Genomic DNA, 115,343 nt, shown 5'->3' with positions numbered 1-115,343 from the left:
CATTGATTGATCGGGTAAAGGACCAAACTCAGAGCGTAAGGCCGCCACCATCCAACCAGAAAGGTAAAGGTAACGGCGATCCGTCTTGCCACCAAAGTGCTTCTTAATAGAAATCATTTTTTGTTGGCCAATAAAACCGTGCCAGCAACCTAATGATTGTGTGTATAGCGTGTTGTCTGCATCGAAGGCCGCCATGTCTGCATTCATAATATCAGCGGTATATTGCGCGATATCAAGGCCCGTTTTAAATTTGTTCTGTGCACGCATACGTGCAACAGATTCTGGGTTAATGGCAGCCCAAGAATCTCCCTTAGCTTGGACTAACTCTGAAACAGCATTTATATCATTTGTATAAGATGACATTTAGATCTCCTTTCAATTAATGACGTAAAAAGTAAACATGTATAGCGTTAAAATATATGGACATTGTATTGCCCAACCTAACGTGACTGATTCCTAGCAACTACAAATACTCGTAAGCTGGTACCGTTAAGAAATCCACTAGTTTTTCAGATGTGGTAAAGCGGTCCATTATTTTTGCCGCCTCGCTGAAACGGCCCTCTTTAAAGCGCTTTTCACCAATCTCACTCTTAATAGTTTCCATTTCTTCAAGCATTAATTCGCGGAACAATTCAACGGTTACTTTTTTGCCGTTGCTTAAGTTTTTGCCGTGATGTATCCATTGCCAGATTGATGAGCGTGAAATCTCAGCAGTTGCCGCATCTTCCATCAAACCATAGATCGGCACACAACCATTACCTTGGATCCATGCTTCAATATATTGAACAGCTATTCGCAAATTAGCCCGCATCCCCTCTTCTGTTCGATCGCCTTCACAAGGCTCTAATAAATCCTCTGCTGTCACGTCGGCATCTTCAGTACGCAATACGTCCATTTGGTTTGCTTTGCCTTCACCAATATATTCATTAAAGACCGCCATTGCTGTATCTGCCAGACCTGGGTGCGCGACCCATGTTCCATCATGGCCATTTTTTGCTTCTAGCGTTTTATCGCCAACGACTTTTTTTAAGACAGCGGCATTAGCCTCGGCATCTTTTGCGGGTATAAACGCTGCCATTCCGCCCATTGCTAAAGCACCGCGTTTATGACAAGTTTTAATTAATAGCCTCGAATATGCACTCAAAAAGGGTTTATCCATGGTCACAACTTGGCGGTCTGGAAGCACACGATCTGGGTAATTTTTAAGCGTTTTGATGTAGCTAAATATATAATCCCAACGACCACAGTTAAGTGCCACAATATGATCACGAAATTCGTAGAGAATCTCATCCATTTCGAAGACAGCTGGTAGTGTTTCAATCAAAACAGTTGCTTTGATAGTACCCCGCTCTAACCCTACCAAATCTTCAGCTTTATCCATTAAGTCAGCCCACCAGCGAGCTTCTTTATGCGATTGCAATTTAGGAATATAAAAGTATGGCCCTGAACCTTTTGCTAATAAGGTTTTATAGTTATGGAAAAAATAGTATGCAAAATCAATTAAACCACCAGGAATTTCCTGTCCGTTTAAATGAACGTGCTTTTCAGGAAGATGCAAACCTCGTGCGCGGCAAACAAGTACCGCAGGGTCATCATTTAGTTCATAGTGTTTGCCTGATTTAGGGTCATCTAATGAGATAGTCCCATTAACTGCATCACGCATATTAACTTGGCCCTGAGCGACTTTATCCCACGTCGGCGACAATGAATCCTCAAAATCGGCCATAAACACTTTTACATTGGCGTTTAAAGCATTAATGATCATTTTACGATCAACAGGACCGGTAATCTCTACTCGTCTGTCTTGTAGGTCATCTGGAATACCTAAGATACGCCAATCACCCTCACGTATATGTTTTGTTTCCGCTAAAAAGTCAGGCAATTGACCCGCATCAATTTCGGCCTGCCTTACTTTACGTGCCTCGAGTAACGCTGCAACACGAGGGGAAAACTCTTCCGCTAATGTTGACACAAAAGCATTTGCTTCATCGTTATAAATACTGGCATAACTTGGTAACAGTTCACCTTTAAACGTTAATGCATTCATTTAAACCTCCTAAGTCGGTTATAAAATAATGTTTGTGCAGTGCATTATATTAACTTTATACCACCGTACAATCCCAATAAAGCTATTTCTATCATTAATTAAATTAATGATAGAATGCAATCCTATGGAAGAACATACGATAAAGTCTAACCGTCATAAGCAATTAAGGTCATTTTGTATGGCCGCCAAAGTTGGTGGCTTTTCAAAGGCCGCTGATTTATTACAATTAAGTCAACCGTCCGTATCACTGCAAATTCAAAGCTTAGAAAAAGAATTAAACGCTAAGTTATTTACTCGAAATGGTCCGAAAATAACCTTAACGGATGCGGGGAAAAAATTACTGGAACTGGCAAAACCACTTGTTGAGCAAATGGATACTCTGCCAACACGGTTCACTGCCGCCAACAACCCAGAAGAAACAACTGAAATTAACATCGCTGCCGGTGAGGCGAGTATCCTTTATTTATTACCGAATATCGTAGAACGCTTTAAACAACGATACCCTCATGTACATATTAAGTTGCATCAGGTATCAGGAAACACCAGCATAGACGCCATTAGAAATGATGAAGTAGACTTTGCTGTTGGCCCGATGTTAGAAGTCCCCGCCGATATTCTATACAAGCAAGTTTATCGCTTTGTCCCTGTGCTGATTATGCCATTTGGTCATCCGCTAGCCTCGGTCGATGAGGTTAGCCTGCATGAGATTGTTCAATATGACCTTATTTTGCCACCTAAACACTTAAATACATGGCGTATTGTTGATGACGTATTACAAAAACACAAATTACGCTATCGGGTTTCATTAGAAGCTTGGAGTTGGGAAATCATCAAAAAATACGTCGAATTAGGTTTAGGCTTATCAATCGTTACCAGCGTGTCATTAACGGGCAACGAACAGCTCATCGCAAAACCATTGTCAAAATACTTTCCTGATTATTACTACGGTGTCACCATGAAAAGACAAGGGTCATTATCATTACCGGCCAAAAACTTTCTTGAGTTAATAGACCCCAGCTTTTTTCAAGGTTGATAAATACAGCATAGCTTTATTCAACAATAAATATTTTTAAATTCAAAACATTAGCACTGTTAAATCCATAAGTTTAATTCAATTGAAGCACTCTTCAATTAATTCAATTAAAATACGTACTCTAAATAATTTTTACTACACCCGATGATCTGGAAACCAAACGTCACCGTCGCATCTATTGTTGAACTTGACGGAAAATTTTTGATGGTTGAGGAAGAGTCCCCAGTCGGCCCTGTCCTTAACCAGCCTGCTGGACATTTAGACCCAAACGAAAGTATGGAAAACGCTGTCATTAGGGAAACTTTAGAAGAAACGGGTTACCGTTTTACACCGGAAGTAATTATCGGCTCGTATTTATGGCATAACACTGATAATGAAACCACCTATTATCGAAGTACTTATGCTGGCAGCGTGTGTCATAAAGAAGTCTCAACAGAACTTGATGAAGGCATTATTCGTGCGCTATGGATGAGTCTCGATGAAATCAAAGCAAATACCGATCGCTTACGTAGCCCTATTATTTTAGAAAGCCTTAATGACTACCTGTCAGGGGTTAGTTACCCGCTTTCAATCATTAAATCTTACATTAAATAAAACCTATAACCTACTGTTTTAAATGGACAATAAAAAAATAATGATCGGCATGTCAGGTGGGGTAGACTCTTCTGTAGCCGCATTGCGCTTGCTTGAACAAGGTCACGAGGTAACCGGTTTATTTATGAAAAACTGGGATGAGGATGATGGCAGCGAATATTGTACAGCGAAGGAAGATTTGGCCGATGCCCAACAGGTCAGTGATAAATTGGGTATTGAACTTAAAACCGTCAATTTTGCAGCTGAGTACTGGGATAACGTTTTTGAAGACTTTTTAAGCGAATATGCCGCTGGTAGAACACCCAACCCCGATATTTTATGTAACCGTGAAATTAAGTTTAAAGCCTTTTTAGATTATGCCACTGAACTCGGAGCTGATTACATAGCAACCGGACATTACACACAAATTGCTCAACAACACAATCAATTCCAACTCCTGCGTGGTTTGGATAACAATAAAGACCAAAGCTACTTCCTTTATACATTGGGGCAAACGCAATTAAGTCGCTCACTCTTTCCTATTGGGAATATGGAAAAGCCGGCTGTTAGAGAACTTGCACAAAAAGCGGGGTTTATTAATAGTCGGAAAAAAGATAGCACCGGTATTTGTTTTATTGGTGAACGCAAATTTAAAGATTTCTTACAACGCTACCTGCCCGCTCAACCGGGCCTTATGAACACACCAGAAGGTGAAACCATTGGCGAACACCAAGGTTTAATGTATTACACCTTGGGCCAGCGTCAAGGGCTCGGTATTGGCGGCATTAAATCCGCTGCCGAAGAACCTTGGTATGTGGTTGAAAAAGACCTAAAAAATAATATTTTAGTAGTCGCTCAAGGGCATGACCATACCTTAATGCAAAGCAATACACTCAACGCATCGCAGCTCAGCTGGGTTAGCGGTCAAGCTGTATCAAACAGCTTTCGCTGCACCGCTAAAACACGCTACCGTCAAAAAGACCAAGCATGTCAAGTCACCCTGATTGGTGATGATCATTGCCTAGTACAATTTGACGACCCTCAACGTGCCGTGACCCCGGGTCAATCTGTTGTTTTTTATAACAATGAGGTTTGCCTTGGTGGCGGTATAATAGACGCCACTTCCACTATAAACTCATAATTCACTATAATTTCATGACATTAAATAAACTAAATGCCCTTTCGCCAGTTGATGGCCGTTATGCCAGCAAAGTTGATGAACTACGCCCTATTTTCTCAGAATTTGGCTTAATTAAAGCACGTGTGACCGTTGAAGTCCGCTGGCTACAAGCCTTATCAGAACACGATGAAATTTCTGAAGTTAATCGCTTTTCGGACACTGCTCATGCCTTACTTGATAGTATCGTCGAGCAGTTTTCAGTGGACGATGCTCAACGTGTAAAAGACATTGAAAGTACAACAAACCACGATGTAAAAGCAGTTGAGTACTTTCTTAAAGAAAAAATCGCTGACAATGCCGAATTACTGACCATTAGCGAGTTCATTCACTTTGCATGCACTTCTGAAGACATTAACAACTTATCTTACGCCTTAATGCTTAAAGAAGGTCGCGACGAAGTAATAGGCACTGCGATCGCAAATGTTATTGATGACATTAAAGAGAAAGCGCTTGACTATGCGGCAGCGCCATTGCTCTCAAGAACACATGGGCAGACTGCCTCGCCAAGCACAATGGGGAAGGAGTTTGCTAACGTTGTTGCCCGCTTAGAGCGCCAATTATTGCAACTGGAAGATGTAGATATCATGGGTAAAATAAACGGTGCCGTGGGTAACTACAACGCACATTACTCAGCCTATCCAGCCGTTGATTGGCCAGCGTTTGCAGAAGCATTTGTTGAATCATTGGGTTTAACCTTTAACCCATACACTATCCAAATCGAGCCTCATGACTATATTGCTGAATACTTTCATGTCCTAGCAAGAATCAATACTATCCTGATTGATTTCTCACGAGATGTCTGGGGTTATATCTCAGTCGGTTATTTCAAACAAAAAACCATTGCTGGAGAAGTTGGCTCATCAACTATGCCACATAAAGTTAACCCCATTGACTTCGAAAACGCAGAAGGTAATTTTGGTATTGCTAATGCCTTAATGAACCACTTTTCTGAGAAATTACCTATTTCAAGATGGCAACGTGATTTAACTGATTCTACTGTGCTTAGAAACCTAGGCACTTGTTTAGCACACAGCTTAATTGGCTTTAAATCATTACAAAAAGGCATTTCAAAACTAGAAATCAATGAAGCAAAACTATTAGCTGACTTAGATGCCAACTGGGAAGTTCTTGCTGAACCTATCCAGACGGTGATGCGTCGCTATGGTATTGAAAAACCCTATGAAAAATTAAAAGAACTCACTCGGGGGCAAGGCATAGATCAAAACTCCATGAAAGCCTTTATCGAAACTTTGGAGATTCCTAACGATGCCAAACAATTACTGCTTGAAATGACACCTGCTAGCTACACCGGCTGTGCAGAAACACTAGCAAATAATATTAGTAAACTCTCATAAATGTGACATAACTCATACTCAAATTATTTTAAATAATTATAATGAATCACCTGCAAGACGATACCTAAAGTCTATTTTTTCCCCATTTATAGGCTTTAAGTCTTGTACGTTAACCGAATCAATTGATTCGGTTTTTTTTGCTTTATTTGCTATTCCATACCGGCACTGGTTAACTATTAGTAATATTCATTTTACTTGGAGTTTTCAATGTCAATTTATGAGCTTGAACACGCCGTCTTTAGAGAAACAAAAAAAACATTTAACCTAAACTCTTTTGAAGAAAACAAACTAGCCCTAGTTTGTTTGATTAATCAGGCCCACACTGACATTAATATCTACAGTCACACGCTAAACCCTTTGGTTTTTGATACCGAAGCAGTTATTTTTGCTTGTGAACAGTTTTGTTTAAAAAATCATCGCACTCATATCAATATATTAGTGAATGAGACACGTCCAATCACCCGAATCTCTCATCGCTTACTAGGTTTATCACATCGATTTTCTAGCAGCATTTCGTTTAAGAAAGTGGCCGCTGCTAGCCCTCCTCGTGAGGATGATTTTGTTTGTTTCGACAAAAGCGCCTACCTTCAAATACCTAACTATCAACATTATGTTGGCCTCTGTAATTTTTCAGACGCAGACCGTACTGCACAGTTCTTATCCTATTTTAAAAGTGCTTGGGAAATCAGTTCGCCAGACATCGAACTTCGGTCACTGCCATTATGATTAATAAGTTTACTGCTGCTTTTCTTTTGTTACTGTTTACCACACCTGTTCTTGCTGAACTTATTTTTCACCCTTTAAAGCACAAACAACCTGTCGATGTTATCAGTAGCATCAAACCTTTTTTACAACCTCATGAGACAGTGGGAGCCGGTTATAACGAATTAATTCTGCGTGTTGACCCTCAAAACCTATCCGATATTAAAAGACTCATTGAGCGATTAGACCAACCTGCTCACCGCTTAGTTATTCATGTAAATCGCGATGGTCAGTTTAATCAGCAAACAAAGGGTTATAACGTCAACAGTCATATCAATATTGATACCCGTCATAATGCAAAAAGTGCCATCGATGGCGAACTAAAAATATATAGTACAAAAGACCAATCAAATGAAAAGAACAATCAGAGCATACAAGTTTTAGAAGGACATATCGCTTATATATCAGATGGTGTCAGTGAACCTGTTAATAGTGTCCATATCCAACAATATAACAACCATCATCATATCTCAGCCTCTACAGACTATCGTGAAGCCTCAAACGGGTTTTACGTTACGCCTCGGTTATCGAATGATTCCGTTATTCTAGACATTGCTCCTTGGTATGAAGAAGCCTTGTCTGAAAATAGAACCTCGGCGCACTTTACCCGCGCCTCAAGTGTTATTCGCGGGCGGCTAAACACCTGGATTAAATTAACAGGCATTGATGAAATCACTCAGCAAACCAACTCTAAAATTCTTGGCAGTCAGTCTAAAACATCTATAAAAAATAATACTATTTGGGTAAAAATTGTCGACCTAGATGCACAATCAACTCAATAAATGTCAGTTTTTAGGAAACACTATTGTCCATTTTTGCCCGCCTAACCGACTTTGGCCCGATGTTAACGTTCCTTTATACAGTGATACCAATTCATTCACGACCGCTAAGCCAATGCCATGACCATGAACAGACTCATCAGCCCTAATCCCCCTTTTTAAAACATTTTCAATTTCATCATCACAAATCCCAACCCCATCATCCTCAATGGTAATTTCAATACTTGAAGATGAATCATTCGTTACCTTTTTAACACTAACTTCTACAACCGTATTCGCCCATTTAAAAGCATTATCTAATAAATTACCAAACAGCTCAAAAACATCCCCTTTTTCTGCATTAAACAAAAGATTCGGCTCAATATCTTTTATCACCTTCAATGATTTATCAGCATAGACTTTGTTTAATGAATCGATAATTTGCGACACTATTAACTCTACATCTAACGGTTTTGCTAACGTCTGGTGTCCTTTAGCTGCAGCTTTTTGCAACTGATAATCAACCATTTGCCTCATTAGCAAGGTTTGATTCTCAATAACTTTTTTATCGTCTTGCGATAAATTTTCTTTTTCATAAATCCCCGTTAAAACGGATAAAGGGGTTTTTAAACTATGTGCCAAATCAGCCAAGGTATTTCGGTAGCGTTTTAAATGTGTTCTCTCGTTATCAATAAGCTTATTGAGTGTATTAGCAACCTCTTTTAATTCATGACTATAATCGTTATCTAAATACTTTGCATCGCCGGTTTGAATGCTTTCTAGGTCATCAACTATATGCCTTAACGGCCTTAAGCTAACCCTTATAATCCAAAACTGTAAAATAATTAATATCAGCCCGATGCCACCTAACCATTGCCATAAAACAGATCGGAATCCAGCTATCTGATAATCCACACTTGAGGTAGACTCAATAACAACAAATTCAAAAGTCTTCTGCTGAGAGTGTTCGTTTTCCAGCGTTGCTTTATAGTGTAAAGCAACACTTTCTTGACGGCCCGGATGGTTTTTTATATAGGCTTTTTGACCTAGCTTTAAACGCTTAATGGGCTCTATTAATTTACCTATCGATGAGGTACTTCGCCAAACCATTTCACCGTTAAGGTCAAAAATATAGGCATATAAGCCTGAACTAAGCTGTGAGAACCTCGGTTCTGATAAGTTAGTCGGCATCACTAGTTTATTGGTACGGCTGATTTCGGCTTTTCCAAGAATAGAGTACAGGTGAATTTGAAGTCGGTCGTTTAAAGCATTTTGTGCGCCTTTTTGATAGGCCGCATCTAAAACTACGCCTGCTAAGCCTAAAAAACAAAATAACACCACACTGGCAGAAAAAATTAACCGAGACTGTATGCTGTTATTCATCTACAGCTTTAAACTAACTAGTGATTAAGCGGAATGGAAAAGCGATAGCCTCTTCCTCTTAGCGTTTCTATCGGCTTGTGTTGATCATTGGGGTCTAATTTTTTGCGCAATCGGCCTACAAACACTTCAATTACATTACTATCACGGTCAAAATCTTGATCATATATATGCTCCGTAATTTCAGTTTTTGAAATAACCTTACCAGAATGCATCATCATATATTCCAGCATTTTATATTCATAAGCGGTTAATACAACAGGCTTTTCATCCACCAAAACCTGCTGTGCACTGCTATCCAATGATATTGGGCCACACACAAGCATTGGAGATGCAACACCGGCAGAACGACGAATCAACGCATTCATCCGCGCTAATAGCTCTTCGGTATGAAATGGCTTAACTAAATAGTCATCTGCGCCTGCCTCTAAACCCTCAACCTTTTCTTCCCAACGTGCACGAGCTGTCAATATAAGTATTGGGAAATTGATATCTTTAGCACGAAGCTGCTTTATAACTTCCATCCCTGGGATATCTGGCAAGCCAAGGTCTACAATCGCAATATCAATGGGGTACTCTGTACCAAAATAAAGAGCATCAGTACCATTATCTGTCGCATCGACAGCAAACCCCCTCTTCGTTAAATTCTCAACCAGTTGCTCCTGCAAGGATTGATCATCTTCAACTACAAGAACTCGCATAAAAAACCTTTCCGTTATTTTCGTGTACCTTGAACACGAATTTTTTTAACATGCCCTTTATCAGTCAACACCTTGATTACGTGAACTGGTTGCCCATTCATTTGCTTTGTTTGAGCGTCGAGAACCTTCCCTTTACTATTCTTTTTAACTGCCTTGATTGCCTCATCCAAACTGATAATATCTGCAACAGCTAACACAATCATCTCATCACACGCTAAAACATGACTTGAAATAGCCATATTGCAAAAAATAGTGAACAAAATTACTTTTAAAGTACGCATATCATTATAAAAAGCTCATTGAGTGGTAAACAGTTTATTCATTTCGCATGAATTTTAGCTGAATATTTTATCTTCTATACGCCTCTAAAACAAAAAGACTTTATTCAGTGTTGTAAAGTTAGCCATGAACGATGCCGTAGCAGCGCCCATACTTTTTGCCAATTTCTCAAGAAAGGGTTGCTGGGCTGTAAAATCAACAATTTTCTCTTCGCCAATTTCATTCTTCGCAACAGATCGAACATCACCAATAGCATCAGTCAAACCTAATTCAATACTCTCAGAGCCAGCCCACACTAGACCACTAAATAAATCTGGGTTTTCTGCTAAACGCTCTCCTCTGCCACTTTTTACAGACTCGATAAATTCTGTATGAATATCGTTCAACATCCCTTGAACGTGTGCTTTTTCAGCAGGTTTTACGTTGGAAAATGGGTCTAAAAATCCTTTATGCTCTCCGGCAGTATATAAACGACGCTCTACACCCAATGATTTCATCGTGTCCGTAAAGCCAAAGCCATTCATCACCACGCCAATTGAGCCGACAATGCTAGATTGGTTGACAAATATTTTATCCGCCGCTGACGCGATAAAATAACAGCCAGAGGCACATAAATCCTCAACCACCGCATAGATTGGTAGTGTTGGGTGAGTATTTTTGAGCTCTCGAATAGCCTCATAAACATAACTCGATTGTACGGGACTTCCACCAGGAGAATTCACCCGTAAAACAATTCCTTTAGTGTTGGGGTCCTTAACTGCATTTTTTAGACTTTTAATAATACTCTCAGCATCTGCCTCGCCACCCGAAACAATGATTCCTTTAACATCAACCATCGCGGTATGTGGACCTTTTGATAATGTGCTTACATCAGACATCGGTGACATAGCCAAGCTACTGATAAAAATGATGTAGGTTAACAATAAAAGCTTGAAAAAAATATTCCATCGTCGTGTCCGTCGTTGTTCTATGACAGAAGCCAGAGCGACCTTCTCTAATACAGATCTCTCCCATTGTTGATCATTCGGTATTGATTTATCTTTGTTAAAAAACGCCATTCTTACCCCTCAAATATTTCCATTAAATTATTAATACACGCTACCGGCATCTGTTTTGATAATATTTCATGTGAGTGGGCACCCGTGGTGACGCCTATGCTGGATACACCTGCATTATTCGCCATCTTTAAATCTAATGTTGAGTCACCAATCATTATCGCCTTGTCTGGCTGGATACCACTTTCGTCAAGAATATCAAATAACATATGTGGGCTAGGTTTCGATTGCATTTTTTCAGCACACCGAAGGTGGTCGAAATAAGGGCGAAGCCCCGTTCCATCAAGGCTTCTATCCAAACCTGATTGCCCTTTACCCGTCGCTACTGCTAACGTTTTACCCATTTGTTTTAACTTTTCCAAGGTCGGTAATGTATCAACAAACAAGTCTTTTGTTGAAATCTTTTTAGCTAAATAAACCTCACGATAGGCAGCAACCATGGCTATTTTTTCATCATCAGACAGCTCTGGAAATAAGGTTACCATTGCCTCTGACAGGCTCAGGCCAATAATATCTTTACAGGCTTGTTGGCTAGGTTGATCTATGCCTTGGTGCTTAGCTATTGTCTGAATGCACTCAACAATCCAATCGATAGAGTCTACTAGGGTGCCATCCCAATCAAAAATTATTAAATCGTACTGAGTAATCATAGTGTTTTTAAAAACATTTCAAGTTCGTTATCTAGAGGCGCTTCAAACATGACCTTTTTTTCACTTAAGGGGTGTATAAACTCAAGCTTGCTTGCATGTAAAAAAAGCCTCATTAAGCCTTTCTCGCGGTAAGATTTATACTGTGCCGGTGTTGAATAGCGCTCATCTCCGGCAATAGGGTGACCAAAATGCTTAGCATGCACCCTTATTTGGTGTGTTCGACCCGTTTTAGGCGACGCTGATACTAAGGTTGCCCCTTTATATTGCGCCAATTTCTCAAACAAGGTTTCCGACTTTTTACCCTCAGGGTGAACACGCACCCTGTGTTCCCCACTTTCTAATGTCCGCTTTTCCAACGGTGCATTCACGTTAACGGACTGTTTATGGATAACACCACAGAGTAATGCTGTGTATGTTTTGCTTATTGTTCTATTGCGTAATAATGATTGCAGCCCATTTAACATTTTTCTATTTTTTGCGATCAATAAACAGCCAGAGGTCGCCTTATCTAAACGATGAACTAATTCCAAATAACGCTCCTCTGGGCGTAAAAACCGTAATGTTTCAATTACCCCGTGACTGTTTGCCGTTCCGCCATGAACAGCCATACCAGAAGGCTTATTAAGCACCAATAAGTGTTCGTCTTCATATATCACCCTTTCCTCAAGGCTCGACAACATCCACTTTGCTGGTGATGACGTGCTTTTTTCTTCCATTTTTACTGGTGGCACCCTCACCAGGTCATTGACCTTTAAACGATAGATGATTTTTGCTCGCCCTTTATTAATCCTGACTTCCCCACGGCGAATAATCTTGTATATATGGCTTTTAGGAACGCCTTTTAACTGCGTCATTAAAAAATTATCCAAGCGTTGACCTACTGAATTTTCGTCGACCTCAATAAACCGAACTTTGTCATACGCCTCTGTTTTCATATAGTTTTAACTTTAGTGTATATCTGATTGATGTTATTAGCTTAATTTGCTATAGTCCGAAAAGTTTAATAGGTATTAGATAAGAATTATTAAACTCAGTGAACATGATAACGATTGTCTGTTAGCAAAGCTAATCTGTCGTTTTATAACTCGCCCTTTGGGGTGGTTACATTGAAGTAGGTCAGCTACTTTATTCAGCTTTACAACAGGATCTGAATGCATCAGTTACACAACTGGCATTCAAACGGGTTTTATTTGCTCGACCCATGATGAGCGATTTTTAATTGCCCATAAATACAGAAATTTAATACGGACATTTCAATAAAGCCAATTAATAAAATAAGTTTAAGCTTTTATGTCTGAACCAAGTGAGAAACAAACTATTTTTAAACCACTAAAATTTAAAGATAACAATTAGTATATGAAACTACTCCACCTTTCTCGCCACCCAATAATTTCTGTGCACTATGCGGCATCAGGAAAAGAAACAAATGAAAAGAATGTTAATCAATGCCACTCACACAGAAGAGTTACGAGTGGCCCTTGTCGACGGACAAAAACTATATGACCTTGATATAGAGGTACCTGCAAGAGAACAGAAAAAATCAAATATATATAAAGGACTTATTACCCGCGTAGAACGTAGCTTAGAAGCCGTTTTTGTTGACTATGGTGCTAACCGCCATGGTTTCCTTCCATTTAAAGAAATTACCGGTCAAGCGATTGGCTTAGACACCCAAGATATAAAAGACAAAAACCAAATTAAAGAAGGTTTGGAAATAGTCGTACAAGTTGAAAAAGAAGAGCGTGGCAATAAAGGCGCAGCGCTGACAACACAAATTAGCTTAGCAGGTAGCTATTTAGTATTAATGCCAAACAACCCGGGTTCGGGCGGTATTTCACGCCGTATTGACGGTGATAATAGAACAGCTTTACGCGAAGTACTTGATCAACTTGAAATTCCAGAAAATATTGGCCTCATCGTTCGTACTGCCGGTGTTGGTAAGTCAGTCGAAGAGCTCCAATGGGACTTAAACTATCTTACACATTTGTGGGATGCCATTAGTCTCGCTTCAAAAGACCGTAAAGCGCCCTATTTGATCTTCCAAGAAAGCAACTTTGTTATCCGTTCTATTCGTGATTACTTACGTGCTGATATTGATGAAGTTCTGATTGATAGTGAAGCATCATTTAATTTAGCACATGATTTTATGCAGCAAATTATGCCGCAATATTTATCGCGCGTTAAACTTTACGAAGACTCCGTTCCTTTGTTCACGCGTTACCAAATCGAAAGCCAAATTGAAACCGCTTACGGACGTGAAGTCCCTCTTCCATCTGGTGGGTCCATTGTTATAGACCCAACTGAAGCGCTCACCTCCATCGACATCAACTCAGCTCGTGCTACAAAAGGTGCTGACTTTGAAACGACCGCACTCAATATCAACCTTGAAGCTGCTGATGAGATTGCAAGACAACTTCGTATTCGTGATATGGGCGGCCTATTCGTCATCGATTTCATTGATATGGGGCCTACTAAAAATCAACGGATGGTAGAAAATCGCATTAAAGAAGCGATGAAGCATGACAGAGCACGTATTCAATTCAGCAGAATTTCACGCTTTGGTTTATTGGAAATGTCTCGTCAACGAATCCATTCATCGTTAACAGAGTCTAGCTTGCCTGTTTGCCCACGCTGTCATGGTCAGGGTACTATTCGAAGTGTTGAGTCGCTCTCTTTATCCATTATTCGCATTCTGGAAGAAGAAGCGATGAAAGAGCATACAGCGCGGGTAGTTGTTCATGTCCCCATTGATTGCGCGACTTTTGTTCTTAACGAAAAACGTTCTGAAGTTGAGCAAATTGAAGAGACTCATAAAGTATCGTTGATTATCGTTCCTGATAAACATCTTGAAACACCTCATTACGAAATAGAACGAATTCGTACAAAAGAAGCAAAACAAGATACGGCTGCCAGTCATGAGCGCCTACAAAATAGTAAGACTCGAGACGCTAAACCATATCAACGTGAAGCCGTCAGCCAAGAAACGGCCGCCGTTAAGAATGTTATGCCTGCTACACAACGCCCAACAGCACCATCAAACGTAGCCAACGATGGTTTCTTTAAGCGTTTGTTAAGCAAAATAGTGCCGTCATCAGAAAAACAACCTGTTAAAAAAGAGCCGGCTAAAGCAAATAAAACGAGCAATAACCAGCAAGGCAACCAACAACGCAACGCTAACCCAAACGAAAATAAAAATAGAAACCGTAATAAAAACAGAAATAAAAATAGAAATAACAAAGATCAGAGTAAGCAGAACCCAAATACATCACAGGCTGCTAATGTTGATGGTTCAAACGAAAAAACAAACCCAAAACCAGCTCAAACCAAACAAAACGATGCTGAGCAACCATCACGACCTAGAAGACGACGTAGATCCAATAAACGTTCACCTAACAGCGATGCACCTAAGTCACAAAACACTAATATTGCCGAATCTAAGCCTCTAGAGTCTAAGCCTCTAGAGTCTAAGCCTGTAGAGTCTAAGCCTGTAGAGTCTAAGCCTGTAGAGTCTAAACCTGTAGAGTCTAAACCTGTAGAAGCTAAGCCCACTGAAACTGGTAACACAGGGGTTAAAAACGGTACTCGCCACCCTCGCAGAAGAAGGCGTACAACAAGCAACAAACCTAAGCCTCTCGACACGGCAAATGGCTCACCAGAAACCAATCAAGGTGCAGCCACTTCAAAGCCAGTAGATGTAGAGTCTAAGCCTGTAGAGTCTAAGCCTGTAGAGTCTAAGCCTGTAGAGTCTAAGCCTGTAGAGTCTAAGCCTGTAGAGTCTAAGCCTGTAGAGTCTAAGCCTGTAGAAGCTAAGCCTGTAGAAGCTAAGCCTGTAGAGTCTAAGCCTGTAGAGTCTAAGCCTGTAGAAGCTAAGCCTGTAGAAGCTAAGCCTGTAGAAGCTAAGCCTGTAGAAGCTAAGCCTGTAGAAGCTAAGCCTGTAGAAGCTAAGCCTGTAGAAGCTAAGCCTGTGGAGCCTAAACCTGTTGAGTCATTAACCAAAGATCAACAGTAATCACACACTGTCAAAAAAAGTAGTTAAAACGTTATAAACCAATAAAGGCCTCAGCAAAAACTGGGGCCTTTATTGGTCTTCTAATCTTATAAACCGAACAAACTAAGAGTCACTGTGCTGCTTTAAGTTGAATCGCTACTACATCGCCTCTGACACAGGTTATGCCATCACTTTGTAACTCTGTTTTAATAAAATATTTTCTACCCTCAACCTTTTCCACTGTGGCACGTAATTCAACTTCCCTCATCGGAACTGGTTTTATATAGCGAAGGTTCATTGAGCCGGTCACCATCTGAATGCTTCGGTCGTATTTATCATCATTTCCGACTTTTTTATGAGCATACGACAAGGCTGTATTGACTGAGTGACAATCAATTAAACTGGCAGAAATTCCGCCATACAAATAATTTGGCGGCCCAATCATGTATTCCTTAGGCGTCCATTGGCAAACTACTTCGTCACCTTCCCAATGACTTTCAATTTGCAAACCATAAGGGTTATCTTGCCCACAACCAAAACATCCATTGGGTCTCATTTTTTCTTGTATTGATATTTTTTTCATAACATCCTTGATATAAGCGCTTCAATTAATAACTAACGAGTTGTTGTTTTTCTAGATACCGCGAATCATAAGAATAACAAAGTCTATTATTTTTCTTAGACTAATTTAAAGCCCAAGCTTTTGTCGCCATAATTTCAACGAGGTTCATGAACAAGCAATAGGAGCCCGAATATAAGCCCTGTATAAAAAACCCCAAGCATAACGACTGACATCCGTTTTTTTCTCTTGCCAAGTCACCTAACGATTTTTATTGTCAGCATCCCTAGGTACTTTTTTATTCGTTGCATAAAGAGTTTTTATCAATTCTTTATTGTCTGCGTGGTTATTAAGAAAAGCTTTAACTCGTCCTGTTAATATTCACTGGTAACCACTCAAGCTATCATTATTCTCGCGTCCATTTGTATTAATTCACTGGATAAACAACATAACAATTGTTAGAATTTCACGTTTATAAAAAGACTATTTAGCCTCAACAAAACCTGTACAGGAGTTAATATAAATGAGCACCAAAAATGAGCGATTTAGCGGCCCAGGCCCTGATCAAATCTACGATGATTTTTTAAAAAAAGGTGTTTTTTCTTTACCTAAATGTCAAGACTGCCAAGAATTTCATTTCTTCCCTCGAGTCGTTTGTCCTCATTGCGGTAGTTTTAACCTTGAATGGACAGCGGTCAGCGGAAAAGGTGAAGTTTATTCAACAACAACCGTTCGACGTAAGCCCGAACGCGGCGGTAATTACAATGTATGTCACGTCACATTAGAAGAAGGCCCTCGCCTGATGAGCCGCGTTGAAGGTGTTGACCCATTAGATGTAAAAATTGGTGATCAAGTCAGCGCCGTTATCAAAAATGATGAAGACAGTTCTTTTATTGTCTTCGTACCAGCACAGGGAGTTTAAAAGATGTCACATGAATTAAGAGGTTCATCTGCGGTTGTTGGCGTTGGTTTGGCCGGTTGCGGCGAAGCTCATGGGAGAATGCCATTAGATATCCTAGCCGAGGCTACGCATAACGCGTTAGATGACGCTGGCTTAAAACTATCCGATGTAGACGGTATTTTCACCGGTTCGTCTTATCACTTTATGCCGGCATTGAGTACAGCTGAGTACCTAGGCATTAAACCGCGTTTTTCTGACAGCAGTATGGTCGGTGGTTCATCATTTGTAGCGCATACACTAAATGCTGCTATGGCCATTAAAACAGGCCAATGCGATGTTGCTTTAATTTGTTATGGCAGTAATCAACGCACAGCCGGTGGCAAATTGGCCACCATGTCTGAACAACAAATTTATGAAGCACCTTATAAACCCCGTTATCCAATAAGCTCCTACGCACTCGCTGCGGCTCGTCATATGCATCAATATGGTACAACACGTGAACAAATGGCTGATGTAGCTGTTGCGGCTCGTCAATGGGCACAGTTGAACCCAGCCGCTTTTGCACGCGATGATCTCACTCGTCAAGATGTGCTTAATTCGCGCATGATTAGCGACCCTCTTTCTTTAATGGATTGCTGCTTGGTGACCGACGGTGGCGGTGCTGTTATTATGGTATCGAGTGAACGGGCAAAAGATTTTCCGAATAAACCCGTTTATGTATTAGGCACTGGTACCGCTCACTGGCATCGTCAAATCACTCAAATGCCGGACTTAACAACCACCGCTGCCGTAGACGCTGGAAAGCGTGCGTTTGCAATGGCCGGTTTAACAAAAGACGATGTTGATGTAGTTGAGCTTTATGATGCGTTCACCATTAACACTATCCTTTTCCTTGAAGACTTAGGTTTCTGCGCTAAAGGTGAAGGTGGTGCTTTTGTCGAAAATGGTAATATTGCACCCGGCGGTAGCCTACCAGTTAACACCAATGGTGGCGGTCTATCATGTGTCCACCCAGGTATGTACGGCATCTTCATTCTTATTGAAGCCATTCAACAATTACGTGGCGGGTGTGGCGCACGACAAGTTGATAACCCAGAAGTTGCTCTGGTTAACGGCAATGGTGGAGTCCTATCCAGTCAAGTAACAACAATTCTAGGAACAGAGGCAGTTTTATAGTATGAGTAACCCTTCTTTAAACGGCATAAAAGTCGTTGATTTATCACGCGTTTTAGGTGGCCCCTTATGTACTCAAATTTTAGGCGACCATGGCGCAGAAATTCTAAAAGTTGAACCTCCCGCAGGTGATGAAACACGCGGCTGGGGCCCTCCTTATCATGAACGTGGAAGTGCCTATTACGATGGGGTTAATCGTAATAAAAAAGGCATTGCCTTAGATATGCGTCAGCCTGAAGCACACCAAATTCTATTCCGCTTACTTGAAACAGCAGATGTTCTTGTTGAAAATTTTAAGGTTGGCACACTCGAAAAATGGGGTATAGGCTTTACTGATGTATTACAAAAGAAATTTCCTCGCTTAATTCATTGCCGTGTAACTGGTTTTGGCAGTAATGGTCCCTACGCTGGTTTCCCTGGTTACGACGCCGTTGCTCAAGCCACGTCCGGCTTAATGAGTATTAACGGTGACGCTGATCGCCCACCTGTTCGAATTGGTGTGCCTATCGTTGACTTGACCACCGGCATGAATGCAGTTATTGCGATATTATTAGCCTTATATGAGCGAGAAACTTCTGGGCTAGGCCAATCAATAGAAGTCAGTTTATATGATACGGCGGTGAGCTTAATTCACCCGCATGCCGCCAACTGGTTTTTAGATGGTAAACCACAAAAACGCCTCGGTAGCGCGCATCCAAACATCACACCTTATGACCTCTTCCCTACCGCTAATGGGATGTTGTTTCTAGGGATTGGTAATGATCGTCAGTTTGCTGGTTTATGTAAAGAATTAGGTCACCCTGAAATAGCACAAGATCCACGGTTTACGATTAATGCTAACCGCGCCAAAAATAAAGCTGAGTTGCGCGTTATTCTTGAAGATTTACTGGCTGACCGCGATGGCAAAGCGATGACCGCAGAATTAATGAGCAAAGGTATTCCTGCTGGCGCAGTACAAACGGTTGAAGATGCTTTGCAGCACCCGCAAACTAAAGCAAGAGAAATGGTCATAGAGTCGGGCGAGTACAGAGGCACAGGCATTCCTATAAAACTGTCGCGAACACCGGGGAAATTTAAATGCCGCCCTCCCCAATATGGTGAAAACAATACCGAAATATTAACGGATGCCGGCTACAGCCCAGAAGAAATAGAGCGCTTTAAAGAAATGCAAATAACATTAGAAAAACCACGTAAATAACTGATAAATAATTGTTTTTTATATAAAATGAAACGCTTAGCTATTATTGCTCATGCACCCTCGCCGAATATAAAACGGATGATAAATGCCGTCTTAAAGGGTGCAAATAGTAATGAGGTAAACGGCGTCGAAGCTATTTTTATACCCGCGCTAGAAGCAAAGGCAGAAGATGTACTCAATGCAGATGCATTAATTTTAGCTACGCCAGAAAACTTAGGTTATATGAGTGGTGGCTTAAAGGATTTTTTTGATCGTAACTATTATCCGTGCATGGATAAAACAGAAGCCATGCCCTGTGCAGTCCTTATTCGTGCAGGCAATGATGGCACTGGCACAAAACGAGCGATTGAATCTATTTTAACCGGCCTACGATGGAAAATTGTTCAACAACCGCTTATTTGTCATGGTGATTTTAAAGAAGAATTTATAGGCCAAGCCGAAGAGCTCGGACTTTTTATGGCGGCTAGTTTAGATGCTGGGATTATCTAAGTTAGGTAACTCATCAACGACAAAATAGACGGTTAAACAATGAATTTTTCCTATACTGAAGAACAGCAAGCCATTCGGGACTCTATTCAAAAGTTTTGTAAACCTTTTGATGATGACTATTGGTTAAAGCGCGATCAGCAAGGTGGTTTTCCACATGACTTTTACCAAGCAATGGCAGACGGTGGCTGGATGGGAATTTGTATTCCTGAAGCTTATGGTGGTTCAGGTTTAGGTATTACCGAAGCTGCCATTATGGCAAGTACCATTGCTGAATCAGGAGCGGGTATGTCTGGCGCATCAGCCGTTCACATTAATATTTTTGGCTTAAACCCCGTTGTCGTGTTTGGTACCGAGGAGCAAAAAAATCGCATGCTACGACCGATGGCTGAAGGTCGCGAAAAGGCCTGTTTTGCTGTTACTGAACCGAACACCGGCTTGAATACGACACAGCTTAAAACCTTGGCTATCCGTAAAGACGACCGTTATATTGTTAATGGGCAAAAAGTATGGATCTCCACTGCCCAAGTGGCTGATAAAATCTTATTATTAGCACGAACCACCCCATTAGAAGACGTTAAAAAACCTACACAGGGCTTAAGCCTTTTTTATACCGACTTCGACCGTAATAAAATCAGCGTTCATGAAATTGAAAAAATGGGTCGTAAAGCGGTTGATTCAAATGAATTATTTATTGATGGCCTAGAAATACCGATAGAAGACCGTATTGGCGAAGAAGGAAAAGGCTTTGAATACATTCTTCATGGGATGAACCCCGAGCGTATTTTAATTGCAGGAGAAGCTGTTGGGCTTGGCAGAATTGCGTTAAAAAAAGCAACTGATTACGCTAAAGAACGCATTGTTTTTAATCGTCCAATTGGCCAAAACCAAGGCATACAACACCCATTAGCTGTGTGTTGGTCTGAGTTAGAAGCTGCTTGGCTGATGGCCATGTCGGCTGCTTGGCAATATGATAATAATCAACCCTGTGGTGCAGCGGCTAATGCAGCTAAATATTTGGCTGGAGAGGCGGGTTTTCATGCTTGTGAAACAGCCGTTATGACTCACGGTGGTTTTGGCTACGCAAAAGAATATCACGTTGAACGCTATCTTCGTGAATCAATGATACCAAGAATTGCCCCTGTCAGTCCTCAGCTTGCCTTATGTTATATTGCAGAACGCGTATTAGGCTTAGCTAAATCGTATTAACCATTATTAGGTAATCAACCTAGTCATCTAATGTACGTTTGCCGGTATACGGCACTGTATCTTCAATGTGCGAGTAAATAAATGGTGCAATGGGGTGTTCCCTTTCTTCACTTATATGGCCTAGCAGACCAGCACTGCGAGTCACTACTGCTATACCACGCATCACATCCCATGGCACACCAATTTCTGATAACACGACCGCTATCGCACCGGTTGCATTAATGGTTAAGTGCTTGCCGTATACCTGATCAACCGTTTTAGATAGTGTGGTAACAATATCTATATAACGCCCCTCTACACCTGCTTGACGAGCTATTTCAAAGAGTCGCGGTGTTCGCGGGTCATCTGGTTTGTGAAAGGGGTGACCAAATCCGGGGATTGCTTGGCGTGTTGCTTTAAAGCCGTTCACAATGCGTAAACAACTGGCCTCTACCCCTTCTTCTGCGGTGATAATATCTTGTAAATTCTTAGCCATGCCTTCCATTGTGCCCACTAAGCCACTACCAATTCCCTGTAAACCTGCCGAAATAGCCCCTTGAACCGATTCTGGGGCTGCCATTATTGTCAATCGAGTGGCTATCGCGCTGGGCGTTAAGCCGTGTTCCATTAAGGTAACCAAAACAGCATCGAAAATAGCTATTTCTCCCTTGCTAGGCATGCGTTGCATCAAATGTAAAAAGAACATTTCGGTAAAACTAACATGCCCCATCAACTCATTAACCAGATCTTTGTTTCGAACCAGAATTTTTTGCTCATTTGTGGTCGATATTTTCGTTTCAGGTGTTAAGTGCTTTGCCATACATACCCCCCCTTTTTACCGCTAAATAGTTAACCGATTGCCTGTGTCCTTATTTTGATATTTTGCTAATGACAAAGCCTTTTAAAACGGTTCTTTCACCACAGAAACATACCAGTTGGCATCGAGCATACACGCCATCTTTTCTTTTCTCTATCTGTTCAATATCACCTGATACGCGCACAGTATCACCGGGGTAAACGGGGCCTAAAAATGACACATTCAATTCACCACCATAAGCCCATCCTTGCCAGTTCCAAGCTGATAAAACTCGAGAAACAAATGCAAGTGTCAATAAACCATGAGCAATCGTCCGACCAAAAAAAGTGGTTTTCGCAAACTCAGGGTCAATATGTAAAGGATTGATATCGCCTGACGCGTCAGCATAAGCATCAATCATGCTTTGATCGACAGCTTGAGTCAATTCACCTATTGAAGCACCGACACAATACCCTTCATAAGATTTTAGTTCGCTCATGCCTCTTTCCCCCAGATCCGTGTAATCATCCCGCTGGTCACTAATTCTCCTTCTTGGTTGTGCGTTTGCGTTGTCATTTCAACGTAGTTACGCCCTTTCCTTTCATACAACTTAAGTACCTTTGCCGAGGTATAGAGCGTTTCACCAATATAGGCAGGCCGATGAAATTTAAATTGTTGTTTTGCATGAATTCCGCCCGGTGGGCCTACGCGTGTTCGTAGTGCTTCAATCACATATACCGCCGCCAACATGGGTGGTGCAATACGGCGCCCTTGTTGATCCTCTTCTCTTAGCTGAGGTGTTTCATCCTGTGTCGATTCAATGTATTTATCCACACGCTCCGCTGTCACCTCAAAAGATGGTACTGGGTCGAGAAAATCATCACCTTCAGACATACTGCTATACTTCACATAAGTGCTCATCATCAATTCTCTGTTTAATTTGTTTTGTATTGATAAACCAGGTCGCCACTACGTGTCACCTCACCTGTTCCAATTAAATAATTTAAATGCGCCATCGCTTCACCCGTTGCCAACGATAAATTGAATAGACTTAATCGTTTGCCATAGAGCATATGCAATACCTCCAACCCTGACCGAGCTTGTTGGCAAAATGCTAAAATTTGATCTAATGATTTACGATGCCCTTCTTTAAGCATTGTTGCACGTTCCTTAATGCCCTTAAAAATTCGACCGTGTGATGGCAATACCACCGTATCGGCACCTAAGGTTGCCAAGGTGTCTAAACTGGATAAATAATCGGCCAGTGGATCTGCATCACTTTCATAGAAATTAACACTGACATTCGGCGAAATATTAGGCAATATTTGATCTCCGGAGACAAGAAGGTCTCGTTGCTTATTATGCAGACAAATATGCCCGGGGCTGTGGCCATTAAATTGTAATAAATGCCATTGCTCGCCATTAATCAACAGTGACTGCCCATCAACCAAACGCTGATATGAGGTAGGTGCCTCCGGAACACCGGTAACATAACCGCCGACTTTATCTTGTAGCTGTTGAATGTCTTCTTGAGCTAAACCAAAACGCTCAAAATATTCCCTACGTCTAGCTTTTTGCTGCTTAGAATACTCTTGACATGCCATCTGGGTAGTCAAAAATTCAATTTGACTCATATGCACGGGCGCATTTGTTTTATGCGCTAACCATTGAGCCATGCCTACATGATCAGGGTGAAAATGAGTAATGATTATTTTCTGAATCGGTTCATTATGACAAAAATCTACCAATACCTTATTCCATAGTAAGGTTGCCTCTTCACTATAAAACCCAGAATCAATAATCGTCCAGCCTTCCCCATCCCTCAACAACCAAAGGTTGATATGATCTAACGCATAGGGAATAGGCATTTTCAGTAAGAAAATGCCTTCTTCTACCTTCATTGGAAGACCAAACTCCGGTTTGCTGGCTATCGGAAAGGTCAACATCCCCATATATTAATACGTCCTTTAAGCCTGACTAAAACGCTGTAGATGATAATCACGGTCTCCAAACACAGCATTCATCATGGTTAAACGTTTTACATAATGTGCAACATCTAATTCATCGGTTACGCCGATACCACCGTGTAATTGAGCGGCTTGCTCACCAACAATTGATCGTGCGTCTCCCAAATAAACTTTAGCCGCAGAGACACTTTTTACACGTTCAGTCGTATCATCTTCTGACACCTTGATAGCGGCCAGATAGGACAACGAACGCAGTTGTTCTTCGGTCATAAACATATCAACACAGCGGTGCTGAAGTACTTGAAAATTACCAATGGGCTGATCAAATTGTTTACGTGTTTTAAGGTATTCTACAGTTTTATCACGCAACTCAGTCACCACACCAACCCCTTCGGCACAAACTGCAGCTGTTGCAGCATCAATCACATATTCAATGTCGGAAAATGCACCATCTAAGTCACCAACAAGGGCGCTTTCATCTACCATGACATTATCAAATGTTAATTCAGAAGCACGTAGGCCATCGACTGTTTCATAATCACGCGAGGTTAAGCCCTCTATATCTTTATCAACAATGAATAAAGAAATCCCTTCTGGCGTAAAATTATCACCACTGGTTCTAGCTGAAACGATTATTTTATCCGCCGTTTCTGCATTAAATACCACCGATTTTGCACCAGACAAACAGTATTGAGCTGCTTTTTTCTGTGCGCTAAATTCAACGTCAGTTAAGTTATAGCGTGATTGACGCTCAGCATAGGCAAATGCTAGTTTCATTTCCCCTGCAATAAGAGCAGGTAAAATGGCTTCTTTTTGTTCAGTATTTGCAGCTCGTTGAATCAATAAACCACCCAATACAATAGAGGCTAAATACGGTTCAACAACAAGACCTTTACCAATCGCCTCCATTATTACAATCAAACCTGTTTGGCCAAAACCAAAACCGCCAAACTCTTCATCAAATGGCACGCCCAATAAACCCATATCAGCAAAATTTTGCCAATTTTCTTCGCTGTAACCAATGCCTTTACGACTAAGTGATTGGCGAGTCTCAAAGTCATATTCATTCTGCAAGAACTTATGTATCCCATCTTGCAACATGATCATTTCTTCAGTAAATTCTAAATTCATTTAACTACTCCTACTGCTTAAAGGCCCAACACGGCCTTCGCCATGATGTTCTTTTGAATTTCATTTGATCCACCATAAATGGATGATTTACGCCAATCTAAATAGTGAGGCGTCAGTACTGATGCTTCTTCCGGCCCAATAGGTTCTTCTTGCCAACCTTCGGTCATAGACTCTTTTACGTAAGGCAAGGCAAAATAACCAACTGCTTCCATTAATAAAGCAGTGATTGCTTGTTGAACCTCTGTCCCTTTAACTTTTAAAAGCGAGGACTCAGCACCCGGCGCATCGCCCAATGCAAGTTTGGACAACACGCGCATATTAGTCATTTCTAAGGCCATTAATTCAATTTCAACTGCTGATATTTTCGCTTTAAACATCGCATCTTCAATCAATGGCTTACCATTATATTTTTCTTTTGAAGCGAGCTCTTTAAGACGTTTAATTTGTCTTTTTGAACGAGGTACTTGCGCAATATATGTTCGCTCATGCATCAATAATGATTTAGCAATTGTCCAGCCTTCACCTTCTTCGCCCACTAGGTTCTCTACCGGCACTTTCACGTTTTCTAGAAATACTTGGTTAACCACATGCATGCCATCAACCGTAATAATCGGCGAGGTTGAAACACCTGGCGATTTCATATCAATTAATAAAAAGCTAATGCCTTTTTGTTTTCGATCTTCTTGGCTGGTCCTTACCAGTGTAAACATCATGTCGGCGTAATGGCCGTGTGTTGTCCATGTTTTTGAGCCATTGACAATGTAATGGTCGCCCTGTCTTTCAGCTTTTGTTTGTAATGAAGCTAAATCTGAACCTGCATTAGGTTCCGAATAACCTTGGCACCACCACACATTACTATGAAGAATATCATTTAGATATTTATCGCGTTGTTCAGGCGTACCATATTTCATCAACACCGGTGCTAACATCACTAAACCAAAAGCTACTGTCCTAAGGCAATTAGCTGCACCGCACTCTTCCTCGAAGATATATTTTTGCACCGGCGTCCAACCTGGGCCACCATATTCAGCAGGCCAACCTGGAGCAACCCAACCATCTTTAGCCGCCAGAATTTTTTGCCAGCGTACGTAGTCTTCTTTTTTAAGGGCGATACCTTTAGCTACTTTTTCTTGTATATCTTTAGGGTAATTTTCCTTAATAAATTCACGCACTTCCTGCTGGAAGGCTTTTTCTTCGGGGGTATAATTTAAATCCACGTATAACTCCTTTATTGCCTTAGTTTATTAAATTTATCTTTTAAATAAGTTTTATTGATTGGTTCTCTACACCCTAAACGGTATGGGTTGATAGTTTTATTGTTGATCTATAGCCGCTTAACTCTCGTTTTATAGTCTTCAACTAATTCGTGAAGCCATTATAGACACCCGGGCGGTTAATAGTGCGTCTGCCTAACTCTTGTTAGTGTCTTAGTATTACCTACTGTTAGTTATCATCTTGCTTTGGATCACTAGAAACAGGCACACCTCTTCATTTACGCCCTCACGTTTCTAGCCTTCAATTGTTTTACTTTGCCTAAATTACTAAGCTTTCATAGGCAGTGGCTACCAATTCAAAAATTCGGCATCAATAAACAAAATGCCTTCAAGGCAATTTGCTCCTCACCCTTAGGGCATAAAGCACAACCATATAAAATACTAACAATCGTTAGATTTTGCAAGTAATTTAAGCTTTTTTATGTTATTTTTCACAATAAAATAACATTTACTCACATTGGATAACGCTAAATGAATAAACAAGCTTCTCAAACCATCTCAACTAAACTGTCTCAATTTGTTCATGGTTTCAATCTCAATAACGTCCCCCTTGATGTTCAGCAATATGCCTTACAACTAATTCTAGATGGAACAGGTATCGCCTATGCTTCAACTCAATATGATTTCAGCAAAAAAGGGCTCGAAGCACTACGTCTCTTTAAGGAGCCCGGTGAGCATATTGTACTCGGAACAGGTGAAAAAATGCCCTACCGAGATGCTGCGCTGGCCAATGGCTTACTCATACATGGACTAGATTTTGATGATACTCATGTCGCAGGTGTAGTGCATATGACCTCTGCAGTTTGGCCCTGTGTTTTAGCAGTTGCTGAAAAATGTAATTCAACCGGTGAAGAGATGTTAGCCGCCTATATAGCAGGCATGGAAGTCGGGGCTCGACTTGGAATGGTTGCAAAAGGAGCCTTTCACCAAGTCGGTCATCACCCCACCGGAATCGCAGGAGCATTTGCCTGTTCCCTTGTCGCTGCCATGTTAATGAAGCTGCCCGTAGAACAGAAGACGATGGCGCAAGGTATTGCCTTAAGTATGGCTTCAGGTAATTTTGAATTTTTGGAAGATGGCGCATGGACCAAGCGTTATCACCCAGGCTGGGCTGCCGTATCTGGCATTATGGCAGCGACCTTTGCTAAGGCCGGATATATTGGCCCGAGTTTGCCTTATGAAGGGCGTTTTGGTTTATACAACAGTCACTTGATTGGGCTGGAACCGGGTTGTGATTATGATTTAGCAACCGCCGGCTTAAATTCTGTTTGGGAGGTTATGAATGTAGGCGTTAAGCCTTACCCTTCTTGCCATTTCACCCATGCTTGCATTGATGCTACTTTACACTTAACGAAAGAGCATCAATTAACGGTCGATCAAATTGAGAGCATTACAGCACTAGTTCCCGAGGAAGTTGTTAAAACAGTGTGCGAGCCGCTTGAGAACAAACAAGCACCAACCTGTGCATATGAAGCTCAATTTAGTGTGCCTTACTTAGTTGCTGTTGCTTTAGTCCGCCACGATTTTACTTTAGCAGATCTAGAACCTACACCCTTGGCAGACCCTGTCGTTGCAGCATTAGCAAAAAAAGTGATTTATCAGGTAGACCCAAACTCTGGTTTCCCAACCTATTACTCCGGTGAAGTACATATCACCTTAAAAGATGGGCGCGTCCTGAAACATCGCGAACATAAAAACCGAGGTTGTTTTGATAGGCCGTTAAGTGCTGACGATATTGCTAAGAAATTTTTCCTTAACTGCCAATTGGCAATCTCAAAAAACAAAGCAACTGAGATTCAACAAGCTATTTTAAATTTGGCCTCATTTTCTAGCGTGACAGAATTAACAAGTCATTTATAACGACCACTAAATTTAAAGTGAATAACGTAACAGTTGGCTGACGTTATTCACTTTAATACTATGACCCTTTAATACCATCCCAGAAAAAACCAATTTGAATTTCTGCAATTTCATCAATTGTTTTACCACCAGGTGAATACCAAGCGAGTGTTCTATTAAGTGAGCCTAGTAAAGACAGCCTTAATATTTTTAAATCGACATCGGCTTTAATGTCACCTTTTTCCTGTGCGGCAACTAGCCATTTTCGCCAAATATTTTCGTACCTATCTCGTCCTACACGCCCTTCTTCTTGGACTGCAGTTGGCATTTGCCCATAGTTACGAATACTCGTTGAGGTATAGTCTCCTTTTTCAAGCAAAGCAGTTAAATGTCCCTTTGCAGCCTCCATCAAGACCTCTTGAGTCGACGCGTCTTCTGGCAACGCATTAACACGAGCAAGCACGGTATTAATTATATTTTCAAGACCAATCTTTAAAATCTCAAGAACTAGCTGTTCTTTCGAATCAAAATGATAATAAAGACTACCCGCCTTGATATCTAATGACTTGGCTATATCTCTTAATGCTGTACCGTTATAACCTTGCTTACTAAACAAAGCTGCTGAAGCATCTAAAATTCTCTCTCTGGTTTTCTTCACTTTATTTTTTGGAGCAGCTGCTGGTATTGTCGACATGGCTAAATTTACGATTAACTAAATTGAATGATTATAACATAACTACATATTGGCATAGTTCGGCCCACCGCCCCCTTCAGGCGTCACCCAGGTGATATTTTGTGTAGGGTCTTTAATATCACATGTCTTGCAATGCACACAGTTTTGGCCATTAATCTGAAACGTTGGCTGGCCCTCAGCATCTTCAATCACTTCATAAACCCCAGCTGGGCAATAACGTTGAGCTGGCTCATCATACAGCGGCAAATTATGTTTAATTGGAACAGAAGGATCTATTAATTTTAAATGGCAAGGCTGATCTTCTTCATGATTCGTGCTAGATAAAAAAACAGATGACAATTTATCAAACGTAAGCTTTCCATCAGGTTTTGGATAGTCTGGCGCCTCGCACTGTGAAGCTTGTTTTAAAGTTTCATGATCGGGTGTGGTGTTATGCCAAGTAAAAGGCATCTTCCCTGCAAAAATATTTTGGTCTAACCAAGCAAATGAGCCACCCAGTAACGTACCAAATTTATGTAACGCTGGGCCGAAATTACGGGTTTTATACAACTCATCAAATACCCAAGATGATTTGTATTTATCGTCCATTACGGTTAATGCCTTATTTGCAATATCACCGGCTAACATCGACTCCATAATTGCTTCAGCAGCTAACATTCCGGTTTTCATGGCCGTATGATTGCCTTTAATTTTTGCACCATTTAGGAAACCAGCATCACAACCCACTAACAGCCCACCAGAGAAACTAAGCTTAGGAACTGACTGCATTCCTCCTTTGTTAACTGCACGTGCACCGTATGCGATCCGTTTTCCACCTTCAAGGAACTGAGAAATTTTAGGGTTAAGCTTCCAACGTTGCATTTCATCAAACGGGCTCAAATGTGGGTTGTCATAATTTAATGCAACGATAAACCCAAGTGCGACTTGATTATTTTCCATATGGTACAAAAAGCCGCCGCCTTCAGTGTGGTTATCAAGCGGCCAGCCAGCCGTGTGCACGACAAGCCCTTCTTCGTGTTTTTCCGGCTCAATTGTCCAAATTTCTTTAATTCCTAAGCCATAATGCTGGGGGTCAACATTTTCACGCAGGTTAAAGGTTTCCATTAACTGCTTACCAAGGTGACCGCGGCAGCCTTCAGCAAAAATCGTCTGTTTAGCCAACAATTCCATACCTGGCATGTAGCCATCTTTTTCTGAACCATCTTCAGCAACGCCCATGTCGCCGGTTAAAATACCCTTAACACTGCCATCATCATTATATAAAACCTCTGATGCCGTGAACCCAGGGAAAATTTCAACACCCATCCCTTCTGCCTGCTCAGCCAACCAACGACACACATTAGCCATGCTAACAATATAATTACCTTCATTATGCATCGGTTTAGGAATTAAAAAGTTAGGGGTTTTGATACCTTTTTCTTGGCCAGTTAAATAATAAACATCATCTCCTTTGACCTTTGTTTTTAATGGTGCGCCTTTTTCTTTCCAATCAGGAAACAGCTCATCCATCGCTGTGGGTTCAATCACCGCACCCGATAGAATATGTGCGCCAACTTCCGAGCCCTTTTCAATAACACAAACCATTAATTCTTGGTTTTTTTCTTGCGCTAACTGCATCAGTTTGCAGGCCGCTGATAAGCCAGCAGGCCCAGCACCAACGATCACTACATCAAACTCCATTGACTCACGTTCCATATTACCCCCTAACATTAATACGAAAAAAAGGTGCCAGCGCTTATCAGTAGCCCTGGCACCTTCATTATTTTATAAAATACTTATAAGGCTTTTTCAAGCTCTTCAATCACTTCAAATAAATCACCAACCAAACCATAGTCAGCCACTTCAAAAATGGGCGCATCCGCATCTTTGTTAACAGCAACGATAGTTCCAGCATCTTTAATACCCGCTAGGTGTTGAATAGCGCCTGAGATACCAAAGGCCATGTAAAGTTCCGGTGCAATAATTTTACCCGTCTGACCAACTTGATGATCATTAGGAATAAAGCCCGCGTCAACGGCTGCTCTCGATGCACCAACACCCGCCCCTAACTTATCAGCCAAACTATAAATAACACTGAAGTTTTCTTCGCTACCAACACCACGTCCACCAGAAACAACTTTTGTAGCCGCTTGAAGATCAGGGCGATCGCCGCCGCCACTGGTGGTAAGGCCTACATAACGCGTGTGTGAAGGCAAGTTAGCCGCTACTTCGCGTGTTTCGATCACAGCAGAACCTTCTGTTGAGACTGCTGAGTATGATGCCGTTCTAACCGTCCCAACCACTAATCCTTCTGGCGCTTCAACCGTTACAACCGCATTCCCAGCGTAAACTGGGCGATCAAAAACAGTTGCACTTTCAACACGCATAATATCGCTGATTTGCGGCACACCCAAGTGTGCAGCAACGCGCGGCATTAAATCTTTACCAAATGTTGTGCTTGGCGCGAACACGTGACTGTACTCTGATGCTAACACCTCAATTTGCGGAGCTAGCAATGCTGCCACAGCGTGCTCATTAACCTCGTTTTGAACCAAAATGACTGTTGCAACACCCGTTAGCTTAGCCGCTTGTTCTGCCACCGATTGTCCATCGGAAGCTAACACAGCCACATCGACAGCCTCTAAACCAAGTTCACTTGCACAAGCTACAGCACGTGCTGTAGAACCATTTAATTCACTACCATTATGTTCTGCAATAACCAGTACTTTGCTCATTAGACCAACCCTTTTTCTTTTAATACGCTAACCAGTTCATCAACAGACTCTACTTTAATACCTGCTTGGCGTTTTGCCGGTGCAGATGTTTTTAAAACCTTGACTGGTGCTGCTGCTTCAACATTTAGTTCCGCAACGGTTACTGTTTCAATCGGTTTACGCTTTGCTTTCATAATATCGGGAAGTTTGACATAGCGCGGCTCGTTTAATCGTAAATCCACACTAATAACAGCTGGCAAATCAACTGATAACGTTTCAAGTCCAGCATCAATTTCACGAGTCACTTGTGCTGTGTCACCCTCAATTTTTACTTCTGATGCGAATGTTGCTTGTGGCCAATGTGATAACGCACCCAGCATTTGAGCTGTTTGATTATTATCGTCATCAATCGCTTGTTTACCTAACAACACAATCTTAGGCTGCTCTTTATCAGCCAGTGCTTTTAAAATACGTGCCCCTGTTAACGGTTGAATTTCATCATCTGTTTCAACATGAATTGCACGGTCTGCACCCATCGCTAGCGCAGTTCTTAATTGCTCCTGACAAACTTTAGGGCCTATCGTTACAGCGATCACTTCTTCTGCTGTTCCTGATTCTTTGAGACGTAACGCCTCTTCAACAGCAATTTCATCAAACGGATTCATGCTCATTTTAACGCCATCAGTGGCAACGCCTGAACCATCGGCCTTAACCTGTATCCGAACGTTGTAATCAACAACTCGTTTAACACCCACTAAAACTTTCATTTACTTTACCTTCATTTTCGTTACTTTAAAGGACATTCTAACAATCATTAGGTTTCTTTTAAAGATAATATTGAGTTGACCTACGATAAAATCTAATAGATATTTGAATTTAAATTGTACAACAAATTGAAAGCTTTAATCTTTCTAAAAACTGAGTAAAGACACATCGACCTTTAACCCCGTTTTATTTTATTAGACGCTCACAAAGCTGATAATATATATTTTTTAAAATGAATCGGTCTTAATTCCATGGATATAAAAGAAGCAATTAAAGGACGAATCTCGGTACGTGCCTTTCAAGATAAACCCGTAGCGAAAGAAGTAATTTATGATGTACTAGATACTGCGCGTTGGGCTCCATCTGGTACCAACACACAACCTTGGAAAGTCGTTGTTGCCCAAGGTAAAACAAAACAAACTATTTCAGATGCCTTATTAAACGCCGCCAAAAATGGCGTTAAAGCAAACCCCGATTATCAATACTACCCAAAAGAATGGGTCGAGCCGTTCAAAGGCAGACGCTTCCAATGTGGAATGGACCTCTACCAAGCCTTAGATATTGGCCGTGAAGACAAGGAAAAACGAACCGAGGCAGCCTTGGCTAATTATCGATTTTTTGATGCGCCCGTCAGCATGTTTTTCTTTATCGATAAAATAATGGCCCAAGGTTCATGGTTTGACATGGGGATGTTTGTACAAAGTGTTATGTTAGCCCTCCGCGGCCATGGTCTAGGAAGTTGCCCGCAGGCCTCAACCAGTGATTACCCTGACCTGGTACGTGAGAGTTTAAACGTCTCTGATCAATACTCCTTCATCTGTAGCTTATCTGTCGGTTACCCCGATAATGATAAAGCTGTAAATCAATATCGAACACAACGTGAAGACGTGGACAGCTTCACAACATGGGCAGATTAACACCTCGCTTAATCGTGTTATCCATTGTTTTTATAAAGAACCATGCTGCTAAGGGACACGTTTAACCTTCAGCAGCATCGGCTCTTGCTTTTGTTAAAAAAGGCACATTAACAACAAGGAAAATGGCAAAACCTATTATCCAAAGCAGTTGCGACATAAAAACCGACTCGAGATAAAAACGCTGAAAAAACAATGGTACGACAACTCGGCTAATAACCCCCATTACTAATAACCATTGCGCCACCGTAATCCACGAAGAAGGTTGCTTAACCCCTCTTCCTGTGTGACCCAAGGTAACACGTGACATCATAGAAAGCGTCAACAAGCCAAACCCGCCTAAAGTAAAAGCATGAATTGAAAGCGAACGTGTTACTACATCCACATAAGGCACTAAAGCAAACAATAAAAAGCCCAAGGTTATAACCATAAAAGCGCTATAAATTCCCCATAAAAGCGGTTTACGCCATATGCCCTTTGCATACCAATTATATAAACGGGCGGAAGAAACAATAAATAACAATAACGCCAAATAACTACTTGTCATCACATCCAGAATAAATACTTCATTTATCCCAAATAGCAAAAACAGCACAATGCTTGCGCTATCCAAAAACAAGGAGTTTTTCAACTGAACCGTTTCATCGAGACCTTTTTCAATAAAAAAAGGCATCACACGTCTCAGCATTATCATCACTAGCGCTAACAACAAAAATAAAGCGCCATAAATACCCCAATAGGTACCGGCATCAACGACCCCAAACACGCCAAGATAAAACAACGTATTGAACAACGCCATTAAAAAAACCACTAACACAATGCCTGCTTGCCGCCACTGTTTCACCTTAAAAACAGGCACTAACACGGCCAACAATAAACAGAAGTTAAAACCTAAATCTAACATCGCCGCAGGAATGAAAAAATTCGCCCCAAGCAACATACAAGCTCGAGCACCCAGCCACATTAAGCACAGCATTAATAAAGCCGTGTACTGAATAGTTTGCTGGCCAGTCCAATTCTTAATAGCCGTTAATAAAAAACCAGCCACCACCGCCATCGTATAGCCGTACAACATTTCATGCGCATGCCAGTACGAGCTAGGCAAACCAGCCATAGGAATTTGTAACCCAGCACCATATATCGCCATCCAGGCCGACATACTGACTATTGAAAACACACCGGCTGCAAGGAAAAATGGGCGAAAGCCTAAAACAAATATATTGAATTTTATTTCTGCTTGCGAAGGATTTTCGTTTAACGTATTCATACAGTTAGCATCATATAAAGATGCTAACCCTATAACAAATGCCTTTGCCGCTTATATGACCTGCATCATAGTCAAGCACTTTAAAAACTCACAGCGATGGGTATCTCACAGTAACTAAAGAATAGCTGCGTTAACCGCCATATAAAACAAACCCGCACAGCAAAAAAAACCAAGTGTAAATGCCGTGAAACGTAACATAGCCATATTCGCTAAATAAGCAAAAAAATAAACACACCGAATAACCACAAAAGCAACCGAGAGCATACCAACAGTTTCAATATTCGCACCAGCAAGAAACACAGCCAATATCGCTACAGAGAAAAGTATTAATGCCTCCCAGCAGTTGGCTTGAAGGTATTGTGATCGAGCGCCAGCGCCGACTAATTGCAGAGCTTGCGCACGAGGGTTAACAAGATCATACGTACCCTTTTGTGATACGCGATAATAACCACCAATAGTCGATGCCACATACGGCATAAAAGCGATGCAGCTTAAGCAAATGATAATAGTTAGCATGTGTTGTTCTCCCCTTAGTTATTTATTATTTTCTACAAAATATTTTAAATATCGCACACTAATCAGCAAACACAGTATGCTCGTTTTAATCTTTTTTTACTGCCACTAACGGAATATCTTGCTGATTAGCCCACGCCACCCATTCACTCGATGATTTTTGTTTTAACCTAATCGCAACTTCTTGTTTATTAAATGACTTAAGCGCTAACTGCTGTTTAAATTTAGTTTTAAAATGTGATTCAAGAGCTGCCACAGCAACCCAACCATCCAGTGTTTCGTATAAATCATACTCAGCTAAAGCACCGCTTAATAAACCACCGTCGCTTGTTAAACCATAATTAAACGGTTGAGCCATGTAATCAGCTGCATCCGACAAGGCGACTAAAGTCTGACTAGCTTTTGCACCTTCTCTAGTAGCCATTATCATTGCCAAGCCTTCAAATGCAGCACGTTCTGCACCGGCTAAATCGGCAGTTAATGTTTTAGGCATATGAGGTGGATTCAATAAGCCCAGTGCGGCTTGATACGTTAAGTCATGACCAGCGTGATTATCATTCGGCGGCGGATAACCTACTACCGCAAGATGGTTTAACAATGGAAATTTTTCGTGCAATTCATTCCAACCAAGCCCTAATCGCTCTAATGCCGCTGGCCGTTGAGCGGTCAATAATAAGGTGGCTGATGACAGCAATGTATTTAATTGTGCACGCCCTTCAGTTGACTTTATATCGATAACTTCACGTTGCTGCCCCTCATTTAGTTGCGCATACCATTCTGGGCAATACTGCTCAAACGGATCGCCTTGAGGTGGTTCAACTTTTACAACGTTTGCGCCTAGCTCGCAAAAACGTTTTGCTGCCAAAGGCCCCGGAAGGTTTAAAGCTATTGTAACAATCGTTATATTTTTTAATGGTTTAAACATTATTTTTAAAGCAATTTATTTAAAAACGTCCGCTGTTATTTGACGATGAAAACCATTAAATGGGGTTGAATTTTTCACCTGAGCTAATGGGTAAATAGCCGTATTACCCTGTGATGCAGCACCATCCACTCGAATAGTTGTGCCACTGATATAACTGGCTGAATCGCTTAACAAGAAACAAATAGCTGCGCTAATTTCAGCTTCATTACCTAAACGGCCTAATGGCACGGCATCTTTTAGTGTTTTAAGCCTCTCCTTAAATTCAGCGTCATAGGTATCCATTCCGCTCGACATAATCCAGCCTGGAGCCACCGCATTCACTCGTACATTTGCATGCCCCCATTCATAAGCAGCTGTCTGTGTAAAATTAGCCATGCCTGCACGTGCAGCCCCTGAATGCCCCATACCTGGCATACCGCCCCACATGTCTGCCACGATATTAACAATAGCCCCTCCATGAATTGACATGGACTGCTTATAAACTTCACGCGCCATTAAAAAACCGCCCGTTAAATTCGTGTTAACCACAGCATTCCAACCGTTCTTACTGATTTTTTCCAATGGCGATGGAAATTGCCCGCCCGCATTATTCACCAAACCATAAATTTGCCCATGGTTTTTAATGAATGTTGCCACCCGTTCTGTAACCGCTTGTTCATCACGTATATCACAGCTGCCAAGGTCACAAACCCCACCATCTTCGATAATTTCATCGCGAACCATTTCAAGTTTTTCAATTTTACGGCCCACTAACAAAACACGGGCACCTAAAGACGCTAACTCATGCGCATTACATCGCCCAAGACCACTGCCTGCCCCTGTCACAATAATATTTCTATTGTTAAATAAGCCAGCACGAAAATCTGATTGATACCCCATTGTTAACCCCTTATTTCAATGATTAGAAACTAGTTCGATTTATTTAAAAATGCCGTCATCATCTGTTTAGCATCTTCTGTATCAAACAATGGAATAAATGCGTTTCGTTCAAACAATAAGCCCTCTTCTAATGTAGAACTCATCGCCTTATTGACACAAGCTTTACCTGCACGTACTGCCAAGGGTGCTCTGGAAGCCAGTTCTGAAGCCAATTGAACGGCTTCGGCTTCTATCTCAGTAGGCTCGATTACGCGGCTAACAATACCTCGTTGGTGTGCTTCTTCAGCAAATAGCGCTCGCCCATTCATAATCATTTCCATTGCTAACGATTTACCAATAATTCGAGCAACACGTTGGGTACCACCCGCCCCAGGAATAACGCCTAAATTCACTTCAGGTAAGGCAAATTTTGCCCCTTTCGTCGCCAATAAAATATCGCACTGTAATGCGAGTTCAAAACCACCTCCTAATGCCATACCGGAAACAGCACAAACAGTCGGTTTGGTAAATGTCGATAAAGCCCTCCAACCGGTTGAGGCTTCAACCATTTCAAGCATCTGTTGACCACTAATACCGACCATTTCTGCAATATCTGCTCCGGCAGCAAAGGCTTTATCAGAGCCGGTAATAATCACCGCGCCAACCGCATCATCGGTTTCAAAATGGTTTAGTGCATCACCTAACTCAACCAATAAAGTTGAATTAAGGGCATTATATTGACGAGGTCTATTTAGGCGAATTAAAGCAACACCTTTAGCCGGGGTTTCTATTAATAATGTTTCGAATTGCATCATATCGCCTACTTAGCTGTTAACCGAACAGCACCGTCCAATCGAATCACTTCACCATTTAACATGACATTTTCAATAATATGCCCTGCAAGTGAAGCAAACTCATTCGGCTGCCCTAAACGTGGCGGGAAAGGAACAATTTGACCTAAAGATTCACGTGCTTCATCTGAAAGTTCTGACAACATTGGCGTTTCAAAAATGCCCGGTGCAATAGTACAAACTCTTATGCCATATCGAGCTAATTCACGCGCAATGGGTAAGGTCATTCCCACCACGCCTGATTTAGATGCAGAATAACTGGCTTGGCCAATTTGCCCCTCATACGCAGCGATGGATGCTGTGTTGATAATAATTCCCCGCTCACCGCCTTCTGTTGGGTCATTTTTAGCCATCATCTGCGCCGCTAGGCGAATAACATTAAAGGTGCCAATAAGGTTAATAGTAACCCCTTTCGTAAATAGCTCTAACGAGTGTGGGTTACCGTCTCTATCTAGCACCTTACCAACAATGGCTACGCCCGCTGCATTAATGACACCATGCACACCTGTAAATGTAGTCTTTGCCAGCTCTATCGCTGCCATCACTTCTTCTTCACTGGTCACATCTGTTTTTATAAACCGGCTATTTACCCCTAATTCAGCTTCTTTCTCTTTACCGGCTTGCTCATTAATATCCAATATAACAACATAAGCCCCTTGCTCAATTAGCATAGACGCCGTTGCACCACCTAAGCCAGAGCCTGCACCGGTTACCAAAAATGTTCTATCTTTATAATCCACTCTCTAGCTCCTTAAATTCGTTCAATAATTGTGGCTGTTGCCATACCTAAACCAATACACATGGTCTGAAGCGCAAACTGTCCATCTGTCGCTTCTAAACCCGCCAGCATTTTTGCCATCAGGCCTGCGCCGGTTGCGCCTAATGGGTGCCCATGTGCAATCGCGCCGCCCCACGGATTAACTTTTTCTGGCGCTGGGTTTATTGCTTTCATCCACGCCAATGAAACCGTTGCAAAGGCTTCGTTTATTTCAAACCAATCTATATCATCTACCGTTAAACCAGCCTTTTTTAACGCTAATTTAGTGGCAGCAATTGGCCCGTCTAATTGTAAAACAGGGTCACTACCTACAACGACACGAGCACGGAACCTAGCCCTTGGCTTAAAACCATCCGCCACGGCTATCTTTTTATTAGCGATCAGAACTGCAGCAGCACCATCTGAAATTTGACTGGCATTACCTGCTGTTACTACACCGTCACCTTTCGGGCGAAAAATGGTTTTTAGCGAACTTAATTTATCAGAATCTATAACCGCGCGAACACCTTCATCGGCCTCTAAAATAATGCTATTTCCTTCCTTGTCTAACCCTTGCATTGGGCTTATTTCCTTGTTCGCGCCGGTATTAATAGCCGCTTGAGCTTTAGCATGGCTATCAATAGCAAAGGCATCCACGTCAGCACGGCTAATACCCCATTTATCCGCTATTAATTCAGCACTAACACCCTGATGCACTAGCGGGTATTGTTTAAGTAATTCTGCCCCCATTGGCGCAAAGTCTTTATACGGTTCTCCCAGAGTCATATCTGTTAACATCGCAACACGCGTCATGCTTTCCGCACCACAAGCAATAATATAATTGGCATCTCCAGCATCAATAACTTGTGAGCCAAAATGCACCGCTTGCTGACCCGAGCCACAAAAACGATTCAACGTAACACCGGCCACTTCCACCGGAAACCCGGCCATTAAAGAGGATTGTCTGGCAATATCTGCGGCTTGTTCACCAATTTGAGTTACAGAGCCTGCGATAACATCTTCGATTTTTTCTTTATCAATACCCGACCTAGACACCACGCTTTGTAACGCATTAGCTAGTAATTTATTGGCAGGTATGTCTCTAAATGCGCCATTATATTTAGCAAAAGGTGTGCGTACTGCTTCGATAATGACCGCATCTTTCATATTATTCGTCCTATTTAATTGTTAATTAACGTTTCTAATTTATTCCCAAACCCAGTTTTTATACTGTTCTCGCAGTGCCATTTTCATAAATTTACCCGTTGATGTTTTAGGAATTTCAGCAATCACCTCCACCGCATCAGGCAACCACATTTTAGTAAACTTACCGTCTAGAAATTGACGTATATCGTCCGTTGTTATTTGCTTATCTTCCTTAACCACAACAACCGCTAAAGGCCGCTCATCCCATTTAGGGTGTGCAACAGCAATGACAGCCGCTTCTAATACATCAGGGTGCCCCATAATTGCGTTTTCAAGATCCACCGAACTAATCCATTCGCCGCCAGATTTAACAAGGTCTTTTGTTCTATCGGTCAGTTTGACATAACCCTCTTGATCTATCTGGCAAACATCCCCAGTTTTTAGCCAACCATCTTCGCTAAAACTATCCTCAGCACCTTCATTCTTATGGTATGCAGCGGTTACCCACGGCCCTTTCAACTCGGCATTACCAGATGTTTTACCATCCCAAGGTAATTCAACACCCTCTTCATCGACAATTCGTATATCAATAAAGGGCAACGTTAACCCTTGTTTAATTCGGCAGGCATATTTTGCATCTTCATCAAGGTCAGATAGGCTTTCTTTAACGATACCTACGGTGGCTAACGGCCCAGTTTCAGTCATTCCCCACGCTTGAATAATAGTCATATCAAACTTATCAAACGCCCGAAATAAAGACTCTGGAACAGCCGCTCCGCCAACCACCATTCGCATATTAGGCGCTGTCTTCCAGCGATTCGGCTCTGCTTCTCTGGCTGTTTTTATTGCCATCCAAATGGTGGGCACACCAGCGCTCAACGTTACTTGTTCGCTTTGGTATAAATCCATCAAACTCTCAGCATCTAAATGTGGGCCCGGTAACGCTTGTTTTGCACCGACTAGCACCGATGTATAGCTTAGCCCCCAAGCGTTGGCATGAAACATTGGCACCACAGGCGTCACCACATCAGACTGACTAACTCCCAATGTATCAACCATAGCCTCTGCCATTGCATGTAGAACCGTTGAGCGATGGCTATACACAACCCCTTTAGGGCGGCCTGTTGTGCCCGAGGTATAGCACATCCCCGCTGCATCATTTTCATCAATAATAGGGTAGCTAAAGTCATCATCACCAAGCTTTAAATAATCCTCGTAATCGGTATATTCGCTGTTAACCTTTTCGCCTGTTAGCGGAACAACGATCACTTCATCTAACGCCACATCATCTTTAAACTGCTCATATAAAGGCAGCAAAATATCGTCAATAATAAGTACCTTATCGCCAGCATGATTAATAATATAAGCAATATCTTTGGGCGATAATCGTAAATTCACAGTATGGAGAACACCACCCATAATTGGCACCCCAAGGTAAGCCTCAAGGTGCCCGTAATGATTCCACATTAGGGTCGCTACGCCTTCTCCTTTTTTAACACCCCGCTTTGTTAACGCCGAAGCTAAGCGCTTAGTTCGTTTATGAATATCTAAATAGTGTGTTCTATGCAGGGTTTTATCTGGCAGTCTTGACACCACCTCCACACGCGGATAATACGTCTTTAAGCGCTCGACTAAGGTGCTTAATGTTAATGGGTAATCCATCATTGTGCTTTTTATAGACATCATATTTCCTCGAACGTATACTTAAATTCAAACTAGCGCTAGGTAAAATATGACTATACCCAAGCCATCAGTCAGGCGCAACGAGCTTATCGTTACAACCGCTTGGTTCTGTAACGAACAGCCATTCAAGCTAACTACAACCAAACACAGGCCATGCAACACCTAAGCAACCACGCTACGTTTACAAATACAAAAAACATATCCAAATATTACACTCGCTCGCACAACAAACGCCTAGAAACGATTATAATTTCAAGCAAGAAGCAACTCCCCACTGTAACTAAACGCAAAAAATCTTATGCCTTTACCTGAAAGTACCTATCCACGAGAAAACATTCATACTCGCCAAATTACTTGTAACGGCTTTAAAAGGCCTGACGGTTTATGGGATGTCGATGCACAGATTACAGATATTAAAACCTACCCTCTTGAGAACTCTTACCGTGGCACCATTGAACCGGGTGAACCCATTCATGAAATGTGGATTCGCTTAACAGTCGATACCAATCTGTTGGTTCACGATTGCATTGCAGTAACAGACCATTCACCCTACGGTTGTTGTGGCGAGATCACGCCTATATTCAACAAACTAATTGGTAAACAAATCGCCCCGGGGTGGACTCGTTTAGTAAAGTCTTTAGTAGCCGGTATTCAAGGTTGTACGCACCTAGCTGATCTTGTAGGGCCTGCCACGACAACGATTTACCAAACAATGGCGGGAATCGCAAAAGGCAAAACTGAGAACGAAACATCAAAACCCTTCTATATCGATGGTTGCCATGCATGGAGTAGCGATGGCGAACAAGTTCTTACTTATCACCCAGAGTATTACACCGGAAAAAAAAGCACGCCCGAATAAGTGCAGCAAAGGTATAAAAAGACGCAGAAACTAAGGCTTTCAAATACAGCCATGGTCGGCTTTATTGTCTGGCTTTAACGTACGAACCAATATCTATTGAATAAAAATAGCCACCATCTTCTACTGGCTCAGGGAAATCTATATAAATGTAGGTTCGGTGAACCTGCTCTGCTGGAATAAGCAATTCATAGAATTTTCCTTCTTCTGTATCATCAAGCCGGTTCAAAAAAGACCTTTCTGTTGGGCGCTTCCAAGTAAAGCTATATGCTAAATATTAAGGCGATAAATCAATCGAGTCTGACCCTATTGATTTTAAATCACCTTCGTTTCCACCAAGAATGCCGGCAGTGAGAAGTTGATAGTATTGTTTGTACTCAGCAAATGGGATCATTTTTTTGTATAACGACCAAGCTCACCGGCGGCAAAGAAGCGTAGCGGAATTGCCGTCCGGTGGAGCGCCTTGTTAGCTGCTTTTCTTGTCACCGTAGACAGCTACTTTTTCTGCTATTCCCAAGCTTAACTGACCTAATTCACTCGTTTGATTAGAACCTATAAACTCAAGATACCTATCTACCTGACCCACTTCTTGCGCAACTTCTTTAATTGATAGTTCTCTCAAAACCTTTGTGGTAATTGGTCTTTTTTCATCCCAAAAAATCATTGATGAAAGAAAATCCGTGGCAGGCTGCGAGGTTATTAGTTCGTATACAAACCTAGCTTCTTCCTCACTATTCATTGATATAAAATTCACTGTATCGTCGAATAGCACAGGTTTTCCATTCATCGGGGCCACAACATTGAATTCGAGTCTTTTATATAGCCCTGAAACCGCAATTTTCCAATCTGAAAAAGAGTATTGACCAATACCAAAAATCGAAAACCTTGGCTTTCCTTTGTAGATAGAACTTTTTCTATTGTCTAAATATTCTCCGTGCCGTATTAAATAGTCCCATGTTTTGGGGGCAAATTCTTTAATTTCGGACGTATCTTCACCGACATTTTTTTGAGTTACTATCACAAACTTTCTGCATGACTTTACTCGACTATTTCCAACGTCAGAGCTCTTTAGTAGTGGATAAATATATGTATCCTCAATATCCAGCTTTTCTCCAAAGCCATTGACATAGCCGTCTTCAAACTTTTCTAGCTCCATCACATTTGAGCAATCGTGCTTTACTCCTGAGCGCCAAATATATACTGGATCTTGCCCTCTTAAATTCCGCCATTTCTCGTACATCTCAACATCACTAACAATCAATCCGTCTCTTTCACCAATAACGTGGGAAGGAGATGTGGATTCTAAAGATTCGTAAACTTCGCAATCTGCATTCCCAATTTCAGTTGTTAGTACGAACAGACACGCCTCAACAGACGCACCAAAAAAAGCCTTGGCATCAATAGGATATATGTGCCCAAAAAATCTATGCTTTGGAGATTGCCTAACTTGCCTCATAACCTTACGGGCGACAGAAGTCTTGCATAGAAAGGCTATTGCTCCATTGCGGTTGGCAAACCAACTCACATGCTTCAGCAACATCCATTCAGAGATATCAAAATTTCCAGATCCTGTAATTGCCTCGATACCTTTGCGATTTTGAAAGTTTGTTTTATCGGGCAAATTGGTACTATTTAAAAGGCCAAGCTCGCTACTGGTTACCCAAGGCGGATTTCCGATAATTAGCAAATTTCCTTGCATATTGGAGATTTCTTTCTCCCAATTTACATCGAAAAAATCTGCCTCTTTTACCTCAACAGAAGCTTTAAGCTTTTTGGCTTGAATTTCATCATTAGCAATATCAACATACTCTGGGTTAATCTCGTAACCATGTATTTTTGCGCCCTTAAACCCCTCCGCCGAGGCAAGCACAAACGCACCTTTGCCACATGTTGGTTCAACGACGTGATCGGGCACAATGCCGTGATTTCTTTTAAGGACTTCAATAACTTTATGCGCCAGTAAACATGGTGTCTGAAAATCGCCAAACTGCCACTTATCTATCGATTTTTTGCCCGCCACTTAACGAACTCTCCATACGCCAGATACTTCACCGGCTTGCTGAATGACTCTGCTGTATTGGAGCCGCCATTGGAGAGCGTTTGAGATTGTTAGGAATCCTTGTTCAGGTGGATTCTCGATTATTCTATCAGCCAGTTGATCTGCACCAATTTCATCTACAGGTAAATTCCGTTCGGAAATAAATGCCAGAATATCATCTTTATTTCCGTCCCTTTCCAAGATATCTATTATCCCTTTTGTGGTTTGAAAATCTGCTGTACGCTCTTTGTCCACAAAAATGGTGTGCTGCATATTTAACCGACCAGTTTTGTTTTCATGATCATCATATTTTTCATACACAAAAATCAGCAGATTGTAACCTAGGCCATATACTTTTTGGGAAGCGGACTTGAAAGGGCAAGACGATTGAGGTTGCTTGATGCTTGTGACTTTGATATCAACTCCCAAGCCAGGTATATCAATTCCTGAGGCGGAATTCCCCTGTGCATATTGATAATTGCTTGCCAAGTAAGCTGTAAACTTATGCTCCAAATATGTTCCAACAGCCTTCCCATCAGTTACCCCATATAGTGAAGGCTCATCATATTCGCTCTCTATTTCAGCAAACTTCGATGCTTCTTTTTTTAAAATTTCAATCGTTAATTCTGACTTCATATTCTTCTCAATGTAGATAAATTTTTGTGTAATGCCCAGTAGGGCAGCTAACAGTATTAATAAGCGGAAAGCCAATGTCCACGTATTAGTTGTATATAGCTGGATAGTACTTCCATGTATTTTGATATTAGCACATCAAACATGGATAAAACCCTTTTAGCCGCCCTACTTTCTTTAAAAGGTAGCACCTTGGTGATGGACTTAGGTCTATGCCATAAAAATAACTAATCCCCAGTCTAGTACGTGGTCATTTTTGCATTCTTTAGGTGCATTTTCTCCGCGGTCAGCCCATACGTTGATTTGTAAATCTACTAACCCACCACCCGATGCTAACGGTGTTTTTTTCAATATTGATATTTCGCTACGTAAAATATCGTCTTCAAACACGGGCGCTAGGTGATTACAGTGCCGCCAAGCTAATATTAACAAGGTGTTTGGCAGGGCTCTTATTAGTTGGGCCGCTGCCATCGAGATAGTATGCCCACCATATACCAAGCGTTTGCCATAAACGCTGGCGCCAGCATCTGTATGTGTCATAGCTAGGTTAAGCGTTGTTCTGGTTAATTCTGGCGCGGAGGTTACTGTATCCCTTGCTTTAATTTTAAATAAAACGTCTGTTTCTACTTGGTCAAAATGGATGCCCGCAAAACGCTTTTTATACGTTGCCAAGTCCCAGTCTGTTGGTACTGCCTCTACCAAGCTTTGCGTAGAAATATCAGACGGCATAATATCTAAGTCATCTGCATGGGTGGTTTGTACTTTTGGATCACGACACGGCACCATTGGGCAGCGCCAAAAATGCAAAATTTCTTCACCCCGTTGGTTTGTGGTGGTAATTTCAAGCCCCACCATACCTGTTGAGGGACGCCCGCCTTTGACTTTATTTTGCCGTAAGGCAACAATTTTTGTCGTTGTGCTTAAAGTATCGCCAATATAGACCGGTTTTTTAAGAACCAAGCCTCTATAAAACAAATTACCCATTACATTTTGCGTGGCATAGGTTGTTTGCCCTATCGCAAAACCCATCGCCATAATAGCGTTTGCTAACGGACGATCTGAACCGGTTATTTCGTGTGTTAAATGACGATCTAACGGCAACCTTAAACGATCACCAAACAACATTTGATGCAAGGTTGCATGGCCATCGGTAATGGTTATGGATGGCGGTTCTTCTAGGAACTCGCCAATTGTAAAGTCTTCAAAATAAGGGCCATCAATTAAAATCTCTTTCATGCGTATAAGTCTCTTATTATTGCGCCATTTGGTAGCGCCTTAAAATACTCTGTTGGGCGCGAATAACAGGCAGATCAATCATTTTATTTTGGAAGGTAAATACCCCGTGGCCTTCTTTTTGAGCAACATCCCAAGCCGCTAAAATAGCTTTTGCTTTGTCTACTTCATCCAGTGTTGGGGTATACACTTTGTTAACAATGGGCACTTGGTTGGGGTGTATGCATAGCTTTCCAGCATACCCGAGTTTTAAGCCTTTTAAGGTGTCATCGTGTATTGCTTTTTCATCGGCAATTTCTAAGCAAACATTATCAATAGGCGATGCGCCAAACGCTCTTGCCGCTAAAGCAACTTGACAGCGTGACTGGTAAATAACCCCTTCACTGGCATCGGCTTCATTAAGCGCCATATCGGCAGCAAAATCCACATGACCAAAACAAACAGAGTCTTGTGGTGTTAATACCTTTGAAATAGCCGCTACATCCAACACGCCTTTTGCTGTTTCAATAATAACAAACAGCGCAATATCGGCTTTATTAAAATATTTTTTTACCGTATTAATATCTTCTGGCGTTTCGCATTTTGGCAACATCACTGCACTATTACCAACCGCGACAACTGCCTTAATGTCTTCTTCAAACCAAGGTGTAGAAATGCCATTGATTCGCACAATCAATTGTTTGCCTTTAAAAGCAGACGACTTTAAGGCTTCTACCACCTGTTGCCTTGCACGCACTTTTTCATCGGGCGATACGGCATCTTCCAGATCAAAAACAATCGCATCTGCAGGAATGTTCGCCGCTTTATCTATGCGTTTTTGAATCGCCCCTGGAACAAATAAAATCGAGCGGCATAGTTGTATAGTGTTAGTCATATTATTTATATATTTATTATTAAAAACGCAGCAAACCAAGGCTTTTCAAGCGCTATAGTTTAATAGCATTTCATCAGTAATTAGGTTTGTTTTTTAATTGGCTAGCTGATACATAGCGTTGCTATCAACACTTTTAATAAACTATTAGCCTATAAATACCATCGTGCAGCATTAACCGTTGTTATTGAAGTTAATCTTTATTATTTCTTCATCCGGCATCTGGGTCACACACTTTTCTTTTCGTCCATTTAACGTAATATTCACAACACCATTGCCAAATTGATAGATTAACCCATCGTTATCATCGTGGCGCTATGCTGTATTTGTTCTGTTTGAGCGGTATAATTGCTTAACAATCTATCAAACAATCGTTAGTTTGTGAAGCGCTTTAATCTGCTTCAAAATCTTAAAAGCAAAGACGCAACAATACACTCATGCAAAAAAGGAAACGTATGCCAAATCACTTATTTTCACCCATTAAAATCGGTTCTTTAAGCTTAGCTAACCGTTTCATAATGGGCTCTATGCATACTGGGCTAGATCATAGTGACGATCCTTTTGGCCGCTTAGCTGTTTTTTATAAAGAACGTGCAGACGGCGGCGTTGGCCTTATTGTTACCGGTGGTGTTTCGCCTAATGAGCAAGGCTTACTCAGCCCAGGTTCAATGAAACTAACAGACCCTGAGCAAGTTGCCGATTATAAAATCATTACAGATGCTGTACATGAATCAGGTAGTCATATTATTTTACAAATTCTTCATGCTGGGCGTTACGCAAAGCAAAAGAACCTAGTTGCGCCCAGCCCTATTCGTTCACCTATTAATAAATTTGAACCCAAAGAAATGTCTGAGAAGGACATTCTAAGTACCATTGACGATTACGTAAATTGTGCCTCTCTTGCGCAACAAGCTGGTTTTGACGGCATTGAATTATTGGGTTCCGAGGGTTATTTCCTTAATGAATTTACCGCCTCACGTACAAATCAGCGAACCGATCAATGGGGCGGCAGTTTCGAAAACCGTGCTCGTTTTTCATTAACAGTATTGCAATCGATTCGAGAAAAAGTAGGTTCTCAATTTTTTATTCAATACCGCATGTCAATGCTCGATCTGGTTGAAGATGGTTGGACTATTCATGAAGCGCAACAATTTGCCCAGCTCTTAGAGGCTAACGGTGTCGACTTGATCAACACGGGTATTGGTTGGCATGAGTCATCTATACCAACCATTGCGATGCAAGTTCCACGAGCTGCCTTTAGCTGGGCTACCCGTATGATTAAACAAGTGGTCAATATCCCTGTTGCCGCTGCCAACCGGATTAACACCACCGAGGTGGCCAACACGCTTATACAACAAGGAGATGCCGACCTAGTCTATTTATCTAGGCCTTTTTTGGCTGACCCTGATTTTGTTATTAAAGCCCAGCAACAACGAAGTGATGAAATAAATAGCTGCATTGCCTGTAATCAGTCTTGCCTAGATAATTTATTTAATTTTAAAACTGTTAGCTGTTTGGTAAACCCGCGTGCCTGCCACGAAACAAAAATGCCCAAATTACCACCAGCCCCTAACCCACAAAATATTGCCGTTATTGGTGCTGGGGCGGCTGGTTTATCTTTTGCTATTGAAGCTAAAAAACTTGGTCACAACATTACGTTGTTTGACGCTTCTGCTGATATTGGTGGACAAATGGCTTACGCACGTAAGGTACCGGGTAAAGAAGAGTTTGATGAATTACTTCGGTATTTCAACGTTATGCTTAAAAAATACCACGTTAATACTCAGCTAAATACGACGGTCACCTTAGCGCAGCTAAACGATGCAAAGTATGACTCAATTGTCATTGCTGCTGGTATTAAGCCACGCAAACCAAATATTCCAGGCATTCATCGCCCTAATGTCTTTAGCTACGAAGAGGCCTTTAATTCACCAGAGAAAATAGGTCAAACCGTGCTTATAATAGGTGCCGGTGGCATTGGTTATGATATGGCTGAATTTTTAACCCATCAAGATGACGGCCTAGAGCCCATTGACTCGTTTAACAAACATTGGGGAATTGATCCAACAGGTCTTCAGTCTGGTGGGCTAAACGCGTCAGTTAAACCGATAATAAAAAGCAAACGTACTGTTACGATTTTACAACGTAAGGCCGGAAAGTTTGGTCGTACGCTTGGAAAAACAACTGGCTGGATTCATCAAGCAGAATTGCAAAAACGTGGTGTTAAATTTCTTGGCGAACTTAATTATATAAAAATTGGTGAAACAGGCTTACACATAGAAAAAGAAGGAACTACTCAGTTATTACACGCTGACAGCATTGTTATTTGCGCAGGCCAAGAATCACGCGATGAACTCGCCCAACAACTTGGCGATTTAGCTCCCAATGTATACAAAATAGGCGGCGCTAAAGAAGTACGAGAACTTGATGCAGCACAAGCCATTAGCGATGGCATTAAACTCGCCTACACATTAAGTACTTAATCAACATTCAACCACAACTTAACTTAAGGAGACATCCATGTTAGATGCCTACATTTACGATGGAGCAAGAACTGCTTTTGGAAAATATTGCAGCTCACTGGCACACGTCCGACCGGACGATTTAGCCGCTAGCGTTATTAAGGCGCTGGTTACACGAAACAATATTGACCCATTATTAATTGACGATGTTATTTTGGGCTGCGCTTGTCAATCCGGTGAAGATAGCCGAAACGTAGCACGTTATGCGACATTAGCCGCAGGCTTACCTGTCGAGGTAAGCGGGCAAACCGTTAATAGGCTTTGTGGCAGTAGCTTAGCCGCAATTATTGACGCCGCTCGTGCTATCTCCTGTGATGAGGGTAGTTTATTTATTGCAGGTGGTGTTGAAAGCATGACACGCGCCCCTTTAACCTTTAACAAAAGCAACACCGCATTTAGTAAAGACATTACGGTTTACGACAGCGCCATTGGTGTGCGTTTTCCAAACCCAATAATTGGAAAACTATATGGTCACGAAGCCATGCCAGAAACTGCTGATAACGTCGCTAAAGCTCTGGGTATTACGCGTGAGCAATGTGATGTTTTTGCTTATCAATCACAACAAAAATGGGCTGACGCAACAGCGAAAGGCTATTTTGATAAAGAAATAATTCCCGTTAACATTCCACAAAAACGTGGCAAACCTGACATTATTGTCGATAAAGATGAGCACCCACGGGCCGATACAAGCTTAGATAAAATGGCCAGCATGCGCACGCTTTATGAAGATGGCGTTGTTACTGCCGCCAATGCATCTGGTATTAATGATGGCGCAGCGGCTTTAGTTATTGGCTCACGTGCTTATGGTGAACAACATGAGCTTAAACCTATGGCCCGTATTCTAGGCGGCGCATCAGCGGGTGTTGAACCATCGATGATGGGATTAGGCCCTGTGCCTGCCTGCCAAAAATTATTAAAACGACTGGGTTTAACACTTCAACAAATGGATATTATCGAAGTGAATGAAGCGTTTTCTGCGCAAGTGCTTGGTGGTTTAAAACAACTGGGTATTGCCGAAGATGACCCTCGTATTAATCCCAACGGTGGCGCTATTTCTGTTGGTCATCCACTAGGTGCGTCTGGTGCAAGGCTTGCGATAACTGCTAGCCATCAACTACAACGCACACAAGGTCGTTATGCTCTTATTACAATGTGTATTGGTGTTGGGCAAGGGATAGCAATGGTTATTGAACGTTCTTAACGGGCGCTCCGCTACGTTTTATTTAAAACGTTTAGTTAAAAAGGGTGTGTATTAAACACACCCTTTTTTATGCTGCGCTTGAATACCCTATTGACTAGCATAGAAGAACTCTAGACACCTTAACGCCTTTCATTTTTTAACAAGCCAGCTGGGACCTTAACTGGCATTTTTAAAATTTGCTGTGCGTAAGTTTTACCCTGTGTATCTATATTCATGGAACTGACCCCTCCTCCCCCTAGCGCATCTTGTAAGAGGAAATTAAACGCATCGATACCCGGCAAATAAAAACGTTCTACACGGCCTTTTACTACATGAGAAAACCAATCAGATACTGTCTGCTCGGTTAAGGCTTGAGCAATATACGGCATATATTCAGGCCGACGTGCAATCACCCCTATATTGGCAAACCGCCCTTTATCACCACTTCGCGCGACCGCCAGTTTAACCAAAGGTACTTGTATGGCATTTTTATCACTTTGCCTTACTATTGGGTCAGGCTTACGATGAACCATATTGTCATTAAACGTATTGCCAGACGCTTGTGGGTAGGTTAACGGCTTACCCTCTACCTCAACCACGGCGTTTACCAAGTTTTTATCGATTAGAAATGAATATAAACTAATCACTGGCGACACCTTAGGCCGGCCTGCCTGACCAGCTGCACAACGCCCCGTCGTCATATTTAAGATAACGCCCATTACTTCTCTTGAAAATAAAGCAACCGCATCACGCTTATCATGATGAACCACTATTCTTAATACTATTTCTTGTATCTCTTGCGGTATAGAAAAGTGTTCTTTATTCCATAACGCATTAGCGCCTAAGTAGTTAATTGAATGTTGTTTAAAGTTTGCGTAACCGGCGTTAGCCAACAGTTTTTCGCAACGCTCTAAAATTGCATTGGCCGTTAGCTCGGCTTTTTTTAATACATCAAAGCCCGTTAATAGCTGCGTATAAACGGCGCGATAACCATCTAAATAAGTCGCCGAGACTTTATATTGAGCGCTTGGCGGATAGCCAATAGCGCCCGTAACTAATATCCGATCAGTGCTTTGTTCGGTTAATTTAACCTGCGAAAAATCACAAACAACATCGGGTAAGAAATAGGTTTGCGGATCGCCTATTTCATACACCAATTGTTCTGCAACAGTCAGCTTAGAAACCAAGCCCCCCGTTCCGGTAGCTTTTGTAACAACAAAATCACCACTTTCATCACATTCAATAATGGGGTAGCCCATGTCAGCCCAGCCATCACAGCTGTCATGCCAGTCGGTAAAGTTACCTCCTGTTACCTGACAGCCACATTCGATTAAATGCCCTGCTAACGCTCCCATCGATAGTTTATCTAAGTCATCAACCGACCAGTTATATTCATGAATCAAGACCCCTAATGTGGTGGCCGAATCAACAACACGACCGGTAATGACAATATCTGCACCCGCATTGAGTGCCGCCGCTATGGGGAAAGCGCCTAAATAGGCATTAATGCTGGCTAGTTTGTTGGGAAACGGTTCGCCAGTTTCCATTTCAGTTATGCCAGATGCGCGTAATGCAGCTTCTTTTGGCATTAAATTATCACCATCAACGGTGCCAATTTTCAGTGCTAAGCCTTGCTCATCTAAAATGGCTTGGATCGCCTCTTTACACGCAGGTAAATTGACACCCCCTGCATTGGCAACGACTTTTACTCCACCTTCGGCGATCTGTTGTAAATTAGGTTTCAGTATTTGCTGCACAAAATCAGTTGCATAGCCAAGCTGTTCAGATTTTGACTTTGCATTCGCCAACAGTGACATGGTGACCTCGGCCAAATAATCATAAACCAAATAATCAACATTACCTTTTGTCAGTAATTGTTCTGTTGCATAGGCGCTATCACCCCAATAGCCAGAAGCACCGCCAATTTTGATTTTATTCATCGTTAGCCTGCTCACTGGTGACGATATCTATCAACGGCATATTCACTTCTACTTGCTGATTAGGCTTTATATAAACGCCCGTTACCAGGCCTTCTTGTTGGGCCATAAGCTCTTGGTACATTTTCATTGACTCAAGCACTACCAGCACATCACCCTTGTTAACCGTGTCACCTTTTATCACCTTAACCTCGGCAATTTTTCCACTCATCGGTGCGATAAGGTTTGCACCGAGAGTGTCTTGGTTTTGTTTTTCTGAAAATGATAATTTTTCAAACATCGCGACCTGTGAACGATTATCAATATAAACAGTGTGTCGCTCATCTAGCGCAACATTAAGCTTGCAGCAAATACCATTAATCTGAAGCAATAGCTCGCCATCAGACTCCGCTAAAATAAGGATATTTTGTATTTCATCATCGCTGTATTCAACACGGTATGCAGAACCGTCTTGGAAAACCGTAACGTCACGTTGTTGTTGCTGGTATTTCAACCTGACCGGCCAGCTGAGGGTGCCAGTACTTCGCCAACCTGTTGTGCCGGGCATTCGCGATAACAAAATGGCGGCTATTGCCCACATTGAGTCACCCGGGCCCTGAGCCGCCTGTTTTTGTTGCGCGGGTAGGTATTGCTCTTCAATATACCGCGTGGTTGCCTCAGCATTCATGAAAGTATGATCTTGTAGCAAGCCCAGTAAGAAAGTTTTATTACTGGGCAAACCTAATAAAACCGTGTCTTTTAAGGCCCGTGTTAAGCGCCTAATCGCTAGTTCGCGCGTAGCACCATAGGCAATAATTTTTGCCAGCATTGAGTCATAATAAGGACTAATAATTTGCTCATTGACAATTCCATTATCAACTCTAATACCCGTAGCGACTGGCATTTTCCACTGCCTTATACGCCCTGTTTGCGGCATAAAATCGCACTCACAATCTTCAGCATATAAACGCACCTCAATGGCATGCCCCTTTAGCTCAATCTCATCTTGTTGTAGCGCTAATGGTTCACCAGCCGCTACTGATAACTGCCATTCAACTAAATCTAAGCCTGTTATCAATTCTGTTACTGGGTGTTCAACTTGTAGGCGCGTATTCATTTCCAAAAAGTAAAATGATTGATCCACACATAATAAGAATTCAACGGTACCAGCACCAATATAATTAACCGCCTCAGCCGCTTTTACTGCGGCATCACCCATTTTTTTTCGTAAGGTGGCATCCATATTCGGCGCAGGTGCTTCCTCAATAACTTTTTGATGCCGTCGCTGCATCGAGCAGTCTCGTTCACCCAAATAAACCGTGTTACCAAGTTGATCTGCAAATACTTGAATTTCAATATGTCGGGCCTTTTCAATATATTTTTCAAGCAGTAATTCATCAGAGCCAAAACTGCTAAGTGCCTCTGCTCTAGCCGCTTCAAGTTCTGTTATTAAGTGTTGTGGGTCTTTAACAATGCGTATACCACGCCCACCACCACCGGCAGCTGCTTTAACCATCAACGGGTAACCGACACGGTTAGCTTCTTTTTGTAACGTTGGGTTGTCTTGCGAAGGTCCATCATAGCCTGGCACTAGGGGTACATTTGCCTCAAGCATTTTATGTCGGGCAACCGTTTTGTTTCCCATAATGGCCATTGCCTTCGAATCCGGCCCAATAAACACTAAGTTAGCTTCTTCACAACGCTGCGCAAATTCAGCTGATTCGGATAAAAAACCATACCCAGGATGGATAGCCTGAGCATTAGTTTTCAGCGCCGCAGCTATTATTTTGTCAATATTTAGGTAGGATTTTTCAACGTCTGACTCGCCAATACCTATCGCTTTGTCAGCAAGAGAAACATGCAGAGCTTCACGATCTGCCTCGCTAAAAACAGCAACCGTTTCATAGCCCATCTGTTTAGCCGTTTTAATGACCCTAACGGCTATCTCGCCACGATTCGCAATCAAGATAGTATCAAAATGATTCATTAATCAGGCCATCCAGTGCGGCTTTCTTTTTTCAACAAAGGCGCGATGTCCTTCGCGACCTTCATCTTGCTTGTTTAGTCTGGAAAAAACATCTGCCGAAAACTCAATCATCTCATCATCAATTTGATGAGCCACCTTATGCATAATGTCTTTTGTTGCGGCACATGCCATAGGTCCACAACGTTCTACTTGTTGAATCACAGACTCTAATTTGTCTCTGAGGGCCTCGTTAGAATCGGCAAGGTATTGCGCTATGCCTAAGCGATATGCTTTTTCGCCATTAATCCTTTCACCGGTTAATGCCATTTGCTTGGCAGGTGTTAAGCCAATTCGCTGAACGACATAGGGAGCAATTTGCGCAGGTGCAATTCCTAATGTTGTTTCTGGCATGCCCAGTATTGCATCACGATGAACAAACGTAAGGTCTGCCAAACACGCCAAGCCAAAACCGCCGCCCATTGCCGAGCCTTCCACAACTACGATTAAGGTTTGCGGTAAGCCAAAAAATTTTTTAAATAGCTGCCCCGATCTAATATTTCTGTCACGCGCAGGGTCTAGGTGTTGAGCCGCCTGATCGGTTTGGTTTTTACGTTCTTTAATATCGCCACCGGCGCAAAAATGACCACCGGCACCTTGCAATATAACCAGACGAATTGCTGCCGACTTAGCTAAAAAATCGGCCATTTGATGCAACTCGCCATTCATCTGATCGTTCATTGCATTACGCCGTTCAGGCCTATTTAACGTAATGTATAGACGCCCGTTCACATGCTTTAGTAATAACGTGTCCACCTTGGGTAGATTAATCATTTTAAATCCTCGCCACGCCAAAGGTATTGGCATCTAATTTAGTTTCACGCCCTTGAACAACAATATCAATCAGCTCGGCAAGCAAACGACGACTTTTACGTGGGTCAATTATGCCTTCATCCCAAACCTGTGAGGTGCAATAAAATGCAGACGAAACACTTGAGTAGTAGTCTAAAATATCTTCTGTTTGCTTGGCTAAAAACGCTTCATCAATCGGCTTATTATTCGCTTTTTGTTTATTTTCATAAACAATGGACATCACCGTTGCGGCTTGCTCGCCCCCCATTACTGCCAAGGTATTAGTGGGCCAGGCAAATAGAAAGTCTGGCTCAAATGAGCGGCCCGACATAGCATAATTTCCTGCACCAAAGGCGCCACCAATATTGAGTGTTATTTTAGGCACAGTGGCATTCGCCACCGCTTGAATAAGCTTGGCACCATTTTTTATCATGCCATTTTGTTCATGCTCAATTCCAACGATAAAACCCGTAGTATTTTGTAAAAAAATCAGTGGTTTATTCGCTTGGCAACAGAGTTGAATAAACTGTGTCGACTTGCCGGCTCCCTTATTAGTAATAGGGCCATTATTTGCAATAATGCCACAATGTTGACCTTCGATTTCTGCAAAACCGCAGATAGTAAACGGATCGTAATTCGCCTTAAATTCAACAAAGTCAGAGTCATCAACCAAGCGTGCAATCACTTCACGGCTGTCGTAGGGTTTATGGTAATCAGCCGGCACAATGCCGCATAATTCATCAATATCGTATCGCGGTTCTTTATAAGTTTTTTCTGCCGTTGTGGTTAGGCGGTTATTCCAATTTAAACTTTTTACAATTTCTCGGGTCATTTCAAGCGCATGCGCATCATCTTCAGCTAGGTACTCGGCAAGCCCCGATTCACTAGCATGCATCTCAGCGCCACCAAGCTCTTCTTCCTCAGCTATTTCACCGGTTGCTGCTTTTAATAATGGTGGGCCAGCAAGATAAGCTCGGGCTTTATTTTTGACCATCACCACGTAGTCTGACATGCCAGGTATATACGCACCTCCTGCGGTAGATGCGCCATGCACTACCGTAATTTGCGGAATACCCGCGGCAGACGCCTGTGCTTGTGACATAAACCGGTGTCCGGCCAAGTTAAACCCAAGGTGTTGTAGAAATAAATTTCCTCCCCCGCTTTGCACTAAACAAATAAAAGGCAACCTAGAGGTACTGGCAATCTCTTGCGCGCGACGTAATTTTTTATACGCATGGGGCATGTTTGTCCCCCCTTTAATCGCCGCATCATTGACATACACCATACACCTTGTGTTTTCTACAAAACCGATACCAACAATAATGCCCGCACCATAAACATTTTCTTCGCCATCATCGTCATGTTGGCCTAGGCCAGCTAGCGTACTAAGCTCAATAAAACTGGCACCTGGGTCTAACAACATTTCTAAACGCCTTCTCGGTAATAACTGCCCTCTTTGCTCAAAGACCGCTTGCTTTCTTTGTGAGGCTAGATGCACCTTATTTTCGAGCTTATTTAACTGATCGATCAGCTTTAATAACTCTTTCCTATTGTTTTTAAAGCCATCGCTTCGGGTATTTACCTTACTTTGTATAACAGCCATAACGTTTACTTAGCTTAGTGATGATGGGTGAATACCCATCCGCTTTGAAACAATTTCAAGCATCACTTCGTTTGCTCCCCCACCGATTGAACACAAGCGCGTATCACGAAAAATACGGCTAATTAAGTTATCCCACATAAAACCTTGCCCACCCCAGTATTGCAGGCAGGCCGAGGGTATGGTTTGTCCTAATTGGCCAACTTTAAATTTAGCCATTGAGGTGAGCATATCGACATCTTCGCCGTTGATATACTTTTCACAAGCATGGTAGATAAGCGCGCGAACAGCCTGAATATCGGTTTGCATTTCTGCTAATTTAAAATAAATATCTTGATTAGCAATTAACGGTTTACCAAATGCTTTACGCTGCTTTGTATATTCAATCGTAATATCTACCGCATCTTGAACTTGACTCAGGTATTTAGACATCGCAAAAAAACGTTCTTCTTGAAACTGTTTCATTTGATATATGAAGCCGCGCCCCTCCTCACCGATACGGTTAGTAACCGGCACTCGTACATCATCAAAGAATAATGGTGCGGTGTCCGAGCTATGCGCACCTAGTTTTTTTAGGCGTTTACCACGCGTTACGCCTTTAGCATCCAGTGGCACAATGATTAGCGATTTATTTTTATGGGGCCCCTTATCGCCACCGGTATTGCATAACAAACAGACCCAATCAGCTTGCGTTGAAGTGGTAATCCACATCTTACTGCCATTAATAACGTATTCGTTACCAATACGGCGTGCTTGCGTTTTAATTGAGGCCACATCTGAACCCGCACCTTCTTCACTCACACCAATACAGCCAACTGATTCCCCTTTGATTGCTGGAACCAGAAAATTACGTCTTAATTCATCACTGCCATAATTTGCCAATGCAGGTGTGCTCATATCTGTTTGTACACCAATGGCTGTTGAAATTCCCGAGCAGTTAATTCGCCCTATTTCTTCGGCAAACACTAAGGAATAGGAATAATCTAATCCTAAGCCTCCCCATTTTTCTGCCTTATTAATGCCGAGAAGTCCTGCGTCCCCCATCTTTTTAAATAACTCATGAGCAGGAAAAATCCCGGCTTCTTCCCATTCATCAACAAACGGGGCAATATGACGCTCAACAAAAGTTGATACCGAGTCACGTAACATGGCATGTTCATGGTTAAACAACATAGTTAATTATTTTTATTATTGGGTTGTTCAGTATAAACAGAAAAATATCAAACTAACAACAGTTAGGTTAAATACTGCAATACATTTTAGATATTAGTGAGTGAGATCAATACTTATTTTTGGCAGGGTCGAAGGGATAACCTTCTATTGCAGAAAGACTTCAGATGCCAAACGAAAAAATTAAATTTGCAGATATACGTTATGAGTTAATAGCACAACACACCACTAATCCATTGATGATTACACAGATTATCGACGTTTATAACAGCAGTTTTTTATTAAGCGCGAGTCCCTGTGTAAAAACACAGGAACTCGCGCAAGCACTAGAGGTTTTAGACGCCGTCGAACGGTATGCTTAGCAACATTCAGCTAAATAGCACTTTGACTAACAAATTTTACAATTCTATAGGCATCCAATCCCTCATAGCCACCTTCACTTCCATAGCCTGATTGACGCCGTCCGCCGAGTGGTGAGTCTAGAAAAACAACTGGGTAACCATTAATACCCACTTTGCCCGAATCTAAATCGCTACCCAGCTTATCAATGGTTTCTTGCGAGCCACTAAATGCATATGAAGCCAGTGCAAAATCAGTATTGTTGGCTTTTTCAATCGCTTCATCATAGCTGCTAAATTTATTAATAATTGCAATCGGGCCAAAAGGCTCTTCTTGCATTATTCTTGCTGTTGCTGGCACATCGGCCAATACCGTCGCTTCATAAAAATTTCCTGGACGATCAAGACGTTTACCACCCGTCATTAAGCGCGCACCTTTACTCACGGCATCTTGAACCAAATCATCTATTTCAGCAATTCTACGTGGGTTTGCCAAAGGCCCCATTTGAGTATCGTTATCCAAACCATTACCAATCCGAAGTGCTGCAAATTTTTCTGTAAAACCTGTTAAAAATTTATCGTATACAGCCTCTTGCACAAAAAACCGTGTCGGAGAAATGCACACTTGTCCTGAGTTACGGCTTTTAGTCGTTACTGATAAATCAATTGCTTTGTCTAACTTCGCATCATCAAAAACCAATACGGGCGCATGACCACCCAGTTCCATCACACAGGGTTTTGCCTGATCTCCGGCTAACGCAGCCAGTTTTTGACCGACAGGTGTTGAACCGGTGAACGATATTTTTTTAATAACCGGTGATTCAATTAGTTTTTTGCTAATCAGCGAAGAATCACCCATAAGTATGTTAACCACACCTTTCGGTAAACCTGCCTTATCAAGTGCATCAACTACCGCCATAAATGAAACTGGGGTTTCTTTTGCGGGTTTAACAATAACCGAACAACCGACAGCTATCGCTGAGGCCATTTTACGCGTTGCTAATGAGGCTGGAAAATTCCATGCAGGAAAAGCCGCCACAGGACCTATTGGCTCTTTACGCACGGTTCTGTCTACAAAACCTTTTAACTCAGGCAAGGTGCGGTCAACATGGTCCGCAGCTGCCGTAGAACACCACTCCAATAGACATGCGCAATTTTCTACCTCGCCTTTTGAATCTGCAAGTGGTTTTCCATGCTCCATCGTCATACAACGTGCGGTGTGCTCAGCATTTTCACGAAGAATCGCTGCGGCACGGTGCATAATTTCAATTCGTTCGTCATAACTTGTTTTACGCCATTGTTCAAAAGCGGCTTCAGACGAAGCAAGTGCACGCTCAATCTGCTCTTCATCTGCGATAGGAAATTTAGCTAATACTTCATCTGTCGCTGGGTTTAGTACCTCACCATAGCGACTGGTTTGTGTTACCCACTCACCATCAATAAACAAAGCAGGTTGTGTATAGTCATTGTCTTGCATGTTTGTTCTCCAAATAATTATTTTAGTGTTCAATAACTTTAATAATGCCTTGCCTCATCCATACGAAGGACGAGCGCATCTAAAGCGACTACTTTATCAGCCATCGCACGTAGGGGGTTAATCTCAATACTTGCGACCGTCTCAGTTTTTTGCACCGCCAATACAGACAATCGACTCACCACCTCAGCAACTGCTTGTATATTGATCACAGCTTCGCCACGGGCTCCTTGAAAAATGCCCGCACCACGTAATGATGTCAACATTGATAAAGCTTTGTTTGGCGTAACCGGTGCCAACGACAAACTAAGGTCTTTTAAAACTTCTGTATAAATACCCCCGAGGCCAACCATGATAATCGGCCCAATTGTAGGATCCTGTTGCGTACCAACAATAAAATCAACGCCCTCTTTAATCATTGGGCTCACCAGAAGTCCTTCGATATTGGCCGTCGGTTCACGTTCAGCCACCGTTTTAAACATTGAATGTGCAGCCGTGCGCACAGATTGCTCGTTTAGCAGATCAAGTGCGACACCTCCGGCTTCGGATTTATGTGCAATATCGGCTGAAACAATTTTAATGGCGACAGGAAAGCCAAGCTCTTTAGCACATAGAACTGCCTCTTCTGCAGTGCTAGCAACCTTTTCTTTTAATACAGGGATACCCGCTTGTTGTATCAATCGTTTGGCCTGCGCTTCACTAATTTTTCCTGCCGGCCACTCGGTTGTTGGAATAGAGGGTAATACACTTTGATCTTCATTAACTGTTTGAAAGGCCGTATTAAACTTGGCTAATGCTGATAAGGCCGCAATTGCTCTTGAGGGGTCTTCAAAGAACATCATCCCCGCAGATTCATATTTTTCTTTAATACTTTCGCTTGACTGGCCAATCACAGCAAATGGTTTTTTATGCGTTTTCATACCCGTATCTAGGGCATCAAAAAGCTTATCTCCATGTGCTGGTGAGCCGACCCATGAGGTAAAAAATGCAACCAACAAGTCATAATGGCCTTCTTCGCACATGGCCGCTAAACTTTCACCCACTAAGGAAAAGTCATTAAGCGCACTACCGGTGACATCAATTGGGTTGCGCGGTGCACATAACGGATTTCTCGCAATAAGCTTTTTTTGTGCCTCTATAGGCATTGGCGGCACAGGAAGACCGACTTCCTCGGCGGCATCTGCCATTAGTACCCCTGCACCACCTGATACCGTTAAAATACCTAATTTATTGCCATTGGCAGGTGGCGAAATACTGAAGGCGTAGAGGATATCAAACATTTGCTCGGTTGTTTTCGCACGTTGCGCACCGTATTGATCAATTAGTGCTTGGAAGCTTGCATCGGAGCCTGTTAACGATGCTGTATGCGATTGAACCGCCTTTGAACCAACCTCGGATACGCCGACCTTCATAATAACAATCGCTTTACCTTTAGCATGCGCTTTTTCAAGCGCGCGAATCAATACTTTTGGCTTTTTAACCCCTTCCATATAACAACCAACGACATCAACTGTCTCTGAATCGATCAAATATTCCAGACACTCGGCCACCGTCAAATCTGATTCATTACCGGTGGATACCCATTTTGAAACCCCTAAACGCCGAGTTTTGGCCATCGTCAACAAATGTGTGCCGTATGCGCCCGATTGAGTAATCAGGCCAACGCGCCCGTTGATTGGAAAGCCCCCTTCCAAACCAGAGGTAAAGGTAGGACAGTTTCCGGCATCTCCATTGTATAAACCTAAACAATTAGGTCCAAGAATGCGCATACCGTAACGCTGCACAATGTGGTCCAGTTGAACTTGTAATAAATCACCCGCCTCACCTTGTTCAGAAAAGCCAGCGGAAAAAAGCACAACTGCCTTAACGCCCTTATCGCCACACGCTGTTAAAGCCTCAGCCACCAAATTAGCTGAAATAGCTAGTACCGCTAAATCAACCTGATCGGGAATCGATGTGATATTAGGGTATGCTTTTAAGCCTTGAATCTCCGTTCTTTTCGGGTTGACAGGATAAATACGTCCTTTAAAACCAGCCTTTAAATAATAGTCTAGCGGTCGCCCACCGATTCGCGCAGGGTTAGATGAGGCGCCAATAACCGCCACTGATCTCGGTTCAAATAGTGCTTTTAAACTCATAAACCTGCTCCTTTATGTATTCAACACCACAATTTATCGCGCGCTCTTTAAAAAAAACCAACCGTCTCATTTAAAAATTACGAGAAAAATTTATTTAAATTAAACCAATATAAACAGTAAGTTAAATAAACTATTTATTGTTATTTATTAGATTTTTTATTGAAAAAATTTTCTAACGCTGCTTGGTGCTCAGCGGTATGGTGAAACATCGCTTGATTTGCTGAACAAAGATCCAAGTGATCGGCATAACTTAAGCTATCGGTTGATCTTAGTAATCGTTTAGTGACCACGAGTGTTTCGCGTGATTTTTCTGCAATACTGCTTGCCAGTTCTGTTGCGGCTGTCATCAGTTGGTCATGTTCAACTAGCTTTAATAAAAGCCCCATTTCCAAGGCCTCTTGGGCAGCCACTGTTTTGCCCGTCAAAATTAATTCTGCTGCCTTTTGTGCACCTACGGTTTTACGTAACAACCAGCAGGCACCATCGCCAGGAATAACGGCTAAATTTAAAAATGAAGAGCAAAAACTGGCTCGTTCCGAGGCAATTCTAATGTCGCATAATAAGGCCATATCAAAACCTGCCCCGGCCGCCGCACCATTAACAGCTGCAATAATCGGTATTTCAATGCAGTACAGTAATTTAGATAAACTATGAATGCCTTTACGATAATTGTTTTGCAGCGCCAACTGATCACCTGCAAACATTTTTTCTCGATTGAGCATGTCTTTAACATTACCACCCGAGGAAAACCCTTTACCTTCACCGGTCAAAATACAAACCGATACAGCTGGGTTATCTTGAATACCCATAAAAACCGTTTTAACTTCTTCTAATAACGTAGGGTCCGTAATCGCGTTACGTGAGGCAGGGTCATTTAACGTCACCGTTGCAATTTTATTATTTATTTCTAATTTAACTGTTTTATAGCTCAATTTTTTATCCACTTAATAGCTGCAGGCTAGCAATAACGACGTGACACAATGCCACTGTCACGGGCTTGCTGTAACAAGCTTTCACGGTCATCGGGATGCGCAATGCTGATCAGTGCTAATGCTCTTTCACTGATGCTTTTACCTTTCAAATTAACAATACCAAATTCGGTCACAACATACATCGTATCCGACCTAGGTGTCGTCACGACGGTCCCCTCTTCTAGCCCGGGCACAATTCTAGAGCGAGGTTGGCCTTCTTTATCCATAAACCTAGATGAAAGGCAGATAAACGACTTCCCGCCTTTAGAAGCCACTGCCCCTCGGACAAATTGCAACTGCCCCCCAGTACCTGAAATTTGCCGATGACCATTACTCTCTGAGGCCACTTGACCGGTTAAATCCACTTGCAAACAGTTGTTAATAGAAATCACATTGTCATTTTGTGCAATTTTGTTTGTCAGGTTTGTTTCATCCACAGGAATGCTGACACACAATGCATTTTTATGAATAAAGTCATACGTTCTTTTGGAACCCAACGCAAAGGTATAGACAATTTGACCACGATAAGTTTGCTTGTAGTTCCCTGTTACTTTTCCTTTTTCAACCAGATCTACCATCCCATCAACAAACATCTCCGTATGAATCCCGAGGTCCTTGATAGTTGAATGTGCTAAAGCAGAACATACCGCATTTGGCATTCCACCAATGCCAATTTGCAAGCAACTTCTATCCTTTATCAGTGGCACAATATAATCAGCGACTTGCCGGTCAATATCGCTAATAGGTGCGCTTGGTAACTCAAATAATGGCGCACTATCACCTTGAAAAACAGCCGCTACCTCGCTGATATGAACGGTGTTTTCATTACCGTAACAAACAGGAATGGCGCTGGATGTTTCTATGATAATTTTTTTCGCTATATCACAACACGCTCGTGCAAATGTGTTGGAAACACCAAAATTAAAATAACCATGCTGGTCCATCGGTGATGTTTTTAATACCAACACATCTGTTTTTAAATATTCGCGATAGATATGCGGGCCTTCTCCAAAATTAAAGGGGATATAACTAACCACTCCTTGCTCAGATTTTTTTCTATCGTAGCCAGAAAAATGCCAATTTTGATATTCAAAGTGCTGTTGATCTGGGTCCTGTTCAATAATTTGCCTAGCAGCGACCGACAATGTACCTCTAACAATCACATCTTTTAATCGATCTTTCTGTTTGGCTAACTCAGTATCAAATATATCTGATTGCGTAACACTAAACCCATAATCAATGGTGTCGCCACTGTTAACTAACGCTACCGCTTCGCTAACGCTCACCATTTTTTCCTGAAGCATTTGTTGTACTGGCATGTATCCCCCCAAGCCTAACTATCTCTATATTATTTTTATAATGTTTTACCGAGTACGCTTCGTACTCAAAAAACTATGGTTTCATCATTGCACAATCACCAATAACTACTTTTGTCTCTCCAACCATACATACCGTATCTAATTTAACAATTTTCTTATCGATATTAATATCAGTAATGGTGACCGTCGTTTTAACCGTATCGCCAATTTTAACCGGTGCTTTAAACTTCATATTTTGGCCTAAATAAATACTGCCCGGCCCAGGCAATTTCATCGCTAATGTTGCACTAATAAAGCCTGCTGACAGCATGCCATGAGCAATTCGTCCTTTAAACATGCTTTGTTTGGCATATTCTTCATCAATATGAGCGGGGTTAAAATCACCCGTAATACCGGCAAATAAAATAATATCTGCTTCCGTCACTGTTTTGCTCATAGAGGCAGACTGCCCCACCTTCATTTCTTCAACACTAAACCCTTCTGACATTTTTATTCCTTTTATTTAATTAATCATTCTTTTTGAAACTTCTTCGAGCATTACCTCAGTAGCACCGCCGGCAATAGCTTGAATACGAGCATCACGATACATTCTTTCTATTGCACTTTCACGAACATAGCCAAAACCACCATGAAATTGAAGACAGTCATACATGACTTCATTCACCAGTTCACCGCAGTAGGCTTTCACCATAGAGACTTCTTTTATGCAATCAAGCCCTTGTGCATCTAACCAAGCAGAATGATAAACAAGTTGCTTACCCGCCTCAACACGCGCCGCCAATGCGGCTAAGCGCTGACGTATCGCTTGTTTATCAAATAGCACACCACCAAATGCTTTACGTGTTGTCACATAGTCCATTGTTAGCTCAAGCGCTTTAGAAGCCTCGCCCATTGACTGGGCACCTAACACAAGGCGTTCGTTTTGGAAATTACGCATAATGGAATAAAAGCCTTTATTAAGCTCGCCGATTATATTGTCTGCTGGCACGCGACAATTATCAAAAATTAACTCCGCAGTATCTGACGATAACCAACCCATTTTTTTAAGGTTTTTACCAACACTAAACCCCGGGGTGCCTTTTTCAACCGCAAATATAGTAATGCCGCGCGACGGTTTGACATCCATATCTGTTTTAGCAGCAACAAAAAACAAATCACCGTGTACGCCATTGGTAATAAACATTTTTGAACCGTTTATCACATAGTCATTACCGTCTTTTACTGCACGGGTTTTCATCGCAGCAACATCAGAGCCAACATCCGGTTCTGTTACCGCAACACCGGTAATTTTTTGTCCAGAGATAATCTCGCTCATGTATTTATTTAATTGCTGTTTATTACCAAAATTATCTAAATGAGGGGACGCCATATCTGTATGTACTAGCACCGTCACTGCTAAACCGCCAAAGGTTGAGCGGCCAAGTTCTTCAGCCAAAATAACAGACCCCAAAGCATCCATTTCACTACCACCATAGTCAGTTGAATAACGAATACCCAGAAAGCCTAAATCACCCATTTGCTGTAAAATTTCTCTCGGGATATAGCCTTTTTCTTCCCATTCATCAGCAACAGGCACTACCTTTTGTTCAACAAATCGTCGAATCTGATTGCGTAAAATCGTGTGCTCTTCAGAAAAATAAATTGAATTCATTCAATACCACTCCTAAGACTAAAAACTTAAGCCCAGCTTGCTTTGCGTTTATTTAAAAAGGCTTCTATGCCTTCTTTACCTTCTTCTGTTTCCCAGGCATCCGCCAAATTATCGGCCGTGTAAATTGCATTTTCTTCTGCCGTATGGGTATCTACATAGTCAATGAGTTTTTTAGTCGAGGCAATCGCTCCAGGCGCGCACTTTAAAATCATTTTTACTTCTGTTTCTATCGCTTGATCTAGTTCACCAACTGTTACAACATCTGTTAAAAGGCCGATTGTTTTTGCTTCCGTCGCACCAAACACTCTTGCGTTTAAAAAGTTTCTGCGTGCATTTGCTGCACCAATTCGTTTAACGACATACGGTGAAATAGTCGCGGGGGTCAGCCCCAATTTCACTTCTGTTAAGGCAAATTTTGCTGTCTCAACGCCGATATTAATATCGCACACCGACACCATACCAACACCACCGCCATAAGCTGGCCCCTGAATACGGCCTATTATAGGTTTACTTAAGTTGTTTAAAGCCGCTAACATTTTTGCAAGTTTGATAGTTTCTTCTACACGTTGCGCTCTTGTTTTACTGATATTGTTTTCCATCCACTTTAAATCACCGCCGGCACAAAATGTTTTACCTGCTCCGGTTAAAACAACCACACGAACAGCAGCATCCAATTCCACAGTGGCACAAATATGTTGCATCTCTTGGATAAAATCAGCACTCATAGCATTGTGTACGATTGGTCGATTAAAGGTCACATAAGCCACCCCTCTATCATCAATATCCATAATTATATTTTTATACTGCACGGTGCTCTCCATCTACATAACAACCATTAAGAAACAAATCAGCTTGTGATTGTGCAATTGCTTCCACGCTTGCGCCACTATCAACATACCAAATACTTGCCCAATTCATACTCCCGAAAATGGCAAGACGCAATAAATGCTTATCTACCCCTGTACGTATAACACCATCTTTTTCAGCTTGCTCGAATAAATCACGCCAAAAATTCTCATAAGCATCACGGTCAGGTTGTGCCGCATTATGAACGGTTTCTGGCACTTGCCCATAATTTCTAATACTGGCTAAGGTATAGTCCGAGTGCCGCAAGATAGCGATTAAATGCCCCCGAATAGCAGCCCGTAACAAGTCAGGAAAAGAAGGCGCCTTAGCCAACTGTTCTACTTCGTATTCAACAATATCTCGGATCAGATGGACACTTTTATTAAGTACTTCCTGCACTAAAGCTTCTTTTGAGTTGAAGTGATAATACAAACTCCCTGCCTGCATGTTTATTGATTCTGCAATATCTTTTAAATAAGTTCCATGATAGCCATGCTGACTTAATTTTTTAGCCGCTGCATCTAAAATTAACTGACGGGTAACGGAGCTTTTTTTTATTGTATTTGTCACTGAACCTAACCCTTTGATGAAGCCATAATTTAAATCTAATGTAGATTAGATTCTAATTAGCGTTAGAATGAGTATAGTGATATGATCCGGCAAACGCAATATACAATAACTCAAATAAACACAAGGAAATCCAATGACTTTTAATGTTCAAATTAATGATGAAGTGGATGCGTTACGTGAGGCTGTACGTAAGTTTGCAAACGGTGAAATCGCCCCACTCGCTGAATCTGTTGATAAAGACAATGAATTTCCAAATCAACTTTGGCGTGCCTTTGGAGACATCGGTTTATTAGGCATGACTATTCCTGAAGAATACGGTGGAACTGGGCTAAATTACCTATCACACCTTGTCGTCATGGAAGAGATATCAAGAGCCTCTGCCTCTATCGGTTTATCTTACGGCGCTAATTCTAACCTTTGCTTAAACAACCTTTACCTAAATGGTAGTGAGGAACAGCGGCATAAATATTTACCTAAACTATGTACGGGTGAATATATTGGCGCATTAGCTATGTCTGAGCCCGGGGCTGGTTCAGATGTTGTTGGTTCGATGAGTTGTAAAGCCGAAAAAAAGGGTGATAAATGGGTCGCCAACGGTAACAAAATGTGGATTACCAATGGCCCTGATGCTGACGTATTGATTGTTTATATGCGCACTGCTGGGCCAGAAGCTGGTTCACGTTGCATGACTGCTTTTATTGTAGAAAAGAGCATGCCTGGTTTTTCAACCGCACAAAAACTAGATAAACTCGGTATGCGTGGCTCTAATACCTGTGAATTGGTTTTTGAAAACTGTGAAATTCCTGAAGAAAATGTACTCGGCAACGTTAACGAAGGGGTTAAAGTTCTAATGAGCGGCCTTAATACCGAGCGCATGGTGTTATCCGGTGGCCCTATCGGCATTATGCAAGCCACCATGGATATTTGCTTACCGTATATTCATGAACGGAAACAATTTGGTAAAGCTATTGGCCTGTTTGAGCTAATGCAAGGAAAAATGGCTGATATGTACGTTGCTCTTCAATCGACGCGAGCTTTTGCTTATCGTGTGGCTGAACAATATGACAAAGGCAATGATTCACGTAAAGATGCTGCTGGGCTTTTACTATTTGCTTCAGAAAATGCTGTAAAAGTTGCCTTAGAAGGCATCCAAACGTTAGGCGGTAATGGCTATATTAATGAGTTCCCTACTGGCCGTTTACTACGAGATGCCAAACTTTATGATATTGGCGCCGGTACCAACGAAATTCGTCGGATGTTAATTGGCCGTGAATTATTTGAAGATACAAAATAGATATGAATAAAAAAAGCGTTGTTATTGTTGCCGCCAAACGAACGGCTTTAGGTAGTTTTCAAGGTCAATTTTCCTCGCTTAGCGCATCAGACCTTGGCAGTTACGCCATAAGCGCCGCTATCGAAGACAGCCATATTGAACCCACTCAAGTAGACAGCGTGCATATGGGCTGCGTATTACCTGCCGGACAAGGCCAAGCACCCGCACGGCAAGCCTCATTAAAAGCAGGTCTACCGCTATCGGTCCCTTGTAATACTGTTAACAAAATGTGTGGATCTGGCATGCAAGCGGTGATGTACGGCTATAACCAAATATTAGCGGGCGATGCTAACTGCGTGGTCGCAGGTGGCATGGAATCGATGACTAATGCTCCCTACCTTTCAACCAAACTACGTGGGGGCCTTAAAATGGGCCACAGCGAAATGATTGATCATATGTTTCACGACGGCCTGCAAGATGTTAAACATGGCAAATTAATGGGTTCATTTGCTGAACTGTGCGCAGAAAAATACGGCTTCACGCGTGAACAACAAGATGATTTTGCCATTACCTCATTACAGCGAGCTAATGCAGCGACTCAATCAACGGCTTTTGAATCTGAAATAACACCGGTTGTCGTTAAAAATCGTAAAGCTGAAACGCGCTATGCAACTGATGAACAACCGGCTAAAGCCGACCTTAATAAAATCAAAACACTACGTCCTGCTTTTAAAAAAGATGGCACGGTTACCGCCGCCAATGCCTCGTCTATTTCTGATGGTGCGGCTGCCTTGGTATTAATGGATGTAGATGAAGCGCGCAAACAAGGCCTGCAAGCGCTTGCAACCATCACCGCGCAAGCAGTACATGCACAAGATCCTGATTGGTTCAGCACCGCGCCTATTGTTGCTATTCAAAAAGTATTAGAAAAATCGGGCTGGGCTATTAACGATGTTGATTTATTTGAAATAAATGAAGCCTTTGCTGTAGTCACCATGGCAGCCATTGAAACGCTTAATTTAGACCCTGACAAAGTGAATGTTAATGGTGGTGCATGCGCCTTAGGTCACCCGATTGGTGCATCAGGCGCGCGCGTTCTAGTCACATTAATTCACGCATTAAAAGCTAGGCAACTGACTAAAGGGGTCGCCACGTTATGTATTGGCGGCGGTGAAGCCACTGCAATGGCAATTGAAATAATTTAACCCTGAGCACTTAACAATTATTAAGGTAAACAATGCCGGTCATTAAATCAAAAATTGAACCAGCATCTGCTGATTTCAAAGCAAACACGATTCAAATGGAATCGCTTGTTGATGAGCTTAACGAACGCATCACCACCGCTGCCAAAGGTGGCGGCGAGCGTGCACGTAAAAAGCATTTAGCTCGCAATAAACTACTGCCAAGGGACCGGATTAAAGCCTTACTGGACCCAGGCAGTGCTTTTTTAGAGTTATCACAGTTAGCCGCTTATGGCATGTATGATAATGCTGCACCGGCAGCAGGCATCATTACCGGCATTGGCCGTGTCCACGGTGGCGAAGTGATGATTATTGCGAATGACGCCACGGTTAAAGGTGGCACTTATTACCCACTCACCGTCACCAAGCACCTACGAGCACAAGAAATTGCCGCTGAAAACCGCCTACCCTGTATTTACTTGGTTGACTCTGGCGGTGCCTTTTTACCTCTACAGCACGAAGTATTCCCCGGCAAAGAACATTTTGGCCGTTTCTTTTATAACCAAACACGAATGTCAGCCGATGGCATTCCGCAAATTGCCGTGGTAATGGGCTCCTGTACCGCTGGCGGTGCTTATATCCCATCGTTGTGTGACGAATCTATTATTGTTCGCGAACAAGGCACTATCTTTTTAGGTGGGCCACCTTTAGTGAAAGCCGCTACCGGTGAACAAGTGTCTTCTGAAGAGCTAGGCGGCGCAGAGCTACACTGTAAGCAATCGGGCGTTACCGACCATATTGCTGAAGATGACTCACATGCCCTTTCTATTGCACGTAACGTTATTGAACACCTCAACGAAACCAAAGAGCTTCAAGTAAAAGTTCGTCAGTCTCGCGAGCCCTTATATCCAAGCGACGATATTTTAGGCATTATTCCTAAAGACCCAAAACAACCGTACGACATACGCGAAATTATTGCCCGCTTAGTAGATGGTTCTGAATTCCAAGAATTTAAACCGCTGTATGGCCCAACGCTAGTGTGTGGTTTTGCCCATATCCACGGCTACCCAGTTGGCATTATCGCCAATAATGGTATTTTATTTTCACCCTCAGCACTGAAAGGCACGCATTTTATTGAGTTGTGCAATCAACGTGGCATTCCACTTCTATTTTTACAAAATATTACTGGCTTTATGGTCGGTAAAAAATACGAAGAAGAAGGTATCGCAAAAAATGGTGCCAAAATGGTCACCGCTGTGTCTTGCGCTAGTGTGCCAAAGTTCACCGTGTTAATTGGTGGCTCCTATGGCGCCGGTAACTACGGCATGTGTGGCCGTGCGTTTGGCGCACGTATGCTTTGGAGCTGGCCAAACTCTCGTATTTCAACCATGGGTGGCGAGCAAGCAGCCGCTGTACTGGCAACAGTTAAACGTGATGCACTTGAAGCCGCTGGCGAGAGCTGGGCTGATGAAGAGGAAGAAAACTTCAAAGCACCTATCTTGGCCCAATTTGAAGAGCAAGCTAACCCCTATTTTGCTACCGCTCGCCTTTGGGACGATGGCTTAATCGACCCACGAGATACTCGCCGAATTCTCGGCCTATCACTCGCTGTAGCCGCTAAAACGCCAATAGAAAAAGCCAATTTCGGCGTTTTTAGAATGTAGAGAATTGATCGAATGTTTAAAAAAATACTCATAGCAAACCGTGGTGAAATCGCTTGTCGGGTGATCTCCACACTAAAAAAAATGGGCATCACCAGTGTGGCTGTTTATTCCGACGCAGACCGTCATGCACGCCATGTAACACTAGCTGATGAGGCTTATTATATTGGTGCTTCAAGGCCAGATGAATCTTACCTAAAAGCGGATGACTTACTGGCACTCGCTAAAAAGAAAAACATTGATGCGATTCATTCTGGCTATGGTTTTTTATCTGAAAACAGCCACTTTGCACGTGCCTGCCTAGAGGCGAAAATTACCTTTATTGGCCCCTCCGCTGACTGTATTGAAAAAATGGGCGCTAAAGATGCAGCAAAAGCGCTTATGGAAGCTGCCAATGTGCCGGTTGTGCCTGGTTATCATGGTGAAAATCAAGCACCAGAACACTTGCAAAAACAAGCTGAAAAAGTAGGCTTCCCCTTATTAATAAAAGCGGTGTCTGGCGGTGGTGGTAAAGGCATGCGTGTTGTTAACAAAGCCGCTGAGTTTGCTAAATTGCTAGACTCAGTAAAACGTGAAGCGATGAATGCCTTTGCTGATGACCGTGTCTTACTCGAACGCTATATCAGCAAGCCTCGTCATATAGAGTTCCAAATATTTGGTGACTGCCATGAAAACTACGTACATTTACACGAACGCGAATGTTCCTTACAACGTCGTCATCAAAAAATTATTGAAGAAACTCCCTCGCCCTTCTTAGACGAAAAAACACGTCAAGCCATGGGTATTGCTGCAGTTAATGCGGCACGTGCTATTCGTTATTCGGGCGCTGGAACTATCGAATTCATCGTCGGTGAAGACCGTTCTTTTTACTTTATGGAAATGAACACACGCCTTCAAGTAGAACACCCCGTAACCGAAATGGTCAGTGGGCAAGACATGGTTGAATGGCAAATTCGTGTTGCCGCTGGTCAAGCCCTTCCCTTAAAACAAGAGCAAATCCCGCGTACAGGTCATTCGTTTGAGGCACGCCTCTATGCTGAAAACCCTAACAATCAATTTCTGCCATCCACCGGCAAACTTCAGCATTTACGTTTCCCCACAAGCGATAAAAATCTGCGCATTGAAACCGGGGTAGAACAAGGCGACAGCATCAGTGTGTTTTATGACCCAATGATCGCAAAATTAGTGGTTTGGGGTGAAGACCGCGAAACAGCACGTGAACGTTTATTAAATGCCTTAGGCGAAACCGGCATTTTTGGCGTTGAAAACAATATTGCCTTCTTAGAAACATTGGCAACACACCCAGACTTTATTGAAAACAAGATTGATACTCAATACATTGATAAAAAGTTAAACAGGCTTCTTGCAGATAGCGAGGTGGAACTACCAGACAATGTCTTACTTGCTGCAACTGTAAAGCGTCTTCTTGAGGGTAAGCAATTAGTTAAGGAAATGGCAGCCACATCAGTTGATGGTAATTCGCCTTGGTTTGATACCACTGGTTGGCGACCCAATGGGCAAAGCCAGCGTAGCTTATTCTTTAGCTATGAGGAAACCGATGAGATAGAAGTCAAAGTGACCGAAAATGATGAACACTTTATTTTTCATCTAGACGATGATCTAGATGTTATCGCTGAGTCCTTGGCTAACGATGCCATCCGATTACAAATTAATGGCAGCTGGGAGCGTTTTATAGTCTTAAGGCACGAGACAAGCCTGCTTATTTCTTGGAAAAACCGTTGGTACGCCTTAACTGAAATGAACCCTTTCGAACCCGACCTGTCAATAATGAGCGCTAATTCAAACATTATTGCGCCAATGCCCGGTAAATTACTGAAAATACTGGTGAACAATGCTGATACCGTTTCTGAAGGCCAACCCTTAGCCATTATCGAAGCGATGAAAATGGAACATACCTTAAACGCACCCTTTGATGGTGAGATTGATCAAGTATTTTATAGCGAGGACGATTTTGTAGAAGCAGATGCCACCTTAATTACTTTTAAGGAACAGGCGTAAAGCATGCTTCGCAATTATCCAAGCCAGGTAAGAATTGTAGACGTCTCACCACGTGATGGCTTGCAAAATATTAAAAACTCTGTCCCCACTGAAGTTAAAACTACCTTAATAAACAAACTCTGTGATGCCGGCATTCAGCATATAGAAGTAGCCAGCTTTGTTAGCCCTAAATGGGTGCCACAAATGGCAGATGCAGAAGCTGTTCTACAACAATTACCGCCTAGAGAAGGTACTTCGTATATCGTATTAACTCCTAACCTTCGTGGTTTTGAACGTGCAATAGACAGTGGTGCTAAAGAGGTCGCTATTTTTGCTGCCGCCTCAGAAACCTTTAGCCAAAAAAACACCAATTGTAGTATTGCTCAATCGCTTGAACACTTCGAACCCATCATGCTCAAAGCGGCTGCTTTGGGAGTTCGCGTTCGCGGTTATACCTCCTGCGTTTTAGGCTGCCCCTATGAAGGCGATATAGCTGTTGCTGAGGTTGTTCGAGTATCCAAAGCACTAATTGATATGGGTTGTTATGAAGTATCGTTAGGCGACACTATAGGCATTGGAACACCCATCAAAGCACGTGAAATGATCGCAGCTGTTATTAAAGCAGTGCCAGCAGAAAAACTAGCGCTGCACTTCCACGATACGCGCGGGCAAGCATTAGCTAACATTTTGGCCTGTTTAGAGTATGGAGTGGCAAATATTGATGCCTCAGTCGCTGGCCTAGGTGGCTGCCCTTATGCCGCGGGCGCATCGGGTAATGTTTCAACTGAAGATGTTGTTTACATGTTACATGGCATGGGCATTGAAACTGGTATTGATTTAAAAAAATTAGTAGCCGCTGGACACTACATTAGCGAGCAAATTGCTGGACCTAATCTTAGTAAAGTTGGCGCAGTCTACCAATAAGCCTTATACATAAAAAAATTAAACAGGAGTAAAGCCATGAGTGGTTTTAACAAAGTGGTATCAAGCTACCAAGAAGCAATGGCTGGACTAGCAGATAATATGACCATTATTGCCGGCGGTTTTGGGCTTTGTGGCATTCCTGAGGGCTTGATCACCGAAATTAAACATAGCGGCGTTAAGGGTTTAACTATCGTCTCCAATAACTGCGGTACCGATCACTTTGGCTTAGGCATGTTATTAGAAGACAAGCAAATTAAAAAAATGGTTTCCTCTTATGTGGGGGAAAATGCAGAATTTGAACGCCAATATCTATCTGGTGAACTCGAGGTTGAACTCACCCCACAAGGCACCTTAGCTGAAAAAATGCGTGCCGGTGGTGCTGGTATACCTGCTTTTTATACGGCGACTGGTGTTGGAACCCTTGTCGCTGAAGGCAAAGAGCTTAAGCAGTTTAATGGCCGAGACTATATTTTAGAAGAAAGTATTACCGGTGATTTTGCCATTGTAAAAGCATGGAAAGCAGACAAAACGGGGAACTTGATTTACCGTAATACTGCTATGAATTTCAATCCAATGGCGGCTACCGCAGGCAAAATATCCGTTGTTGAAGTTGAAGAAATTGTTGAGGTGGGTGAGCTTGACCCAAACCATATTCATACTCCCGGGATTTATGTTGACCGAATCATCCAAGGAAGTTTCGAAAAACGTATTGAAAAAATCACTCTAGCTAAAAATTAAGGAGCCTCCAATGTCATTAAATCGTGACCAAATCGCCATGCGTGTGGCTCAAGAGTTAAAAGATGGCTATTACGTTAATCTTGGTATTGGTATTCCAACCCTAGTCGCTAACTATGTACCTAGTGGTATTGAAGTGATGCTGCAATCAGAAAACGGCTTACTGGGCATTGGCCCCTACCCGACCGAAGAGCAAGTGGATGCAGATATGATCAACGCCGGTAAAGAAACCGTGACAGCGGCTTTAGGCGCTTCACTCTTCTCATCGGCGGAAAGTTTTGCAATGATTCGAGGCGGCCATGTGGATTTAACCGTACTGGGGGCTTTTGAAGTTGATCAACAAGGTAATATTGCCTCTTATATGATTCCAGGCAAACTCGTTAAAGGAATGGGCGGCGCGATGGATTTAGTCGCTGGCGCCGAGAATATTATCGTTACCATGAGCCATGCAGACAAACGCGATAATTCCAAATTATTAGACAACTGTACATTACCCTTAACAGGCGCTACTTGTGTTAAGCGCGTCGTTACCGATTTAGCAGTCATGGACATTAAAGAAGGCGCTTTTCACTTAATTGAACGAGCGCCTGGTATTAGTGTTGAAGAAATTAAGCAAAAAACTGCCGGTAGATTAGTCGTGCCGGCTTATGTTCCAGAGATGTCATTTTAAGAAATATAACTGACAAAAAAGTTAAAACAATACCCACTAGCTCTGTTACCAGTAAATAATTACGCATTGCCCCATATTCAAAGCTAAAACAGGTAAAGCCAATTTAGAACTGATTAATAAGGTATCAGCTGTATGTTAATTTAGCGCAGAAATTGGTTTTTTTGCTTAAATTGTACATTCTACTTCCCCTTCTATAGTTATCTCCCAAGTTACACATAGTAACTTTTATTACAAATTAAACCTCAAGCTTTGGCCTTATAAAGAAGGTATTCAACAATCCCTTCTGACAAATGAATAGTGACGGAGACTGGCTTGCCTGCTTCGTCAACGTTTAGAAGCGGCTCAATGATTGGAACATTATTCTGTTTTTTAGCAAACGCTAAAACATCACTTACTTTTTTGAAGGTCGATAAGCGCTTCAGTTGAACATGTGTTACTGGCATTAACTTAACCTCGCCTTGCTCATAAAGCGATAAAATCTCTTCAGGCAAGGCCCAGCAAGACGAGTCAGTTTCTATATTGTCATGACTAACTTGGTGACCCATTGAGCCTTTGGCTATAAAAAAACGTGTATCAAAACGCTTGGGTGTACCATCGGGAGCTATCCAATGGTCATAAAAAATAACCCTGTCTAAATCTAGCGATGCACGGTGCTCCCTTAACAGGCTCTCAAAACTCACATAACCTTTATGCAGTTTTTGACGTAATGCTGCGTTAACCTGAATATCATCATTTCTCGTAGCGGCAAGGATGCCCGCCTCCTCTAAGGTTTCACGAATAGCCGCTATTTTATAAGCGTGTATCGATAAATCAGTGTCATTTGTATAAAAACAAAGGTTATTATTTAACCTAAGCTGTTTATCTTGCTCATCAACGACACCGCCGGGAAAAACATAAGCCCCTGCTGCAAAACCTGTTGTTTCGACCCGGCGTAACATACAAACTTCTGGGCCTTTTTTTGTATCCCTTAACAGGATTAGTACAGCAGCTTCTCTGATCATTTCAGCCTATTATTTTCAATGGTTAATTATTCGCTTTATAACGCCATAAAGACCATACTATAACAAGTGTTAGATAGATCACAGGATTGAGTATGAACAATGAAAATGAACAGTTAATCTTAGATGCAGTTGATAAGTTTTTAATAAAAATAAAACCATCTGTACGTTCATTAGAAGCAAGCGATGAATACCCCGATGATATTGTAGAAGGAATGAAAGAAATGGGCTTATTTGGTGCTGTTATTGACCCACAGTACGGTGGTCTTGGCCTCCCCGTCTCGACTTATGCAAAAATTGTAGAACGCGTTGCCTGCGTATGGATGTCTTTAACGGGTGTGTTTAATTCCCATCTGATTATGGCCATGTCTGTACAACGGTTTGGAACTGAAGAGCAAAAAAACAAATGGTTACCGTTATTTGCCTCGGGTGAGATACGCGGCGCATTAGCACTCACCGAGCCGAACTGCGGAACCGACCTTCAAGCCATTAATACTGTGGCAAAACGTGAAGGTGATAACTACATTATTAATGGCTCTAAGGCATGGATTACCAACAGCGTGCATGGTAGTTGTTTTGCTCTGTTGGTAAAAACCAATGTCGCATCCAAGCCTGCACATAAAGGTATGAGTCTTTTTATCGCCCCCAAAGGTGAAGGTTTTGTAATGGGTAGCCAACATAAAAAACTCGGTTATAAAGGCATAGATACTGCTGAGTTTTTCTTAGATAACTACCAACTGCCAAAGGAAAACCTGATTGGCCTGCAGGAAGGGCATGGCCTACAGCATGCCTTAGGTGCGTTAGCCTTAGGTAGAATCAACGTCGCATCACGAGGTATTGGTGTCGCCTCTGCCGCGCTAAAAGACTCTATTGAATATTCACAACAACGTAAAACCTTTGGTAAACCCATTTGCCAGCATCAATCCATTCAAATCTATTTAGCTGATATGGCCACACGGGTCGAAGCGGCTCGTCTGCTCGTACAATCTGCCGCAACCGCATTTGACCGAGGTGAGCGCTGCGATATGGAAGCTGGCATGGCTAAGTTATTTGCCACAGAAGCGGCGATGGAGAACTCTGCCGAAGCATTACGCATACATGGTGCGTATGGCTACTCAACCGAATTTAATGTAGAACGATATTATCGGGATGCGCCACTACTCGCCATCGGCGAAGGCACGAATGAGCTTCAACGGATTATTATTGCTAAGCAACTGATCGAGAAAAATCCGCTTTAAATTGTCTTACAACCCTCTACAATATAGATTTTTCAGATTTAACACGTAATTTTATGAGCAACAAACAATTTGAAAGTACCAGTAACTACATTGCCACAGAAGAACTGAGTATGGCAGTTAACGCCGCTATAACGCTTGAACGTCCTCTATTAATAAAAGGCGAGCCGGGTACCGGTAAAACGCAACTCGCTCTTGAAGTAGCTAAATCCTTAGATGCACCGTTAATTGAATGGCATATAAAATCCAGCACAAAAGCGCACCAAGGCTTGTATGAATACGATGCGGTCTCGCGTCTTCGCGATTCTCAATTAGGTGATGATCGTGTGCACGATATTAGCAATTACATTGTTAAAGGTAAGGTCTGGGAAGCGTTTGCCTCAGATAAGCGTGCGGTATTATTGATTGATGAAATTGATAAAGCGGATATTGAATTCCCAAATGACCTTTTGCAAGAACTCGATCGTATGGAATTCTTCGTGTACGAAACGCAAGAGCTTGTTAAGGCAAAAAATAGGCCTCTCATCATTATCACCAGCAATAATGAAAAAGAACTACCTGATGCCTTTCTAAGGCGTTGCTTCTTCCATTACATTCGTTTCCCCGAGCTAGAAACAATGCAACAAATTGTTAATGTTCACTTCCCTAATCTGAAAAAAGATCTACTGGCTGAAGCACTCGGTATATTTTTCGATGTACGAGAGATTGCTGGCTTAAAAAAGAAACCTTCTACCTCTGAGTTGCTCGACTGGATAAAACTACTGTTATCTGAAGAGCTAACCGCTGATACATTACGCGAGGCGAATACTAATAATATTCTGCCAAAGCTACACGGGGCACTATTAAAAAACGAGCAGGATGTCCACTTATTCGAACGCATCGCGTTTATTAACAGGCGTAAACAAGAGCAGTAATAGCTTATATGTTTATTTCTTTCTTTTTCAGCCTGCGCAAGGCCGGTTTACCGGTCAGCATTACAGAACTGCTTAGTTTACTGAGCGCCCTTGATAAGCGACTTGCCAGTTTTAACATTCAAGCTTTTTATTATTTATCGCGCACTGCTTTAGTAAAAGACGAGCGTTATTACGACCGATTTGACCAGGTATTTGCCGAGACATTTAATGGGCTTGAGTACGACCACGCATTAGAAGATGTCTTTAATCAAATTCCTGAAGAGTGGCTTCGCAAACAAGCCGAAAAACTACTCAGCGAAGAAGAGAAACAAAAAATCCAATCGCTGGGAGGTTGGGAAGAATTAATGAAAACGCTTAAAAAGCGTTTAGAAGAACAAAAAGAAGAGCACCATGGTGGCAATAAATGGATTGGAACTGGTGGTACATCGCCTTTTGGTGCTTATGGTTATAACCCTGAAGGTGTACGTATAGGGCAAGATGAGTCTCGCCATCGTCGAGCTACCAAAGTATGGGATAAACGAGAATTTAAAAATTTAGACGACAGTGTTGAACTAAACACTCGAAACTTAAAAGTAGCCTTACGAAAACTTAGAAAATTTGCCCGCCAAGGATCTGCTGAAGAGTTGGATCTAGACGACACCATTCGTTCTACTGCATCCAATGCCGGTTATTTAGACATTAAAATGGTGCCTGAACGCCACAACGCCATTAAAGTATTATTGCTATTAGATATTGGCGGCTCAATGGATGACCATATTCGTATTTGCGAAGAGCTTTTTTCTGCCAGCAAAGCTGAATTCAAGCATTTAGAGTATTATTATTTCCATAATTTCACCTATGAATACCTTTGGAAAGATAATACACGCCGATTTGATGAGGCCACCCCTACCGCTGAGGTGATTAACCGCTACCCCAGTGACTACAAGCTTATTTTTGTTGGCGATGCCAGTATGAGTCCGTATGAAATTACCTACCCTGGCGGCAGTGTAGAACATTGGAACGAAGAAGCGGGCGCCGTTTGGTTCCAGCGACTGTTAGCCGCATTCCCTAGCAATGCTTGGCTTAACCCAGATGCCGAACAAAACTGGGATAGACGTCAATCTAACCGCCTCGTTCGACAGCTAAACGCCGAGAAGATGTTCCCCTTAACGATTGGCGGCCTAGATAGCGCGATCAAGTCGTTGCTTTAATAATAAAGCCTATTTATCCGCCTTATAAACCGGTTGCTTCATCTCAAAAAGATTATCAACATGGCAGTAACTATGCCCACCTAAACGCCCCACCACATCAAGCCCTTTCATATCAACGTAACGACCATCATAGAGCTCATCGTTAATATGGCAATAAACCACCTCTGCGATCACTAATCCACACTCTCGCCGGGTTCCTTCGTTAATCGGCACCACTTGCTTTAAACGGCATTCAAGGCTAACCGGAGACTCAGCAACACACGGTGGCGTTATCAACTCAGAAGGCATTGTGTTTAGACCGGCCAGTTCAAATTCATTCACTTCTGTTGGGTATTCAGCGGCTGTTTTATTCATCGCTTCGGCAATATCGCTATTAACAAGGTTTACAACAAACTCACCCGTTTCTTCAATATTCACCAAGCTATCTTTTGACTTTGCGCCGGCAAAACGTGCAATCGATACGCTAATAGTCGGCGGCACATAACAAACACCATTAAAAAATGAAAAGGGTGCCAAGTTTAAAATACCCTCTTTAGATTGTGATGATATAAAGGCAATTGGCCTAGGGGCCACCACTGCTTTTAAAATATTGAAAAATTTATCATGCGTCTTGGGGTCAATTTTCATCTTAAATCCTTCGTTTAACTTTTCATCTTAATAATTCTAGCATCAACTAATTTGCCAATCTGCTGAATAACTTGTCAGCTGCAATACTGTTAATCACTGAAAGATTGCACCCTGTTCAATCTTTTCAGTATTAATACAGCCTTTGCTTAAATTTCCAAGTAATTCTAGTTATGGCTTTAAATCCCCCCATTAAAAAACGCTTGTATAAGCAAATAGTTAGCATAAGCGTTTTGATTAATGGGGTTGCTGTCAGTTCATTAACGTCAAAGCCGTGTTTTCTTTATACCGGATCCCAAGAAAACACATCAGGCGAACGCTCTAGAGGGTAGAAACTACTTTTCAATGCAGGAATTGCATGCTCTGAAATGGTTTGTGGCGTCCAACCTTCTGATCGATGAGTAGAGCGTAATGGTCTGGACTGTCCCATCAAGAAAACTTCATTATTACGCACCGCAAAAATCTGCCCAGACACTTCACTGGCCTCATCACTGGCTAAGTAAACAGCCATTGGAGCCACCTTATCGGGTGTCATTTCTTTTAATTTATCAACTCGGGCTTGTTGTTCTGGTGTATCAACAGGGATCGCTCCAATCATTCGGCTCCAAGCAAAGGGGGAAATACAATTAGAACGCACGTTATAACGCTGCATGTCTAATGCAATACTTTTAGATAACGCAGCAATACCAGCTTTTGCGGCAGAATAATTTGCTTGACCAAAATTACCGATTAAACCGGATGTTGATGTCATAAATACAAAACTACCGCTTTCCTGTTGTTTGAAATGTTTCGCAGCAAAATGAGCCGTATTAAAACTACCATTCAAATGAACATTAATCACCGCGTTCCATTCTTCAGGTGACATTTTATGAAAAATTCTATCGCGCAAGATACCGGCATTATTAACAACGGTGTCAATCCGACCAAAGTTATCGATAGCCGCTTGGATCATAGCCTCTGCACCATCAAGCTCTGCAACATTATCACCATTAATTACCGCCTCACCACCCGCAGCACGGATAGTTGAAACGACTTCCTCTGCTGGGCTTTCGCCAGTTTCTTCTCCACCAACGCCGGCACCTAAGTCATTAACAACCACTTTTGCGCCTTCTTGCGCCATCATTATCGCCATTGCTCGGCCAATACCTCGACCTGCTCCAGTAATTAGTACTACCTTATCTTTCATTATCATTTTATTGTCTCCAATTTTGTTGTTTTCTAACCTAGCTTATCGGCCTTTAAATTCACCCTGGCGTTTATCAAATATTGCATTCATTGCCTCTCGGTGGTCATCGGTACGATGCGATACCGCTTGCATAACAGCAGCCGTTTGTAAGTGCGTATCCAAATCGGTTTGTTGCCCCTCGCGTATTAACTGCTTGGTCATCCGAACCGAAACAGGTGGATTAACCGCAATTCGTTTCGCCAGCGCCATTGCTTCATCGATCAACTTATCATCTGCGACGACTTTTGAAACAAGTCCAAATTTCAACGCTTCTTGGGCATCAATCGGGTCACCTGTAAAAGCCATTTCAGAGGCTTTTGCCAAACCAACAGCTCGTGGTAATAACCACGAACCACCATCACCTGGAATAATGCCTAATTTAACAAAGCTTTCAGCAAACCGAGCACTTTCAGCAGCAATTCGCATATCGCACATACAGGTAAGGTCGCAACCCGCACCAATAGCTGGCCCATTAACCGCCGCTATAATAGGAACATCTAACGCTTGAAATGCACGTGGTATTCGCTGAATACCTTCGCGGTACCACGTGGCTAACTCGTGGGGCGTTTTATCTGATTCGGTCATTTCGGCACGAATCTTTTTAACATTACCACCTGATGAAAAGGCAGGCCCGTTACCCGTTAAAATGATCACCCTTATTTGGCTGTCTTTTTGTGCTTGTTCGGCCAATGATACTAAGTCATCAATCATTTTATTGTCTGTTATCGCATTACGTGTATCAACACGGTTCATACGCCAAACAGCAATGCCATCTGTTACTTCAGTTATTACTTCTGTTATCACTATTGTTTCCTTAATTGTTAACCTGTTTGCGTTGTTAACCAACTCCATAAACTATCAGTATCAAGCGCGAAGCACTGCTGACCTAATTTTGCAGACCAATAGGCCTCATTGCCATACTCATCACGCCAAGACCATAGTCGACGTGTACTCAGTTGTAATGGGTATTCTTGCGTAAATCCAATCGCGGCATGTACTGCATGAGAAGTTTTTGCTGCATAACCGGCGGCTTCTCCCGCCGTGATTTTTGCACAAGCAATCAACTCCCATTCTTGTTCTGTGTTTAAGTGATCTATAGCGGCATCAACAGCGCAAATAGCGGCACTGGTCATTTCAGCTAAAACGGCCATTTGTTGCTGAACTGCTTGAAATTTACCAATAGGCCGGCCAAATTGTGATCGCTCATTAGCAAAATCAACGGTCATTTCTAATACCCGTTGCAACGTACCTGTTATTTGGGCCGCGCGACAAAGTGCAAACCATGATTCAAGCTGTTTGAGACTCATCGCCTGTACATCGCTCGCATTATCCAGCAAGCTAGCTTTAAAGGTCACATCATCACGTGGCTCACCAGCCATATTCTGACCAGCATTAATCGTTATATCCTGAGCTTTAACAAGGCTCAACTGTGTTTTATTATTCTGAGTAAAAATAACCACTATCGATGCTGCATGACGCGCCCAAGGGATTCCATATAAATGGATATCAGGCTGCTCGTTGAACGGTGCATCAAGTATCACAGGGATAATCAATTCATCGCTAAATTCTGCGCCTGACTTAAGCGATAAATAAACGCCCATTAACGCTTCAGCAACCGGCAACGACACGTTGTAGTACCCAGCTAACCTCATTAATACACACCCAGCTTCAAGGCCAAGGCCCGCACCACCATCCTCTTCAGATAACAACGTTGTTAACCAACCATCTGCCAAGAAATCTGCCCAAAGTACTTCTGGAAACTGTCCTGTTTCCATTAACTCATGACCGTTAGTTGTTGAAAAGTCGTCAAAAAGACGGGTTGCTGACTCTTCAATTAATTGAGCAACTTCGTTCATCGTAACCCCAAACCTCTGGCAATAATGCCACGTAAAATTTCACGCGTACCACCACGTAATGAAAAAGATGGCGCTTTTAGTATTGATTCAGATAATAAGCGCGCAACGCCGCCGTTTGCAGTTGGGCGCGCTTCGGTTGCTAAAATCAATCGCATGGCTTCAGGAAGCTCTTGTTCGAACGAGGTCCCTAAATCTTTAACTACCGATGCTTCGTTAACCGGTAATTTGCCTTCTTGTAGTTGATTCGCGACCGATAAAGACATTTGGCGTAACACCATTAAGCGCGCTACAAATTGACCAATAACGGGTTCTGCTTGGTGCGTTAGATTCGCATCACGTAGTTCTTTAATCGCCGCTTCAAGTAGTTGATAACTGCTTAAAAAACGTTCTGGCCCGCTTCGCTCAAATGCTAGCTCGGCCACTACTTGACCCCATCCTTCGTTGACCTTACCTACCAGTCGATTATCTGGCACAAATACATCATCAAAGAAAATTTCATTAAAATGCGCCTCTCCGGCCAACGTAACAATGGGCCGAACCGTAATACCTTCATGCTTCAGGTCAACAATTAGTTGACTCATACCATGGTGGCGATCATCCGATACTGGCGCCGTTCTACATAACGTGATCATTTGGTGACAAACATGCGCCCAACTGGTCCAAATTTTGGAACCATTGATAAGCCAACCGCCCTCTACTTTCTGTGCACGAGTTTTAATCGACGCTAGATCTGAGCCGCTATTAGGCTCACTCATTCCAATGGCAAAAAAGCACTCCCCTTTTACAATTTTAGGCAAAAAGTGTTGTCGTTGCTCTTCGGTACCAAAACGCAATAAAAGTGGCCCGCTTTGACGATCTGCCACCCAATGGGCACCAACTGGTGCGCCCGCTGCGAGTAGTTCTTCAATAACTACATACCGCTCAAGATAACTGCGACCGCCACCACCGTATTCAGTGGGCCAGGTCATACCCAACCATCCTTTTGCAGCTAGGGCGCGACTAAGTTCGGGGTCACAAATAGACCATGAATCAATGATATTTGAAACATTAAAAGCACCATAGTTTTTTAAAAAAGAACGAACTTCATTCCTTAAAGCTGCTTCCTTTTCACCCGTTAAAAGGGGTTTAAAATTTAATTTTTTCATATGCTATAGACAGGGCTTAGGCTCTATAAATATTTTGGTTCAAAGGCTGAAACCCTATAGACTTGCTGTCTATTTTTAGTAAGATTTAGGCATGCCCAGTACATGTTGGCCAATGTAGCTTAAAATCATATTGGTTGAAATAGGTGCTATTAGATACAAACGCGCTTCACGCCACTTTCTTTCAATATCGTATTCTTTAGCAAAAGCAAAACCACCGTGAGTTTGCATACATGCCTCTCCGGCGTTCCAAGCAGCCTCAGCACATAGCATTTTTGCCATATTAGCCTCGGCTCCACAGGGTTCGCCCGCTTCAAACAGTGCTGCTGCTTTTCTTGCCATTAACTCAGCGGCCTCAATTTCAGCATAGGCTCTAGCTATGGGAAACTGAACACCTTGGTTTTTACCAATTGGCCCACCAAATATTTTGCGTTCGCTGGCATAGTTTTTGGCTCGTTCAATAAAAAATCGTGCATCACCTATACTTTCTCCGGCTATGATCACTCGCTCAGCATTCATACCACTCATGACATACCGAAAACCCTTACCTTCCTCACCAATCAGTGAATCAGCAGGAATTTCCATATTATCGAAAAAAACTTCCGTTGTATTATGGTTAATCATGGCGTCAATCGCACGAATTTCCATGCCATTACCAACAACATCACGCATATCGACTAAGAAAATAGACATCCCATCAGTAGGTTTTGACACCTCTTCTAAAGGCGTAGTTCTGGCGAGTAATAACATCAAATCTGATTGAAAGGCACGGCTAGTCCATACTTTTTGGCCATTAACGATATATTTATCGCCTTTCTTTACCGCTTTCGTTCTGAGTTTTGTCGTATCAGACCCTGATGTAGGTTCTGTTACACCAAATGCTTGAAGTCTTAATTCACCTGTTGCAATTTTTGGTAAATACTTTTGCTTTTGTTCTTCGCTACCATGCCTTAAAACCGCGCCCATAATATACATTTGAGCATGACAAGCCGAGGCTGAGCCACCCGATGCATGAATCGTCTCCATAATGACAGCCGCTGCGCGCAATGGTAGCCCAACACCGCCGTATTCCTCAGGAATCAAAGCTGATAAAAAGCCCGATTCGGTCAAGGCATTAACAAATTCTTCAGGGTATGCACTGTCGGCATCTAGTTTTCGCCAATATTCGCCCGGAAAGTCAGCGCAAATCTTACTAACGGCATCACGAATATCAGCGTAGTCATTGCCTAGTGGAATGGAAATCTCTTTCATGTATCTTTCTCCGTTAATTTTTATAGGTGTCGTTATCAGCACCTAAGGCAGGCGCTTCATTTTGTAGCGGTGGCCGCTGGCCGTTAAACTTCATTGGCAGACCCACTAGCTTCATTGCATGTTCAACTGATTCTTGAACAATGCCTAATGATTGCGTTTGCGGGTCGTTTAATACCTCATCAACCAATTGAATTGGCGAATTAGGAATGCCTACATCATCTAATTTTTTCTGCCAATGAGAACGAGGTTCTTTTATTAAAATCTCTGTCATTCGACGATTCAATTCAACCTTATTCTCAAAGCGTTTAGGATTGGTTTCAAAATGCGCTTCATCCGCCCAAGCCGGGTTCCCCATAACACCTTTCAACAAATCAAATAATTTATTATTTGGCGCAGCTACCACAAGATAACCATCTGAACACTCATAGGCTTGATAAGGCGAAATACCTTGCACGCCAGAACCTTGCGGTGTTGGCAGGTTACCTGTCGCGTGATACCCAGCCATGTGATAAGTCATCCAACTTAGTGCTGTTTCGTACAAAGCCGTATCAACGACACAACCTTTCCCCGTTTTTTGGCGATTAAACAAGGCAGAAATAATAGCAATAGAACACCACATACCTGTTCCCATATCGATGGCTGATGTCCCTATTCGTACAGGGGGACGGCCTTCTTCACCATTTAAGCTCATTAAGCCGCTATATGCTTGCATTAATGGATCATAACCTGGTTTATCAGCCATTGGCCCAGTTTCACCAAATGCCCAAATATTACAATATACAAGCTTAGGGTTTTCCTTGCGCATTTCTTCAGCTCCAAGCCCAAGGCTAGTCACTTTACCCGGACGCATGTTTTGCAACACAACATCCGCCTTAGTGACTATTTCATTTCGAAGCCAAGCTTTATCTGCAGGGTCTTTCAAATCTACAGTGACTGATTTCTTATCCCTATTCAATGCTTGAAACATTGCAGAGGTACCATTCCAAAATGGAGGCCCCCAATGACGACAATCATCACCACGACCTTCTGGTTCAACTTTAATCACTTCTGCCCCTAAAGCGGCTAAAATCCATGTACCAAAGGGAGCGGCTACGCTAGTCCCAATTTCATATACGCGAACTCCACTTAATGGCAGTTCGATTTCTTGCTTATCCGACATTTTGTTCCTAGTGTGTATTGAAAAACCATAGTGTATGGTTGAAAAAAACGAGGCATAAAGCCTCGTTGGTAAATAGCACTGAACGCCATCTAACGCTTGTTATAATACAATAACTTTGTATATTATAAAAACAAATAATTGACTCAACATTAATGTCAAAACGTTAAGCCTCGACCTAAATGGTTAAACACCTATGTGACACTTCTTTGAAACAAAATATTTCGAGTCATTACTACTGTTAACCAGCCATTAAGGCCTTTTTAAAAGGACCTCAACATCACTAGCAGGGAGTGGCCTACTGTATAGGTAGCCCTGATAAATATCACAGCCTTGCTGTTGTATAAATTCTAACTGCTCTAGCGATTCAACACCTTCAGCCACTATTTTAAGCCCTAAACTTTTAGCAAGTGAAATAATCGCCATACAAATAGCGGCATCATCAGGGTTATAAGCGCACTCATTAATAAATGAACGGTCAATTTTCAATACATCAATTGGAAATTTCTTCAAATAACTTAACGATGAATACCCCGTACCAAAGTCATCCACAGATAATTTAATACCCAACTTTTTTAACTCGGTCATCGTTGCAATACTACTATCAGTATCGCCAGTTAAAGCATTTTCGGTTATCTCCACCTCTAATAGGCTTGGGTTAAGTTGATACTGATGCGCCAACGCTTTTATAAATAACGACAGTGACTCATCATGTAAATGAAAACCTGAAATATTGACAGCGACCGGCAATAACTCATAACCTGCCTTACGCCATTCAACTAACTGACGTGCAACTTCGGTTAGCACCCACTCACCAACATCAACAATCAAACCAGATGATTCAACAACCGGAATAAAATCTCCTGGGGGAATCAAGCCAAACTCTGGGTGCAACCAACGTAATAACACTTCAAAACCTACAACTTCGTTCGTTAAACACGATACTTTAGGTTGGTAATTTAATAGTAATTGATTTTGAGAAATAGCATCAGGAAGGTCAGCTTCAATTTGAATTCGTTTGCGTACAAACAGCCCCATTTCCTCGGTATAAAAACAAAAATTGTCCCTACCCAATTTTTTTGCCTGATACATGGCAACATCAGCGCACTGTAGTAAACGATCCGCTGATCGTTCACCATCAACCGAAAAAGCGACCCCAATGCTTGTTAACACATTTAGCGTATGCCCAGGCAGTTCAACCGTTTCACGCATTACATGAAGAATTTCTGTTGCTTTACTATTAATAGCTTCCTCATCCAAGGCACCACTTATCGCCACAACAAACTCATCGCCACCCCAACGACCCACCAAGTCATTACCACGCACTACTCCACTGAGTCTCTTACCCACCTCACAAAGCAATTGATCGCCTACCTTATGGCCAAAAACATCATTCACTTTTTTAAAGCGGTCTAAATCTAAAAACATTAACGCCACCACTCCAGCATTAGATTTATGGTAATTAATTCGTCTTTCAAGCTCACGAATAAAGGCGGCTCTATTATATAAACCAGTTAGCGAATCATTAAACGCTAAGGTTTCTAAACGTTTTTGTAACTTAGTTTGTTCGCTCAAATCGCGAATATGTAGCGTATACTCCAATGGTTCACTCGCTATGCTAACCGTTCGAGTCACTACTACTTCGGCAGGAAAAGACTCTCCGTCATAACGTTGTAATTCTGTCATATTCCTACGCTCCAGAACCCACCCACTGGTTAGCAAAAAGCCCTCGTCTAAACTCGCTGAATTTAACTCCTGAACCCGGTCTCTAGTAAACAGCTTAAAAAAGCTACGGTTAATAATCGCACCCGCTGTTTGACCAAAGCAACGCTCCGCCGCAGGATTAAAGCTTTGAATCCTGCCTTTCGAATCAATGCCAATAATGCAATCCATTGCTGCATCTAAAATAGCACCCTTTCTACGTTCACTTTGTTTAAATGCTAAGAAGGCCTCATCTCGCTGTTTAATTTCTTCGTTAACCTGGTCAATAACGTGATTATATTTTTCGGCTATTTGCCCCACCTCGGTATAGGGCTCAACGGCTACTTGAGTTGAAAAATCTGCTTTTTCCTGCTGTTTATGCATGGCGCTTAGCAAGTCAAAAACTTCGGTGCTTATATTATGTTCAGCAACATTTAGGCCTCTTAACTCATCTTGCTCACTGACTCTTAACGAGTAAACCTTGTTAACCAAACTAAATACTACATATGCAAGGCCAAAACTATAAAAACCAACACTGACGACCCCAATTAATTGGGTCCCTAATTGTTCCCACACTGAAAGATCATTTTGAAGTTTAGCCGGCAGCGCAAAAAAAGGTAACGCGATTGTTCCCCAAACCCCAGCAAATAAATGAACAGGCACTACGCCAATAGCATCATCGATTTTCTTATCGGCCAGGTACTTCTCACCAAAAAAAACAACTGAGCCGGCAACGGCGCCAATCATGACAGCCCCTCCTGTGCTCACAATATGACAACTGGCGGTAATAGACACTAAACCACCTAGAACACCATTAATTATTTGATCAACCTCAATATAATGTTCTGCACGAAGCTTTAACATCGTCGCAACCACCCCACCGGCCAAAGCAGCAAGGCATGTATTTAATAAAATAAGTGGAACTGAGTTATTCCAAGCTAATGTACTGCCGCCATTAAAACCAAACCAGCCCAGCCAAATTAATAAACAACCCAATATAGCTGTTGGGATACTACTACCTGGAATAGCGCTAGCACTGCCGGTAAATCGCCCTATACGAGGCCCAATAACTAATACTGCCGCCAGTGCTACCCAACCACCCACAGAATGCACAACGGTTGAACCCGCAAAATCAACGAAGCCAATTTTTTCAAGCCAGCCTATCGGCTCACCCGTAATGATTCCTGCCCAAGCCCAATGACCAACAAAAGGGTAAATAAACAGTGCTATTGTCACCGTTACTACCATATACCCCATAAAACTCATGCGCTCAGCGACGGCGCCAGAAACTAACGTCGCAGCCGTGCCACAAAACATCATTTGGAATAAGAATATTGCGATGAGTTTTGTATCTGCTGGTTCAGCGAATGCAAAATCAGACCATCCAAACAAGCCCCATTGACTATCTCCAAACATTAAACCGAATCCAAACAACCAGTACAGACTACTCGACACGATAAAGTCACTAATATTCTTGGCCGCGACATTAATGCTGTTTTTACTTCTAACAAGCCCGCTTTCTAAACACAAAAAGCCCGCTTGCATAACAAACACCAAAATGGTCGATACTATTACCCAGACAATATCCAAACTCTAAATCTCCTTTATGTTTACCTCTTGCGCGCGGCCAAAGGATGTTCGATTTAATAGTATCAGAACCTCTATGTGCTTTGTAGTCGGCCACAACGATGATTTTAGTTTTGTAGATAGGCTTTTTTAGTAGAAAAAAACAAACTGACTGTCCGTATTTCTAATGGTTTACTTTTTGTTAAGGCATAAAAAAGCCCTACGTATCAGATACATAGGGCTCTTGAATGGCGGAGAGACAGGGATTCGAACCCTGGAAGGGTTTGACCCCTTGCCGGTTTTCAAGACCGGTGCATTCAACCGCTCTGCCATCTCTCCAGTTTTAAGCGATTATATTGAGAGCAATCATTAAATGTTTTGCTTTCAAGCCGCGCATATTACTTAAGTCTGAGGATTTTTTCCAGCGGAATTGTTAAAAGACTTGAAGTATTTTATTGAATACGTAAGATTGAACCTTCTATGCGGTACAGAGTCATATCTGTTGAGCATTTTTTAATTATCAATGAGGTATTTTAAGTGAACCAATTTAATCAATCTATTTCTCGTAGTGAAGAGAGTATTTTAGCTACCAATAAGGTGTTAAAAAACACCTATATGCTACTTGCCATGACATTACTCTTTAGTGCAGGTACTGCTGCATTATCAATGAGCTTAAACCTTCCACATCCTGGGTTGATCATTACATTAGTCGGCTACTTTGGCTTACTATGGCTAACAACAAAATTTAGAAATAGCTCTATGGGTATTGTTTGCGTATTTGCTTTAACCGGCTTTATGGGAATAACACTCGGCCCTATCCTTAATATGTATATCAGTGCCTTTTCAAACGGTCATGAGCTGATCATGACATCGTTAGGCGGCACAGGTGTTATTTTTCTAGGCTTATCTAGCTACGCACTAACCACTAAAAAAGACTTTAGCTTTATTTCTGGTTTTTTAATGGTGGGTATTTTAGTGGCTTTCTTAGCAGGCATTGGCGCTATGATCTTTAACATCCCTGCTTTATCTTTGGGTGTTTCTGCTATGTTTATTATGTTGATGTCCGGCATGATTCTTTATCAAACTAGCGAAATTATTCATGGTGGTGAAACCAACTATATTATGGCAACCGTGTCGCTATACATTAGTTTATTCAACTTATTCACTAGCCTTTTACACATACTCGGTGCAGTAAGTGGTCGTGAGTAGTCTTTAGCTTTACCCATAAAAAAAGCCCCTTTTAGGGGCTTTTTTTATGCGTCGATTATTTACAACGTAATCGAGGTGACTTTTCCCATATAAGGTTGTAAAGCATCAGGGACTTTAATGGACCCATCGGCTTGCTGATAATTCTCCATCACGGCAATTAACGTCCGACCTACCGCTAAACCCGAACCATTAATCGTATGCACTAACTCTGGTTTACCTGTTTCTGGGTTACGCCAGCGCGCTTTTAACCGGCGTGCTTGAAAATCATTAAAATTACTACACGATGAAATTTCGCGATACGCCTCTTGACCAGGTAACCAAACCTCAAGATCATAGGTTTTTGTTGCCGAAAAGCCAGTATCACCTGAGCACAACAACATGAGGCGGTAAGGCAAGTTCAACGCTTGCAAAATACTCTCTGCATGTTGAGTTAACTGTTCATGAGCCTGTTCAGAATCAGACGCCTTGACCACTTGAACCAACTCAACTTTTTCAAACTGATGTTGGCGAATCATGCCTCTTACATCCCTACCATAGGCGCCTGCCTCACTTCTAAAACAAGGCGTATGGGCAACAAACTTTAGCGGCATTTGGTCTGCAGCGATAATCTCATCACGCACTAAATTCGTAACAGGCACTTCTGCCGTTGGAATTAAATAATACGGCGAGTCGTCTGAAATTTTAAATAAATCTTCTTCAAACTTAGGTAACTGCCCCGTTCCTAACAAACTGTCTTTATTAACAAGGTATGGCACATAAGTTTCTTTATACCCATGCTGATCGACATGCATATCTAACATAAACTGCGTCAATGCACGTTGAAGCCTAGCTAATGGACCCGATAGGGTAACAAAACGTGAACCCGCTATTTTTGCACCGGCTTCAAAATCTATTCCCGCCAATGATTGACCCAAATCCACATGGTCTTTAACGTCAAAATCGTACTGCGGTATCACGCCCCATTTACGAAGCTCAACGTTATTCTCTTCATCTTTACCGAGTGGTACATCATCAGCAAGAATATTGGGTAATGAGAGCTGAATAGCCTGCAATTTGGACTGGATTCCCTGTAATTCCGTTTCAGCGGCTTTTAACTCATCACCTAATTGAGAAACACTGTCTAATAAAGGCTGAATATCTTCGCCTTTGGCTTTCGCCATGCCTATCGACTTGGAGCGTTTATTACGTTCGTTTTGTAAGTTTTGAGTTTTCACTTGAATATCTTTACGCTGTGTTTCAAGCGCATTAAATACCTCTAGATCCAAATCAGCACCATGACGTTGCATGGCTGTTTTCACTTCTTCAGGGTTGTTTCTTAAAAGCTGTGGGTCAAGCATGTAGCTTTCCTTTTTAAATTTAGTTTAGTGGTGGTGTTCAGCTAACCAACTAAGGGTTTGACTGACATTGAAGTTTTCTTTTACATGTTTAATTGCCATCAACACTTTTTCTGATTGATCAAAAAATTCAATGGTAACAGGCAAATCAAACGACAAATCAATTAACGACGAGTCATGCATCTTTCCAGATAAGCCATAGCCCTCAACGCCTCTATAAGCCGTTGCGCCAGAGATGCTTTCATGATCATGAAGGTATTGCATAATTTTATTAAGCTGATGATCCGCTTCGGTTAAATAAATTCGAGCGATTCTGACTGATTCTGTTTTCATAATTGCCTCGCGATTAGCAGGCCAACCCAAGCAGCTAGCACGCATAAAATGACGCTAGCTAAAACATTAACAATGGCCTTTATTACATAACCTTGCTCAATTAAATTAATGGTCTCTATTGAGAAGGTAGAAAATGTTGTAAACGCACCCAAAAAGCCAACCAATAACACTGCTCTTACTTCAGGTGAAACCGACAAACGCTGCAAAAATAGTTCGTACAACAGTCCCATTAATAACGAACCAATAACATTAACAACCAAGGTTCCATAAGGGAACCCACGGCCAAGCCAGCTATATATGCCCGTCGATACAATAAAGCGCATCACTGCGCCGACTGATCCACCTGCTGCTATTGCCAGAAGTTGAGCCATTAAATTACCATTAATGCTAATTAATTAAAGCCTTCATTTTACTGTCATCTGGCGCTTCAAGCACCTTTTTTTCGGTCACAATCGTTAATATTTGGCGCAACTCATGGCACGTTATCAATTGTTAGCTCCCTGTCTTCACTAATGCCTCGCCAAAAACCCAGCTTTTAATACAAAAATCGCCGCTGAACCAAAAAGCTACTATCAGGCGCTAACAACACTTTTGAGCCTACTTTTTTATCAAATGGCTAGGGCTTGCGTACTGTTTAGATCTGGCTATACTTTATTATCACGTCATGACTGCTGGCCCTATTTAACACTTACTATTATCGCGTCATCTAGCCGAGCGAATGGCGCCCTATATTAACGTTTCTGGTTTCATCACTTAATTATGCAAGTAAGTCTTCAAATTAATGCCCGCTGGGTTATCACCGTAGATGCTGACGATAACGTTTTAAAAAATCACGCTGTTATCATTCAAGACGATATTATTATTGATGTTTTACCTCAACAAGATGCGAAGAAATACAGCCCCGTTGAACTAATAGAATGTAACGATCACGCCTTAGCACCCGGTTTTATAAATGCGCACACTCATGCGGCTATGAGCCTCTTAAAGGGCCTTGCTGATGATTTACCGCTAAACGAATGGCTAAACGACCACATCTGGCCTGCTGAAACAGCTTTAGCCGATAGTGATTTTGTCAAAGACGGTACTGAGCTTGCCATTGCAGAAATGATTAGGGGCGGCACAACCTGTTTTAATGACATGTACTTCTTTATCGACCAGACTGCAACTGCCGTCTCGAACACGGGTATAAGAGCATGTCTTGGTATTCCGGTTATAGATTTCCCAACGCGTTGGGCTAAAGACTTAAATGAATATATCAGTAAAGGCCTTGCAGTTCATGATCACTTCCGTAGCAATGAACTCATTCATTTTACCTTTGCCCCGCACGCCCCTTATACCGTTTGTGATGATTCTTTAAAAACCATTCAACCCATCATGGATGAACTGGGCTTGGCGATGCATATTCATTTACACGAAACAGAAAATGAAGTCGAACAGTCAATTGCCAAACATGGTGTAAGCCCTATCGCACGATTAAACAATCTTGGCCTATTAAACCCCGACTTAATGGCCATACATATGACCCACCTAAGCGCCACCGATATTCAGTTAATCGCCGAACACCGCGTTAATGTTATACATTGCCCCGAATCAAACTTAAAACTTGCCAGTGGTTTTTGCCCTGTTAATGAATTAATCACGTCAAATATTAATATTGCTATTGGAACAGACGGTTCGGCTAGCAACAATGATATTGATATGTTGGGTGAAACCAAAACGGCTGCGCTGTTAACCAAAGGCCGCACTAAACAAGCAGATGCATTACCCGCAAAAACTGCTTTGCGTATGGCTACCATAAACGGCGCGAAAGCCCTACGATTAGATAAAAAAATAGGCTCCCTTGAAATTGGAAAACAAGCCGATATGTTCGCAATAAATCTTAATAGCATTGAAACTCAACCTATTTATGATGTTATTTCTACACTGATTTATTCTGCAAACCGCTCTCAAATTACTGATGTATGGGTTGCTGGCCAACGTTTAATGCAAGATCAGCAATTAACCACCCTGGATGAAGCCCAGCTAATTGAAAAAGTAAAACACTGGCAAAGAAAAATTAACCCGTTTCATCATCAACCCAATAAAGCGGTGTAAAATAATCAAATGACGCAGACTAAAGACAATGTAAACCCAAGTGAAATCGAAAAATTTAGCGCTATGGCTTCCCAGTGGTGGGACACCGAGGGCAACTTTAAAACACTGCATCAAATTAACCCGTTACGTCTTAACTTAGTTGATAAAACAGTTTCGTTGTCCGGCAAAGATGTTTTAGATGTTGGCTGTGGCGGCGGTATTTTATCTGAGTCAATGGCGCTTAAAGGCGCTAATGTAACGGGTATTGATTTAGGCAAAGAACTGCTAGACGTTGCTGACCTTCATAGTTTAGACAGCGGTGTTTCCGTCAATTACCAGCACATCAGTGTTGAAGCATTGGCCAGCCAAAAACCGGAGCAATTTGACTGTGTTACCTGCATGGAAATGCTCGAACATGTTCCTGACCCGGTAGCAATTATTAACGCGTGTTCAACACTCGTTAAACCGGGCGGCTACGTTTTCCTATCCACCCTAAATAGAAACCCAAAGGCCTACCTATTATCCATTATCGGTGCCGAATACATCCTCGGCATGATGCCCAAAGGCACACATGATTATGCCAGCTTCATAAAACCTTCCGAACTAGCCTTATGGGCACGACAAGCAGGTTTAACACTGGAAGATAGCCGAGGTATTGAATACAACCCTTTTAACAAGTCCTTCTCTATGTCCGATGACATCAGTGTGAATTACATTTGCGTCTTTAAAAAGACGGTCTAATCCATTATGTCCATTGCAATGCATGATTGGCAAGTCGATGCGGTTTTATTTGACCTTGATGGCACCTTAGTCGATACCGCGCCAGACCTTGCCGCCGCATTAAATGTCGCCTTAGTACAAAACAATCAGCCAGCGTTACCTTATGAAACGATACGACCTATCGTCTCAAACGGTGCTAATGGTTTAATAGAGCTCGGCTTTGGGTCTGCCCTATCCAGTGACCAGCATGAAAAAATTAAAGCATCCTTACTTGGCCATTACCAACAAAACATTGCTAATGAATCAACACTATTTGATGGATTTGAAGACAGCTTACTGTTTCTTGAAAAACATCAAATCCCTTGGGGTATTGTGACGAATAAACCAGCCTATTTAACACTGCCCCTCTTAGAGAAATTAGCGCTAATTAATAGAGCCAGTTGTATCGTTTGCGCTGATCAGGTCAACCACCCAAAACCACACCCCGAATCTATTTTATTAGCCTGTAAACAGCTGGATGTTTTACCCATGAACGCACTCTATCTTGGTGATGCAGAACGTGATATTCGTGCAGGTCGATTAGCTGGCCTAAAAACAATAGCCTGTACCTTCGGTTACATTCCAGACAGTATTGACTTTAATGACTGGCAAGCTGATAGATATATTGATAAACCCGCCGATTTATTAACATCTCTACAACCCTTACTCTAAGCGCATCAATTAATCATGGCTGGCATTAACGATATTTTTTTCCTTTTAGGTGGCATCGTCATAGGCCTTATTAGCGGTTATTTGCTCATGTTACGCACTAACACAGCACTTAAAAAAGAATTACTGACGCATGAAACACGCCAAGCCATTGAAAAGGAGTTAAGAGAAAAAACGAAGGCCGATGAAGACAGTATGATGCAAAACTTTCGCGATAGTTTTTCTGCCTTATCCAGCCAAGCATTACGAGACAATAATGAAGAGTTTCTAAAACTTGCTAGAGAAAACTTTAGCAAACAACAAATGACCGTCGAAACGCGCTTAAATGAAAAAGAGAGAGCCTTTAGCGAGATGGTCTCCCCGATTAAAGAGATACTTAAACAAACCGATGAACAACTCAAAAAACTAGAGGCCGATCGACAACAAACTCACGGCTCAATCAGTCAATATTTACAAAATATGACTGAAACCCAGCACCAGTTACACAGTGAAACACGAAATCTTGTTCAAGCCCTAAGACGGCCTGAAGTCCGTGGCCAATGGGGCGAACTAACCTTAAAGCGTCTTGCCGAATTAGCCGGGCTGGTAGAGCACTGTGACTTCTTTCAACAAGAAAACTTAAACACCCAAGAAGGTGCTATGCGACCTGATATGATCATTCGCATGCCAGACCAACGCGATATTGTTGTTGACGCTAAAACACCTCTTGACGCCTATCTATCGGCTACCGAACAAAGCAAAGATGGCGAACGAAAAGCACACCTTATCCGACACGCAAAGCAAGTAAGGGATCGAGTCAAAGAGCTATCGAAAAAGGCTTATTGGTCACAGTTTAAAAACACACCCGACTTCGTTGTTCTGTTTATACCCGGCGACCAATTTCTTAGTGCCGCCTTAGAGCAAGACCACTCACTACTTGAAGATGCACTCGCTCAACACGTTATCTTAGCAACGCCCACCAGCTTGGTCGCCTTACTAAGAGCAATAGCATTTGGTTGGCGCCAACAAGCCAGTAGCGAAAACGCCGAAGCGATTCGAAAACTCGGTGAAGAAATGTACTCCAGACTAACAACCTTTGTAGAGCACATCAGTAAAATTGGTAGCTCCTTAGAGAAAAGCGTAGATCATTACAACAAAGCGGTGGGCTCTTTAGAGCGGCAAGTCTTCCCGAATGCACGTAAATTTAAAGACCTTGGTATAGAAACACGCAAAACCATGTCTGAAATAGAACCCATTGAAAAAGCAACCCGAAAACCAACACCTATCAGCAATATAAAAGATGACTAAACCTATAATAATCAACCCGATAAACCTTCAGCCTCAGGCGCTCAAAGATCACGTTTACTTAGTAACTGGCTCAACCGGAGGCTTAGGGCGAGAAACTGCCCTTGCACTTGCCAAACTCGGTGCAACAGTGGTTTTAACCGGCAGAAATGAAAAGAAATTAGAAGCCTTGTATGATGAAATAGAACAGGCCGGCAACCCAACGCCTGCTATTGTTCCCTTTGATTTAAGCCAAGTAGACGAAGAGCTTTACCAGCAATTAATAAAATCTATTTATAATGAATTCAAAAGGTTAGATGGTATAGTTCATGCGGCTTGTGATATGGGAATCATTGGCCCCATTGGCAGCCAAGAAGGCTCGATCTGGCAGAAAGTTCTACAAGTTAATTTAAACTCAGCCGTGTTACTAAGCAAAGTTTGCTTGCCACTTTTACATCAGGCTAAACAACCATCTATCACTTTTATTTCTGATTCCTCTGCTCGCCAAGGAAAAGCCTACTGGGGCGCATACGGTGTTTCCAAGGTGGCACTTGAATCTTTCTGCGCCATGTTAGCAGATGAGCTAGAAGCAACGACTGTGGTCAGTAATGTCTTCATTCCAGGCCCCAGTATGTTACCGATTAGAAAGAAGACACATCCAGCTGAAGACGAAAAAAACCTAAGCTCGCCCACTGAATTAGCCAATAACTTGATTAACGTTATTCTTAGCGAGAAGTCTGGCCAGTGCTTTTCACATCAAGCCGACTGAGTCACAACCGACTTTAAGATTAAAACAAACTCTGCTACTTCTTGTTGAGTGTTTTGTTGCCCCAAACTTACACGAATAGCACTTAGGGCTCGCTTATCGGGCACGCCCATCGCCGTTAATACGGCGCTTGGGCTTTTACTATTGCTTGAACAGGCTGAGCCACTTGAGATTGCCACGCCTTTTTGGTCAAGCTGCATCAAAAGCATTTCCCCATCAACCGATTCAATAAGCAATTGACTTGTATTGGGTAGACGGTCAACATCTGAAGCAACTACCCTCACCCCTTCAATGCCTTTAACCCCTGCTTCTAATGCTTGCTGAAGAGCTAACAAGTGCCTAGAGCGATTATCCAGCGTTTGTTGGGCTAACTCAGCTGCCCGCCCAAAACCAATAATAGCCGCAGCATTTTCAGTGCCGGGCCTAATATTCATTTCTTGCCCACCACCATAAAGCATAGGCATTAACGACGTTTTTTTATCGTGAATAACCGCGCCAACACCTTTTGGGCCATAAATTTTATGACCTGATATAGACATTAAATTGACACCCAATGCATTAAAATCAACGGGTATTTTACCAACTGATTGAACCGCATCCGTATGAACAATAGCGCCCTTTTCTTTAGCCAACGCAGCTAATGGTGCTATATTTTGAAGCACACCAGTTTCATTATTAGCCTGCATAATACTCACTAGGCCAGTGTCCTCGCTAAGACCACGTTTTAGTGTATCTATTGAGATCAGGCCATTATCATCAACGGCTAATTGATCAAAAAAGAAACCTTTTTTTGACAACTGGCGTATTGGCTCAACCACAGAAGGATGCTCTGTAGCGCCTAATAAAAGGTGTTGTTTGTTCGAACAAACAGCCGCTGAGATACAAAGATTATTTGCCTCAGTTCCACCACTGGTAAAAATAACTTGCTCAGCACTCACATTAACAAGGTTAGCCACGTGTTGCCTTGCTTGTTCAATCGCTGTTTTAACCACCCGCCCGTGTCTGTGCAAACTGGAAGGGTTACCATAAAAGGTCGTTAAGAATGGCTCCATCGCTTCAAAAACAAGAGGATCTATCGGCGATGTCGCATTATTATCAAAATAAATCATCAGTGTTCTAAATTCTAGCCTTCTTTAGCTCGCGCTTCTGGACAAGTAGAACCTGTTCCATCATCAACCGGTTCACTGTTAATTTCTTCGACCGACCGATCATCCATTCCACCACCCAATGATTTTATTTCATGGCACATGCGTTCCATTTCTTTATCCATTGTGTGGATATGCTCCAACATACTATTAATAGCTACCGCTACTGGGTCAGGTAGTTCTTGAGAGGCGCCGTATGCGTCAAAACCAATTTTTTTAGCCATCTCTTCTTGCTCAGGACTTGGTTTAACAGAATCAGTGGTTGCAACACGACCGGGTATACCGACGATTGTGGTGTCAGCAGACACCGATCTAACAACAACCGCATTAGAGCCAATCCTGGCATTATCACCTATCTCTATCGGCCCCAGCACTTTAGCACCAGCACCTACGACCACACCATTACCTAGCGTAGGGTGTCGCTTACCCTTTTTCCAACTCGTACCACCTAAGGTCACCCCATGATAGAGCGTACAATCATCACCAATAACAGCTGTTTCGCCAACCACGACGCCCATTCCGTGGTCAATAAAAAAACGCTTGCCTATCACCGCACCAGGATGTATTTCTATACCGGTTAACCAGCGTGAAAAATAAGCGATAAAACGAGAAATAAATTTTAAATTCACTCCCCACAGCCAATGATTTAAGCGATGAAGCAGGAGCGCATGAAACCCCGGGTAGGTCATGATCACTTCAATTTTGCTACGTGCCGCAGGATCCCTGTCAAAAACTATATTAATATCTTCTTTTAATTGGTTAAACATAATGCTTTTTTATTTAATAGTGACTCTATTCTAACGTGCGTGATTTTATTAACACATTTTTTTACAACGTTAGGCTTTTTTGATTCCATCTATCTTATTATTGATCGCCGTTAACACGCCACGTAGGATATTCACCTCTGTTCGATTAAGTTCAGAACGGTAAAAAATACGCCTGATGCGTTGTTGCAGCCTTTTAGTTTTATAGAGCTGTAGAAAATCTGTTTTCTCAAGCGTCTTTAAAAGGTGCTCAAAAAAACCTTCAAACTCTTGGCTGGTTGCAGGCCTATCTTCAACATCAGGTGATTCAATTACCTGTTCACCTAGCACTGCTGAATACACCTCATAACATAACACTTGCACAGCAGATGCAACGTTTAATGAACTAAAATTTGGATTAGTTGGAATATGTAATAAGTGCTGACACAATTCCAACTCTTCATTCGTGAGCCCGGAGTTTTCTCGGCCAAACACCAACGCAACCTTTGCATTCTTTGCCGATGCAATGGCCAATTCACTGCCTTTTTTAGGGCCAACCTCTGACCAACCCAAATGCCTAATTCTAGCGCTAGCCCCCAAGACTAACTCACACGGCTCCAAGGCTTCTTTTAAACTATTATAAACATTTGCTGTTGCCAAAATATCATCGGCACCAGACGCACGTGAGGTGGCCTCAGAACTCGGAAATATTTTAGGGTTAACTAAGGCTAAATCACTAAGCCCCATATTTTTCATGGCCCGCGCTGTTGCGCCTATATTCCCAGGATGTGAAGTTTGTACCAACACAATCCTTATATTTGACAATATTTCGTTATTTTCATCGACTTTCAAAAGACATCCTCCGGCTGTATCTGTTATCCTTGCGCCACATAAATAGTTAGGCATCATCATGCACCCAATGTTAAATATTGCCATTAGGGCAGCAAGGCAAGCAGGCGATATTATAATACGTTCAGCTGACTCAATTGACACACTTAAGATAACTATTAAAAATCAAAATGATTACGCCACAGAAATTGACCGGCGTGCTGAAGAAGAAATTATTAATATCTTATTAAGTGCTTATCCCGATCACGGTGTTTTAGCCGAAGAATCGGGCTATCTAAATCAAGACGCTGAATATATTTGGATTATAGACCCTCTTGATGGAACCACGAATTTTATACACGGTTTTCCGCATTATGCGGTATCTATTGCTTTAAAAAGAGGCGATACCGTAGAGCAAGCCGTAATTTACGACCCTGTTCGTCAAGACCTATTTACTGCAACACGCGGTAAAGGGGCAATGCTGAACAACAGACGTCTACGTGTTGGCCGACAACGAAAAATCGAAGGTTCATTTCTAGGCACTGGCTTCCCTTTTAAGAACGATAAAGATATTGAACCTTACCTCGATATCTTTCGTGATATTTTCTCTTCCACCTCTGGTGTTAGACGTGCAGGAGCTGCTTCTTTAGATTTAGCTTATGTAGCTGCTGGAAAACTAGATGGTTTTTTTGAAATCGGTCTAAAACCTTGGGATTTTGCTGCTGGCGTCTTACTCATTCAAGAGGCTGGTGGTGTTGTTAGTGATTTTTCTAATAATCACGATTTCCACAAAACAGGTAACATTGTTTGTGGCAACCCTAAAATGCATCAGGCCTTATTAAACAAAATTACACCGCATGCAGAAAAAGTAATTAACAGTTAAACAACACACAAAACTTGATCAATAAAAAAGCCGCTATAAAAGCGGCTTTTTTATTACCAATTATCAGCTCATCAAGGAATTTTATCTAACTCATCTTGATCAACCTTAACAACCATCAGGTCTTCTTTCGTCACTCCCAAGGCAAGCGTTATGGGGCTAGCAACATAAATAGAAGAATAGGTACCAATTAACACGCCAACAATCAGCGCAAGTGCAAAGTCATGAATAATTTCACCACCTAAAACAAACAATGCTATTAACACTAACAAAGTTGTTAGCGAGGTCATCACGGTTCGAGTAAACGTCTGGTTTAACGAGATATTAACAACATCAACCGGTGAGCCTTTTCGCAATGTTCTAAAGTTTTCTCTTACACGATCAAACACAACAATAGTATCGTTCAATGAATAACCAATAATCGCTAAAATAGCCGCCAGTACTGTTAAATCAAATTCAAACTGAAAAACAGAAAAGAAACCAAGGGTAATAATAACGTCGTGCGCCAGTGCCGCCACAGAGCCTAAGCCAAAGCGATATTCAAAGCGAATAGCGACATAAATCAGGATACAGATTAAGGCATATAATAGTGCCAAACCGCCATCTTCTTGTAACTCTTCACCAACTTGCGGGCCAACAAATTCTGCCCGTCTTAACTCACCTTGTTGTGAGAAATTCTCATTCACCGCAGCCAACACCTTATTACTTAACGCCGCAGTATTTAACGCATCATTCGGTAATAAGCGGATAAGCACTTCTTTTGATGAACCAAAATGTTGTACCACAGCGCCACTAAAATTAGCCTCTGTTAACAAATTCCTTAAACTTTCCAGCTCAACTGCTTCGGGAAAGCTAAGCTCTACCAACGTTCCACCAGTAAAATCAATCCCTTTTTTTAACCCCATGGTCGCTAAAGAAGCGATAGAAACAATAATTAATAGAGTAGAAAAAATAAGCGCTATTTTACGTTTACTTAGAAAATCAATCTTGATTGTATGTTGATTACTCATAATTTAAATCTTCAGTTTTTCTATTTGACGACTACCAAAAGTCACATTGACTAATGCACGCGTACCAATAATAGCGGTGAACATAGAGGTTAAAATGCCGATACTTAAGGTAATAGCGAAACCTTTAATAGGCCCTGTACCAAAACCGAAAAGGATAATCGCGGCAATCAATGTCGTGATATTTGCATCCGCAATGGTAGAAAAGGCTTTATCGTAGCCCGCCGCAATACTAGCTTGAGGTGAGTTTCCATTTTTAATCTCCTCTTTAATGCGCTCAAAAATTAGCACATTAGCATCTACCGCCATCCCCACTGTTAGCACAATGCCGGCAATTCCAGGCAGCGTTAACGTGGCTTGCAAGAGTGACAATACAGCAACGATAAAAACCAGATTAAAGGCCAAGGCCACATCGGCAAAAAGGCCGAATGTCTTGTAATAAATAGCCATAAAAATTAAGACTAAAACAAAACCAATCATCACAGAATTGAAGCCTTTATCAATATTATCTTGCCCTAGGCTTGGCCCAACCGTGCGCTCTTCAACAATATCAATCGGCGCAGCCAAGGCACCTGCTCTTAATAATAAAGCTAGATCACGTGCTTCAGCTGAATTATCTAAGCCTGTTGTTTGAAAACGGTTACTAAAGTGCCCACGAATGGTCGCCACATTAATCACTTCCTCGACGACTGTTTTGTAGCGTACCGGCTCGCCGTTAACCATTTTTATATCGGTTCTATTTTCAATAAATACAACCGCCATTGGTTTACCAATATTTTCTCGTGTGGTTTTGCTCATTTTTTTACCACCCGGACCATCTAATGACACAGAAACCATCGCGGAGCCTGTATCACCTTCTATCCCTGATGAAGCATCTACAATCTCATTACCGGTCACAATAACCTGTTTTTTCAACAGGATTTGGCCACCATCTCGACGGTTATATAACTTAGAACCAATCGGCACTCTTCCAGCTAATGCAGATGACACTGAATTTTGCGTATCAACCAGATGATACTCAAGTGTTGCGGTTGCACCTAAAATCTCTTTTGCACGAGCCGTGTCCTGGACACCAGGTAATTCAACAACAATACGGCTTTCACCCTGTCTTTGAATAACAGGCTCTGCAACACCTAACTCATTAACACGATTTTTTAACGTAATGATATTTTGCTGAACAGCATAGTTTCTTACGTCCATTAACTCATCATCTGACATCGTTGCCGTTAAGGTGGGCGTTGAGGACTCGCTAACTTCAGGCTTAAAGTCCCAAGTACGGAACTGAGACTCCAATTTGCTGATCGCCTCGTCATGAATCTGTTGGTTTCTAAATTTAATACCAACATTGTGGCCATTGACCATAACGCTTAGATAACGCAATTTATTTTCGCGCAAATATTGGCGAAAATCAGCCGCACCACGGTCTACTGCTTGCTTCTCAGCAGCTTGCATATCCACTTCCAGTAAGAAATGCACACCACCTCTTAAATCCAAGCCTAAATACATAGGCGCTGCATTTAACGAACGCAACCATTGAGGGGTTGTTGGCGCCAAATTAAGAGCCACAACATAGTTATTCCCTAAGACCGACTTAATAATATCAACCGCCTTAAGTTGATCATTCGAATGCTTGAAGCGCAACAAAATTTGGCTGTCATTCAACTCACCTTTTAATAAGGCAACACCTTTTTGTGCTAGCTGATCTTTTACATCAGCTAAAACAGAACTGTTGATGACCGCACCACGCAAAGGCGAAATTTGTACAGAAGGGTCTTCACCGTAAAGATTTGGTAGTGCGTAAATAATAGCAACAACTAACGCCATTATTATCATTAAGTTCTTCCAAGCAGGAAAATGATTCGTCATAACAATAACTCGTTTGGCAGTTTATTTTTTTGCTTTTCCAGCAGATGCGTATGTGCCTTTAGGCATTACCGTTGAAATTGAAGTCTTCATCACTTGAACCGATGTATTAGGCGCAATTTCAAGTGTAATAAAATGATCATCCACTTCTGTAATTTTACCCAGCAAACCACCATTGGTTACAATTTCGTCGCCTTTCTTAGCGCCTGCAACAAGTTGCTTGTGTTCTTTATTACGCTTTTGTTGAGGACGAATTAAAAGAAAGTAAAAAATAACAATTAACGCAATTGGAAAAAGTAATCCTTCGAACCCTGGTGCTGCTGCTTCTTGAGTTGCGGCTGCGGTATCTGCTGCGATGGCGTTTGAAACTAAAAAATCTAACATATTTTTTCCTTATTAATGAATTAACTCAATCACGCATTATGCCACAGCATCTCGTGTTTTGCCTTGCTGCTCATAAAAATCATCCACAAATTCTAACAAGCGCTCTTGCTCAATAGCCTGACGTAAGCCACGCATCAAGTCTTGATAATAATGAAGGTTATGAATCGTATTTAAACGCGAGCCTAAAATCTCTTTACACTTATCTAAATGTCGCAAGTAGGAACGCGAATAATTCTTACAGGTATAACACTCACATGCCTCATCAACTGGCTTGGTATCAAATTGATACTTTTCATTTCTTATTTTCACTAAGCCTTTACGGGTAAACAAATAACCATTACGTGCATTCCGTGTTGGCATAACACAATCAAACATATCAATGCCTTTTAACACCGCTTCAACAATATCTTCGGGTTTACCCACGCCCATCAAATAGCGCGGTTTATCACTGGGCATAGCCGGAACAATATGTTCCAAAACTCGCTCACGGTCGTCTTTAGGCTCACCAACAGACAAACCGCCAATCGCAAAGCCATCAAAATCAATTTGCTTCAGCGCTTCTAATGACCTGTCACGTAAATTTTCATACATGCCCCCTTGAACAATACCAAATAAGGCCGAAGGGTTATCGCCATGAGCATCTTTACTTCGCTTGGCCCAGCGTAGCGATAACTCCATAGATATACGCGCTTCTTCTTCGGTGGCTGGGTATGGTGTACATTCGTCAAAAATCATTACAATATCCGAGCCTAATTGCCGTTGCACTTGCATTGACTCTTCAGGCCCCATAAATACTTTTCGGCCATCCACCGGGGAACGGAAATGAACACCCTTCTCTGTAATTTTACGCATTTCATCCAAGCTAAATACTTGAAAGCCACCGGAGTCAGTCAAAATAGGCTTTTGCCAGTTCATGAAGTCATGCAAGTCACCATGCGCTTCAATAACCTCCACACCCGGACGCAACATTAAGTGAAACGTATTACCGAGCACTATTTCAGCACCGGTGTCTAATAACTCCTCTGGTGCCATTGCTTTAACCGTACCGTACGTGCCTACGGGCATAAAAGCGGGGGTTTCAATAGTACCGCGGTCAAACGTTAAACGTGCACGGCGGGCCTTAGCATCGGTATTTAATAAATTAAATTTCATATTATTCAGTTGTATCTGACATTTTTGTTAAAAACATAGCATCACCATAGCTAAAAAACCGATACCGTTGGGCTATTGCATGTTGATACGCCAATTTCATTCGCTGATAACCAGAAAATGCACTCACTAACATTAATAAAGTAGATTCAGGCAAATGAAAATTCGTTACCATCGCATCCACCACATTAAAGTGGTAACCCGGCGTAATAAATAAATCTGTATCGCCTGTAAAAGGCTTAATAGCCCCCTCTTTTGCTGCAGACTCTAATGAACGCATCGCCGTTGTACCCACAGCAATAACACGCCCACCATTTTTTTTAGTCGCTTCAATTTGTTGAACCGTTTGTTCATCTACCGTTAGCCATTCTTTATGCATAATATGGTCAGCAAGGTTTTCTTCTCTAACCGGCTGAAAAGTACCACTACCAACGTGCAAGGTGACATAAGCAAAGTTCACCCCAAGTGATTTTATGTCGTCAAGCAGGCGCTCATCAAAGTGCAGCCCTGCTGTTGGCGCAGCAACTGCCCCAGGTTTACGACCAAACACCGTTTGATAGCGTTCAATATCCAGCGTTTCATCGTCCCTATCAATATAAGGTGGTAATGGCATATGCCCGATGGCCTTCAACACAGTATCAATCGAGTCATCAAACGTAAGTTGAAACAAATCGCCTTCACGACCATCAACCAAACACTTATAACCATCATTTAAAATAATGTGGGTACCGGCTTTGGGTGATTTACTGCAACGAACATGTGCCAACGCCGTCTTATCCCCCATAACACGCTCAATAAGGATCTCTAACTTACCGCCTGTTTCTTTATGGCCGAACAGGCGCGCAGCAATAACGCGGGTATTGTTAAAAACTAACAGATCCCCTTCTCTCAATAACATCGGCAGATCAGCAAAAACCTTGTCGGAAAAGTCATTCTCACCCACCACCAGCAAACGGCTATCAACCCGCTTCTCTAATGGGTAGCGAGCAATCAATTCATTGGGCAAGTCGTAATTAAAGTCACTTTTTTTCATGGCGACGGATCTTAACAGGAACGACCCTCATCAGCGAGCGCAAAACAGGCTATTAAATTAAAATTTTAATAGATTTTGAATTTGAAACTGTCTATAATGCCCACACTTATTTGCCGGGGTGGCGGAACTGGTAGACGCGCCGGATTCAAAATCCGGTTTCTTCGGAAGTGCCGGTTCGATTCCGGCCCTCGGTACCACTTAAGTTTTCAGTAATAGACTGAATCAGACCTCAAAGCCCATTACTAAAGGGCTTTGAAGCTCTTAACCCTCTCTTTACTTTCCGCAATAAACCGCATTAAACGGCATCTTTTGCCTTTCATTTACGCCATTTTTACGCCACAATTTACGCCAAGTTATTTTTAACGGGGGCTTTGATGGCTAAACCAAGAAAAGTTAATGGTAAATGGCGAGTTGAATTCAGGCGTAGTAGTTGTACTGAATGAGCTTATTGATCTGCTTAATAAGCGCTGGTGGGTATTGTGCTAAATATTCATTTATTGGCATCTGAGTTTATTGCATCTATTGCGCTGCTAAAGCAACATAGAACAAGCCAAAACCCGTGAGGTGCTTATTAAGATTAATACGCACCTCACGATCGTAACCAGTGTTACTTTTCGTTAAACACGTCAACCAGCTTGCTAACCTCAACATCGCTAACAATGCTGTGAGCTAACAATACAGCTTCAATGGCTGCTTTGTCTTCTTCAGTTGCTGAACCATAACGGTCATGTGAGGTAACAAAGCCTTCAAACTGCTCATTATCGTTATCCAGGCTAATTAACAAGTTTTTGTCTTCTGCTACATCCGCGAATGCTTCAAGAAATTCCTCGAATTGTGTATCAGAGTCGATATCAACTTTACAGGTGAACTCAAAACCCATTATAGCGAATTCGCCTACATATAATTTTTTGCGCAGACGTCTGCTGCGACCTATTTCTTTAGCCATGATATTTATTGCCTTTATTTAAGATACGAGATAAGAGTGTGTGATCCGTATTGCCCAAAATGCTTCGTTAGGAATCCTTCCAAGCTATTGGACAGAGCGCGCATATTAGCACAAACAAGAAGGCTAGAAGTGGTGTTAATGAGCATCCTTAATATTCGCACTGATAAAGGTTATAACTTACTTAAGAACACCTCGATAGCAACAAAAAAGCCATGCTTAAGTTAAACGCATGGCTTTTTTATGAGATCGTTTGTAATTAATTAAAATTAGCCACAAAGTACCCACGCTTCTTTCTCTGAGCTAAACATTTTTTCTTTCCAGTCATCACATAACGGAATCACTATTTCGGTGGTTACCCCTGATAAATAGTCTCGCGTATCAATATAATAATACTCAATCAACCCATCTATAGTACCGCCTTGGATTATAGGCATACCTAGCGCTTCTAAACCCGGCAAAAGAGCTTCAAACTCTTCCTTTGAGCACATTGAAGGAAAGAAATGATGCACGCCTTCACCCTGCTCTTTTAAAAAATCGTGATACACGCATTTATCTGACTCTGGGGTAATGAGCTCTAAAGCAAACTCACCCACACGGCCAACATGGTTATTATATTTATGATAAACCTGTTCACCAAAGTACGTCGTGTCGCTCATGGTGACACCCGATTCAATTTTAAATTCAATCCAATCTGTCATTGAGAATAATTTCGTTAAGCCTGCCTTGGCCACATCCCTATCTTTACAAACCACCCCAAGGTGTAACATATTGGCTGTTGGTAATAATTTTGGACCTAATAGCGTCAGGTCAATATCAAACACTTCATCAGGCGTCATGGATGCTTGCCAATTTTCTGTTTTTGGGCAAACCACTTCAAACATCACGTTGGACACCAATGAGCGCGTATCTAATAAATAAACATCTGCCACGTCGTAAATGGTGCCAGTTTGACGAATACTAATGTCTAGTTCATCGAGTGTTTTATTTAACGCGTCAACGTTAAAGGCCGTTGATTGAGTCAGGCTAACATGGTGTACGCCTTCGCCAACTGTGTCTAACATATGTTGAAAGCTAGATGGCCCGTCGATAGGCTGTATTAACTCTATCGCTAAATCTTTATTTCGCCCCATAACTCGTATAAAGCGGTGCTCAACCAATTCACCTTCAAAGCGTGTATTTGTTAAATGGTTACCGTCATAACGAAAAACCTCCCAGTGACTAATACCAAAAAATCGTGCGTAATTGGTTACCACTTGGCGGTAGTCATGAACCACTATGGAGGTACTATGCCAGCCGTCTATAGGTATGCTTAATGCCATTTATTTCCCCTTAAAATTATTATTGTTATTAATCAAACGTAACATCTTCACCAAGGTCGGCAATTCGTGCGTATGTCGGTGGTGCAACCACCTCTAGGAACATCCCGCCTAATTGCTCACGGGTGTCTAAGTAATAAAGTTCTGCAACCCCTGCAATATTGCAATAATTCCCAACCTTTACCCCTTGGCGAGTATATTCTTTAACTAACTCTAAAGGGTTAGGGTGTGATAAATCACCCACATGTTGCATGCCGTCCCCGTGTTCTTTAACAAAATCATCAAACACGGTTTTACCCGAAACCGGCTCGCACAATTCGATCAAGGTATCGCCCATACGTGCAAAGGCTGATATCCAAACAAATTCAGCTGGCTCACCATAGTATTCGGATGTTTCCATCATATCTGATGAAATTTCCATCACTCGCCATGTTTTTATACCCATTAACTTGGCATAGCTTTTTGCGGTTGCTCTCCAGTCCTTTACTGCCATTGCCACATGGTTGATAGGCCCCATACTAATGTCTAAATCACTCATTCTTTGCTCCTATTGATTGCTATTTTGTTGTTCTTTTTGCTCGAGCATTTCTTTTATTTCTGGGCCCAAAACCTCATTAGCCACTTTCAAACCCAATACCATTGCAGGTGCTCCTAAATAAAACACGGTTTGGAATAAAACCTCAATAATTTGCTTAGGTTCCATCCCAGCATGCAACGCGACCTTCATATGGTCTTTTAACGGCCCTTCACGTCCTAATGCTAAATCAGTGCCCATTAAGATCAACGACCTTTCTTTTAACGTTAAACCTTCTCGCTCATATAAAGCTCCCCATGTTTTAGAAAAAACATAGCCCAGCTCATCACCAAACAGAGGGTTATCCAGCAAAGATTCAATATGCTCAGAGGATTCTTCTCCCAACACTTCACGCATCAACGATAGGCCTTGCTTAAAGTCCTCTCCTTCACGTGAAAAAGGAAAACCATCAGCATATTTATTGTCAATATCTGTCATTACTACCCCCTATTTATATTAAAAAACTTAAGTCGTATATTTCGCCATCACAATTAAGCAGTACTACTTTTTTGCTGGTCATTTTCCATTCACCGCCACGCTTAACTAATTTGTGCTCGCAATTAGCTGCCATTGTTTGCAATGGGTAAAACCGATCTTGCCGATTGGCACGGTACTCATGCAAGGTAAGGTATGAGTCAATAATGACGACTCCATCCACTGTTTTAACCCGTACGTTATTTACTGAGTGTTGCGTTCTTGAGCCAGGTATTTGTGCATGACAAGCTCCGCTTTGTAGCCGTTTAATGCGCTCATCAAGCATCTCCATATCATCATAAATAATGGATACATGTTTTGTTGGGTCAACATTTACATCACGGCTATAAGGTAACCAATATAATGCATCGGCAGTGAATAGCTTTCTCCACTCATTCACCTCGCCTTCGTCAAGTAAACATGCTTCAGCAAATAAAAAGTCTTCTGCTTCAGCTCGTGTCATTTGTTCTGAATTATTAGCACTCATGATTGGCTCCCTAACGTCATTAAACGTCTGTATTCAAAATAAGGTGCTCTTTGCTGTGTTTCTTGCGTATGCCCACCATAACGACGCCCGTGCTCATCGACCTCTTCAGATTTAATACCTCGATTAAATAAAATCCACGGTACCATCTCTGCCTTCATCCCCTGACCGGCTCTATCAAACATCGCATAGTCATCTGGTCCACCAAAGGCGGCAGGGCTATAAAAGAACTCATGCTCACGCACCCGTCGAGTATTAATCTCATCAGGCGCATCTTTTAGCATCGTGTGATACATACGCACTTCTGTTTTATCAACCCCCATAGGGCGAATAACTCGGAATTGATATTCAAGTAGGGCTAAGTTGGGAAAAATCACTAAATTAAAACGATGTCGTAACACATGCATGGCGCGCTCTTTGCCGTGTTTCTCGATCATTAAGTCTATATATTCAGCTGGCCAGCGTTTATAAACCGCTTCGTCGGGCAAACTGTACACTTCCAGTAAATTATTGCCATAACCACAATCCATACCTTTAGTGTCATAGCCTTGATAGTTAGGTGGCATGCCCATTTTTCTGATCATCACATCAAAGGCGGTTGAATGGGTAACCGGCGCATGATAGCCCTCAACACTGCCTTCTGTTTGGATTTTCCAGTTAGCATGATAGTGATGTTTGTTCACCCCGCTATTACCGACAATGATTTCGCCAACAGGGGAGAAATCCATGTACATGTCGATGTACTCTTTCACGCCTCTTAGTTTCTCGTCTAATGAAATATCAGGAACCGATAATAGCGACGCAAAAATAATACCCCGATAACTTTCAACTTTTTTAGCCGAAACTAAGCCTAAACTTTTATAGTCTAATTCACCTTCGTTATAACCACGCGGCATCGACACAGCTAATAACTCACCGTCCATACCATATTCCCAGCCATGATATTGGCAAACAAAACTAGGGGTATTACCTTTCTCTAAAGGACACACTGCTACCCCTCGATGAGTACAGCGGTTTATAACAACGTTTATTTCGTTATCTTGCCCGCGCGTTACAATAACTGGAACATCACCCATAAAGGTCGTTTTGTAATCACCCGGATTCGGGATTTCACTTTCGTGTGCGACATATATCCAGGAGCGATAAAAAATCCGTTCCATTTCATCGCTATACACCCCTTGATCGTTATATAAGCTAACATGTGTTCGATCTATTCGAGCCAAATCATCATAGTCACGTTCTACTGACATAATCCTATCTCCCCTAGTTTATTTATTCTAATTTTTATGATCGTGTTACTAGAAAAATAACATACATTAGAAAATACTAATTTACAATATGATTATATTGAATAGGAAAATTGTCTTACGCAGAATTTATAAGGTGTAGCAACAAGTTATGCAGAAAAAAATCTGCATAACTTGTTTTAGGTATTAGGCAGGAATGCTTGTTATTGCTGTATAAAAAAGCCCGACGCAACACGCAAAGCCCAAGCCAAAAGCACTGAAACGCAAGGTTGCCATATTGGTTAAATAGGCAATAAAGTAAACGCCGCGTATAACCACGAAAGAAATGCAGAGCATGGTAACCGTTTCATTTATCGCATTGGTGATAAAAACGGCCAATACAGCGGCTGAAAAAAGGCCTAATGCTTCCCAGCAATTGGCATGTAAATATTGTGAACGAGCCCCTGCACCCACTAGCGTTGCGGCTTGTGCACGTGGGTTAACAAGGTCATATTTACCTGTTTGTGAAATTCGGTAATAACCACCAATTGATGAGGCCAAATAAGGCATAAAAGCAATACAAGTCAAACAAATCACAACGGTCAACATAAGAAATCTCCTCTCTCGATTATTTTTAAATTAGTACGTGTCGTACCCGAGTGAGTATAAACATTATTTTCTCGCTTAACACCCATCAACCGTGGCCGTTTAATCGGCATCAACTGATAAAACTTCCCCACTTATTAACAATTGCTCAATGTCTTAATTTCCAAGCAACTTACTATTAATCGAGCATTAGAAAAATCATGTTATTAAAGATACTATCTACTTTCGATTTTCATTTACGACATTCGCAAAAAAACGATTGCTTTGAATAGTTAACCCGACCTAACCAAGCGCCTATCTTCATTCCTAGCCAATATCTTCTTCACTGCTATTCTTTATCAAAACCATCAACAATAATCGCTCCCATAGAAGCAGGCATCGTAATAATAATTAGTCGCTTCAAAGCTATCACCGGATCTAGCATTACAGGGAACTTATTTAATGACAACAACACCAAAGCAACCACACAAGCGGCTATAAAATAGGCAATAAATATTCTGCTTATAAATATTGATGTTCTATATTTTATATCGCCTTGAAATACAATTTGATAGGCAAAAAAGCTTAAAAATACAATCGACAAAATAAAAACAAGAAACAGGTTTGCAAAAGGAAGAGTTTCCCCTAGTTTCCAGGCCTCTTCGGAAAACGAAATAGGCACTGCCAAAGCAAAGGACCCAATAACTACCTGACTGGCGTCTTCTTTATTAAAGTTAAGATTCATAGCTAATTACCTGGCGGTTTGTTGACTGTTATGCATTACCGGCTGGCGATTCACGCCTTAACACCACCTTTATTGTTATCATCAGGGATGCTTTTTGCCTCGCTATTATGTCAGATCCTGATAAGGGTTGTAGGCCACCTCCCAGTAATAGCCTTCCGTATCTTGAAAATAACCGGAGTAACCGCCCCAGAAAACCTCCAGCGCGGGTTTAATCAGTCGAGCACCAGCAGAGACCGCTTGATCAAGCACAGCATCCACGTCTGACTTACTTGCAACATTGTGGGCCAGCGTTATGCCAGAGAAACCAACCTGATTCGAATCCGTTAACCCAATATCTTTAGCCAACTCTTCGCGCGGATAGAGCGCCAACCACGTTCCTTCCAAACTGAAAAACGATATATTGTCACCTTCAACATTATGCGTTGGCAAACCAAGGCCCTCACTATAAAAGCGAGTCGCTCTTTCTAAGTCATCTACACCAAGAGTAATAATGCTGATTTTCGGTTTCATAATTCCCTTCCTAACACTTTAATATAAGACGCACGCCTCCTTTTCCTATCGTCATTGTCACACTTACAAAAACACAATAGGTTTGCCAGCCACAACCGTGCTACACATTAAATCCATCTCCACCCAATTCTTCATACTTATAGCCAACACTGTATACAGATTTAATTAACTCTTGGTCTTTATAGTGATGAGCAATCTTTTTTCTCAGGTTTTTAATATGGCTATCTACGGTCCGATCAGTCACTACACGGTTATCTTCATACAG

The 115,343-nt window shown here is 42.0% G+C and carries 110 protein-coding genes and 2 tRNA genes (2 of these 112 only partly in view); 36 read left to right on the top strand and 76 right to left on the bottom strand.

Translation table 11 applies throughout. The features are described 5' to 3' along the window. Both CYCME_RS06175 and aceB read right to left on the bottom strand, forming a co-directional pair. Nucleotides 1–363, bottom strand: partial view of an isocitrate lyase gene (locus CYCME_RS06175; protein WP_015005973.1) — the 5' portion only. 1,236 nt of this gene lie to the left of the window's left edge; only the first 363 of its 1,599 coding nucleotides appear in the window; its start codon is at nt 361–363; its stop codon lies beyond the left edge, outside the window. A 100-nt stretch (nt 364–463) separates the two neighbouring features. Then, nucleotides 464–2,047: a malate synthase A gene (aceB, locus tag CYCME_RS06170; protein ID WP_020932449.1), complete on the bottom strand. Its 1,584-nt coding sequence runs from the start codon at nt 2,045–2,047 to the stop codon at nt 464–466. A gap of 124 nt (nt 2,048–2,171) precedes the next feature. On the opposite strand from aceB, the gene CYCME_RS06165 reads away from it, so the two are divergent. From CYCME_RS06165 to CYCME_RS06140, 6 genes are all read left to right on the top strand, one after another. Then, nucleotides 2,172–3,080: a LysR family transcriptional regulator gene (locus tag CYCME_RS06165; RefSeq protein ID WP_081651238.1), complete on the top strand. Its 909-nt coding sequence runs from the start codon at nt 2,172–2,174 to the stop codon at nt 3,078–3,080. Nucleotides 3,081–3,224: 144 nt separating this feature from the next. Next, complete coding sequence (locus CYCME_RS06160; protein ID WP_015005976.1) at nt 3,225–3,674, top strand: NUDIX hydrolase; 450 nt, start codon at nt 3,225–3,227, stop codon at nt 3,672–3,674. A 22-nt stretch (nt 3,675–3,696) separates the two neighbouring features. Further along, the gene (mnmA, locus tag CYCME_RS06155; protein WP_015005977.1) at nt 3,697–4,794 is read left to right on the top strand and encodes a tRNA 2-thiouridine(34) synthase MnmA; all 1,098 of its coding nucleotides are present in this window, start codon (nt 3,697–3,699) and stop codon (nt 4,792–4,794) included. 14 nt (nt 4,795–4,808) lie between these two features. Then, on the top strand, nt 4,809–6,188 hold the full coding sequence (gene purB, locus CYCME_RS06150) for an adenylosuccinate lyase (protein ID WP_020932447.1): 1,380 nt from the start codon (nt 4,809–4,811) through the stop codon (nt 6,186–6,188). Nucleotides 6,189–6,395: 207 nt separating this feature from the next. Next, the gene (locus tag CYCME_RS06145) at nt 6,396–6,914 is read left to right on the top strand and encodes a hypothetical protein (protein WP_020932446.1); all 519 of its coding nucleotides are present in this window, start codon (nt 6,396–6,398) and stop codon (nt 6,912–6,914) included. Then, the gene (locus CYCME_RS06140) at nt 6,911–7,732 is read left to right on the top strand and encodes a hypothetical protein (RefSeq protein ID WP_020932445.1); all 822 of its coding nucleotides are present in this window, start codon (nt 6,911–6,913) and stop codon (nt 7,730–7,732) included. Before CYCME_RS06145 ends, CYCME_RS06140 begins: the two co-directional genes overlap by 4 nt. A gap of 3 nt (nt 7,733–7,735) precedes the next feature. Here the strand turns inward: CYCME_RS06140 and CYCME_RS06135 are convergent, their stop codons facing one another. The 6 genes from CYCME_RS06135 to CYCME_RS06110 all read right to left on the bottom strand — a co-directional run bounded on the left by CYCME_RS06135 (nt 7,736) and on the right by CYCME_RS06110 (nt 12,708). Next, nucleotides 7,736–9,091 (bottom strand): ATP-binding protein, encoded by a 1,356-nt coding sequence (locus CYCME_RS06135; protein WP_020162180.1) that lies wholly within the window; start codon nt 9,089–9,091, stop codon nt 7,736–7,738. 17 nt (nt 9,092–9,108) lie between these two features. Further along, a complete protein-coding gene (locus CYCME_RS06130; protein ID WP_015005982.1) occupies nt 9,109–9,789 on the bottom strand; it encodes a response regulator transcription factor in 681 nt (226 codons plus the stop codon). Between the two features lie 14 nt (nt 9,790–9,803). After that, nucleotides 9,804–10,070, bottom strand: a complete 267-nt coding sequence (locus tag CYCME_RS06125; protein ID WP_041932915.1) for a PepSY domain-containing protein — start codon at nt 10,068–10,070, stop codon at nt 9,804–9,806. A gap of 84 nt (nt 10,071–10,154) precedes the next feature. Then, a complete protein-coding gene (locus CYCME_RS06120) occupies nt 10,155–11,126 on the bottom strand; it encodes a S49 family peptidase (protein ID WP_015005984.1) in 972 nt (323 codons plus the stop codon). 2 nt (nt 11,127–11,128) lie between these two features. Further along, nucleotides 11,129–11,773 (bottom strand): HAD family hydrolase, encoded by a 645-nt coding sequence (locus CYCME_RS06115; RefSeq protein WP_016390634.1) that lies wholly within the window; start codon nt 11,771–11,773, stop codon nt 11,129–11,131. Continuing rightward, complete coding sequence (locus CYCME_RS06110; protein WP_020932443.1) at nt 11,770–12,708, bottom strand: RluA family pseudouridine synthase; 939 nt, start codon at nt 12,706–12,708, stop codon at nt 11,770–11,772. Before CYCME_RS06110 ends, CYCME_RS06115 begins: the two co-directional genes overlap by 4 nt. A 491-nt stretch (nt 12,709–13,199) precedes the next feature. Between CYCME_RS06110 and CYCME_RS06105 the strand changes: the two genes are divergently transcribed. Continuing rightward, entirely contained in the window at nt 13,200–15,782 is a 2,583-nt protein-coding gene (locus CYCME_RS06105; RefSeq protein WP_041932914.1) for an Rne/Rng family ribonuclease, read from the top strand. 109 nt (nt 15,783–15,891) lie between these two features. Here CYCME_RS06105 and CYCME_RS06100 read toward each other — a convergent pair whose 3' ends face one another. Beyond that, nucleotides 15,892–16,344 (bottom strand): PaaI family thioesterase, encoded by a 453-nt coding sequence (locus tag CYCME_RS06100; RefSeq protein WP_015005988.1) that lies wholly within the window; start codon nt 16,342–16,344, stop codon nt 15,892–15,894. Nucleotides 16,345–16,843: 499 nt separating this feature from the next. On the opposite strand from CYCME_RS06100, the gene CYCME_RS06095 reads away from it, so the two are divergent. From CYCME_RS06095 to CYCME_RS06075, 5 genes are read left to right on the top strand one after another with little or no spacing between them, the layout of a single operon-like run. Further along, entirely contained in the window at nt 16,844–17,242 is a 399-nt protein-coding gene (locus CYCME_RS06095; protein WP_015005989.1) for a Zn-ribbon domain-containing OB-fold protein, read from the top strand. Nucleotides 17,243–17,245: 3 nt separating this feature from the next. Continuing rightward, entirely contained in the window at nt 17,246–18,397 is a 1,152-nt protein-coding gene (locus CYCME_RS06090; RefSeq protein ID WP_020932440.1) for a thiolase, read from the top strand. Between the two features lies 1 nt (nt 18,398). Continuing rightward, on the top strand, nt 18,399–19,592 hold the full coding sequence (locus tag CYCME_RS06085; protein ID WP_015005991.1) for a CaiB/BaiF CoA transferase family protein: 1,194 nt from the start codon (nt 18,399–18,401) through the stop codon (nt 19,590–19,592). A gap of 27 nt (nt 19,593–19,619) precedes the next feature. Then, entirely contained in the window at nt 19,620–20,081 is a 462-nt protein-coding gene (locus CYCME_RS06080; RefSeq protein ID WP_020932439.1) for a flavodoxin family protein, read from the top strand. Between the two features lie 39 nt (nt 20,082–20,120). Continuing rightward, a complete protein-coding gene (locus tag CYCME_RS06075; protein WP_020932438.1) occupies nt 20,121–21,287 on the top strand; it encodes an acyl-CoA dehydrogenase family protein in 1,167 nt (388 codons plus the stop codon). A 19-nt stretch (nt 21,288–21,306) separates the two neighbouring features. Here the strand turns inward: CYCME_RS06075 and CYCME_RS06070 are convergent, their stop codons facing one another. From CYCME_RS06070 to CYCME_RS06045, 6 genes are read right to left on the bottom strand one after another with little or no spacing between them, the layout of a single operon-like run. Then, nucleotides 21,307–22,086: a citryl-CoA lyase gene (locus CYCME_RS06070; protein WP_020932437.1), complete on the bottom strand. Its 780-nt coding sequence runs from the start codon at nt 22,084–22,086 to the stop codon at nt 21,307–21,309. Between the two features lie 49 nt (nt 22,087–22,135). Continuing rightward, a complete protein-coding gene (locus tag CYCME_RS06065) occupies nt 22,136–22,561 on the bottom strand; it encodes a MaoC family dehydratase (RefSeq protein WP_020932436.1) in 426 nt (141 codons plus the stop codon). Continuing rightward, the gene (locus CYCME_RS06060; RefSeq protein WP_223253227.1) at nt 22,558–22,956 is read right to left on the bottom strand and encodes a MaoC family dehydratase; all 399 of its coding nucleotides are present in this window, start codon (nt 22,954–22,956) and stop codon (nt 22,558–22,560) included. The genes CYCME_RS06065 and CYCME_RS06060 overlap by 4 nt, the downstream gene beginning before the upstream one ends. A gap of 41 nt (nt 22,957–22,997) precedes the next feature. Further along, complete coding sequence (locus tag CYCME_RS06055; RefSeq protein WP_015005997.1) at nt 22,998–24,014, bottom strand: MBL fold metallo-hydrolase; 1,017 nt, start codon at nt 24,012–24,014, stop codon at nt 22,998–23,000. A gap of 15 nt (nt 24,015–24,029) precedes the next feature. Next, nucleotides 24,030–25,160 (bottom strand): acyl-CoA dehydrogenase family protein, encoded by a 1,131-nt coding sequence (locus CYCME_RS06050; RefSeq protein ID WP_020932435.1) that lies wholly within the window; start codon nt 25,158–25,160, stop codon nt 24,030–24,032. A gap of 17 nt (nt 25,161–25,177) precedes the next feature. Further along, nucleotides 25,178–26,377 carry an acyl-CoA dehydrogenase family protein gene (locus CYCME_RS06045; protein WP_015005999.1) on the bottom strand — a complete coding sequence of 400 codons (1,200 nt, stop codon included), beginning with the start codon at nt 26,375–26,377 and terminating at the stop codon, nt 25,178–25,180. Nucleotides 26,378–26,905: 528 nt separating this feature from the next. Between CYCME_RS06045 and CYCME_RS06040 the strand changes: the two genes are divergently transcribed. Then, nucleotides 26,906–28,294, top strand: a complete 1,389-nt coding sequence (locus CYCME_RS06040; RefSeq protein ID WP_020932434.1) for an MmgE/PrpD family protein — start codon at nt 26,906–26,908, stop codon at nt 28,292–28,294. Nucleotides 28,295–28,352: 58 nt separating this feature from the next. Here the strand turns inward: CYCME_RS06040 and CYCME_RS06035 are convergent, their stop codons facing one another. The 4 genes from CYCME_RS06035 to CYCME_RS06020 form a co-directional block, all read right to left on the bottom strand. Next, nucleotides 28,353–28,967, bottom strand: coding sequence for a TetR/AcrR family transcriptional regulator (locus tag CYCME_RS06035; RefSeq protein ID WP_020932433.1), 615 nt, complete (start codon nt 28,965–28,967; stop codon nt 28,353–28,355). A 42-nt stretch (nt 28,968–29,009) separates the two neighbouring features. Next, a complete protein-coding gene (locus CYCME_RS06030; protein WP_020932432.1) occupies nt 29,010–30,662 on the bottom strand; it encodes an electron transfer flavoprotein-ubiquinone oxidoreductase in 1,653 nt (550 codons plus the stop codon). 80 nt (nt 30,663–30,742) lie between these two features. Then, on the bottom strand, nt 30,743–31,681 hold the full coding sequence (locus CYCME_RS06025; RefSeq protein WP_015006003.1) for an electron transfer flavoprotein subunit alpha/FixB family protein: 939 nt from the start codon (nt 31,679–31,681) through the stop codon (nt 30,743–30,745). After that, the gene (locus CYCME_RS06020; protein WP_020162191.1) at nt 31,681–32,427 is read right to left on the bottom strand and encodes an electron transfer flavoprotein subunit beta/FixA family protein; all 747 of its coding nucleotides are present in this window, start codon (nt 32,425–32,427) and stop codon (nt 31,681–31,683) included. The genes CYCME_RS06025 and CYCME_RS06020 overlap by 1 nt, the downstream gene beginning before the upstream one ends. A 249-nt stretch (nt 32,428–32,676) precedes the next feature. Here CYCME_RS06020 and CYCME_RS06015 point away from each other — a divergent pair, with 249 nt between their 5' ends. Continuing rightward, nucleotides 32,677–33,342 (top strand): nitroreductase, encoded by a 666-nt coding sequence (locus CYCME_RS06015; RefSeq protein ID WP_020932431.1) that lies wholly within the window; start codon nt 32,677–32,679, stop codon nt 33,340–33,342. 61 nt (nt 33,343–33,403) lie between these two features. Here CYCME_RS06015 and CYCME_RS06010 read toward each other — a convergent pair whose 3' ends face one another. The 8 genes from CYCME_RS06010 to CYCME_RS05975 form a co-directional block, all read right to left on the bottom strand. After that, nucleotides 33,404–34,606 carry an NnrS family protein gene (locus CYCME_RS06010; protein ID WP_020932430.1) on the bottom strand — a complete coding sequence of 401 codons (1,203 nt, stop codon included), beginning with the start codon at nt 34,604–34,606 and terminating at the stop codon, nt 33,404–33,406. A 114-nt stretch (nt 34,607–34,720) separates the two neighbouring features. After that, entirely contained in the window at nt 34,721–35,122 is a 402-nt protein-coding gene (locus CYCME_RS06005) for an MAPEG family protein (protein WP_016390213.1), read from the bottom strand. 85 nt (nt 35,123–35,207) lie between these two features. Then, on the bottom strand, nt 35,208–36,044 hold the full coding sequence (locus tag CYCME_RS06000) for a CoA transferase (protein WP_020932429.1): 837 nt from the start codon (nt 36,042–36,044) through the stop codon (nt 35,208–35,210). A gap of 15 nt (nt 36,045–36,059) precedes the next feature. Then, entirely contained in the window at nt 36,060–36,923 is an 864-nt protein-coding gene (locus CYCME_RS05995) for an SDR family oxidoreductase (protein ID WP_016390211.1), read from the bottom strand. A 29-nt stretch (nt 36,924–36,952) separates the two neighbouring features. Beyond that, nucleotides 36,953–37,717: an enoyl-CoA hydratase-related protein gene (locus CYCME_RS05990; protein ID WP_051184134.1), complete on the bottom strand. Its 765-nt coding sequence runs from the start codon at nt 37,715–37,717 to the stop codon at nt 36,953–36,955. Nucleotides 37,718–37,722: 5 nt separating this feature from the next. Further along, complete coding sequence (locus tag CYCME_RS05985) at nt 37,723–38,493, bottom strand: 3-hydroxyacyl-CoA dehydrogenase (protein WP_020932427.1); 771 nt, start codon at nt 38,491–38,493, stop codon at nt 37,723–37,725. Nucleotides 38,494–38,504: 11 nt separating this feature from the next. Next, nucleotides 38,505–39,677 carry a thiolase family protein gene (locus CYCME_RS05980; RefSeq protein WP_015006012.1) on the bottom strand — a complete coding sequence of 391 codons (1,173 nt, stop codon included), beginning with the start codon at nt 39,675–39,677 and terminating at the stop codon, nt 38,505–38,507. Nucleotides 39,678–39,716: 39 nt separating this feature from the next. Beyond that, nucleotides 39,717–41,342 carry a long-chain fatty acid--CoA ligase gene (locus CYCME_RS05975; protein ID WP_223253226.1) on the bottom strand — a complete coding sequence of 542 codons (1,626 nt, stop codon included), beginning with the start codon at nt 41,340–41,342 and terminating at the stop codon, nt 39,717–39,719. A gap of 295 nt (nt 41,343–41,637) precedes the next feature. Here CYCME_RS05975 and CYCME_RS05970 point away from each other — a divergent pair, with 295 nt between their 5' ends. Further along, entirely contained in the window at nt 41,638–42,198 is a 561-nt protein-coding gene (locus tag CYCME_RS05970; protein WP_020932425.1) for a DUF2889 domain-containing protein, read from the top strand. Between the two features lie 61 nt (nt 42,199–42,259). Here the strand turns inward: CYCME_RS05970 and CYCME_RS13035 are convergent, their stop codons facing one another. The 5 genes from CYCME_RS13035 to CYCME_RS05950 all read right to left on the bottom strand — a co-directional run bounded on the left by CYCME_RS13035 (nt 42,260) and on the right by CYCME_RS05950 (nt 46,973). Continuing rightward, nucleotides 42,260–42,424, bottom strand: coding sequence for a hypothetical protein (locus CYCME_RS13035; RefSeq protein ID WP_020932424.1), 165 nt, complete (start codon nt 42,422–42,424; stop codon nt 42,260–42,262). 237 nt (nt 42,425–42,661) lie between these two features. Beyond that, a complete protein-coding gene (locus CYCME_RS05965) occupies nt 42,662–44,215 on the bottom strand; it encodes a Modification methylase NspV (RefSeq protein WP_020932422.1) in 1,554 nt (517 codons plus the stop codon). Further along, nucleotides 44,216–44,869, bottom strand: coding sequence for a hypothetical protein (locus CYCME_RS05960; protein WP_020932421.1), 654 nt, complete (start codon nt 44,867–44,869; stop codon nt 44,216–44,218). Nucleotides 44,870–45,076: 207 nt separating this feature from the next. Further along, nucleotides 45,077–46,102, bottom strand: coding sequence for a MaoC family dehydratase (locus tag CYCME_RS05955; protein ID WP_020932419.1), 1,026 nt, complete (start codon nt 46,100–46,102; stop codon nt 45,077–45,079). A gap of 16 nt (nt 46,103–46,118) precedes the next feature. Continuing rightward, the gene (locus tag CYCME_RS05950) at nt 46,119–46,973 is read right to left on the bottom strand and encodes an HpcH/HpaI aldolase/citrate lyase family protein (RefSeq protein ID WP_020932418.1); all 855 of its coding nucleotides are present in this window, start codon (nt 46,971–46,973) and stop codon (nt 46,119–46,121) included. Between the two features lie 452 nt (nt 46,974–47,425). Here CYCME_RS05950 and CYCME_RS05945 point away from each other — a divergent pair, with 452 nt between their 5' ends. Together CYCME_RS05945 and CYCME_RS05940 are read left to right on the top strand one after the other, a co-directional pair. Continuing rightward, nucleotides 47,426–49,453 carry an FAD-dependent oxidoreductase gene (locus CYCME_RS05945; RefSeq protein WP_020932417.1) on the top strand — a complete coding sequence of 676 codons (2,028 nt, stop codon included), beginning with the start codon at nt 47,426–47,428 and terminating at the stop codon, nt 49,451–49,453. A 37-nt stretch (nt 49,454–49,490) separates the two neighbouring features. Continuing rightward, nucleotides 49,491–50,693, top strand: a complete 1,203-nt coding sequence (locus CYCME_RS05940) for an acetyl-CoA C-acyltransferase (protein ID WP_015006024.1) — start codon at nt 49,491–49,493, stop codon at nt 50,691–50,693. Nucleotides 50,694–50,812: 119 nt separating this feature from the next. Here CYCME_RS05940 and CYCME_RS05935 read toward each other — a convergent pair whose 3' ends face one another. The 5 genes from CYCME_RS05935 to CYCME_RS05915 are packed head-to-tail and all read right to left on the bottom strand — an operon-like array spanning nt 50,813 to nt 58,176. After that, nucleotides 50,813–52,612 (bottom strand): acyclic terpene utilization AtuA family protein, encoded by a 1,800-nt coding sequence (locus CYCME_RS05935; RefSeq protein WP_020932416.1) that lies wholly within the window; start codon nt 52,610–52,612, stop codon nt 50,813–50,815. Further along, nucleotides 52,605–54,575, bottom strand: a complete 1,971-nt coding sequence (locus tag CYCME_RS05930) for an acetyl/propionyl/methylcrotonyl-CoA carboxylase subunit alpha (protein ID WP_020932415.1) — start codon at nt 54,573–54,575, stop codon at nt 52,605–52,607. Before CYCME_RS05930 ends, CYCME_RS05935 begins: the two co-directional genes overlap by 8 nt. 3 nt (nt 54,576–54,578) lie before the next feature. Then, nucleotides 54,579–55,385, bottom strand: coding sequence for an enoyl-CoA hydratase/isomerase family protein (locus CYCME_RS05925; protein ID WP_020932414.1), 807 nt, complete (start codon nt 55,383–55,385; stop codon nt 54,579–54,581). Nucleotide 55,386: 1 nt separating this feature from the next. Next, complete coding sequence (locus CYCME_RS05920; RefSeq protein WP_020932413.1) at nt 55,387–57,006, bottom strand: acyl-CoA carboxylase subunit beta; 1,620 nt, start codon at nt 57,004–57,006, stop codon at nt 55,387–55,389. 9 nt (nt 57,007–57,015) lie between these two features. Next, nucleotides 57,016–58,176 carry an acyl-CoA dehydrogenase family protein gene (locus CYCME_RS05915; RefSeq protein WP_020932412.1) on the bottom strand — a complete coding sequence of 387 codons (1,161 nt, stop codon included), beginning with the start codon at nt 58,174–58,176 and terminating at the stop codon, nt 57,016–57,018. 164 nt (nt 58,177–58,340) lie between these two features. On the opposite strand from CYCME_RS05915, the gene CYCME_RS05910 reads away from it, so the two are divergent. Continuing rightward, nucleotides 58,341–58,535, top strand: a complete 195-nt coding sequence (locus tag CYCME_RS05910) for a hypothetical protein (protein WP_020932411.1) — start codon at nt 58,341–58,343, stop codon at nt 58,533–58,535. Between the two features lie 10 nt (nt 58,536–58,545). Here CYCME_RS05910 and CYCME_RS05905 read toward each other — a convergent pair whose 3' ends face one another. The 8 genes from CYCME_RS05905 to CYCME_RS05870 all read right to left on the bottom strand — a co-directional run bounded on the left by CYCME_RS05905 (nt 58,546) and on the right by CYCME_RS05870 (nt 67,480). Beyond that, nucleotides 58,546–59,988, bottom strand: coding sequence for an NAD-dependent succinate-semialdehyde dehydrogenase (locus tag CYCME_RS05905; RefSeq protein ID WP_020932410.1), 1,443 nt, complete (start codon nt 59,986–59,988; stop codon nt 58,546–58,548). 38 nt (nt 59,989–60,026) lie between these two features. Beyond that, nucleotides 60,027–62,123: an acetate--CoA ligase family protein gene (locus tag CYCME_RS05900; protein ID WP_020932409.1), complete on the bottom strand. Its 2,097-nt coding sequence runs from the start codon at nt 62,121–62,123 to the stop codon at nt 60,027–60,029. Between the two features lie 140 nt (nt 62,124–62,263). Further along, the gene (locus CYCME_RS05895; protein WP_020932408.1) at nt 62,264–63,055 is read right to left on the bottom strand and encodes an enoyl-CoA hydratase-related protein; all 792 of its coding nucleotides are present in this window, start codon (nt 63,053–63,055) and stop codon (nt 62,264–62,266) included. Nucleotides 63,056–63,081: 26 nt separating this feature from the next. Further along, the gene (locus CYCME_RS05890; protein WP_041932913.1) at nt 63,082–64,413 is read right to left on the bottom strand and encodes an acetyl-CoA hydrolase/transferase family protein; all 1,332 of its coding nucleotides are present in this window, start codon (nt 64,411–64,413) and stop codon (nt 63,082–63,084) included. Nucleotides 64,414–64,486: 73 nt separating this feature from the next. Next, entirely contained in the window at nt 64,487–64,900 is a 414-nt protein-coding gene (locus CYCME_RS05885) for a MaoC family dehydratase (protein ID WP_015006035.1), read from the bottom strand. Nucleotides 64,901–64,915: 15 nt separating this feature from the next. Then, nucleotides 64,916–66,064: an acyl-CoA dehydrogenase family protein gene (locus tag CYCME_RS05880; RefSeq protein ID WP_020932406.1), complete on the bottom strand. Its 1,149-nt coding sequence runs from the start codon at nt 66,062–66,064 to the stop codon at nt 64,916–64,918. Between the two features lie 26 nt (nt 66,065–66,090). Further along, nucleotides 66,091–66,873, bottom strand: a complete 783-nt coding sequence (locus CYCME_RS05875; protein ID WP_081651237.1) for a crotonase/enoyl-CoA hydratase family protein — start codon at nt 66,871–66,873, stop codon at nt 66,091–66,093. Beyond that, nucleotides 66,863–67,480: a TetR/AcrR family transcriptional regulator gene (locus CYCME_RS05870; RefSeq protein ID WP_020932404.1), complete on the bottom strand. Its 618-nt coding sequence runs from the start codon at nt 67,478–67,480 to the stop codon at nt 66,863–66,865. Before CYCME_RS05870 ends, CYCME_RS05875 begins: the two co-directional genes overlap by 11 nt. A 133-nt stretch (nt 67,481–67,613) precedes the next feature. Between CYCME_RS05870 and CYCME_RS05865 the strand changes: the two genes are divergently transcribed. The 7 genes from CYCME_RS05865 to CYCME_RS05835 are packed head-to-tail and all read left to right on the top strand — an operon-like array spanning nt 67,614 to nt 75,922. Beyond that, complete coding sequence (locus CYCME_RS05865) at nt 67,614–68,774, top strand: isovaleryl-CoA dehydrogenase (protein WP_015006039.1); 1,161 nt, start codon at nt 67,614–67,616, stop codon at nt 68,772–68,774. Nucleotides 68,775–68,776: 2 nt separating this feature from the next. Beyond that, a complete protein-coding gene (locus CYCME_RS05860; protein WP_020932403.1) occupies nt 68,777–69,958 on the top strand; it encodes a thiolase family protein in 1,182 nt (393 codons plus the stop codon). A 32-nt stretch (nt 69,959–69,990) separates the two neighbouring features. Beyond that, a complete protein-coding gene (locus CYCME_RS05855; protein ID WP_020932402.1) occupies nt 69,991–71,598 on the top strand; it encodes a carboxyl transferase domain-containing protein in 1,608 nt (535 codons plus the stop codon). A 12-nt stretch (nt 71,599–71,610) separates the two neighbouring features. After that, nucleotides 71,611–73,614 carry an acetyl/propionyl/methylcrotonyl-CoA carboxylase subunit alpha gene (locus tag CYCME_RS05850; RefSeq protein WP_020932401.1) on the top strand — a complete coding sequence of 668 codons (2,004 nt, stop codon included), beginning with the start codon at nt 71,611–71,613 and terminating at the stop codon, nt 73,612–73,614. Between the two features lie 3 nt (nt 73,615–73,617). After that, the gene (locus CYCME_RS05845) at nt 73,618–74,517 is read left to right on the top strand and encodes a hydroxymethylglutaryl-CoA lyase (protein WP_020932400.1); all 900 of its coding nucleotides are present in this window, start codon (nt 73,618–73,620) and stop codon (nt 74,515–74,517) included. A gap of 36 nt (nt 74,518–74,553) precedes the next feature. After that, nucleotides 74,554–75,255: a CoA transferase subunit A gene (locus CYCME_RS05840; RefSeq protein WP_020932399.1), complete on the top strand. Its 702-nt coding sequence runs from the start codon at nt 74,554–74,556 to the stop codon at nt 75,253–75,255. A gap of 10 nt (nt 75,256–75,265) precedes the next feature. Continuing rightward, a complete protein-coding gene (locus CYCME_RS05835; RefSeq protein ID WP_020932398.1) occupies nt 75,266–75,922 on the top strand; it encodes a 3-oxoacid CoA-transferase subunit B in 657 nt (218 codons plus the stop codon). 242 nt (nt 75,923–76,164) lie between these two features. On the opposite strand, the gene CYCME_RS05830 is transcribed toward CYCME_RS05835, so the two are convergent. After that, a complete protein-coding gene (locus tag CYCME_RS05830; protein WP_020932397.1) occupies nt 76,165–76,923 on the bottom strand; it encodes an NUDIX hydrolase in 759 nt (252 codons plus the stop codon). Nucleotides 76,924–77,015: 92 nt separating this feature from the next. Here CYCME_RS05830 and CYCME_RS05825 point away from each other — a divergent pair, with 92 nt between their 5' ends. From CYCME_RS05825 to CYCME_RS05815, 3 genes are read left to right on the top strand one after another with little or no spacing between them, the layout of a single operon-like run. Further along, complete coding sequence (locus CYCME_RS05825) at nt 77,016–78,158, top strand: acyl-CoA dehydrogenase family protein (protein WP_020932396.1); 1,143 nt, start codon at nt 77,016–77,018, stop codon at nt 78,156–78,158. A gap of 53 nt (nt 78,159–78,211) precedes the next feature. Beyond that, nucleotides 78,212–79,069, top strand: coding sequence for an AAA family ATPase (locus CYCME_RS05820; RefSeq protein WP_016390175.1), 858 nt, complete (start codon nt 78,212–78,214; stop codon nt 79,067–79,069). A gap of 8 nt (nt 79,070–79,077) precedes the next feature. Next, nucleotides 79,078–80,259 carry a vWA domain-containing protein gene (locus tag CYCME_RS05815; RefSeq protein WP_015006049.1) on the top strand — a complete coding sequence of 394 codons (1,182 nt, stop codon included), beginning with the start codon at nt 79,078–79,080 and terminating at the stop codon, nt 80,257–80,259. A 9-nt stretch (nt 80,260–80,268) separates the two neighbouring features. Here the strand turns inward: CYCME_RS05815 and CYCME_RS05810 are convergent, their stop codons facing one another. The 9 genes from CYCME_RS05810 to CYCME_RS05770 all read right to left on the bottom strand — a co-directional run bounded on the left by CYCME_RS05810 (nt 80,269) and on the right by CYCME_RS05770 (nt 91,119). After that, the gene (locus CYCME_RS05810; protein ID WP_015006050.1) at nt 80,269–80,886 is read right to left on the bottom strand and encodes a flavin reductase family protein; all 618 of its coding nucleotides are present in this window, start codon (nt 80,884–80,886) and stop codon (nt 80,269–80,271) included. A 280-nt stretch (nt 80,887–81,166) separates the two neighbouring features. Next, the gene (locus tag CYCME_RS05805) at nt 81,167–82,075 is read right to left on the bottom strand and encodes an SDR family NAD(P)-dependent oxidoreductase (RefSeq protein WP_015006051.1); all 909 of its coding nucleotides are present in this window, start codon (nt 82,073–82,075) and stop codon (nt 81,167–81,169) included. Nucleotides 82,076–82,111: 36 nt separating this feature from the next. Further along, nucleotides 82,112–82,912 carry a crotonase/enoyl-CoA hydratase family protein gene (locus CYCME_RS05800; protein ID WP_015006052.1) on the bottom strand — a complete coding sequence of 267 codons (801 nt, stop codon included), beginning with the start codon at nt 82,910–82,912 and terminating at the stop codon, nt 82,112–82,114. A gap of 17 nt (nt 82,913–82,929) precedes the next feature. Further along, complete coding sequence (locus CYCME_RS05795) at nt 82,930–83,964, bottom strand: acyl-CoA dehydrogenase family protein (RefSeq protein ID WP_015006053.1); 1,035 nt, start codon at nt 83,962–83,964, stop codon at nt 82,930–82,932. Then, on the bottom strand, nt 83,961–85,109 hold the full coding sequence (locus CYCME_RS05790) for an acyl-CoA dehydrogenase family protein (RefSeq protein WP_020162235.1): 1,149 nt from the start codon (nt 85,107–85,109) through the stop codon (nt 83,961–83,963). The genes CYCME_RS05795 and CYCME_RS05790 overlap by 4 nt, the downstream gene beginning before the upstream one ends. Before the next feature lie 75 nt (nt 85,110–85,184). Beyond that, nucleotides 85,185–86,357 carry an acyl-CoA dehydrogenase family protein gene (locus tag CYCME_RS05785; protein WP_016390170.1) on the bottom strand — a complete coding sequence of 391 codons (1,173 nt, stop codon included), beginning with the start codon at nt 86,355–86,357 and terminating at the stop codon, nt 85,185–85,187. Between the two features lie 13 nt (nt 86,358–86,370). Further along, nucleotides 86,371–87,516 (bottom strand): CaiB/BaiF CoA transferase family protein, encoded by a 1,146-nt coding sequence (locus CYCME_RS05780; RefSeq protein WP_015006056.1) that lies wholly within the window; start codon nt 87,514–87,516, stop codon nt 86,371–86,373. 249 nt (nt 87,517–87,765) lie between these two features. Next, nucleotides 87,766–90,804, bottom strand: coding sequence for an ammonium transporter (gene amt / locus CYCME_RS05775; protein WP_020932395.1), 3,039 nt, complete (start codon nt 90,802–90,804; stop codon nt 87,766–87,768). 225 nt (nt 90,805–91,029) lie between these two features. Next, nucleotides 91,030–91,119: transfer RNA gene (locus tag CYCME_RS05770), tRNA-Ser, on the bottom strand. A 198-nt stretch (nt 91,120–91,317) separates the two neighbouring features. On the opposite strand from CYCME_RS05770, the gene CYCME_RS05765 reads away from it, so the two are divergent. Then, the gene (locus CYCME_RS05765; RefSeq protein ID WP_015006058.1) at nt 91,318–91,989 is read left to right on the top strand and encodes a Bax inhibitor-1/YccA family protein; all 672 of its coding nucleotides are present in this window, start codon (nt 91,318–91,320) and stop codon (nt 91,987–91,989) included. A gap of 59 nt (nt 91,990–92,048) precedes the next feature. On the opposite strand, the gene serS is transcribed toward CYCME_RS05765, so the two are convergent. Genes serS through crcB form a run of 3 tightly spaced genes read right to left on the bottom strand, consistent with a single transcriptional unit; the run spans nt 92,049 to nt 94,027 of the window. After that, nucleotides 92,049–93,326, bottom strand: a complete 1,278-nt coding sequence (gene serS, locus CYCME_RS05760; protein ID WP_015006059.1) for a serine--tRNA ligase — start codon at nt 93,324–93,326, stop codon at nt 92,049–92,051. Nucleotides 93,327–93,350: 24 nt separating this feature from the next. Beyond that, nucleotides 93,351–93,656: a DUF190 domain-containing protein gene (locus tag CYCME_RS05755; protein WP_015006060.1), complete on the bottom strand. Its 306-nt coding sequence runs from the start codon at nt 93,654–93,656 to the stop codon at nt 93,351–93,353. Beyond that, nucleotides 93,653–94,027 carry a fluoride efflux transporter CrcB gene (crcB, locus tag CYCME_RS05750; RefSeq protein WP_015006061.1) on the bottom strand — a complete coding sequence of 125 codons (375 nt, stop codon included), beginning with the start codon at nt 94,025–94,027 and terminating at the stop codon, nt 93,653–93,655. The genes CYCME_RS05755 and crcB overlap by 4 nt, the downstream gene beginning before the upstream one ends. A gap of 388 nt (nt 94,028–94,415) precedes the next feature. Here crcB and CYCME_RS05745 point away from each other — a divergent pair, with 388 nt between their 5' ends. From CYCME_RS05745 to CYCME_RS05725, 5 genes are read left to right on the top strand one after another with little or no spacing between them, the layout of a single operon-like run. Continuing rightward, on the top strand, nt 94,416–95,750 hold the full coding sequence (locus CYCME_RS05745; RefSeq protein ID WP_020932394.1) for a TRZ/ATZ family hydrolase: 1,335 nt from the start codon (nt 94,416–94,418) through the stop codon (nt 95,748–95,750). Nucleotides 95,751–95,759: 9 nt separating this feature from the next. Further along, nucleotides 95,760–96,470 (top strand): bifunctional 2-polyprenyl-6-hydroxyphenol methylase/3-demethylubiquinol 3-O-methyltransferase UbiG, encoded by a 711-nt coding sequence (ubiG, locus tag CYCME_RS05740; protein WP_015006063.1) that lies wholly within the window; start codon nt 95,760–95,762, stop codon nt 96,468–96,470. A gap of 6 nt (nt 96,471–96,476) precedes the next feature. Continuing rightward, nucleotides 96,477–97,160, top strand: coding sequence for an HAD-IA family hydrolase (locus CYCME_RS05735; protein ID WP_015006064.1), 684 nt, complete (start codon nt 96,477–96,479; stop codon nt 97,158–97,160). A 15-nt stretch (nt 97,161–97,175) separates the two neighbouring features. Next, nucleotides 97,176–98,444, top strand: a complete 1,269-nt coding sequence (rmuC, locus tag CYCME_RS05730) for a DNA recombination protein RmuC (RefSeq protein WP_015006065.1) — start codon at nt 97,176–97,178, stop codon at nt 98,442–98,444. Beyond that, nucleotides 98,437–99,189, top strand: a complete 753-nt coding sequence (locus CYCME_RS05725; protein WP_015006066.1) for an SDR family NAD(P)-dependent oxidoreductase — start codon at nt 98,437–98,439, stop codon at nt 99,187–99,189. Before rmuC ends, CYCME_RS05725 begins: the two co-directional genes overlap by 8 nt. Here the strand turns inward: CYCME_RS05725 and CYCME_RS05720 are convergent. The 3 genes from CYCME_RS05720 to CYCME_RS05710 form a co-directional block, all read right to left on the bottom strand. Further along, entirely contained in the window at nt 99,177–100,295 is a 1,119-nt protein-coding gene (locus CYCME_RS05720; protein WP_015006067.1) for a cysteine desulfurase family protein, read from the bottom strand. The two genes, CYCME_RS05725 and CYCME_RS05720, sit on opposite strands and share 13 nt — an antisense overlap. Before the next feature lie 14 nt (nt 100,296–100,309). Beyond that, nucleotides 100,310–101,098, bottom strand: coding sequence for a serine O-acetyltransferase (gene cysE / locus CYCME_RS05715; protein ID WP_015006068.1), 789 nt, complete (start codon nt 101,096–101,098; stop codon nt 100,310–100,312). A 69-nt stretch (nt 101,099–101,167) separates the two neighbouring features. Beyond that, entirely contained in the window at nt 101,168–101,926 is a 759-nt protein-coding gene (locus tag CYCME_RS05710) for an RNA methyltransferase (protein ID WP_420480301.1), read from the bottom strand. A gap of 58 nt (nt 101,927–101,984) precedes the next feature. On the opposite strand from CYCME_RS05710, the gene CYCME_RS05705 reads away from it, so the two are divergent. Beyond that, a complete protein-coding gene (locus tag CYCME_RS05705) occupies nt 101,985–102,785 on the top strand; it encodes an inositol monophosphatase family protein (RefSeq protein WP_015006070.1) in 801 nt (266 codons plus the stop codon). A 71-nt stretch (nt 102,786–102,856) separates the two neighbouring features. Here CYCME_RS05705 and secF read toward each other — a convergent pair whose 3' ends face one another. From secF to queA, 5 genes are read right to left on the bottom strand one after another with little or no spacing between them, the layout of a single operon-like run. Further along, nucleotides 102,857–103,792, bottom strand: a complete 936-nt coding sequence (secF, locus tag CYCME_RS05700) for a protein translocase subunit SecF (protein ID WP_015006071.1) — start codon at nt 103,790–103,792, stop codon at nt 102,857–102,859. 3 nt (nt 103,793–103,795) lie between these two features. Beyond that, complete coding sequence (gene secD, locus CYCME_RS05695) at nt 103,796–105,655, bottom strand: protein translocase subunit SecD (RefSeq protein ID WP_041932911.1); 1,860 nt, start codon at nt 105,653–105,655, stop codon at nt 103,796–103,798. A gap of 21 nt (nt 105,656–105,676) precedes the next feature. Next, the gene (gene yajC, locus CYCME_RS05690) at nt 105,677–106,036 is read right to left on the bottom strand and encodes a preprotein translocase subunit YajC (protein ID WP_015006073.1); all 360 of its coding nucleotides are present in this window, start codon (nt 106,034–106,036) and stop codon (nt 105,677–105,679) included. Nucleotides 106,037–106,072: 36 nt separating this feature from the next. Further along, the gene (gene tgt, locus CYCME_RS05685; protein WP_015006074.1) at nt 106,073–107,188 is read right to left on the bottom strand and encodes a tRNA guanosine(34) transglycosylase Tgt; all 1,116 of its coding nucleotides are present in this window, start codon (nt 107,186–107,188) and stop codon (nt 106,073–106,075) included. Between the two features lies 1 nt (nt 107,189). After that, nucleotides 107,190–108,218 (bottom strand): tRNA preQ1(34) S-adenosylmethionine ribosyltransferase-isomerase QueA, encoded by a 1,029-nt coding sequence (gene queA, locus CYCME_RS05680; protein WP_015006075.1) that lies wholly within the window; start codon nt 108,216–108,218, stop codon nt 107,190–107,192. A gap of 112 nt (nt 108,219–108,330) precedes the next feature. Here queA and CYCME_RS05675 point away from each other — a divergent pair. Continuing rightward, nucleotides 108,331–108,415: transfer RNA gene (locus CYCME_RS05675), tRNA-Leu, on the top strand. Between the two features lie 410 nt (nt 108,416–108,825). Here the strand turns inward: CYCME_RS05675 and CYCME_RS05670 are convergent. The 10 genes from CYCME_RS05670 to CYCME_RS05625 all read right to left on the bottom strand — a co-directional run. Next, on the bottom strand, nt 108,826–109,164 hold the full coding sequence (locus CYCME_RS05670; protein ID WP_020932391.1) for a YggL family protein: 339 nt from the start codon (nt 109,162–109,164) through the stop codon (nt 108,826–108,828). Between the two features lie 266 nt (nt 109,165–109,430). Continuing rightward, nucleotides 109,431–110,483: a VOC family protein gene (locus CYCME_RS05665; protein WP_020932390.1), complete on the bottom strand. Its 1,053-nt coding sequence runs from the start codon at nt 110,481–110,483 to the stop codon at nt 109,431–109,433. Between the two features lie 28 nt (nt 110,484–110,511). Then, on the bottom strand, nt 110,512–111,018 hold the full coding sequence (locus CYCME_RS05660) for a VOC family protein (RefSeq protein ID WP_020932389.1): 507 nt from the start codon (nt 111,016–111,018) through the stop codon (nt 110,512–110,514). Nucleotides 111,019–111,027: 9 nt separating this feature from the next. Further along, complete coding sequence (locus CYCME_RS05655) at nt 111,028–111,492, bottom strand: carboxymuconolactone decarboxylase family protein (RefSeq protein ID WP_016390153.1); 465 nt, start codon at nt 111,490–111,492, stop codon at nt 111,028–111,030. 13 nt (nt 111,493–111,505) lie between these two features. After that, the gene (locus tag CYCME_RS05650; protein WP_016390152.1) at nt 111,506–112,015 is read right to left on the bottom strand and encodes an aromatic-ring-hydroxylating dioxygenase subunit beta; all 510 of its coding nucleotides are present in this window, start codon (nt 112,013–112,015) and stop codon (nt 111,506–111,508) included. Continuing rightward, a complete protein-coding gene (locus CYCME_RS05645; protein WP_020932388.1) occupies nt 112,012–113,262 on the bottom strand; it encodes an aromatic ring-hydroxylating oxygenase subunit alpha in 1,251 nt (416 codons plus the stop codon). The genes CYCME_RS05650 and CYCME_RS05645 overlap by 4 nt, the downstream gene beginning before the upstream one ends. A 183-nt stretch (nt 113,263–113,445) precedes the next feature. Next, nucleotides 113,446–113,847: an MAPEG family protein gene (locus CYCME_RS05640; RefSeq protein WP_020932387.1), complete on the bottom strand. Its 402-nt coding sequence runs from the start codon at nt 113,845–113,847 to the stop codon at nt 113,446–113,448. Nucleotides 113,848–114,172: 325 nt separating this feature from the next. Further along, complete coding sequence (locus CYCME_RS05635; protein WP_015006127.1) at nt 114,173–114,568, bottom strand: DUF2391 family protein; 396 nt, start codon at nt 114,566–114,568, stop codon at nt 114,173–114,175. 105 nt (nt 114,569–114,673) lie between these two features. Then, entirely contained in the window at nt 114,674–115,078 is a 405-nt protein-coding gene (locus tag CYCME_RS05630) for a VOC family protein (protein WP_015006128.1), read from the bottom strand. 100 nt (nt 115,079–115,178) lie between these two features. Beyond that, nucleotides 115,179–115,343: the 3' portion of a response regulator gene (locus CYCME_RS05625; protein WP_020932386.1), read on the bottom strand. Its footprint extends 552 nt past the window's final position; the window shows 165 of its 717 coding nt (coding positions 553–717); its start codon lies beyond the right edge, outside the window; the stop codon is at nt 115,179–115,181.

The organism is Cycloclasticus zancles 78-ME (assembly GCF_000442595.1).
GTDB lineage: Bacteria > Pseudomonadota > Gammaproteobacteria > Methylococcales > Cycloclasticaceae > Cycloclasticus > Cycloclasticus pugetii.
This window is presented reverse-complemented; position numbering and strand designations above follow the sequence as displayed.

Bases quoted from the DNA above. Each gene is read 5' to 3' on its own strand.
- aceB (WP_020932449.1), bottom strand. From the start codon at position 2,047: ATGAATGCATTAACGTTTAAAGGTGAACTGTTACCAAGTTATGCCAGT.
- CYCME_RS06165 (WP_081651238.1), top strand. From the start codon at position 2,172: ATGGAAGAACATACGATAAAGTCTAACCGTCATAAGCAATTAAGGTCA.
- CYCME_RS06160 (WP_015005976.1), top strand. From the start codon at position 3,225: ATGATCTGGAAACCAAACGTCACCGTCGCATCTATTGTTGAACTTGAC.
- mnmA (WP_015005977.1), top strand. From the start codon at position 3,697: ATGGACAATAAAAAAATAATGATCGGCATGTCAGGTGGGGTAGACTCT.
- purB (WP_020932447.1), top strand. From the start codon at position 4,809: ATGACATTAAATAAACTAAATGCCCTTTCGCCAGTTGATGGCCGTTAT.
- CYCME_RS06145 (WP_020932446.1), top strand. From the start codon at position 6,396: ATGTCAATTTATGAGCTTGAACACGCCGTCTTTAGAGAAACAAAAAAA.
- CYCME_RS06140 (WP_020932445.1), top strand. From the start codon at position 6,911: ATGATTAATAAGTTTACTGCTGCTTTTCTTTTGTTACTGTTTACCACA.
- CYCME_RS06135 (WP_020162180.1), bottom strand. From the start codon at position 9,091: ATGAATAACAGCATACAGTCTCGGTTAATTTTTTCTGCCAGTGTGGTG.
- CYCME_RS06130 (WP_015005982.1), bottom strand. From the start codon at position 9,789: ATGCGAGTTCTTGTAGTTGAAGATGATCAATCCTTGCAGGAGCAACTG.
- CYCME_RS06125 (WP_041932915.1), bottom strand. From the start codon at position 10,070: ATGCGTACTTTAAAAGTAATTTTGTTCACTATTTTTTGCAATATGGCT.
- CYCME_RS06120 (WP_015005984.1), bottom strand. From the start codon at position 11,126: ATGGCGTTTTTTAACAAAGATAAATCAATACCGAATGATCAACAATGG.
- CYCME_RS06115 (WP_016390634.1), bottom strand. From the start codon at position 11,773: ATGATTACTCAGTACGATTTAATAATTTTTGATTGGGATGGCACCCTA.
- CYCME_RS06110 (WP_020932443.1), bottom strand. From the start codon at position 12,708: ATGAAAACAGAGGCGTATGACAAAGTTCGGTTTATTGAGGTCGACGAA.
- CYCME_RS06105 (WP_041932914.1), top strand. From the start codon at position 13,200: ATGAAAAGAATGTTAATCAATGCCACTCACACAGAAGAGTTACGAGTG.
- CYCME_RS06100 (WP_015005988.1), bottom strand. From the start codon at position 16,344: ATGAAAAAAATATCAATACAAGAAAAAATGAGACCCAATGGATGTTTT.
- CYCME_RS06095 (WP_015005989.1), top strand. From the start codon at position 16,844: ATGAGCACCAAAAATGAGCGATTTAGCGGCCCAGGCCCTGATCAAATC.
- CYCME_RS06090 (WP_020932440.1), top strand. From the start codon at position 17,246: ATGTCACATGAATTAAGAGGTTCATCTGCGGTTGTTGGCGTTGGTTTG.
- CYCME_RS06085 (WP_015005991.1), top strand. From the start codon at position 18,399: ATGAGTAACCCTTCTTTAAACGGCATAAAAGTCGTTGATTTATCACGC.
- CYCME_RS06080 (WP_020932439.1), top strand. From the start codon at position 19,620: ATGAAACGCTTAGCTATTATTGCTCATGCACCCTCGCCGAATATAAAA.
- CYCME_RS06075 (WP_020932438.1), top strand. From the start codon at position 20,121: ATGAATTTTTCCTATACTGAAGAACAGCAAGCCATTCGGGACTCTATT.
- CYCME_RS06070 (WP_020932437.1), bottom strand. From the start codon at position 22,086: ATGGCAAAGCACTTAACACCTGAAACGAAAATATCGACCACAAATGAG.
- CYCME_RS06065 (WP_020932436.1), bottom strand. From the start codon at position 22,561: ATGAGCGAACTAAAATCTTATGAAGGGTATTGTGTCGGTGCTTCAATA.
- CYCME_RS06060 (WP_223253227.1), bottom strand. From the start codon at position 22,956: ATGTCTGAAGGTGATGATTTTCTCGACCCAGTACCATCTTTTGAGGTG.
- CYCME_RS06055 (WP_015005997.1), bottom strand. From the start codon at position 24,014: ATGGGGATGTTGACCTTTCCGATAGCCAGCAAACCGGAGTTTGGTCTT.
- CYCME_RS06050 (WP_020932435.1), bottom strand. From the start codon at position 25,160: ATGAATTTAGAATTTACTGAAGAAATGATCATGTTGCAAGATGGGATA.
- CYCME_RS06040 (WP_020932434.1), top strand. From the start codon at position 26,906: ATGAATAAACAAGCTTCTCAAACCATCTCAACTAAACTGTCTCAATTT.
- CYCME_RS06035 (WP_020932433.1), bottom strand. From the start codon at position 28,967: ATGTCGACAATACCAGCAGCTGCTCCAAAAAATAAAGTGAAGAAAACC.
- CYCME_RS06030 (WP_020932432.1), bottom strand. From the start codon at position 30,662: ATGGAACGTGAGTCAATGGAGTTTGATGTAGTGATCGTTGGTGCTGGG.
- CYCME_RS06025 (WP_015006003.1), bottom strand. From the start codon at position 31,681: ATGAGCAAAGTACTGGTTATTGCAGAACATAATGGTAGTGAATTAAAT.
- CYCME_RS06020 (WP_020162191.1), bottom strand. From the start codon at position 32,427: ATGAAAGTTTTAGTGGGTGTTAAACGAGTTGTTGATTACAACGTTCGG.
- CYCME_RS06015 (WP_020932431.1), top strand. From the start codon at position 32,677: ATGGATATAAAAGAAGCAATTAAAGGACGAATCTCGGTACGTGCCTTT.
- CYCME_RS06010 (WP_020932430.1), bottom strand. From the start codon at position 34,606: ATGAATACGTTAAACGAAAATCCTTCGCAAGCAGAAATAAAATTCAAT.
- CYCME_RS06005 (WP_016390213.1), bottom strand. From the start codon at position 35,122: ATGCTAACTATTATCATTTGCTTAAGCTGCATCGCTTTTATGCCGTAT.
- CYCME_RS06000 (WP_020932429.1), bottom strand. From the start codon at position 36,044: ATGTTTAAACCATTAAAAAATATAACGATTGTTACAATAGCTTTAAAC.
- CYCME_RS05995 (WP_016390211.1), bottom strand. From the start codon at position 36,923: ATGGGGTATCAATCAGATTTTCGTGCTGGCTTATTTAACAATAGAAAT.
- CYCME_RS05990 (WP_051184134.1), bottom strand. From the start codon at position 37,717: ATGATGCAATTCGAAACATTATTAATAGAAACCCCGGCTAAAGGTGTT.
- CYCME_RS05980 (WP_015006012.1), bottom strand. From the start codon at position 39,677: ATGAAAGATGCGGTCATTATCGAAGCAGTACGCACACCTTTTGCTAAA.
- CYCME_RS05975 (WP_223253226.1), bottom strand. From the start codon at position 41,342: ATGATGTCTATAAAAAGCACAATGATGGATTACCCATTAACATTAAGC.
- CYCME_RS05970 (WP_020932425.1), top strand. From the start codon at position 41,638: ATGCCTTTACCTGAAAGTACCTATCCACGAGAAAACATTCATACTCGC.
- CYCME_RS05960 (WP_020932421.1), bottom strand. From the start codon at position 44,869: ATGAAGTCAGAATTAACGATTGAAATTTTAAAAAAAGAAGCATCGAAG.
- CYCME_RS05955 (WP_020932419.1), bottom strand. From the start codon at position 46,102: ATGAAAGAGATTTTAATTGATGGCCCTTATTTTGAAGACTTTACAATT.
- CYCME_RS05950 (WP_020932418.1), bottom strand. From the start codon at position 46,973: ATGACTAACACTATACAACTATGCCGCTCGATTTTATTTGTTCCAGGG.
- CYCME_RS05945 (WP_020932417.1), top strand. From the start codon at position 47,426: ATGCCAAATCACTTATTTTCACCCATTAAAATCGGTTCTTTAAGCTTA.
- CYCME_RS05940 (WP_015006024.1), top strand. From the start codon at position 49,491: ATGTTAGATGCCTACATTTACGATGGAGCAAGAACTGCTTTTGGAAAA.
- CYCME_RS05935 (WP_020932416.1), bottom strand. From the start codon at position 52,612: ATGAATAAAATCAAAATTGGCGGTGCTTCTGGCTATTGGGGTGATAGC.
- CYCME_RS05930 (WP_020932415.1), bottom strand. From the start codon at position 54,575: ATGAATCATTTTGATACTATCTTGATTGCGAATCGTGGCGAGATAGCC.
- CYCME_RS05925 (WP_020932414.1), bottom strand. From the start codon at position 55,385: ATGATTAATCTACCCAAGGTGGACACGTTATTACTAAAGCATGTGAAC.
- CYCME_RS05920 (WP_020932413.1), bottom strand. From the start codon at position 57,006: ATGGCTGTTATACAAAGTAAGGTAAATACCCGAAGCGATGGCTTTAAA.
- CYCME_RS05915 (WP_020932412.1), bottom strand. From the start codon at position 58,176: ATGTTGTTTAACCATGAACATGCCATGTTACGTGACTCGGTATCAACT.
- CYCME_RS05910 (WP_020932411.1), top strand. From the start codon at position 58,341: ATGCCAAACGAAAAAATTAAATTTGCAGATATACGTTATGAGTTAATA.
- CYCME_RS05905 (WP_020932410.1), bottom strand. From the start codon at position 59,988: ATGCAAGACAATGACTATACACAACCTGCTTTGTTTATTGATGGTGAG.
- CYCME_RS05900 (WP_020932409.1), bottom strand. From the start codon at position 62,123: ATGAGTTTAAAAGCACTATTTGAACCGAGATCAGTGGCGGTTATTGGC.
- CYCME_RS05890 (WP_041932913.1), bottom strand. From the start codon at position 64,413: ATGCCAGTACAACAAATGCTTCAGGAAAAAATGGTGAGCGTTAGCGAA.
- CYCME_RS05885 (WP_015006035.1), bottom strand. From the start codon at position 64,900: ATGTCAGAAGGGTTTAGTGTTGAAGAAATGAAGGTGGGGCAGTCTGCC.
- CYCME_RS05880 (WP_020932406.1), bottom strand. From the start codon at position 66,064: ATGAATTCAATTTATTTTTCTGAAGAGCACACGATTTTACGCAATCAG.
- CYCME_RS05865 (WP_015006039.1), top strand. From the start codon at position 67,614: ATGACTTTTAATGTTCAAATTAATGATGAAGTGGATGCGTTACGTGAG.
- CYCME_RS05860 (WP_020932403.1), top strand. From the start codon at position 68,777: ATGAATAAAAAAAGCGTTGTTATTGTTGCCGCCAAACGAACGGCTTTA.
- CYCME_RS05855 (WP_020932402.1), top strand. From the start codon at position 69,991: ATGCCGGTCATTAAATCAAAAATTGAACCAGCATCTGCTGATTTCAAA.
- CYCME_RS05850 (WP_020932401.1), top strand. From the start codon at position 71,611: ATGTTTAAAAAAATACTCATAGCAAACCGTGGTGAAATCGCTTGTCGG.
- CYCME_RS05845 (WP_020932400.1), top strand. From the start codon at position 73,618: ATGCTTCGCAATTATCCAAGCCAGGTAAGAATTGTAGACGTCTCACCA.
- CYCME_RS05840 (WP_020932399.1), top strand. From the start codon at position 74,554: ATGAGTGGTTTTAACAAAGTGGTATCAAGCTACCAAGAAGCAATGGCT.
- CYCME_RS05835 (WP_020932398.1), top strand. From the start codon at position 75,266: ATGTCATTAAATCGTGACCAAATCGCCATGCGTGTGGCTCAAGAGTTA.
- CYCME_RS05830 (WP_020932397.1), bottom strand. From the start codon at position 76,923: ATGATCAGAGAAGCTGCTGTACTAATCCTGTTAAGGGATACAAAAAAA.
- CYCME_RS05825 (WP_020932396.1), top strand. From the start codon at position 77,016: ATGAACAATGAAAATGAACAGTTAATCTTAGATGCAGTTGATAAGTTT.
- CYCME_RS05820 (WP_016390175.1), top strand. From the start codon at position 78,212: ATGAGCAACAAACAATTTGAAAGTACCAGTAACTACATTGCCACAGAA.
- CYCME_RS05815 (WP_015006049.1), top strand. From the start codon at position 79,078: ATGTTTATTTCTTTCTTTTTCAGCCTGCGCAAGGCCGGTTTACCGGTC.
- CYCME_RS05810 (WP_015006050.1), bottom strand. From the start codon at position 80,886: ATGAAAATTGACCCCAAGACGCATGATAAATTTTTCAATATTTTAAAA.
- CYCME_RS05805 (WP_015006051.1), bottom strand. From the start codon at position 82,075: ATGATAATGAAAGATAAGGTAGTACTAATTACTGGAGCAGGTCGAGGT.
- CYCME_RS05795 (WP_015006053.1), bottom strand. From the start codon at position 83,964: ATGAACGAAGTTGCTCAATTAATTGAAGAGTCAGCAACCCGTCTTTTT.
- CYCME_RS05790 (WP_020162235.1), bottom strand. From the start codon at position 85,109: ATGAAAAAATTAAATTTTAAACCCCTTTTAACGGGTGAAAAGGAAGCA.
- CYCME_RS05785 (WP_016390170.1), bottom strand. From the start codon at position 86,357: ATGAAAGAGATTTCCATTCCACTAGGCAATGACTACGCTGATATTCGT.
- CYCME_RS05780 (WP_015006056.1), bottom strand. From the start codon at position 87,516: ATGTCGGATAAGCAAGAAATCGAACTGCCATTAAGTGGAGTTCGCGTA.
- serS (WP_015006059.1), bottom strand. From the start codon at position 93,326: ATGCTTGACCCACAGCTTTTAAGAAACAACCCTGAAGAAGTGAAAACA.
- CYCME_RS05755 (WP_015006060.1), bottom strand. From the start codon at position 93,656: ATGAAAACAGAATCAGTCAGAATCGCTCGAATTTATTTAACCGAAGCG.
- crcB (WP_015006061.1), bottom strand. From the start codon at position 94,027: ATGGCTCAACTTCTGGCAATAGCAGCAGGTGGATCAGTCGGCGCAGTG.
- CYCME_RS05745 (WP_020932394.1), top strand. From the start codon at position 94,416: ATGCAAGTAAGTCTTCAAATTAATGCCCGCTGGGTTATCACCGTAGAT.
- ubiG (WP_015006063.1), top strand. From the start codon at position 95,760: ATGACGCAGACTAAAGACAATGTAAACCCAAGTGAAATCGAAAAATTT.
- CYCME_RS05735 (WP_015006064.1), top strand. From the start codon at position 96,477: ATGTCCATTGCAATGCATGATTGGCAAGTCGATGCGGTTTTATTTGAC.
- rmuC (WP_015006065.1), top strand. From the start codon at position 97,176: ATGGCTGGCATTAACGATATTTTTTTCCTTTTAGGTGGCATCGTCATA.
- CYCME_RS05725 (WP_015006066.1), top strand. From the start codon at position 98,437: ATGACTAAACCTATAATAATCAACCCGATAAACCTTCAGCCTCAGGCG.
- CYCME_RS05720 (WP_015006067.1), bottom strand. From the start codon at position 100,295: ATGATTTATTTTGATAATAATGCGACATCGCCGATAGATCCTCTTGTT.
- cysE (WP_015006068.1), bottom strand. From the start codon at position 101,098: ATGTTTAACCAATTAAAAGAAGATATTAATATAGTTTTTGACAGGGAT.
- CYCME_RS05705 (WP_015006070.1), top strand. From the start codon at position 101,985: ATGCACCCAATGTTAAATATTGCCATTAGGGCAGCAAGGCAAGCAGGC.
- secF (WP_015006071.1), bottom strand. From the start codon at position 103,792: ATGAGTAATCAACATACAATCAAGATTGATTTTCTAAGTAAACGTAAA.
- secD (WP_041932911.1), bottom strand. From the start codon at position 105,655: ATGACGAATCATTTTCCTGCTTGGAAGAACTTAATGATAATAATGGCG.
- yajC (WP_015006073.1), bottom strand. From the start codon at position 106,036: ATGTTAGATTTTTTAGTTTCAAACGCCATCGCAGCAGATACCGCAGCC.
- tgt (WP_015006074.1), bottom strand. From the start codon at position 107,188: ATGAAATTTAATTTATTAAATACCGATGCTAAGGCCCGCCGTGCACGT.
- queA (WP_015006075.1), bottom strand. From the start codon at position 108,218: ATGAAAAAAAGTGACTTTAATTACGACTTGCCCAATGAATTGATTGCT.
- CYCME_RS05670 (WP_020932391.1), bottom strand. From the start codon at position 109,164: ATGGCTAAAGAAATAGGTCGCAGCAGACGTCTGCGCAAAAAATTATAT.
- CYCME_RS05665 (WP_020932390.1), bottom strand. From the start codon at position 110,483: ATGGCATTAAGCATACCTATAGACGGCTGGCATAGTACCTCCATAGTG.
- CYCME_RS05660 (WP_020932389.1), bottom strand. From the start codon at position 111,018: ATGAGTGATTTAGACATTAGTATGGGGCCTATCAACCATGTGGCAATG.
- CYCME_RS05655 (WP_016390153.1), bottom strand. From the start codon at position 111,492: ATGACAGATATTGACAATAAATATGCTGATGGTTTTCCTTTTTCACGT.
- CYCME_RS05650 (WP_016390152.1), bottom strand. From the start codon at position 112,015: ATGAGTGCTAATAATTCAGAACAAATGACACGAGCTGAAGCAGAAGAC.
- CYCME_RS05645 (WP_020932388.1), bottom strand. From the start codon at position 113,262: ATGTCAGTAGAACGTGACTATGATGATTTGGCTCGAATAGATCGAACA.
- CYCME_RS05640 (WP_020932387.1), bottom strand. From the start codon at position 113,847: ATGTTGACCGTTGTGATTTGTTTGACTTGTATTGCTTTTATGCCTTAT.
- CYCME_RS05635 (WP_015006127.1), bottom strand. From the start codon at position 114,568: ATGAATCTTAACTTTAATAAAGAAGACGCCAGTCAGGTAGTTATTGGG.
- CYCME_RS05630 (WP_015006128.1), bottom strand. From the start codon at position 115,078: ATGAAACCGAAAATCAGCATTATTACTCTTGGTGTAGATGACTTAGAA.